The following is a 114,829-nucleotide window of genomic DNA, read 5'->3' on the forward strand; positions in this document are numbered from 1 at the left end:
GGGCCGCTTTTCAAGCTGCCCGAATTCGGCCATCGATGGGGTTGAAAGCGGTCCCGCGCGACGTGATTCGCCGGGGCCGTTTGCGCTTGTGTGCCGCGTGATCCCGTCTCGCCGTCATAATCTTCCAATTGATTTCGTGGCGGGTCCGCCGCCCGCGCCATAAGGCTTCAACCGATGTCCATGGTCGGTTTCCCGCTGCTGCTGATCCCCCTGGCGATCTACAACATGATCGTCTTTTTGATGCCGGGGGTCGCGTTCAGCGAGACGCTGCTGCGCCTGCAGCTTCCCTCCGGCGAAGTCTGGACGGTGTCGCTCGGCGACATGCTGCTGGCGCTCGGCGTGCTGCTGTTGCTGCTCGAGGTCATCAAGGCGGCGAAGCCGAACGGCAAATATCTGACCGACCACCTGCTGTCGCTGCTGGTGTTCGGCGGCGCCGCGGCCGAATTCGCGATGTGGCCGAAGTTCGGGAACTCGACCTTCTTCCTGCTGGCCCTGCTGGCGATGGTCGATTTCTTCAGCGGCGTCTCGCTGCGCACCAAGCGCCGCGAGCGGGCCGTCGTCGTCGCGGCTCCCGATCCCATCCCGGCGCCGGTCAATCCAACCGTGCCTGAACCGGAGCCTGAGCCGATCGAAGAGCCGGCCAGGGAGACGGTCAAGGAGCCTGCGGCCGCAGAGGTTCAACAGGCCGGCGCCGCCGTGCCTGGCGTTGAAGAGCGAACCGATGCCGTGCCTGCGGCTGCGTCCGTCGCCGAGTCCGTGCTGCTCGATCGCTCGGTCCCGCGGCCGGCTCCGGTGCAGCCGACCGGCTGGGTCTCGGACGTGAAGGAGGCCGAGGCCGCCGCTCCGGGTGCTCCAGAGCCGCCCAAGCCAGACGCGCCCAAACCCGAGACCCCCAAATCCTAAAATCCCACGCCCTCGGGCGCGGAGAGGCACCGTTCAGATGATGTCCCGGGTTCGATCGCCCGCACGCGTGACCGACTGAAGCCGTGCGGAGTAGGCGCGGTGGACGTCCGCAGCCGCTGCCCGCCGGAGCGCGCGAGTCTGCGTCAACTGCTCGGCGGTCGCGATCAATTGCGTGACGAAGCCGGCATCCGGACGCGCTGCACTCGTCACCATCCCGCGGCGATCATCGCTCCCGGTGCCCGGCATCACCGCCAGGGACCTGGACGCCTGATCCATTCCGCCTGAGCCCTCGCCCTGATCGATCGTTAACATTGTCCCACCACAACCGGCGCGCTTGTCACGTTCCGGGACGCCGGAGCCTTTCGCCAGTCCACCTCGCAAAGCCAGTGCCGCCCAGGCCACGACGGGCGCCGCGCCGCCGAACATGGTTGATGCGTCTCGGACGTGTCCGTGTCGCATCGGCATGCTCTCCGTTAACCAGAGATGCGTAGTCTGATTCGCGAAGTCGGCCGCCGCCGCTCGCGCGGGGGGATGGTCGCTGTCCCCCGATATCGACGCCGGCTGTGCCGGCTTGTTCCGAAACGAGGCAATCTTGACGTCCGATTTGCCACAGACCGCGATGATCCTGGCGTCCCTCGGCCAAGCCGCCTTCGTGTGGGATCTGGCGAGTGACGTGATCGTCTGGAGCGATCATGTCGGCGCGGTGTTTCCCGACGTGCCGCTGCCGCAGCTCTGCAACGGGGCCGAATTCGCCAGGCTGATCGAGCCCGACCGGCGCATCCGCTCGGACGTCATGCGCCAGGCGGCGCCGCTCTACGGCGCCAGCGGCACGCCCTATCGCATCGAGTACGGCGTGCGCACGCATACCGGCGCGCCGCTGATCTGGGTCGAGGAGACCGGCTGCTGGTTCGCCGGCGCCGACGGGCGGCCGTCGCGCGCCCAGGGCATCATGCGGATCAACAACGAGCGGCATGCCCGCGACGAGCAGCTGCTGAAGCTGTCGCGCCATGACCCGCTGACCGGCGAGCTGAACCGCACGCATCTGCTGGCGACTCTGGCGGAGGTGATCGAGGAGTCGCAGCGCTTCCGCTTCTCCTGCGCCTTCATGCTGGTGGGCATCGATCACCTCGCGCGCATCAACGATGCCTTCGGCTTCGACGTCGCCGACGGCGTCGTGCTCGAAGTCGCGCAGCGCATCCGGGGGCGGCTGCGCGGCGGCGATACGCTGGGACGGTTCTCGGGCAACAAGTTCGGGCTGATCCTGAAGAACTGCACGATGGACGACATGACCATCGCCGCCGAACGCTTCCTCGCCACCGTTCGCGACGAGGTGGTGCCGACGAAGTCAGGACCGGTGGCGGTCACCGCCACGATCGGTGCCGTGAGCGTGCCCCGTCACGCGCGTTCGGTCGAGGAAGCGGTCAATCGCGCCCACGAGACGCTCGATGCCGCCAAGCGCCGCCGCATCGGATCGTTCTCGACATGGCGGCCGAACGTCGAGCGCGACGCCCAGCGCAAGGTCAACATCCGCGTCACTGACGAGATCGTTACGGCGCTCAACGAGCGGCGCATCGTGACCGCGTTCGAGCCGGTGGTGAACGCCACCACGCTCACGCCCGCCTTCTACGAATGCCTGGTGCGGATGCGGCAGGATGACGGCCGCGCTCTGCTGGCGCCCGATGTCGTGCCGGTCGCCGAGCGGCTCGGCCTGATCCGCCTGGTCGATCACCGCATCCTGGAGCTGGTCGTGGCCGAGCTCGCGAGCACACCGGACGTGACCCTGAGCCTCAACATCTCGCCGGAAACGACCATGGACCCGGACTGGTGGGCCTCGATCGAATCGATGATGCGCGCCCATCCCGGCGTGGCCGAACGGCTGATCGTCGAGATCACCGAGACGGTCGAGATCCAGGACGTCGACGATCTCCGTGGCTTCGTCACGCGCCTGAAGGATCTGGGCAGCCGGATCGCGATCGACGATTTCGGTGCGGGCCACACCTCGTTCCGCAATCTGCGCAAGCTCGGCGTCGACATCGTCAAGATCGACGGCGCGTTCGTGCAGAACCTCGCGCGCTCCGCCGACGATCGCGCCTTCGTGCAGACGCTGGTCGAACTGGCGCGACGGCTCGACATCAAGACGGTGGCGGAATGGGTGCAGGACGAGGCGTCGGTCGCGCTGCTGCGTGACTGGGGCTGCAACTACATCCAGGGCCGGGTGATCGGCCTCGCCTCAACCGACAGACCCTGGATCGGCCAGGGCAGGGTTGACTTGCCGGCGGCGAGCTGATCAGCCGCCGGCCTTATTGGCGCTACGCGCAGGGCCTCAGCCCTGCTGCTCGTCCTTCTTCGGCTCGGACATGCGGTCGAGCCGGTCCTGCATCTCTTTCATCTGGCGGCGCAGCTCGTCGATGTTGTCGTCGCTCGCTGCTGCGGGCTCCGCAGCCTTCTCCTCGGTGCGCGCCGCGGCAGGCGCGAACGGCTTGAACATCGAGAAGGTCTGCTGGAACAGCTCCATGTTGCGACGCACCTGCTCTTCGAGCGGCGCGAAGGGCGTGCCGCTGAAGGTGTCGGCGATCTGCTTGCGGAACTTCTCCTGCTCCTTGGTCAGCGTATCGATCGACTGTTCCAGGTATTTAGGAACCACCATCTGCATGCTGTCGCCGTAGAAGCGGATGAGCTGACGCAGGAAGGTGGTCGGCAGCAGGTTCTGGCCGGCCTTGTTCTCCTGCTCGAAGATGATCTGGGCGAGCACGGAGCGCGTGATGTCGTCACCGGTCTTGGCGTCGTAGACCAGGAAATCCTCACCGTTCTTAACCATCGAGGCGAGGTCTTCGAGCGTCACGTAGGTACTCGTCCCGGTATTGTAGAGCCGCCGGTTCGCGTATTTCTTGATTGTCGTGGGTTGGTCAGATTTCGCCATTGAGCTCACACATGCAAACCGAGAACAGGGAACCCAGCGGCGCTGCCGCGGGGGCGAAGAGCTACGCAATGCAATAAGGTAATCACTTTCGAGCGAGTTCGGCTACGGTTTTGTGCGGAACGGTTAATCCGACAGCAGAAATCTTGCCCATCAAACGGCCAAGCGCACCATTTTGAGTGCGCCGCAACAGGAATTGCAGGGACGGCCAATTGACATGTCGCAACGACGTTAACAGGATGATCGGCGAAGGTTGCGCCCGCCCAGCCGGGGCTTGCGGACGGCCGGCACGACCATGAACTGAGCTATTCGCTTTCGTTTCAAATCCGCTCTCGCTCTCAAGCCGCCTTCACACCCTAGATTTCGCACCCAAGATCAAAAACGTCAGGAGATGCCCATGTCAGACGATGTCGTCATCGTCAGCGCCGCCCGCACCGCGGTTGGAAGTTTCAACGGTGCGTTCGCCAGTGTTCCGGCCCACGATCTCGGTGCGGTTGCCATCAAGGCGGCGCTCGAGCGCGCCGGCGTCGAACCCGGACGCGTCTCCGAGGTCATCATGGGCCAGATCCTGACCGCGGCGCAGGGCCAGAACCCCGCCCGTCAGGCGTCGATCGCGGCCGGCATCCCCGTGGACAGCCCGGCCTGGGGCATCAACCAGCTGTGCGGTTCCGGTCTGCGCTCGGTGGCTCTCGGCTATCAGGCGCTCAAGAACGGCGATTCCGATATCGTGGTCGCCGGCGGCCAGGAGTCGATGAGCATGGCCGCGCACGCGCAATATCTGCGCGCCGGCGTGAAGATGGGCTCGCTGGAGCTGGTCGACACCATGATCAAGGACGGCCTGTGGGACGCCTTCAACGGCTATCATATGGGCAACACCGCCGAGAACGTGGCGAAACAGTATCAGATCACGCGCGCGCAGCAGGACGAGTTCGCGGTTGCATCCCAGAACAAGGCCGAGGCGGCGCAGAAGGCCGGCAAGTTCAAGGACGAGATCGCGCCGGTGACCATCAAGGGCCGCAAGGGCGACACCGTCGTCGACACCGACGAATATCCGCGCCACGGTGCGACGCTGGAGGCGATGGGCAAGCTTCGCGCAGCCTTCGAGAAGGACGGCACGGTCACGGCCGGCAATGCCTCGGGCATCAATGACGGCGCCGCGGCGGTGGTGCTGATGACCGCCAAGCAGGCCGCCAAGGAAGGCAAGACGCCGCTGGCGCGCATCGTCTCCTGGGGGCAGGCTGGCGTCGACCCGAAGATCATGGGCACCGGCCCGATCCCGGCGTCGCGAACGGCGTTGAAGAAGGCCGGCTGGAATATCGCCGACCTTGACCTGATCGAGGCCAACGAGGCCTTCGCCGCGCAGGCCTGCGCGGTTAACAAGGATCTCGGCTGGGATCCGGCCAAGGTCAACGTCAATGGCGGCGCGATCGCGATCGGCCACCCGATCGGCGCGTCCGGCGCGCGCGTGCTCGTCACCTTGCTGCATGAAATGCAGAAGCGTGACGCCAAGAAGGGTCTCGCCACGCTGTGCATCGGCGGCGGCATGGGCATCGCCCTGTGCGTTGCACGCGACTAAAAACGCGGCAGTGACTGCGAACCCTTCGGTCTTCGCAATCGCGTCCAGCTCAACTAAAGATCAACGCCCGGCGACCTCGCCGGGCGTTTTGTTCTTGATGTCCGTCAAACACGTCGCATAATCGAAGACATAAAAATGAGAGTTGAGCGAGCATGTATGTCGCGGCGGCGAGGTGATTGTCGCCACGACGTGCATGGTCCAATAACAACGGAATTCACGTCGGCATCCTCTGGTTGTTGCCGTGTGATCAGTCATCGAGGGAAGGATTCGACATGGCACGTGTGGCGTTGGTGACGGGGGGAACGCGCGGTATCGGTGCGGCCATCAGCAAGGCGCTGAAGGCGGCGGGATACAAGGTAGCAGCGAATTACGGCGGCAACGATGCCGCTGCGGAGAAGTTCAAGAGCGAGACCGAGATCCCGGTCTACAAATGGGACGTCAGCTCGTTCGATGCCTGCGCCGAGGGGATCAAGAAGGTCGAGGCCGAGCTCGGCCCGGTCGATATCCTCGTCAACAATGCCGGCATCACCCGCGACACTGCGTTCCACAAGATGACGCTCGAGCAGTGGAGCGCCGTCATCAACACCAATCTCGGCTCGCTGTTCAACATGACCCGCCCGGTCATTGAAGGCATGCGCGCGCGCAAGTTCGGCCGCATCATCAACATCTCCTCGATCAACGGCCAGAAGGGCCAGTTCGGCCAGGTGAACTACTCCGCGGCGAAGGCGGGTGACATCGGCTTCACCAAGGCCCTGGCGCTGGAGACCGCGAAGGCCGGCATCACCGTCAACGCGATCTGCCCGGGCTACATCAACACCGAGATGGTGCAGGCCGTGCCGAAGGACGTGCTGGAAAAAGCCATCCTGCCGCTGATCCCGGTCGGCCGCCTCGGCGAACCCGAGGAGATCGCGCGCGCGGTCGTGTTCCTCGCCGCCGACGAAGCCGGTGCTCTCACCGGCTCGACGCTGTCGATCAACGGCGGCCAGTACATGGCGTAATCCCGGCGTGATCCCGCCGGCAGGCGTTGCCTGCCGACATGATCTGCGGTTAAGGAAACGCAATGCCCGCGCTCGCCGCGGGCATTCACGTCTTTAAGGGCGCCCACGACGGGCACAGGCGTGACGGAGCCCCCGCCTGATGTCCCAGCGCACTGCGACCCTGATTGGCCTCACCGCGATCCTGATGTGGTCGCTGCTCGCCTTGCTGACGGTGGCCACGGGAACGATCCCGGCGTTTCAGCTCGCGGCGATGACCTTTGCCGTCGGCGGCGTCGTCGGCATGCTCGCTGTGTTGCGCCGGCCCGATGGGCTTCGGGTGCTGCGGCAGCCGGTGACGGCATGGGCGGTGGGCGTCGGGGGCCTGTTCGGCTATCACGCGCTGTACTTCCTGGCGCTCCGCTTCGCGCCGCCGGCCGAGGCCGGGCTTTTGAATTATCTCTGGCCGCTGCTGATCGTGCTGTTCTCGGCGTTTCTTCCCGGCGAACGGCTGGCGGTGCATCACGTGATCGGCGCCGCGCTCGGGCTGGTCGGCACGGCGCTGCTGCTCGTCGGCAATGGCGCGAGCTTCGCGACCGGCCAGCTTCCGGGGCTCGCAGCGGCCTTCATCGCCGCCTTCGTGTGGGCGATCTATTCGGTGCTGTCGCGCCGCCTCAAGGCGGTGCCGACCGACGCCGTCGCCGGGTTCTGCCTCGCCACAGCCGCTCTCGCCGCCCTGGTCCATCTCGCGGTCGAGCGCACGGTCTGGCCCGACACCATGACGCAATGGCTGGCGGTGGCCGGCCTCGGCATCGGTCCGGTCGGCGCAGCGTTCTACGCCTGGGACATCGGCATGAAGCGCGGCGACATTCGCATACTCGGTGCGGCGTCTTATGCGACACCCTTGTTGTCGACAGCGTTCCTGATCGTCGCCGGCTATGCCCGGCCCACCGCCAGCATCGCGCTTGCCGCGCTCCTGATCGCCGGCGGCGGCCTCGTCGCCGCCAAGGACATGTTCCGGCTGCGCAGGCGCTGACCCCTCTGCTTCGCTCGCGATCTCCTGGAAGCCGCGCCGCCATCGCGGCCGAGCACATCTGCCGATTATCGTTGATCCTCGCTTAACCCGCAGCGACTTGCGACTGGCTGGCGGTAGCGTGCAACCGCCGCTGGCAATCACGCGTCATCTGCACCTAACCCAGCCTTTACTCGCGCTGCGCAACACTTGGTCCCGCAATGGTGCTGAAACGGGGCGGCGGATGCCGAACGTGAGACGTTACATGGCCCGCCTGGGGGAGCTGTTTCGCGTTCCTGCCGACAATCCCGAGCTGACGCGCGCGCAGTTCCAGGCGTTCTCCAAGCAGGTGCCGCTGCTCTATTTCATCCTGATCACCAACAGCCTCGCGCTTGCCTATACGTTTCTGCCGCTGGCACCCGCGTGGCTGAGCGTCTCGGTGCCGGCACTGCTGTCGACGATCACCGGCCTTCGCATGCTGTGGTGGCTGCGACAGCGCGAGGTCCCCAGCAGCGACGCCGAGGTGCTGCAGAATCTGCGTGTCACCAATCGCATCGCCGGACCGATCGGCGTGCTGTTCGTCATCTGGTCTTTCGCGCTGTTTCCCTATGGCGATCCGTTCGCCAAGGGACAGGTCGCATTCTACATGGCGGTCACCGTCATCGGCATCATCTTCTGCCTGATGCACCTGCGCTCGGCGGCGCTGATCGTGACGCTCGTGGTGATCGTTCCCTATGTCATCTTCTTCCTGGCGACGGGCGTGCCCGCGCTCCGGGCCATCGCGGTTAACCAGCTGCTCGTGTCCGGCGCGATGGTGACGGTGCTGTTCATCTACTACCGCGATTTCGCTGCCCTTGTCGCCAGCCGCAAATCGCTGCTGGCTGAACAGGCCGCGACGCAGGCCCTGTCGGATGAGAACTTCCGCCTCGCCAATCTCGACGCGCTGACCGAGCTGCCCAACCGCCGCCGCTTCTTCTCCGAGCTCAAGCAGGCCTTCACCGAGGCCGAGCGCGATGGCACGCGGCTCGCCGTCGGCATCATCGATCTTGACGGTTTCAAGCCGATCAACGACACGTACGGACACACCGTCGGCGATCGCGTGCTGATCGAGGCCGCCCGCCGTATCGGCGACGTCTGCGCCAGCTATGGCACACGGGTGCATCTTGCGCGGCTCGGCGGTGATGAATTCGGCCTGGTCGTCACCGGCAATCCCGCGGATGAGGATCTCATCAAGCTCGGACGTGACATCACCGAGCTGATCAAGCTGCCCTATCAGTTCGACACGACGCATACCGGCCTGTCCTGCTCGACCGGCTTTGCGCTCTATCCGCGCTCGGCGATGGCGGCGGATGCGCTGTACGAATGCGCCGACTACGCGCTGTATCACGCCAAGCGTCGCGCCCGCGGCCAGGCGATCATCTTCTCGGCGGAGCTCGAGGCGGAGATCCGCAGCCGCGGCGTGATCGAGCATCTGTTGCGGATCGCTGATTTCGAGACCGACATGCACCTGGTGTTCCAGCCGATCGTGGATGCCCTGAACGCACGCACCACCGGTTTCGAGGTGCTGGCGCGCTGGCACAGCGCCAAGCTGGGTATCGTCTCGCCGTCGAGCTTCATTCCCGCCGCGGAGCGTATCGGCGTGATCCGCAGCCTGACCCGCGTGCTGCTGGTGAAGGCGCTCGCCGCAGCGCGCACCTGGCCCGACGACATCCGCATGTCGTTCAATCTGTCGGCGCACGACATCTGCTCGCCCGAGGGCATTCTGCCGCTGATCGCGGTGATCCAGGCCAGCGGCGTGCCGCCGCGCCGGATCGAGTTCGAGATCACCGAGACCGCCGTCGCCTTCGACTTCGTGCGGGCCGAGCAGTCGATCGCGGCGCTGAAGGCGATCGGCTGCAGCATTTCGCTGGACGATTTCGGCACTGGCTATTCGTCGCTGAGCCACGTGCATCGGTTGCCGCTCGACAAGCTCAAGGTCGACCGCAGCTTCGTGCATGACGTCAACGCCAATCCGGTCAGCCACAAGATCATCAAGTCCCTGACCGGACTGTGCGCCGACATGGAGATTTCCTGCGTCGTCGAGGGCGTCGAGACCAAGGAGCAGTTCGACAGCCTGCGGCGTCTCGGGGCCGACTTCATCCAGGGCTATTACTTCGCCGAGCCGATGCCGGCCGACGCGATCTCCGGCTTCCTCGCCAGAGAGCGTCAGCGCTTGGCCGAGCCCGCCGCCGCAAAGGTCGCCGGCGCAAGCGCCTGAGCTACGCCGCTGGCTCCCAGCCCGGCGGCGCGAGCTCGAACTTCTCGAACATGAATCCAGGCGCCACGGTGCAGCCCACCAGCGTCCAATCGCCGGTGCTTTCGGCGGCCTGCCAGGCATGGGCAGGCACCACCGCCTGCGGCTGCTGGCCGGCCGCGAGATCGATGCCGAGCAGCGTCGTCTGCGACGCCTTCCCTTGATTGGCGATGCGCAGGATCAGCGGCGCGCCGGCGTAGAAGTGCCAGGTCTCGACGGCGTCGACCTTGTGCCAGTGCGAGCGCTCGCCGCGGGCAAGCAGGAAGTAGATCAAGGTGGAGTGCGCGCGGCCATCGGCATCGGTCGCGGGATCGCGATAGGTCTCGCGAAAATGCCCGCCCTCGGGATGCGGCTGCAGGCCGAGGCGCGCGATGATGTCGGCGGCTGTGAGCGCGGTCATCGGCCGCGGCCCTAGGACTTGTTCTTGCGCTCGCGCAATTCGCCGAACACCTCTTCGGCGCCGGCACCCTTCATCCGCAGCCGGATCGCAATCGCGGGATCGTCGGCGCGCAGGAACACGTTGGCGAGTTTCTCCTCGCCGAGCAGCGTCGGGATGGTCGCCTGGTTGGCGGCGCGCAGCCGCGTCACCTCGGCCGCGCGCGCCTTCAGCGCCTCATTGTCGGGGTCGACGGTGAGCGCGAACTTGACGTTGGAGGCGGTGTATTCGTGGCCGCAATACAGCCTGAAATCGTCCGGCAGCGCGCGCAGCTTCAGCAGCGAATCCCACATCATTGGATAGGTGCCCTCGAACACGCGGCCGCAGCCGATCGAGAATAGCGTGTCGGCGGCGAACACCGCCTTGTCGGCGTCGAACACATAGGACACGTGGTCGAGCGTGTGGCCGGGTGTCTCCAGCACGCGGGCCAGGAGATCGCCGACCTTGACCACGTCGCCATGGGCGACGCGCTGGTCGACATGCGCGATCGCCGTGGCCTTGTCGTGCGGCGCCACGACGCGGCAGCCGTATTTCTGCTTCAGCTCGGCGACGCCGCCGACATGGTCGTGGTGGTGGTGCGTGATCAGGATGTCGGTGAGCCGCCAGCCCGAGGTCTCCAACTGCCGGATGATCGGTCCGGCCTCGGGCGCATCGATCGAGGCCGTCGCGCCGGTCGCGGGGTCATGGATCAGATAGCCGAAATTGTCGGACAGGCAGGTGAAGACGCGGATGTCGGCGGCCATGATGTCTCCGTCGGCGGTACAGGCGCGGGGCGCGATCGTGGCGCTCGCGAGATCGGAAAGTCGTGAGTGGGAGCCGGGCGCGGCGATGCGGGCAGCCTCCCTGTGCCGGGCAGAGATATGGCGTTAACGCTGGGGGCGCAACGCAATATTCGGCGCGCGGCCTCCGGCGGCGGCGTGATACATTGCCGTCATGGACGTGATCGATCTGCGAAATTTCTACTCGGGTCGCCTGGGGATCGTCGCGCGGCTGCTGATTAACCGCGGCATTCGGGAGCGGTGGCCGAGCGCGGCGGGTCAGCGCGTGCTCGGGATCGGCTATCCCACGCCCTATCTCGGTCTGTTCCGCGAGGATTCGGAGCGCTGCATCGCCTTCATGCCGGCGGCCCAGGGCGTGCTGAAATGGCCGACCGCGCGACCGACGCTGGCCTCGCTGGTCGATGAATTCTCGCTGCCGCTGCCGGATGCGGCGGTCGACCGCATCCTGATCGTGCACGCGCTGGAGATGTCCGACGATCCGGCGGGGCTGCTGCGCGAGACGTGGCGGGTGCTGTCGCCGGCCGGGCGCATGATCATCGTGATCCCGAACCGGCGCGGCGTCTGGACCCGCACGGACAACACGCCGTTCGGCCATGGCCGTCCCTATTCGCGCTCGCAGATCACGCAGCTGCTGCGGCAGACCTGGTTCACGCCGACCGCGTGGGGCGAGGCGCTGTTCATGCCGCCGGTCGGCGGCTGGTTCCTGAAATCGGCGATGGCCTGGGAGCGCGTCGGCGCGGCGCTGTCGCTGCCCTTCGCCGGCGTCCACATCGTCGAGGCGACCAAGCAGGTCTATCGCGTGATCCCGGCGCGCCGCGAGCGCATCAGGCTGATCCCGCGGCTCGAGCCGGTGCTTGCGCCGTCGCCCTCGACCCAAGGTTCGAACCGGCGTGGATCGGACAAGGGAGCCTGCCCTCCGTCGTGACAGGCCTGCCCCTCCGGCGCTCCGCGGCCGTTGCGCGACGTTGCCAGCCGGCAAAAAGAAAGCGGGCGGGCCATGGGGCCCACCCGCTTCCATCGCATCAGGTGATGACGATCACTCGCCGGGATTGAGATCCTCGCTCGGCGCCGGCGCGGCCGCCGCGGCCTCGGCGCGGGGCCCGTGCGGACGGCGGCGGCGGCGCGGATAGCGCTCGGCGCCACCTTCGAACGCGGCCGGCGGATTGGCGATCTGCGGCTGCGGGCCGGTGATGAAGGACGGCAGGCGGTCGACGCCGCTGTCGGCGATCACGGGCTGGGGCTGCGGCTGATAGGCCGCGGGCTGCGGGCGTTCGCGGTGCTCACGCGGCTCGCGATTTTCGCGCGGTTCACGATGCTCACGGGGTTCGCGATGCTCGCGCGGCTCACGATGCTCGCGTGGTTCGCGGTGCTCACGCGCCTCACGATGCTCGCGCGGCTGCTGCTCGCGCTGATAGGGCTGGTTGTCGCCACGCTCGCGCTGGCCGCCGTCACGGTCGCGCATGAAAGGTTGGGGCTGGGGCTGCGGGTGGGCCGGAACAAAGCCGGGCTCCTGGCCGAAATTCGAGAAGCTCTCGCCGTCATCGTCGAGGTCGTCGACGGTGAGGTCGTCGGTGGCGCGCGGCTGCTGCGGCTGGTTCTGGCGGAACTGCTCCTGGGCGGCGGCAATCAGGCGGAAATAATGCTCGGCGTGCTGGTAGTAGTTCTCGGCGGCGACGGGATCGCCAGAGGAGCGGGCGTCGCGGGCGAGCTGGACATATTTCTCGGCCACGTGAGAGGCGGTCCCGCGGATCTTGATGTCCGGCCCGTTGGACTCGAACACGCGGGTCAGCGGATTTTGGCCGCGCCGGTTATTATTATTGTTACCGTTGTTCCGGTTGCGCATCCGCTTGTTGTTTTGACCGTTTCTCATGTCCTGCCTTTATTCCAACCCTGCGTTAGGAGCACTGATTGTCAGAGCACTGATTGCCAGAGCACAGATTGTCATCGGAATACCGATACCGTATTGAAATACCGCTTGAAGCCAGGGGCGCGTCATGCGCGGTCCAATCCGACCCACGCGGGCCTGATTCATGCCGATGTGATCGACAGCCGATTCGCTCGACAAAAGCGCGTTCAAAACGCGTTCCCCACCCACCAGCCCTTCCGGCCGGCGAACCACGTCATTCAGCCCGCCACGGCGATGTGCGCCACGACCGACCCAGTTTGCTTAGCGTAAGACCTCAAGTGCAAAGTCAGGCTTTCGTTCGCTTTGCAGTCGTAGGCTGCGCAGCCATCCGGCTCTCGCGCTCAACAGATCTGCGTTCTGGAACCAATCGCCCGGCGCGGCTCTCTGGCATCTGTCCGTGGCGGTGTTCCGTGAATACCGCTCGACGGGGCCTGCGCCGATGCTATGAACGGAACGTAGTCGCTCCCGGGGGATATTCCAAGAGCTTTTTCAGGCCAGGGCGGCCTTTACCGGTCCTTTTTTAGGCCCATGACGGCCCTTGGAATACCGCCTAAATCCCGCCTGATTGCCTCCGAATCGGTCGCCAGCCCGGCGTCGACCATCAGCCTCGCGGCATCCTCGCTCTGCCCCACGCCAACCTCGACGATGACCGCGCCGCCGGGTCGAAGCAGCGACGCCGCCTGAGGGATCAGCGCGCGATACGCATCCAATCCGTCGGAGCCGCCGTCCAGCGCGCGAGCGGGATCATGGATGCGGACCTCGACGGCGAGCTCGTCGATGTCGCGCGAGGGGATGTAGGGCGGGTTCGAGACGATCAGGTCGAACGGCGGCGCCAGCGCGCTCGCGTAGGAGCAGGCCGCGAAGCCGGCGCGGCCGCCGAGCCCGAGGACATGGGCGTTGTCTCGCGCGGTGCGCAGTGCGGCGAGGCTGACGTCGGTGCCGATCCCGAAGGCGTCCGGCAACTCGGACAGCAGCGCCAGCAGGATCGCACCGGAGCCGGTGCCGAGATCGGCGATGCGCAAGCGGCGCTTCAGGTCGCCGCCGGTCGCGAGATGCGCGAGCGCGAGCTCGACGACGGTCTCGGTGTCCGGCCGCGGCACCAGCGTATCGGCGGATAGTTGCAGTTCGAGGCCCCAGAACTCCTTGGTGCCAATGATGCGCGCCACCGGTTCGCCGGCAAGCCGACGCGCCGCCAGCGCTTCGAGACGCTGCGCGTCGTTCGCGGAGAGCTGTCGCTGGCCGTGAACCACGAGGCCGGTGAGGTCGAGCTGCAACGCATGCCCTATGAGCAGCCGCGCATCGAGCTCGGGCGAATCGAGACCTGCATCGGCAAAGCGTGCCGCCAGCACGCGTCGCGCCGTATCGATCGTTGCCCCGGCGACGATCTCCGTCATCGCACAGTCTCTCTCCACGAGTCATCCCCGCGAAAGCGGGGATCCATACGCCGCGCAGGCGCGGGACGGGCGGTCTGAGTTGCTGCCTGTGGCAACCACCGACATCGGCGGTTATGGGTCCCGGCGTTCGCCGGGACGACACCGTTTGTGACGAAGCAGGGTCGCATCGCCCGTCGCAATGCGCGGCCGCTCATCACGCCGCCGCGCCCTGCGCGGCAAGCTGCGCCGCCTGGTGCTCCGTGGTCAGCGCGTCTATCAGCTCGCCCAGCGCCTCGCCGGCGATCACCTGTGGCAGCTTGTAGAGCGTCAGGTTGATGCGGTGGTCGGTGACGCGTCCTTGCGGAAAATTGTAGGTGCGGATGCGTTCGGAGCGGTCGCCGGAGCCGACCTTCTCCTTGCGCTCGGCGGAGCGTGCGGCGTCGACCTTCTGCCGCTCGGCATCGTAGATGCGCGAGCGCAAAATGTTCATCGCCGACGCCCGGTTCTTATGCTGCGAGCGGCTGTCCTGCATCATCACCACGATGCCGGTCGGAATATGCGTGATGCGGATCGCCGATTCCGTCTTGTTGACGTGCTGGCCGCCGGCGCCTTGCGCGCGCATGGTCTCGATGCGCAGATCGTCCTGCTTGATGTCGACGTCGACATCCTCGACCTCCGGCAGCACGGCCACCGTGGCCGCCGAGGTGTGGATGCGCCCTTGCGTCTCGGTGTCGGGCACGCGCTGCACACGGTGCACGCCGGATTCGAATTTCAGCTTGGCGAAGGCGCCGCGGCCCTGCACCTCGGCGATGATCTCTTTGTAGCCGCCGACGGTGCCTTCGGAGGCCGAGATCACCTCGACCTTCCAGCCCTGCAGCGCCGCGAACCGCTCATACATCCGGAACAGGTCGCCGGCGAACAAAGAGGCCTCGTCGCCGCCGGTGCCGGCGCGGATTTCGAGCACGACGTTGCGGTCGTCCATCGCGTCCTTGGGCAGCAACGCGACGCGGATCTTCTGCTCCAGCTCGCCGCGGCGCGCGATCAGCTCGTCGCGCTCGGCCTCGGCCATCGCGCGCATCTCGGCGTCGGTCTCGGGATCGGCGAGCAGCGCCTCGGTGTCGGCGAGCTCCTTCACGCCGGCGCGATAGGCCTTGACGGCGTCGATCAGCGGATTGAGCTCGGCGAGCTCGCGGGTGATCTGCACGTAGCGGTCGGAATTGACCTGGCCCAGCAGCTCCGCCTCGAGCGAGGCGTGATGTGCGAGCAGGACGTCCAGTTTGGCTTCGGGAAGCGACGACATGATGCAATCTGATTGAGGAGCAAACGATAGGGGCGCAGGCGCGTAGGGAGATCAGCCCGCTACAATGCGAGGCCTTCGCTCTCGGCGAACTCGGTCAGCTTCTGCCGCATCGAGAAGCTGCCCGCCGGTGCCGCCAGCCACTCGGCCATCTTCGCCTCCGCCTTGGCGGCGTCGAGCTCGAGGATCATCGCCTTCACCGGGCCGTGCGCGGTCGCCGACAGCGACAGCGAGCGGTAGCCGAGCGCGATCAGCGCCAGCGCGCCGATCGGCTTCGAGGCCATCTCGCCGCACAGCGACACCGAGCGCTTGGCCGCGTTGGCCTTGCGCACGATCTCCTGCAGGGCCCGCAGGATCGGCGTCGACAGCGTGTCGAAGCGATCGGACACCTTGGCATTGCCGCGGTCGACCGCGAACAGGAACTGGAACAGGTCGTTGGAGCCGACCGAGATGAAGTCGACCTTCGCGAGCAGCTCGTCGAGCTGGTAGAGCAGCGCGGGGACTTCGAGCATGGTGCCGACGTCGACGCGCTCCGGCAGCGTATGACCGTGCTGGCGCAGATATGTCAGCTCGCGCTCGACGATCGCCTTCGCCGTGTCGAACTCGGCGACCTCCGAGATCATCGGGAACATGATGCGCAGCGAGCGGCCGCCGCCGGCGCGCAGCAGCGCCCGGATCTGGCCGCGCAGCAGGCCGGGACGGTCGAGCCCGAGGCGGATCGCGCGCCAGCCCAGCGCGGGATTTTCCTCGATGACGGTCTCCATGTAGGGCAGCGCCTTGTCGCCGCCGATGTCGAGCGTCCGGAACGTGACCGGCTTGTTGCCGGCGGCATCCAGCACCGAGCGGTACAGCGCGAGCTGATCGCTGGAGCGCGGCAGGCTGGCCGACACCATGAACTGCAATTCGGTGCGGAACAGGCCGATGCCGGCGCTGCCGGTGTCCTCGATATGCGGCAGGTCGATGACGAGGCCGGCATTGATCATCAGCTCGATCGGCTGGCCGTCCTTGGTCTTGCAGGGCTTGTTGCGCAGCTCGCTGTACTGCGCCTGGCGGCGGGCGCGGAAACGCACCCGCTCGGCATAGGCGGATTCGATCTCGGCGGACGGCCGCACATAGATCGAGCCGGAGGTGCCGTCGACGATGATGGCGTCGCCGGGATCGGCGATACCCGGCGCATTCGGCACCTCGCCGACCGCGGGAATGCCGAGCGCGCGCGCCACGATCGCGACATGCGAATTGGCGGTGCCTTCCTCCAGCACCAGGCCGCGCAGCCGCTTGCGGTCGTAGTCGAGCAGGGCGGCCGGGCCCATCGCGCGCGCGATCAGGATGGCATTGTCGGGCAGGTGGTCGCGGCTCGGCGCATGGTCCTGGCCGACCAATTGGCGCAGCAGGCGGTAGCCGAGATCCTCGAGATCGTGCAGCCGCTCGCGCAAGTAAGGATCGGTCGAGCGCAGCATGCGGGCGCGGGTGTCGGACTGCACGCGCTCGACGGCGGCTTCCGCTGTGAGGCCGGTCGCCACCGCTTCATGCAGCTTGTGCGACCAGCCCTGGTCGTTGGCGAACATGCGATAGGCTTCGAGCACCTCGCGATGTTCGCCGCCGTCGGCGACGTCGCCGCGCTCCAGCATGCGGTCGAGATCGGCGCGCAGCTTCACCAAAGCGGCATCCAGCCGCTTGATCTCCTTCGGCAGGTCTTCGGCGATGTAGTTGTTGACCACGACGCGCGGCTCGTGGAGCACGACATGCCCGAGCGCGATACCGTCCGACAGCACCGCGCCGGTCTTGTGGATCGAATGCCGGACGGCCGGCTCGGCGCCGGGCTGGGCGAGCGCTGCGAGCTCGCCGGAGGCGATCATCTCGGCGAGCACCATCGCGGTGGTCTGCAGCGCCTCGACCTCTTCCTCGACATAGGTGCGCTTGGCGCGGTTCTGCACCACCAGCACGCCGAGCGTATTGCCGGCGCGCAGGATCGGCACGCCGAGGAAGGAGTGGTAGATTTCTTCGCCGGTCTCCGGGCGGTAGGAGAAGGCCGGGTGGCTGTGCGCGTCGCTCAGATTGAGCGGGGTGGCCTCGCTGGCGACGAGGCCGACCAGGCCTTCATGCGCGCTCATCACCGTGATGTGCACGGCGTCGCGGTTCAAACCTTCGGTGGCGTAGAGTTCGAGCGTATTGTCGACGCGCAGCACATAGACCGAGCAGACCTCCGCGACCATGTTGGCCGCGATCAGCACCACGATCTTGTCGAGCCGCTCCTGTGCCGAGACCTGCTCCGCCATGGTCTCGCGAAGCCGTCTGAGCAGGACGCGGGGGCCTCCCGACGCGCTTCGCATGTGGCACAATCCCCCTTCCTGGGGCCAGCCCGGCGCGCGGCCGGATCTGGCGCTAAACTCGCGGCATCGAACAGCTTTCTCGATTCGGCACTATCGCACGCTCAAAGTGCCGGCCCGAATCAAAACAACCATCACTGGAGCACAGGTCGCGCCAGTCATCCTGCGAGGCGTATAGCGAATTAGGGCTTGTTTTGCCAAGCAAAACGCCTGCCAGCGCGGGCGGCGTCAACGGCTTTCGGCGATCGTCCGGCGCCTGTCCCATTGTCGCATAACGGGACAGGTGTGGTCGCGGAGCAGGATTTTCTAGGCCTGGTCCAGTCCGTAGAGCGTATGCAGCGTGCGGACGGCCAGCTCGGTATAGGCGGCGTCGATCAGCACCGAGAACTTGATCTCGGAGGTCGTGATCGCGCGGATGTTGATGTTGCGGGCGGCCAGCGCGGCAAAACCCTTCGCGGCGACGCCGGCATGGCTGCGCATGCCCGAGCCGATCACCGAGACCTTGGCGACATCGGTGGCGGCGTCCATGCGCTGGTAGCCGATCTTGTCCTTGGCCGCCGTGATCGTCTCGCGTGCGCGATTGTAGTCGGTCGCCGGGACCGTGAAGGTCAGGTCGGTGGTCTTGCCGTCCTCGGAGACGTTCTGGACGATCATGTCGACGTTGATGTTGGCGTCCGCCAGCGGCCCGAAGATCGAGGCCGCGATGCCCGGCTTGTCCTCGATCTGGCGCACCGAGATCTGGGCCTCGTCCTTGGAGAAGGCGATGCCGGTCACGACGTGATTTTCCATGATTTGTTCCTCGCTGCAGATCAGCGTCCCCGGCGGCTGGTTGGCGTGCGGGTCGATATCCTCGGGCTTGTCGAATGAGGAGCGGACGAAGATCGGCATGTTGTGCACCATGCCCAGTTCCACCGAGCGCACCTGCAGCACCTTGGCGCCCTGCGACGCCAGCTCCAGCATGTCCTCGAAGGCGATCTTGTCGAGCCGCTTGGCCTTCGGCACCACGCGGGGGTCGGTGGTGTAGACGCCGTCGACGTCGGTATAGATGTCGCAACGGTCGGCCTTGATGGCGGCGGCGATCGCCACCGCGGAGGTATCCGAGCCGCCGCGGCCGAGCGTGGTGATTCGCCCGGTCTCGGCATTGATGCCCTGGAAGCCGGCGATGACCGCGACCTCCTTGCGCTCCTGGAAGCGCTGGATCAGCTCGGTGCCGTCGATGTCAACGATGCGCGCCGAGGCGTGGGCGTCGCTGGTCTTGATCGGGATCTGCCAGCCCTGCCAGGAGCGGGCCTGGATGCCCATGCTCTGCAGCACGATCGCCAGCAGGCCCGACGTGACCTGCTCGCCCGAGGCCACGACGGCGTCGTATTCGCGCGCGTCGTGCATCGGCGAGGCCTCGGTGCACCAGGCCACCAGCTCGTTGGTCTTGCCGGACATCGCCGAGACAACCACAGCGACTTCATGACCGGCATCGACCTCGCGCTTGACGTGGCGCGCGACGTTGCGGATGCGGTCGATGTTGGCGACGGATGTGCCGCCGAATTTCAGCACGAGGCGACCCATGACGACGCGCTCATTCCCATCAGGAGGATAAGTTGACCGGCTCGCGCGGAAACCGGAGGCGCGCCAGCCGAAACGCGCGTATACATAGCGTCGCGGCCGGGGGCAAGACGGTTCCTTGTGGTGATGGGGTGAGGTAGAGGACTGGTATGGCGCGTTACATCGACGAAATCCTGCAACCCGGCGAGAAGGTGCTGTATTCGACCAATGCGCACTGGATGTTCTACCTGCCCGCCATCGGAGCCTGGATCGTCGTGTTCGGGCTGCTCGTCGCCTCGCGCATGACCCTGAACGACAATCTCGTGATGCTGTCGCTGGCGACGGCCGCTGTCATCGCGGTGGTGGCCCTGTACTGGACCGTGCGCGCCTGGTTCCACCGCCTGACCACCGAGACCGACGTCACCAACCGTCGCGTCGTCCACAAAACCGGCTTCATCCGCCGCCGTACCTTCGAGATGGCGCTCGACAAGGTCGAGAGCGTCGACGTCAACCAGACGATCATGGGACGGCTTCTCAATTACGGCGACGTCACCATCTTGGGCGTGGGCGAAGGCAAGGAGACCATTGCGACCATCGCGGAGCCGCTGGCGTTCCGCAACGCCATCACGGCGCGCTAGCCGCCGACGCCCCAGCTTCGATCATTTGAGTATGCAGCGATGACAATGCCTCAGGATTCCCGCAGCACCCCTGTTCCGCCCGGCTCGACGGTCGATCCGGCGGAGATCGCCAAGTTCTCGAAGCTGTCCGAGACCTGGTGGGATCCGAAGGGCAAGATGGCGCCGCTGCACAAGATCAATCCGCTTCGCCTGACCTACATCCGCGATGCCGCCTGCCGGAAATTCGAGCGCAACGCCAAGAGCCTCAACTGCCTCTCGGGCTTGCGCATGCTCGACATCGGCTGCGGCGCCGGGCTGCTGTGCGAACCGTTCACGCGGCTGGGCGCGCAGGTCGTCGGCGTCGATCCCTCGGCCAGCAACATCGCCGCCGCCAAGCTGCATGCCGAGAAGGGGCATCTGTCGATCGACTACCGCTGCACCACGATCGAGGAGATGGACCCGCGCGAGCGCTTCGACATCGTGCTGGCGATGGAAGTGGTCGAGCACGTCACCGACGTCAGCGCCTTCCTCGGCCGCTGCGCCGCCGTGCTCAAGCCCGGCGGCCTGATGGTGGTCTCGACCCTCAACCGCAATTGGAAGAGCTTTGCGCTCGCCATCGTCGGCGCCGAATATGTGCTGCGCTGGCTGCCGCGCGGCACCCATGAATGGAGCAAGTTCGTCACCCCGGACGAACTGACCAAATACCTGCTCGACAACCGCCTGGTCATCACCGAGCAGAGCGGCGTCGTCTACAGCCCGTTCGCCGATCGCTGGAGCCTGTCGAGCGACATGGACGTGAACTACATGGTGGTGGCCGAGCAGATGGTGTGAGGCTCGGCACCGGCCCGGTCGTCGCTCCGACGACGGCTCACGCCGTCTTGTCGGCCATCCCCACCGCCCATAGCGCGAACGCATAGACGATCGCGATCTCGTCGAGCCGGTTGAAGCGGCCGGAGGCGCCGCCGTGGCCGGCGCCCATGTTGGTGCGCAACACCACAGGACCGCCCGATGTCATCGTCGCGCGCAGCCGCGCGATCCATTTCGCCGGCTCCCAATAGGTCACGCGCGGGTCGGTCAGGCCGGCCATCGCCAGGATCGCCGGATAGTCCTTGGCCGCGACATTGTCGTAGGGCGAGTAGGACAGGATGGTGCGAAAGTCCTTTTCGCTCTCGATCGGGTTACCCCATTCGGGCCATTCGGGCGGCGTCAGCGGCAGGGTGTCGTCGAGCATGGTGTTGAGCACGTCGACGAACGGCACCTCGGCGACGATGCCGGCGAACAGCTCGCCCGAGCGGTTCGCGACGGCGCCCATCAGCATGCCGCCGGCGCTGCCGCCATGGCCGACGATCCGTTTCGGGCTGGTGTACTTCGCCGCGATCAGCGCGCGGGCGCTGGCCGCGAAATCGTCAAAACTGTTGGTCTTCTTCTCGCGCTTGCCATCGAGGTACCAGCCCCAGCCCTTGTCGGTGCCGCCGCGAATGTGGGCGATTGCATAGACGAAGCCGCGGTCGACCAGCGACAGCCGGTTGGCCGAGAACGAGGCCGGCATCGCATGGCCGTAGGAGCCGTAGCCATAGAGCAGCAGCGGCGCCGAGCCGTCCGCCTTGAAGTCGCGCCGGTGCAGCAGCGACACCGGCACCTCGGCGCCGTCAACTGCCTTGGCCATGATGCGCGTGGTGATGTAGTCGGCCGGATCGTGTCCGGACGGAATCTCCTGGCGCTTGCGCAGGGTCTTCGCGCGCGTCACCATGTCGTAGTCCCACACCTCCGACGGCGTCGTCATCGACGAATAGGCGAAGCGCAGGTTGGTGGTGTCGAACTCGTAGGAGCCCATCGCGTCCAGCGAATAGGCGCCCTCGTCGAAAGCGATCGCGTGCTCCTCACCGGATTTGAGATCGCGGATCACGATCGACGGCAGCGCGTTGGCGCGCTCCAGCCGCACCAGATGGCCCGAATAGAGATCGTGGTCGAGCACGTAGATGCCGGCGCGGTGCGGAATGAGGTCGCGCCAATTGGCGCGTTCCGGCGAGGCGAGCGGCGCCGTCACGATCTTGAAGTCGATCGCGCCGTCGGCATTGGTGAGAATGAACAGCTCGTTGCCGCGATCCGCGATCGAATATTGCACACCGGTCTCGCGCGCGGCGACGAGCCGCGGCGGTGCTTCGGGCGCATCGAGATCGATCAGCCTCTGTTCGGAGGTTTCGTGATCGCCGCCGGCGATGACGCAGAACCGGCCGGACGTCGACTCGTGCACATGCGTGAACCAGCCGGTGTCCTTCTCCTCATACACCAGCACGTCGTCGGCCTGTTTGGTGCCGAGCTTGTGCCGCCAGACCTGCATCGGGCGGTGATTGTCGTCGAGCTTGACGTAGAAGAAGCTCTTGCAGTCGCGCGACCACACCACGCCGCCGTCGGTCTCCTCGACGATGTCGGCGAGATCGTCGCCGCCATCCCAGTCGCGGACGCGGATCGTGAAATATTCCGAGCCCTTGGTGTCGGCGCTCCAGGCCACGAGCCTGTGGTCGTGCGAATGCCGGCTGCCGCCGAACTTGAAGTAGTCGTGGCCGCGCGCCAGCGCATCGCCGTCGAGCCCGATGGTCTCGGCGCCGCCATGGCGCGGCGTCCGGCAGAACAACTCGTGCTGGCCGCCTTCGCGGTACTTGCGGAAATACGCGTAGGGACCGTCCGGCGAGGGCACCGAGGAATCGTCCTCCTTGATACGGCCGCGCATCTCCGCGACGATCTTTTTCTGCAGCGGCGCGGTGTGGCCGAGCACGGACTCGGCATAGCCGTTCTCGGCTTCGAGATAGGCGCGGATATCCGCATCGAGCAGCGTGGGATCGTGCAGCACCTCCTGCCAGCGCGCATCCTTCAGCCAGGCATAGTCGTCCTGGACGGTGATGCCGTAACGGGTGAAGGAATGCGGCCGGCGCGGCGCCACCGGCGCCTTGGTGCTGTGATCGGTCATGTCGGTCCTTATGCGGTCACGCTCTCGCCGAGCCACTGGATCGCGGCATCCAGGCCGCCGCGGCCGTGCGGGATCTTCAACGCCACCAGCGCCATCTCGATCACGCCGAGCGTGCCCAGCACCATCGGCGCGTTGACATGGCCCATATGGGCGATGCGGAAGGCCTTGCCGCTGAGATCGCCGATGCCGGTGCCGAGCACGACACCGCACTGCTCCTTGCAATAGGTCTGCAGCACGGCCGGATCATAGCCCTCGCCGACCAGCACCGTCGTCACCGTATTGGAGCGCTCGGCGGCGTCCTCGATGTTGAAGCCGATCACTTGGCCCTCGCTCCACTTCGCCACCGCGCGGCGCACGGCCTCGGCGAGCAACTGGTGCCGGCGGAAGGCGTGCGGCAGCCCCTCCGCGAACAGCATGTCCATGGCCTGACGCAGCGCGAACAGCAGATGCACGGGAGCCGTGCCGCCATATTTGCGATAATGCTCGGCGCCCTCGCGCTCGCTCCAGTCCCAATACGGGGTGCGCAGGTTGGCGCGCTTGTGCGCCTCCAGCGCACGGTCGTTGGCGGCGACGAAGCCGAGGCCGGGCGGGGTCATCAGGCCCTTCTGCGAGCCGGACATCGCGACGTCGATGTGCCAGGCGTCCATCTCGAACGGCATGCAGCCGAGCGAGGCCACGGTGTCGACCATGTAGAGGGCAGGGTGGCCCGAGGCCTTGACCGCGCGGCCGATCGCCTCGACGTCGTTGACGACGCCCGAGGCCGTGTCGATCTGCGCCACGACGATGGCCTTGATGGTGTGCTCCTTGTCGGCGCGCAGCCGCGCCTCGACCTCGGCGGGACGCACCGCGCGGCGCCAGTCGCCGCGGAGCACCTCGACCTCGGCGCCCATCGCCTTCGCCGCGTTGCCCCAGCCGATCGCGAAGCGGCCGCTCTCCAGCACCAGCACCTTGTCGCCGCGCGACAGCACGTTGGAGAGCACGGCCTCCCAGGCGCCGTGGCCGTTGGCGATATAGATGTAGGTCTTGCCCTTGGTGGCGAAGAGGCGGCCGAGGTCGGACATGATGCCGTCGGTCAGCTCCACCATCTGCTTGGAGTAGATGTCGAGGGCCGGGCGGTGCATCGCCTGCAACACCTCGTCGGGCATCGTGGTGGGTCCCGGGATGGCCAGAAACTCCCGGCCCGCGCGAACGGTCATTGTCAGTGTCCTCAGGCGAAGTGGTTTGGGCGAAGTGATATGGACGATGTGATGTGGCGCGATGTGGTCTTGCGATTGGGGTGGCGAGCTCTCACACGCGGAGCCTGAGACCGTTTTACGTGGCGCGGCGGCATAAGAAAAGCCGGGGAAGCCGGGAGGCTGGCATGCCGCGGCCGTCCGGACTAGCGCCGGGTCTCGCGGCAGCCGGCGGCCTCGGCCTCCTCGACCGAGCAGAACCAGCGCGTGCCCTTGGCGACGCGCATCCTGATCTGGGCGTACCAGCGGCTCTTCGGCGTGTGATAGATGCACTCGCCGGCGCCGTTGACGTTGCCCTTGATGGTGCAGTCGGGCGACGGCGCCACGGGCCCGGAGGCCGACGCAAGCAGGATGGCCTTGGCGCCTTCCGGCGGCTTGGTCGCGCCGAGAACGGTGGTCTTCTTGTTGCGCACCCGCCAGTCCCACGGCGCGATGAACGCGCCCTGCCACATCCCGGCCTTGGCGGCGCGCGCCTCGGCCTCGTCAGGCTCGTAGTCGTGCGAGAGGGTGCGATAGGCCAGCGCCCAACCGTGCTGCACCAGCCATTTCTGGACGTCCTCGCCGTCGACATCGCAGCGCGCCACCTGGCGGCCGCGGCGGTCGATCGAGCGCGGGTGGCACACCCAGCTCTTGCCGTCGGCATGCTTGATGAGTTCGTCGCGCGCGGCCACGCCGCAGGTCCAGCGCTCGCCGTCCTTGTTCAGGCAGAGCTGATCGACCGAGGGCGCATCGATGCCGCCGAGCCGGATGCGGGTGGTGCCAATCATCACGCTGTCGGCCTCGCGGACCTTGGCCGTGCCGGTGATATCGGCGGCGGACGCGACGGCGGGAAGCAGCAGAAGCAGCGCGAGCAAAGCGGGTTTCATCGACATGAACGGGGGCGGGTCGTCCTTAGGATGGCGGGTGCCCGCGATTGTGCGGCGGATCAGGCGCATGTTCCAGCACGGTGATTGCCTGACTTGCTCAACTTCGCGCGATGCTGGGCTGTCAGGCATTGGGAATTCGGTAACCACCACGACGGCGCTGCACTCCCCTCCCCCTTGCGGGGAGGGGTCGGGGGTGGGGGTTTCCGGGCGCTGCATTCAGTGACTGCACGAGATCAAAGAGGCCTCAAGCTAGATCGCCCAGGATTTCTCGCCATCTCATTGATAGCTGGACTCGCGGACCCCCACCCCCGACCCCTCCCCGCAAGGGGGAGGGGAGCCGACCGCCGTTGCCGCTGATGGCTCGGCTCACCGAACGTTCACCCGCCGCGCCAGCGCCAGACCCATCAGCACAAAGGCCGAGGTCACCTCCGGCCCGCCGACCAGGATGCGCGTCGGGGTCTTCATCTTGTTCCATTCATAGGCGCGATACGGATGCCGCCGGCCGCCTTCGCCGAAGCTGGTGACGATGCAATGCACGGCGGGCGCGAAGCTCGCCGCGTTGCCGCCGAGATGGCCGAGCGCGATCAGCGCCAACGCCGCGTCGAACGGGTTCATCTCGCGCCCGACCAGCTCGTCCTCGACATAAGCGAGCACGCGCAGGCGGATCAGCTCGAAGGCGCCGCCGGGATCGATCGCCTGCCGCGCGGCCGGCGGCAGCGCCATGAAGGCGTGGTAGCAGCGGCCGAAATAGGCGCAGTACAGCTCCGGCAGATAATAGATGTGCGAGCGCGGATCGGCGAAGGCGCCGCTGGTGACCAGCCGCAGCTGGAAGCCGACGATGCGCCGGATGACATCCAGCCGGGCCTGCGTCTCCAGGATCTGCCAGCGCGCGAGGTTGCGGAACGACACTTCGAGCACGTCGAGGTTCAGCGTGGGGTCGAGATCGTTGCCGTAGGGCCGCTCGCCGGCCATGCTGTCGATCCAGGTGGCGACGCCGCCCTCATAGTCGATGTTGTCGTTGATCGGCACCGTCACGCGCGGCTCGTTGCCGCCGGCGCGGACCTGATAGCCGGCGTAGAAATCGACCAGCGGCTGGTTCAGGATCGGATCATCGGAGCCGGCCTGTGTCGCCGCCGAGAACGAGCACGCCGTGGTGTCGCAGTCCGGCACGTAGACGCCGAAGCCGAGGTCCTGCTTGATCTGGGTGAAGAAGCGCGAGAACCGCGGATGCGGGTGCGGCGCCAGCGCGGTGACGACGTCGTAGCTCTTGCCATCCGCGCCCCGCACCTCCTCGCGGCTGGTCTTGAGGCAGAATTCGACCATCGCCGCAATCGCGCCGCGCGCCGCGCTGCTTTGTTCGGACGAGGCGAGGTCGGTCTCGAGATAGCTCAGCAGCGCCTCGGTGAAGAACGCGTCGTAATAGGCCGAGCGGTGGCGGATCTGCACCGGCTCCCACATCGGCTCGGCGATGCCGCGCCAGGGCGGGTTGATCACCGCCGCCGCCGGCGAGCGGGCGATGAAGACGCGGGCAAGATTGAACAGCAACGTCGAGTTCTTGTAGCCGCGCGCGTCCAGCCCCTGCAGCGCCATCGTGACCTCGCGCCCCCCCATGTCGGGATCGCCGATCAGGTTGAAGGCGGCGTAGGTCGGGATGAAGCCGTTGCGGCCAAAGGAGCCGAGCAGGTCGGCGCCGCAGGCCCGGATCACGCGCTCGATCTCGGCCGCCGGCGGCATGACGACGGTGTCCGTCCGGCGCGGCGGGGCAGGGTGATGCAGCGCGATGCTGTCGACGAGCTCGGCGACCGGGCGGCCGACCTGCTGCCAATCGGGCGTCGGATTGTCGCGGGCCAGAACCAGCGCCTCGCGCAGCGCATTGAGGTGGGCGGGGTCGTTGAGTTCCGGCAGGCCGGCCCGGCGCAGCAGCGTGCGCAGCGCGGGGTTGCCGAGCGCGGTCCGATAGAAGGTCGACAGATGCGGGTCGCCACGGCCGGGCTGACGCAGGATCGGGTCGCACACCTCGTACAGCGAGGGCCCCTCTTTGCGCGCCGTCAGGGCGCGGCAGGCGGCGCCGGCAAAATATGGGAAACTCAAGGCGGGCACTCGTGGCTGGTCACGTGCGGACGGGGATGGGCGGGACGAACGGCCTGTGCTGCTCGAAACGCCCTGCAAACGGCCCGTCACGCGCATGCAGGACGCAAACTGGCATGGGGGGCGGCCAAAGACAACGTGACCGGGCTCACTGCGGAGGTAAGGGATCAGGCGGCATTGTGGCTGTCCGAAGGTCGGCCCCGGGCGCTGGAGAGGTCAGCGTCATGGTTAAATTCGCCTTAATTCCCAAGTGGTTGATAAGTCAATGGTGTTCCGATGTTGCCCTCGCTGCGGGATCAGGTTAAGCCTTTCTTCGTTGCGGCGCCGCAAATTGCGCGCAATTCGACGACACATCGTCTCGCAACCCCTCAAACCTCAGAGGCGTCCGCGCGACCAAAGGGTGCGTACCCCGCACGGGTGCTCACCCCTTGGCCACGATGGACAGGCTCGGACCAGGATTGACGTGATGACCGCAAGGCAGCCTTCTCTCTCCCGCCGAACGGCCGTGATCGCCGCCGCGCTGCTGTGCACGGTGTCGCTCGCGATCGGGGCGCATGCTGCCTTGAACAAGCGGTCGTTCGAGTCGCCGAAAGCGGCCGCCTCCGAGCGCGTGTCGAACGGCAACGCGGCGCGGCTCGCGCTCGTCATCGGCAACGGCCACTATCCCGACGCCAACGCCCCGCTCGCCCAGCCGATCAACGACGCGCGCGCGCTGACCGGCGCGCTGCACCGCGACGGCTTCGACGTCGACGTCGTCGAAGACGCAAGCAAGGACGACATGGCGCGCGCGATCGAGCGCCTCAAGGCCCGGATCAAGCCGGATTCGGTGGTGATGCTGTTCTTCGGCGGCTACGCCATCCAGGCCGGACGCGAGAGCTACATGATTCCGGTCGATGCCAAGATCTGGAAGGAAGCCGACGTCCGCCGCGAGGGCACCAGCATCGAGCAGCTGCTCGACGTGGTCCGCGAAAAGGGTGCGCGCGCCAAGCTGGTGGTGATCGACGCCGCCCGCCGCAATCCCTACGAGCGCCGCTTCCGCGCCTATTCGCACGGCCTCGCCCCGATCAATACGCCCGCCAATGCGCTGATCCTGTCGTCGGCGACGCCGGGCAAGGTGCTCGACGATTCCACCGGCCAGAACAGCGCGCTGGTCGGCGAGCTGCTCAACCAGCTCGGCAAGAGCCCGACCGCCGAGGCCGTCTTCACCAAGACTCGCAACGCCATCGTGCGCAATTCCGACGGCGAGCAGGTCCCCGCGGTGTCCTCATCCCTGGTCGAGGACATCCGCCTCGGCTCCGAGGTCGCGAACGCGGGCAGCTGAGGCTGCCTTGGCTGCTGACAGCGCCGCGTGAGCCGTATTTCCACGCTGACGGTGCGCTCCCCTCCCCCTTGCGGGGAGGGGTCGGGGGTGGGGGTCTCCGGGCGCTGCACTCAGTGAGTCCCTTAGGTCTTTGCGTGGGCGTCTGTGCTCATTGATGGCGCCCGGCACGACACGCGCCCATCATATCGAGCGGAATTCGTGGACCCCCACCCCCGACCCCTCCCCGCAGGGGGGAGCGGACCGCCGCTGCGGCAGCAGCGTGCCTCTGCCTCGCCGCTGATACGGGTCCGCCCTAATTGCTCGCCATCACCGGCCGCACCGGATCACCCTCGCGCAGCAGGGCGCCGGCGCGGGCGACGACGACGTCGCCTTCGGCGAGGCCGTCGCGGATCTCGACCTGGCCGCCGGCCGTCAGGCCGATCTCGACGCGCTTGGTCTCGATGCGCTGGGCGCGCACCACCTGCACCACGGTGCCGTCGGGATCGTACAGCACCGCCGTCAGCGGCACGGACACGCCGCAGCTCTGGCCGATCTTGATCGCGGCACGGCCGAACGCGTTGACCAGCAGCCTGGCATTGCCGGTGATGCCGATGAACGCCTGTCCGAGCTGGCTGTTCGGCTCGACGGTCGGCGCCACCCGGCGGATCTTGCCCTGGACCTCGCCGGCGCCGACGATGCGGATGCGCGCGGTCTGGTTGACCGCGAGCTTGGACAATTGGGCTGACGGCACCAGCCCGACCAAATCATATTCGTTGCGCGCGAGGATCGAGAACAGCGCCTCGCCGCGGCCCGAGGCGAACGCGCCGATGGTGGCGGTCGACGACAGCACGGTGCCGGCGACCGGCGCCTGGATCATGACGCTGCCGCCTTCGGGCGGCGTCAGCCGCGCCAGGTTCTGCCCGGCCGTGACGGTGTCGCCGGCGTCGACCAGCACCTCCGCCACCTTCAGCCCGGGCCGGTCGGGCCGCACCGCCGTCTCGTCGCGCGCCAGCACCATGCCGGACACCTCGACCGTGTTGTCGAAGCAGGCCTTGGTCGCCTTGAGCACGCTGACCGCGGCGCCGCGCGGCGCTGCGTCATCGGCCGCGGCCGCCTGGACCAGAACCAGCAGGCTGGCGGCGAGCATCGGCAGCCGGCGCATCGTGGCGGCAGTGACGGCATGTCCCATGCGAACGCGATCCCCAAAAACCAAGTCATCGAACGGCTCACGGCGGAAATAGCAGACGCGCAGCCGCCGGGCCAGCCGACCCGATTGCTCGGTAGTCGCGCCAGGGGCCCGCGACGTTCAGCGCGACAGAACTTAACCGCGCCGAACTTTGCGGTCATGGCCACGTTGTCGCTGCCGACGATCGGCCTGTCTTCACCTGGATATCACCCTCATGCTTCGGCTCTGGATACCGCTTCTGCTCTGCCTCGCTGTCATCACGCCCGCGGTCGCCGCCGACCTCACGGCCGACGCCGTCAACGGCGCCGAATTGCGCAAGCGGCAGCCCTCCGAGGAGAAGATGGACCCGGTGGCGATCCGCGCCCAGGTGCTGCTCGACCGCGCGCATGTGTCGCCCGGCGAGATCGACGGCCGCTTCGGCGACAATGCGCGCCAGGCGCTGGCGGCGTTCGCCCGCGCCAAGGGTCTGGCCGGCGACGCGAAGCTGACGCCGGAGGTCTGGGACGCGCTGGTGCGCGGCGACAACGCACCCGCGATCGTCAGCTACACGATCAGCCGCGACGATGTGAAAGGGCCGTTTCTGGAGAAGCTGCCGAAGCGCATGGAGGACATGAAGGACCTGCCGCGGGTGGGCTACACCTCGCCGGTCGAGGCGCTGGCCGAGAAATTCCACATGAGCGAGGCGCTGCTAAGAGCGCTCAATCCCAAGGCCGGCTTCGACAAGGCCGGCGAAACCATCACTGTCGCCAACGTGCTGAAGCCGGACGAGACCGTGCCGGAGATCACCCGGCTCGACATCGACAAGCAGTCCGAGACCGTGCAGGCCTTCGCCAAGGACGGCAAGCTGGTCGCGGTGTTCCCGGCGACCGTCGGCAGCGACGACAAGCCGACCCCGGTCGGCAGCTTCAAGGTGGACTCGATCGATGCCAATCCGAACTACCGCTACAATCCGGACTACAAGTTCAAGGGCGTGAAGGCGCGCAAAGCCTTCGACATCAAGCCCGGCCCGAACAATCCGGTGGGGTCATATTGGATCGGCCTGTCCATCGGCAACGGCTACGGCATCCACGGCACCGCCGAGCCCTCCAAGGTCGGCAAGTCCGAGTCTCACGGCTGCGTCCGCCTGACCAACTGGGACGTCGCCTTCCTCGGCCAGCATCTGTCGAAGAAGGCCGTGGTGGAGCTGCGGTGAGCGGGACTGCGATCCCGCTCGCTTGAATTTGCAGCACAGTGTAATCTGCCGAGCGGCCTCGGCAACCTCCGCTGTCGTCCCGGCGAACGCCGGGACCCATAACCACAGGGAGCAGTTCGGGGCAGGCGTGTAGTTCAAAGCGCGTGCTCACCAGGACCGCCACGGCGTATGGATCCCGGATCGGCGCCACGCCACGCTGGCGCGCGTCGCGGCTTGTCCGGGATGACGGTGGTGGGTGGCGATGATGGCGGAGCTCCTCGCGATCGCCTTCGATCAAGCAAAGCGCAGCCGCTGCTACGTCGCAAACGACCGCTTCGGCGCCACGTGCAGCGCATAGGCATCGGCCGCGTCGTTCACGCGCGGATAGAGCTCGGTCACCAGCGGATCGTGTCCCGGGATGAAGCGGTCGGGATGACCCGCGAGGCGCTCGATGATCTCCCAGCCGCGCGCCATGTCGCCGATGTCGAGCACGATCGGAAACGGGCTGCGGCGCTGCAGATTGGCGTAGTAATGCGCGGCGTCGGAGGCGAGCACGACGGGGCCGCGCGCGGTCTCGACCCGCACCACCTGCAGGCCGTCGGAATGACCGCCGACGCGGTGCACCGTGACGCCGGGCGCGATCTCGCCGTCGCCGCTATGGAAGGTGACGCGCTCGCCATAGACATGACGCACCATGGTGGTGACGTGCTCGACCGAGAACGGGTGGCGCAGCAGGCCGTTGCACATGCAGCGCCCCGTCGCATAGGCCATCTCGCGCTCCTGCAGATGGAAGCGCGCGTTGGGGAAGCGGTCGAGATTGCCGGCGTGATCGTAGTGCAGATGCGTGACGATGATGTCGCGGATCGCGCTCGCGTCGACACCGAACAGCGCCAGCGCATCGACCGGATTGCGCGTCAGTTTGCGGTGGCGCAGTTCGGCCTCGGCGGCGTTGAAGCCGGTGTCGACCAGGATGTCGCGGCCGCCGCTGCGAATCAGCCAGACGAAATAGTCGAGGTCCTGCGCGACGGTGTCGTGCGGATCGGGCTGCAGGAAATTCATCTGCAGCGTGCGCTGGGACATCGTCGCATAGCGCAAGGCATAGATCTCGGTGGCGTTCCCCATGACGGCCTTCTCATGATTGTTTCGGCATTGACGGCATCGAGCCACCGCCGCGCTGCGAGGTCAATCGCCGCCCGCGTCGAACCGGCGGATCGGCTGGCGCGACCCAGTGTGAGGCATCGCACATCATGCGAGACCTCGGCGGCGGCATGGTCTGACGGTGTCATGGCCCGCGGCTTTCGCAAGAGGTTCACGCGGGCGGTCGTCTCGCTCGACGATTCGTCAACCGCTCCAAGCAGTTGACGTGCCGTCACGGCGATTTGATAATGCCTGACGCGTGGGATATGGTCGCCCCGGCGCAAGCTGGACGGCGCCTGATTGCTGACCGCTGGACCGCCATCGTGATGATCTTCCGCCTGCTGTTGCTGCTCGGCCTGCTGTTCTCCGTCGCGTTCTCCGAGACCGCCATGGCGGCCGCCGAGCGCTTTGCGCTGGTGATCGGCAACGCGAAGTATCCCGATGCCGATGCGCCGCTCAAGGAACCGATCAACGACGCGCGCGATCTCACCGACGAGCTGAAGCGCGACGGCTTCAACGTCGAGACGCTCGAGAATGCGACCGGCGACGCGATGCGCCGCGGCTTCGAGCGGCTCTATGGCAAGCTCAAGCCCGGTTCGGTGGCGCTGCTGTTCTTCTCCGGCTACGGCATCCAGTCGAGCCGGCAGAGCTACATGATCCCGGTCGATGCGCAGATCTGGCAGGAAGCCGATGTGCGGCGCGACGGTTTCAGCCTCGAGCAGGTGCTGCAGGAGATCAACAGCCGCGGCGCCGGCGTGAAGATCGCGCTGCTCGATGCCTCCCGGCGCAATCCCTATGAGCGGCGCTTCCGCACCGCATCGGCCGGCCTCGCGCCGGTGATCGCGCCGAGCGGCACCCTGGTGATGTATTCGGCGGCGCTGTCGTCGGTGGTGTCGGATACGGGGCGCGATCGCAGCCTGTTCGTGCAGGAGCTGCTCAAGGAAATCCGTGTTCCCGATCTCACCGCCGAGGAGACGCTGAACCGGACCCGCGTCGGCGTCACCCGCGCCTCGCGCAGCGAGCAGGTGCCGTGGATCTCGTCGTCGCTGGCGGAAGACTTCTCCTTCGTGCCCGGCGCCGGCGGCGGACGTCCGCCGGCCGAGAGCAATGTGGTCGCGCCGCCGGTTCCAACGCCAACGCCCACGCCGACGCAGGTCGTGGTGGCGCCGCCGCTGCCCACGCCGCAGCCGCCGCTGCCCCCCGTGCCGTCGCCGCAGCCTACGGCCACTCCGGTCCAGAAGGTGGATACACCGCCGCCTCCGCCGGTGCCTCCCGTCACCCCGGTTCCGACGTCCTCGCCGGTCATCGCGAACACCGTCCCGACGGCGCCGGTCGTGCCGACCGCCCCGGTGACTCCGCCCGTTCCGCCGCCGGACCCGTTTGCCGAAGATCCGACGATCAAGAGCCTCACGGCCAAGATCGCCGCCAATCCCGAGGATGCCGGTGCGCTGTACCGGCGCGGCCAAGTCTATGCGAGCAAGGGCGCCTATCCGCAGGCGATCCGCGATTTCGACGAGACCATCCGGATCAATCCGAAGGACGTCGAAGCGCTGAACAACCGCTGCTGGGCGCGCACCGTCGTCGGCGAGCTGCAGTCGGCGCTGCGCGACTGCAACGAGGCGCTGCGGCTGCGGCCGAATTTCGTCGACGCGCTCGACAGCCGCGGCCTGGTGAACCTGAAGAGCGGCGCGGCCAAGAACGCGATCGCCGATTTCGACGCGGCGCTGAAGATCAATCCGCGGCTGACCTCGTCGCTGTACGGCCGCGGCCTCGCCAAGCAGCGCAACGGCGCCGCGCAGGAAGGCGCGCTCGACATCGCCAACGCCAAGGCGATGGATCCGAACATCGACCGCGAGTTCGAAAGCTACGGCGTCCGCTGATTTCTTGCGCGCGCCGGCCTGCCGGCTCGAACCATGCGGCACGCCGGATCGACATATCGAGCGAACAGCCGGGGTCGCGAGCGGGGGCTACGCGACGCGGCCGGCAGGATCAGTTCGCGTGAACAGGGGATGGCCATGACCGCACCGAAGACGATTTCGACCCATACCGCCGGCCTGACGGGTCTCGTGGTGGCTGCAGCCTTGAGCGCCGTGGTGTCGTTCGGCCTGACGCCGGCCTCCGCCGCCGAGGATGTGACGGAGGATCAGATCGTTCGCGCCCTCGCCGGGCCGAAGAAGCCGCTGACCCGCGGGCTGTCGATGGCGCCGCCGGCCGAGGCGGCAGCCGCGCCCGCCGTGGCGCCGGAGCAGGACAAGTTCCTGCAGAGCATCCGCGGCCGCTCGACCCGCTCGCTTTCGGTCGCCGAGCGCGAGGAGATCGCGGCGGTCGCCAAGACCAAGCCGAACATCGATCTCGAGATCACCTTCGACTACAACTCCGCCAATATCAGCCAGAAGTCGCTGCCCTCGGTGCAGGCGCTCGGCCGCGCGCTGACCAGCGCCGAGTTGAAGGGCTCGACCTTCGTGCTCGCCGGCCATACCGACGCCGCCGGCGCCGATGCCTATAATCAGGACCTGTCGGAGCGCCGCGCCGACTCGATCAAGCGCTATCTGGTCGAGAAGTTCGGCATCGCCGGCACCGATCTGGTCACGGTCGGCTACGGCAAGAGCAAGCTGAAAAATCCGGCCCAGCCGCTCGCCGAGGTCAACCGTCGCGTCCAGGTCGTCAACATGCAGAGCAAGACGGCGTCCGCCAAGTAGTCGGCGTCTGCAAAGCGCCATTGGGGGTCGCGTGGCCTTGTACCGAGCAGCCGAGATGCGTCCCGCAACCTTGCGGGGCGCATCGTCTCGTCGGATGCTCGTCACTGCCTTCGTGGCCGCATACGCTGTCGCTAGTCCGCACCTCGAGCCGACCGGATCGATTTTCCGATGAAGCTGCCCAAACTCGTCAAGCAAGCCGTGACCGGCGTGGTCTTCCTCGGCCTGTTCGCCGGCTATTATCTGTACGAGCATCGCGGACATCAGACCGCTGAAGAGCCGCGCATGCAGGCGCAGGTGCTGGTCACCAAGGCTGGCAAGGCCTGCTTCTCCGATCTCGTGCGCGTCACCGGCTTCGTCGTGCCCCGCCGCGAGGCCGTGGTCGGCGCCGATCAGGAAGGCTCGCGCGTCACCGACGTGCTGGTGAAGGAAGGCGACACCGTCACCGAGAACCAGGAGCTTGCGCGGCTGACACCGCCGCCGCCCCAGCCGGGGGCGCCGGCCGCGGCGGCAGGCCGGCCGGTGTCGCTGCGCGCGCCGGCCGCGGGCCTCGTCACCGAGGTGCGCACCATCGCCGGCGTCCCGGCCTCGCCGCAGGCTGGACCGATGTTCCGTATCGCCGTCAACAATGAGCTGGAACTCGACGCCGAAGTCCCCAGCATTCATCTGTTGAAGCTCAGCGCCGGCGCGCCGGTGCGCATCAGCCGCGACAATCTCCCCGACATCGTCGGGAAGCTGCGCGTCGTCGGCCCGCAGGTCGACCGCACCACGCAGCTGGGCCATGTCCGGATCGCGCTCACCAGCAATCCCTCGCTGAAGCCCGGCATGTTCGCGCGCGCCAACATCGATGCGCGGCGCAGCTGCGGCGTTGCCGTTCCCAACACGGCGATCGATCACCTCACCATTCAGGTCGTGAAGGGCGACGTCGTCGAGACGCGCAAGGTTCGGGTCGGGCTGGTGTCCGATACCTCGACCGAAATTCTCGAAGGCCTGGCCGAGGGCGAGGTCGTCGTGGCCGACGCCGGCAGCTCGCTGCATGACGGCGACCAGATCAAGACCATGTTCGCCGAAGACATCGATCGCACGCGGGTACGCTGATGGCACTGAATATCTCGGCATGGTCGATCCGGAACCCGCTGCCGTCGATTCTCTTTTCGATCATCCTGCTCGTGCTGGGCTGGATGAGCTTCACCAAGCTCGCGGTGACGCGGCTGCCGAACGCCGACATTCCGGTGATCTCGGTAGCGGTGGCGCAGTTCGGCGCGGCGCCGTCGGAGCTTGAATCCCAGGTCACCAAGATCATCGAGGACGGCGTCTCCGGCGTCGAAGGCGCCCGCCACATCCAGTCGCTGATCACCGATGGTCTCTCCGTCACGACCATCACCTTCGCGCTGGAGACCAATACCGACCGCGCCATCAACGACGTCAAGGACGCCGTGACGCGGGTGCGCTCGGACCTGCCGCAGAACGTCACCGAGCCCCTGATCTCGCGCGTCGACAAGATCGGCCTGCCGATCGTCACCTATGCCGCGATCTCGCCCGGCAAGACGCCCGAGCAGCTGTCGTTCTTCGTCGACGACGTGGTCAAGCGCGAGCTGCAGGGCGTGCGCGGCGTCAGCCAGGTCGAGCGCATTGGCGGTGTCGAGCGCGAGATCCTGGTCTCGCTCGATCCCGACCGGCTGCAGGCGATGGGCCTCACCGCCGTCAATGTCAGCCAGAGCCTGCGCGGCACCAATGTCGACGTCGCCGGCGGCCGCGCCGAGATCGGCAAGAACGACCAGGCGATCCGCACGCTCGCCGGTGCCAAGACGCTCAACGAGCTCTCGAACACGATGATCCCGCTGTTCGGCGGCGGCGAGGTCCGGCTCGCCGATCTCGGCACCGTCACCGACACCATCGCCGACCGCCGAACCTTCGCGCGCTTCAACGGCGAGCCGGTGGTGGCGCTCGGCATCAAGCGTGCCAAGGGCGCCAGCGACGTGGTCGTCGCAGCCGCCGTGCAGAAGCGCATCGACCAGGTGAAGGCCGCGCATCCCGATGTCGAGCTGAAGCTGATCGATACGTCGGTCGAGTTCACCAAGGGCAATTACGACGCGGCGATCTCGACCCTGTTCGAGGGCGCGATCCTCGCCGTCATCATCGTGCTCTTGTTCCTGCGCGATCTCCGGGCGACGATCATCGCGGCGATCTCGCTGCCGCTGTCGATCTTCCCGGCGTTCTGGGCGATGGACATCCTCGGCTTCTCGCTGAACATGGTCTCGTTCCTCGCCATCACGCTGTCGACCGGCATTCTCGTCGACGACGCGATCGTCGAGATCGAGAACATCGTCCGTCACATGCGCATGGGCAAGTCGCCCTATCGCGCCGCGCTCGACGCCGCCGACGAGATCGGCCTCGCGGTCATCGCCATCAGCCTCACCATCATCGCGATCTTCGCGCCGGCGAGCTTCATGTCCGGCATCGCCGGGCAATTCTTCAAGCAGTTCGGCATCACCGTCTCGGTACAGGTGTTCTTCTCGCTTTTGGCCGCGCGCTTCGTGACGCCGATGCTGGCGGCCTATTTCATGAAGCATCACGACCACGAGGATCCGCCGCCGGGCTTCATCCTGCGCGCCTATCATCGCATCGTGACGTGGTCGGTGAAGCACTATTACATCACGATCCTGCTCGGCGTCGGCATCTTCGCAGCCTCGATCTGGAGCACGACCCTGCTGTCGAAAGGCTTCCTGCCGGCCCAGGACGCCGCGCGATCGCTGCTCGCGATCGAGCTGCCGCCAGGCGCGCAGCTCGCCTATACCGAGAAGGTCACCGAGGAGATCGTGGCGCGGCTGCGCAAGCGGCCGGAGGTGCGCAGCGTGTTCGTCGACGGCGGCCGGCTGCAGGGCGCGATGGAGGTCCGCCGCGCCGGCATGATCGTCAACTACACGCCCAAGACCGAGCGCAAGATCACGCAGAAGGAACTCGAGCTCGCGATCTCCAAGGAGCTCGAGACCATTCCCGACATCCGGTTCTGGTTCACGGATGAGAACGGCCTGCGCCCGATCAAGCTGGTCTTGACCGGCACCGATCCCAAGCTGGTCGACAATGTCGCGAGCGAGCTGGCCTCCCAGATGCGGCGGATTCCGATCATCTCCAACGTCGTCTCCGACACCTCGCTCGACCGGCCGGAGCTGCGGGTGCAGCCGCGCGCCGATCTCGCCGCGCGTCTCGGTGTGTCCACCGAGAGCCTGTCGCAAACCATCCGCGTCGCCACCATCGGCGACGTCGGGCCGGCGCTGGCGAAATACGACGTCGGCGGCCGCCTGGTGCCGATCCGGGTGCAGTTGGAGGACGCCGCGCGCAGCGACGTGAAGATCCTCGAACAATTGCGCGTGCCGCTCGGCCAGTTCGGCGAAAAGGGTGGCGTGCCGCTGGCGGTGGTCGCCGACATCAAGCTCGATCAGGGGCCGACCAGCATCAGCCGTTACGATCGCGGCCGCCAGGCGACGGTCTCCGCCGATCTCGTCGGTCTGGCCGCGCTCGGCGATGCCACCAAGCTGATCGACGAGCTGCCGGTGCGAAAGACCATGCCGGCGAGCGTCAAGCTGATCCCATCCGACGACGCCGAGAGCCTGAACGAGCTGGCCTCCGGCTTCATCACGGCGATCACGGCCGGCCTGATGATCGTCTATGCGGTGCTGGTGCTGCTGTTCGGCACCTTCCTGCAGCCGATCACGATCCTGTTCTCGCTGCCGCTTTCGATCGGTGGTGCCATCGCCGCGCTGATGCTGACCGGCAAGCAGCTCACGATCCCCGTCTATATCGGCATGATGATGCTGATGGGCATCGTCACCAAGAACGCGATCATGCTGGTCGAGTTCGCGATCGAGGCGATCCATGCGGGTGTCAGGCGCGACGAGGCGATCATCGACGCCGGCATGAAGCGCGCGCGGCCGATTGTGATGACCACGATCGCGATGGTCGCCGGCATGATGCCGAGCGCGCTCGCGGTCGGCGCCGGCGGCGAATTCCGCTCGCCGATGGCGCTCGCGGTGATCGGTGGCCTTGTGTTCTCGACCGTGCTGTCGCTGCTGTTCGTGCCGGCGATGTTCCTGGTGATGGACGACGTCGGATCCGTGTTCGCGCGGCTCGGCCGCAAGCTGGTCGTCTCCTCCGGCGACGCCACCGACGAGGCGGACCACGCGGCAGCGGGTCATGACCACAAGCCGCCGCCGCCCGCGGCGATCTCGCCGGCGGCGGAATGACACGCGAGGTCAGTCGGCGGCCGGAATCATCCGCCTGGCGGCACTGACATCCTGCGGCGCGTCGGGAGCGTTCTCGGTCGGCGCCTCCGTCGCAGGCGGCACGATCAGTGCGACGAAGCCCTGGCTCGCGCCCGGCCAGCCGAACAGCTTGGTGCGGAGCGTGAAGTCGACACGGACCGATCGCTTTGCCAGCGCCGCCGCCTGCTGCATGCCGCCGACGCAGGACAGGTCGGCGTCGTAGCACAGCGCGGCCCAGCCCTGCGCGGTCAGCGTCGTGCTCGGCGTCTGCAGCTCGTGCGGGTGCACCAGCGCGGCTTCATAGCGCGGATGGTCGGCGCCGTAGAACGCCGCCGCAAAGGCCAGCCCGTCGTCGCCGCCGACATGGGCGAGGGGGCGGTCCGAGGTGGTCCGCCACAGCCGGTCGAGTTCGGCCGCCGCCGGCTGATAGAAATTGCGGCCCTCGTTCAAGGGCACGTAGTTGCGATACAGCGCATGCAGCGGCGCAACCACGATGGCCGCGAGCACGGCCATCCAGATCGTCGTCGCCGCGAGTCTGACGGTCATCTCGCGCGGGGCCTGGTAGCTGGCGCCGCACACGATCACGATGACGAACAGGAACACACCCTGCAGGCCCCAGAGCGGCGGCATGTCGGTGCCGAACATCGCCGACACCATCGCCGGGAGCGTCACGGTGCCGATGCCAATCATCGCCAGCAGCCGCAGCCCGGAGCCCAGGCTGAGCGCATCGTTGAGCACCTGGCTCGGACGCGGCCGCGTCATCGCCAGCCAGATCAGGCCGGGAATGCCGACGATGCCGGCCATCGCGACCACGAATCCCCCGGCCTCGACCAGGGCCGCCGCGGCCGACTTGCCGACATGGTGCTCGACCGCATGCGAGAAGGGCTGCGCGCCGGTCGTGGCGAGCCACAGGATATGAGGAGCCAGCGCAGCCAGCCCGGACAGCGCCGCGATCCAGGGCGCGGACGAGGTGAAATAGGCGCGCCGCTCGCTGTGGCACAGCGCCGCGATGGCGAAGCTCACGATCAGGAAGATCGAGTAGTACTTGCCGAGCATGGCAAGCGCGGCAGTGAGGCCAGCGGCGACCGCCCAGCCGGCGTGGCGGGTCTCGAACGAGCGCAGGAAGCACCAGGTCGCGAGCGGCCAGCTCGACAGCAGCACCGCATTGGCGTTGAAGCGCTGCGCGTGCAGCTGATAGACCGGCAGCAGCATCAGCAGCAGCAGCACGGTCAGGCGCTTGTCGCCGCGCGCGAAGCGCCGGCTGATGCGGTCGACGGCCCAGAGTCCGGCCGCGCCATTGGTCAGCGCCAGCAGGTTGAACGACCAGTTTGTGAGCGGAAACACCGTGGTCCAGGCCCACGCGGCCCATCCCATCAGCGGCGGATGCTTGGTCGAGCCCCACTCGAAGCTGCGCCCGAGCGACCAGGTCTCGATCACGTCCTGGTGGAGATCGCCGCCGAGATAGGCCAGCGAAAAATACGCCATCCAGACCGCGACGAAGCCCGCGATCAGCACCGGCACCGCCCAGCCGTCCTCGACGGCATCGATCCAGACCGTGAGAGCCTTGCGCCAGCGTACACCCGAACCATTGGTCGCGATCGCGATCGCCGGCAGCGCAAGACTCATGATTTCCCTTCCAACGATGGTGTTCGAGCCTGGCGCACGCTCCATCGCCCGCGCATGATGTGCGCGGACGATGGGGACAGCACCGGTGCCGGATTGACCCTGTTGGAATCGTTAAAAACGGTTCATGTCGCAAATTGTGAGGCGCGGTGGCCCAAATGCGATCATGTTTGGCCGAGCTGGATACGCGCCGATGCACAATGGCCGGTTCCGGCCATCAGGCCGGCCCGCAAACGACATATTCGCTTATTTGCCATCGTGCTGTGCCGAGGTCAGCTAATCGTTGCGCGCGATCGTGCCGAGCTTGGTGAGGTCGTGCAGCAGGATGCGGCCGCGCTGCAGGTCGAGGATCTTGTCCTTGCGCCAGGCCTGCAGCTGCCGGTTCACGCTCTCCCGCGCCGCGCCGACGAACACGCCGAGCTGCTCCTGGGAGATGTGAACCTCGGAGCCGAAATCATCCGCCAGCGCGCACAGCCGGCGCGCCAGCCGCACCGGCAGCGGCTGCAGCACCGATTCCTCCATCCGCTCGCTCTGCCAGCGGATGCGCTGGCACAACAGCTGGATGATCCGGATCGCGACCTTGGGCTCGCGCTCCAGGAAGCCGAGGAAGTCCTCGCGGCGCAGCACGAACAGCTCGGTCTGCTCGCCCGCAGTGGCGTCGGCGGTACGCTCCTGGCCGTCGAGCACCGCGACCTCGCCGAACAGGTCACCGGGACCCATGAAGTTGAGCGTCAGGCGGCTGCCGTCGGTCGCGCCGGTTTCGATGCGGATCTGGCCGCGCCGCACCCCGAACAGCGCGTTGCCGGGATCGCCCTTCTGGAACAGCAGCTCGCCCGCCGAGAGATGCTGGGTGTGGCAGAGGTTCGCTAGCCGCTGCAGCTCATCGGCCCCGAGGTCCGCGAACATCGGGTTCATCTTCAGAATGACCGCAAATTCGGCCTGCTTGCTCATCACTATACCTTCGGCATTGGTTTAAGGCCTCACTTACCGAAACCCCATCGGCAGAAGTGTGTCGTAAGTCACATAACGCGCATGGGCTCACGCCTATCTTGGTCGCTCCCGGGGCGGTCTACGTTCTGGGAAAAATTCAGATTGAACCGGGTCGGTGTTGCCGCATGCTAACCCCAGGCGGCCGCTCGCGCGTCGCGCTTGGGACATCGAGATGAAAGCATTGAAGATCGCAGCCGGCTTGCTGGGCGCCGTCATCGTGGTGCTCGCACTGGCGCTTGCCTTCGGACTTCCGGCAGGTTTCCTGACGGTCGCCATCCAGGATCGCGTCGAGCGCGACACCGGCTACCGTCTGAGCATCGCGGGCTCGGCGAGCGTCAGCCTGTGGCCGTCGCTGCATGCCACGCTGACCGACATCACCCTGCAGGATCCGAAGGAGCGCGACGGCAGCGCGCGGCTGACGGTCGGCCGGGTGCAGGCCGACATGGCACTGTCGAGCCTGTGGTCCGGCCGGCCGGTGATCACGGAGATCGTCGTCGAGAAGCCCACGCTGCAACTGCCGCTGCTGCGCGAGCGCCTGCGTGACAACAGCCCGCGCAGCCGCCCCGCGGCCAAGGCGGAGGGCGCACTGCCCGTCCAGATCCAGCGCTTCACCGTCAAGGACGGCGCCGTCATCCTCGCCAATGTGCGCGACCGGGTCGAGAACCGCCTCGAAACCATCGCCGCGACCGCTGTGCTCGGCGATGACGATAAGATCAAGATCACGGGCTCCGCCCGCGCCGGCGACGGTCCGGTGACCTTCGACATCACCGCCGCGGCGCCCGCGATGTCGGTCGAGCGGCAGACCGTCCCGGTCGATTTCAAGCTCACGATGGCGAGCGCCTTTCGCGGTGCTGTGACCGGCCGGGCCGATGTCCGGCTGAACGGGCCGCTGGTGATGATCAACGGCCTCAGCGGCACGCTCGGTGAGGGCGATTTCAACGGCTGGGCCTCGATCGATCTCGCCAGCAAGCCGATGCTGAAGCTCGATCTCGACGTGCGCCGTCTCGATTTCGACGGCCCGGCGCCGCGCGGTTCGGCAGCGGCCGGATGGAGCACGGCGGCGATCGACCTGCGCGGCCTCAACTACATCGATGCGCGGGTCAAGCTGTCGGCCACCGATGTCGGCCTCTCCGGGGCGCGTGTCGGCCCGCTCGATCTCGAGGCGTCGCTGGCCGGCGGGCTGATGAAGGCGACCGTGACCAATCTCGGCGCCTATGGCGGCCAGGCCAGCGGCGAGGTCGTCATCGACGCCTCCAGCGGCAATCCGGCCTATGCGATGCATTGCGATCTCACCGGCCTCCGCGCCCTGCCGCTGCTGCAGAACCTCGCCGATTTCGACCGCATCGACGCCCAGCTGCAGGGCAAGCTGGCGCTGCGCTCGACCGGCGCCAGCCAGCAGGCGATCATGAGCAATCTCAGCGGCTCGGCGTTCCTGCTGTTCCAGAACGGCGCGATCCGCGGCATCAATGTCGCGCAGATGATCCGCTCGCTGACCACCAACCCGCTCTCGGGCTGGCAGGACTCGAAGGAGCTGACCACCGATCTGTCCCAGCTCTCCGCCTCGTTCCAGGTCGAGCGCGGCCAGGCGGCGACCAGTGATCTCACTCTGATCGGCCCGCTGGTGAAGGTCACCGGCGCCGGCACGATCGATCTCGGCAACCGCGCGCTGGCGTTGCGGGTCGAACCGAAGCTCGTGCTGACGACGGAAGGGCAGGGCCGCACCTCGGACCCGGTCGGCCTCGGCATTCCCGTCGTGATCGACGGCCCCTGGAGCCAGCCGCGCTTCTATCCCGACATGGCCGGCATCCTCGACAATCCCGACGCCGCCTATGCCAAGCTCAAGCAGATGGGGCAGGGCCTCTTCGGCAAGGACGGCGCCGGCCTCAACAATCTCATCAACGGCATCGGTGGCCTGATCGGCAATGCCGCGCCGGGCGCGGCCCCGAACGGCGCGCCGTCGCCGGCCACGCCGAATGCGCAGGCGCCCGCCGCGGGCCAGTCCGATCTGCTCGGCGGCCAGCTCGGGGCCACCATCGGCAATCTGATCCAGCAGGGGCTGCAGCAGGCCACGCCGCCGCAACAACCCCGCAGTCGCGGCCGGACCGTGGTTCCGCCCGGCGGCGCCACGCCGCTGCTGCAGGCGCCGCAGGCCGATCCGGCACAGCCTCCGGCGGAGACGGGCCAGGCGCCGACCGCCGCGACGCCCGTCGAGCCGCGCGATGACAGCGTCCAGGACAGCCAGCCGATGAACGATGTGCTGAAGCGCATCTTCAATCGGTAGGATGTCACCGGAAATGAGCGGCGTCCTCCGTCAAATGACGGAGGACGCAGCGGAGCATTGACGCGAAGATCGGCGGGATGGGGGCTGGGCCTGCGCATGCAGCCGGTCTGCCCGCTGCATTCTGTGCTAAACGGAGGGTCGGCGGGCGCTCGACAGTCGAGCGGCTCCGTCGCTGACGATGTCGCTGTCCTGGTTGGGGCAGCGGACGCGCCCGTTCGGGGTTCGACCTCGGTGATGACGCGCGTGAGGGGTCCGAATGAGCGAGGTCAAGAACAGAGGCTGGTCACTGCGGCAGGGCCTGTTCGCCAAGTATGTGGTGTCGCTGGTCGGGCTCGTCGTGTTCGTCCTGGCCGTCAACGGCGCGACCGAGACCTGGATCAGCTATCAGTCCACCAGGGCGAGCCTGACCGCCGCGATGGCCGAAAAGGCCGACGCCAGCGCCCGGCGGATCGACCAGGCGGTCTCCGACCTGCAGCGCCAGATCAGCTGGGTGACGCGCGCGAGCGCCAACACGCTGGAGCTGCGGCGCGCCGACTATGTCCAGCTGCTGAGCCAGGCTCCGGCCGTGCGGCAGCTGTATCAGCTCGACGGCCAGGGCCGCGAGCAGCTCCGGGTGTCGCGCACCGCGATCGCGTTCTCTTCCAACAACGACCTGTCGCGCGACCTGCGCTTCACCGACACGGTGACGCATGGCAGCAACTTTTCCGGCGTGACCTTCAAGGGCACCCAGCCGATGATGTCGATCTCGGTCGCGCATTCCGGCTTCAATGCCGGCGTCACCGTCGCCGACATCGACCTCGACTTCCTCGAAGACTTCATGTCCGAGGCCCAGGTCGGCAAGGTCGGCTTCGCCTACGTCGTCGATCCCCGCGGCCAGGTGCTGGCGAGTTCGGCCAAGGGACCGGCAGTCGGCCAGGACGTCTCCAAGCTGGAGCAGGTGGCCGCGATGCTGACGCCGGACGGCCAGCCGCTCGCCTCCGGCACCGACAGCAACGGGCATTCCGTGCTGTCTGCGGTTGCGACCCTGCCCAAGCTAGGCTGGGCGGTGTTCTTCGAGCAGTCGACCGCGCATGCGCTGGCGCCGATCCGCGACCAATTGCTGCGTGGCGCGCTCCTGATCGCGCTCGGCCTCGCGGTGGCGACTCTGGCCGGATCGCTGCTGGCGCGCCGCATGCTCGTGCCGATCACCGCCTTGCGCACCGGCGCCCGCAAGCTCGGCGCCGGCGATTTCGGCCAGCGCATCGAGGTCCACACCCATGACGAGCTGGAGGAGCTCGCCGATCAATTCAACAGCATGGCCGGCCAGCTCGCGCAGTCCTATGCCGTGCTGGAGGCGAAGGTCGAGGAGCGCACGCGCGATCTCGCGCAGTCGATCAACGAGTTGAAGGTGCTGGAGGAGGTCGGCCGCGCGGTGTCGTCGTCGCTCGATCTCAACGCGGTGCTGCCGACGGTGTCGGCGCGGGCGCTCGAGATCACCCATGCCGATGCGGTCCTGATCTATTCCTACGAGGCCGCGACGCGCCGCTTCAGGCTGGTCGAGGCTAAGGGGCTGGAGCGCACGCAGGACGCGCCCTACAGCATGCTCGACGAGGAGACCACGCTGCTCGCCGAGTCCGTGCGCAGCGGCGAGCCGATCGCGATCGCCGAGCTGGAGAGCGCGCCCGCTCATCCGCTGCGCGATGTTGCTGTCGCAGGGGGCTTCCATGCCGTGCTGTTCACGCCGCTGGTCGATCAGCAGGGCGTGCTCGGCGCACTCGTGGTGCTCAGGCGCTCGGCCGGCGCCTTCCCGCCGAATCTCATCGGGGTGATGCGCACCTTCGCGCACCAGGCGGTGCTGGCGATGCGCAATGCGCGGCTGTTCACCGAGGTCGACCAGAAGGGCCGCGAGCTGGCGCTCACCCACGCCACCGTGCAGCAGCAGGCGGAGAAGCTCACCGAGCAGACCGAGCAATTGCGCGAATGGAACAAGTCGCTGGAAGAGCGCGTCGAGAAGCAGCTCGCCGAGATCGAGCGCATCCGCCGCCTGGAGCGCTTCCTGGCGCCGCAGGTGGCGCAGATCATCGCGTCGTCCGATGGCCATGACGCGCTGCTGCAGAGCCATCGCCGCGAAGTGACGGTGGTGTTCTGCGACCTCCGCGGCTTCACCGCGTTCACCGAGACCACCGAGCCCGAAGAGGCGATGAACGTGCTGCGCGAATATCACGCCGCGCTTGGCAAGCTGATCTTCAAATATGAGGGCACGCTCGACCGCTACGCCGGCGATGGCGTCATGATCCTGTTCAACGCGCCGATCCCGTTCGAGGACCACACCACGCGCGCGGTGAAGATGGCGCTGGAGATGCGCGCGGAGATCGGCGGGCTCACCGAGCGCTGGAAGAACCGGGGCCACAGCTTGGGCTTCGGCGTCGGCATCGCCGTGGGCTATGCCACGCTCGGCCAGGTCGGCTTCGAGAACCGCCTCGAATACGCCGCCATCGGCAGCGTCACCAATCTCGCCTCGCGGCTCTGCGACGCCGCCAAGGCCGGCCAGGTGATCGCGTCGCGGCGTGTCTACGGCATGGTCGAAGGCTCGGTCGACGCGCGGCCGATCGACGACCTGCACCTCAAGGGTTTCAACCATCCGGTGCTGGCGATGGAGATCCTGCAGTGGCGCGGCGAGGGCGTCGAGGCCGCCGTCATCGAGGAGCCCCGCCGGTCGGCGGCGACGTGAGCTGACCCGCGTCGCTCGCCTCTCTCCATGAGCACGCTGCTCGTGCGCGATTTTGCTGCACAGATTTCAGCTTTCGACCCTCTCCATGAACCCGTCGCTTGGCGTGTTTATGGTTTGGTGTGCAGGGCCGCCCGGCTGTTGACCCTCATGGTGAGGAGCGCCGCGCCAATCAGTCTATGCTAAGCTGAGATGTTCGCCCGCGGCGCGTCTCGAACCATGAGGCCCCTCGGTGGCCTCGCCCTTCGAGACGCCCGCCTCCGGCGGGCTCCTCAGGGTGAGGAAAAACAGAACGCGAGATCCGGCATGACCGAAGGTGCCTTTCTCTACATCTTGCTCTGCGCCGATGGTCGACTTTACGTCGGGACCACAAGGTCATCGCTGGAGCTGAGGCTCGCGCAGCACAATGATGGGACGTTCGGCGGTTATACGTTGACTCGGCGTCCCGTCGAACTGGTCTACTCCCAATGGTTCGAGCGGATCACGGACGCGATTGAAAATGAGCGTCGGTTGAAAAAATGGAGCCGAGCCAAGAAAGACGCCTTGATCCGCGGCGACCTGGAAGCGTTGCGTTCTCTGTCTGCGCGTAGAACGACCTTTGCCGGGACGACATTGAACAAGTCGGAAGGGTCCTGAAGCGAAACGCGCAAACGCTCCCACATCTTGGGTATTGATTGCCCAGTGGGCAGCGCCGTCCTCACCTTCAGACCCTCTCCATGAACACGCCCTTCGGCGTGCTTATGGTCGATATGCAGGACCGTCTTCGGTGTCAGACCCTCATGGTGAGGAGCGCCGCGCCGATCGGGCTTTGTCGGGTAAGATCCTCGCTCGCGGCGCGTCTCGAACCATGAGGCCGCGCTGGTGGCCTCGCCCTTCGAGACGCACGCCTGCGGCGAGCTCCTCAGGGTGAGGGGAAACAGCGGGTCGGTTAATTCCGCAGATAAGAGTTTTCTTGCTATTTTTCGGAAATCATGATTATCTCCGCGCATCCCGCCTCACCGCAGAGGGGCGTTGCGCGCGATCGTCACGACACGCGAGGCGGGGATGCGATGGCCGCGAGAGATCGCAGCATGTCCTTGTGGCGTGCCGACGAACGATCACTTGCGGACGGTCAAGTCGCGTGGTCCTGGCCTCCCGAAGCTGAGGTCAAGTTGACGCTCGTGCTGATGCACGGCGCTGATGACGGTGGCCAACAAGCCGGTGCACCGGGGAGATCGCGAAGCAGCCGGAAGCCCATCGCGCAGGGAATGCCGGAATGTCGGCTGAACCTGTGGTACCTGCCGCCTGCATTTTCTTTCGCAGGCGGGCCATGGGTGAGGCCTTCACCCGGCATTCCCTGCGCCCTCTGCATGATTGCGAGGGGCGAGTTGATCGCATGACTCGGGCCGTATTGGCCGCGAGACTACGTGCGTATGCCTCCTCTCTACGACCGATCCGTTCGCTCACCGATTCTCGTTGTTTGAACCGTGAATCCGCCTCTCCCTCCCCCTTCGTCCCGGACAAGCCGCGACGCGCGCAGCGCATCGCGGCGCCGATCCGGGACCCATACGCCGCAGCAGGTATGAGATGCGTGATGCCAACCACCCGCCTGCCTCAAACTCCTCCCTGTGGCTATGGATCCCGGCGTTCGCCGGGATGACGACGAGTTTGACAGCACCGTCTCTCAACAGCCGTCATTGCGAGCGCAGCGAAGCAATCCAGGCGCTGAGCATGCGGCTCTGGATTGCTTCGTCGCTTCGCTCCTCGCAATGACAGTGGCGAGATTTGTCGGCGCATTCATCCGCCGTAGAGTGGGCAAAGGCGCCTGGGAGGTGCCCTTTGTGAGCCGTACCGTTGCGCGCCGTGCCCACCACGGTCTTGCGGCAAAGAACGGTGGGCACGCGTCGCCTCCGGCGCCGCTTTGCCCACCCTACGAATTGCCAACTAATAAGCCTGCTTCGCGTCGGCCTCTTCGCTCGTCTGGATCAGATCCAGGCTCGCCTCGATCTTGCCGATCAGCCGGTCGAACAGCTTGCGCTCCTCCGCCGACAGGCACGCCATGATCTCGCGCTCACGCTGCTGCAGCCGTGGGATCAGCTCCTCGTACAGCGTCTTGCCCTTGCGCGTCAGCCGCAGCCGGAATTCGCGGCGGTCGTCGGCGTTCTCGACGCGTTCGATCAGCCGCCGCTCCAGCAGCGACGTCACCGCGCGGCTGATGGTCGATTTGTGCGTCCGGGTGCAGGCCGCGACATATTGCGCGCTGCAGGCGTCGCGGCGGAAGCCGAGCGTCGCCAGCACGCGCCATTCGGGAATGTCGAGCCCATGGCGCTCGCGATACTCGCTGGCGAGCGCCGCGCTCACCTCCGCCGCCAGACGGTTCAGCCGGAACGGCGCGAATTTGAACAGGTCGAGCCGCTCCGCCTCCTGCGGCGCTGCGGCATTCTGACCGCCATCGGCCCCCTTTGCCGGACGCCGGGTCTCCGCAGGTGATGGGTTCGCCACGCTCGCACTCCGATTTTTGAGTTGACGCCGCCGAGGCCGTCCGGTGTAGAATAGTTGCAGGTGAGACTATCTGGCAAGATGGCTGGTCAGCCTCACCCGAGGAAATGTCAAAAGATCGAACGATCAACCCAAGCGACGCAACGAGCAGGGCAGAGACGCGCCATGGTGCAAGCCAATCCGGGGCAGGGCACGAAAGAGGCAAAAGTTCAGTTCGGCTATCAGCGCCACCGCGACCAGGATCAGGCCGCGCCGGCCGAGCATCCGGTCGTCGTGGTCGGCGCCGGTCCCGTAGGCCTGTCATTCGCGATCGATCTGGCGCAGCGCGGCCATGCCGTCGTGGTGCTCGACGACGCCGACCGCATCGGCGAGGGCTCGCGCGCGATCTGCTTCTCCAAGCGCTCGCTGGATTATTGGGACCGGCTGGGGGTCGGCGACCGCATGGTCGACAAGGGCGTGGTGTGGAACGTCGGACGCATCTTCCACGGTCCGTCCGAGCTCTATCAGTTCAACCTGCTGCCCGAGCCCGGCCACAAGCGACCCGCCTTCATCAACCTGCAGCAGTTCTACGCCGAGGCCTATCTGGTCGACCGCGTCACCGAGCTGCCGTCGATCTCGCTGCGCTGGCGCAACAAGGTGACGGCACTGGAACAGCGCAATGATCGCGCCGTGCTGACGATCGAGACGCCGGACGGACCCTATCGGCTCTCGGCGCAATACGTCGTCGCTTGTGACGGCGCGCGGTCGTCGCTGCGCCAGATGGTCGGCGCCGGCTTCTCGGGCAAGGTGTTCGAGGACCAGTTCCTGATCGCCGACGTGAAGATGACCGCGGCGTTTCCGACCGAGCGCTGGTTCTGGTTCGATCCGCCGTTCCACGCCGGACGCTCGGCACTGCTGCATCGCCAGCCCGACGACGTCTGGCGCATCGATCTGCAGCTCACGCCGGACTGCGAGCCCCAGGTCGAGAAGAAGCCGGAGAACGTGCGGCCACGCATCGCGCGCATGCTCGGCCACGACGACTTCGAGTTCGAGTGGATCTCGCTGTACAAGTTCCAGTGCCGGCGCATGGAGCGCTTCATCCACGGCCGCGTGATCTTCGCCGGCGATTCCGCGCATCAGGTGTCGCCGTTCGGCGCGCGCGGCGCCAACTCCGGATTGGAGGACGCTGAGAACCTGTCGTGGAAGCTCGACCGCGTTCTGCGCGGAACGTCGCCGTCGGCTCTGCTCGAGACCTATCATAGCGAGCGCAGCGCCGCGGCCGACGAGAACATCCGCGAATCGACCCGCGCCACGGATTTCATGGCGCCGGTCAGCGCGCAGGAGGCGCGGCTGCGCAAGGCCGTGCTGTCGCTCGCCAAGGAGACCGAGTTCGGCAAGCGCATGGTCAATGGCGGCCGGCTGTCGGTGCCCTCGGTCTACGAGACGCCGCTGTCGACCGCCGATGCCGAGGCCTGGCCGAGTGGTCCTTGTCCGGGCACCTCGATGCTGGATGCACCCTTGAAGGCCGCCGACGGACGGCAGCTCCATCTCACCGATGCGTTCAATGCGCAGGGCCGGCGCTTCACGCTGCTGTCGTTCGCCAATGGCGATGCGATCGATGCGTCCGAGGATGTCGGCGTCATCAGGATCGGCGGCGACGGCCTTGCAGACGCCGAGGGCTTCGCCGGCAAGCGCTACGGCGCCGAGCCGGGCACATCCTATCTGCTGCGCCCCGACGGCTATGTCGCGGCGCGCTTCCGCCATCCGACGCCGGATATGATCGTCGCGGCGGTGGCCCGCGCATCCGGCCTGAACTGAGGACGCTGAGATGGCCCTCTCCACCGCCTCGAACTTCGCCAAGCCCGATGACGCCTTCCGCGCCATCGTCGAGGCGCATCGCGGCCTCTCGGAAAAGGACAGCGCCGATCTCGATGCGGCGCTGGTCCTGATCCTCGCCAATCACATCGGCGACATCACCGTGTTGCGCGAGGCGATCACGCTCGCAAAACGGCGCATGATCGACACGAGCCAGCAACAGCAACAACAGCAGCAATAGCTGCCGACAACAGGGAATGAATTGATGGCGAAGGGTTTCGCATCCACCACCGATCTAGCCGAGAAGAAGGTCACCTTCTCCGAGATCGGCCCGGATCTCTATGCGTTCACCGCGGAGGGCGATCCGAACTCGGCCGTGATCGTCGGCGATGACGGCTGCATCGTGTTCGACGCGCAGGCGACACCGGCCATGGCCAACAAGGTGATCGAGCGCGTCAAGGCCGTCACCGACAAGCCGATCAAATATGTCGTGCTGTCGCACTACCACGCGGTGCGCGTGCTCGGCGCCTCGGCCTATCACGCGCAAGGAATCGTCGCTTCGCAGGAGACGCACCGGCTGATCGTCGAGCGCGGCCAGCAGGACTGGGACTCGGAGTACGGCCGTTTCCCCCGGCTGTTCCAGGACGCGCAGAGCATTCCCGGCCTGACCTGGCCGACGTTGACCTTCGAAGGCGAGATGACGATCCATCTCGGCAAGCGCGAGGTGCAACTGATCCAGCTCGGCGCCGGCCACACCTCCGGTGACATCGTCGCCTGGGTGCCGGATGCCGAGGTGATGTTCTCCGGCGATCTCATCGAATACCACTCGGCCTGCTATTGCGGCGACGCCTATTTGCGCGAATGGCCGTCGACCTTGAACGAGATCCGCGACTTCAATCCGAAGGCGATCGCGCCGGGCCGCGGCGACGCGCTGAAGGGCGAGGCCACCGTGCGCGAGGCAATCGCGATGACGCGGGACTTCGTCACCTCACTCTACGGCGCGGCGGAGGTCTCGGTCGCGAAGGGGCGCAGCCTGAAGGAATCGATGGCGGCCACCCGCGAGGTCATGGATCCGAAATTCTCGAGCTTCGCCATCTATGAGCACTGCCTGCCGTTCAACGTGTCGCGCGCCTATGACGAAGCCAGCGGCATCGACGATCCCGTGATCTGGACCGCCGAGCGCGATCGCGAGATGTGGGCCCGCCTGCAAGGAGAAGGATGATGAACATCAATACATCGCCTGACCGGCTCAGCCGTGCGACCGGGCAGGTCACGCCGGGCTACATGTCCGGCTTCGGCAACTCGTTCGAGACCGAGGCGCTGCCCGGCGCGCTACCGATCGGCCGTAACTCGCCGCAGCGCTGCGCCTACGGGCTCTATGCCGAGCAGCTCTCCGGCTCGCCGTTCACCGCGCCGCGCGGCTCCAACGAGCGCTCCTGGCTGTACCGCATCCGCCCGTCCGTGAAGCACTCCGGTCGCTTCACGAAGGTCGACGCCGGGCTGTGGCGCACCGCGCCCTGCCATGAGCAGGAGATCACGGTGCAGCAGCTGCGCTGGGATCCGACGCCACTGCCGTCGGGCGAGGTGACGTTCCTGCAGGGCGTGCAGACCATGACGACGGCGGGCGACGCCGCGACCCAGGCGGGCATGGCGACGCATGTCTATCTGATCACCAAGTCGATGGTCGACCAGCACTTCTACAATGCCGACGGCGAGCTGATGTTCGTGCTGCAGCAGGGGCGCCTGCTGTTCGTCACCGAGTTCGGCCGCATCGACGCCGAGCCGGGCGAGATCGTCGTGATCCCGCGCGGCGTCAAGTTCCGCGTCGAGATCCCCGCCGGACCGGCGCGCGGCTATCTCTGCGAAAACTATGGCGGCGCCTTCACCTTGCCGGAGCGCGGCCCGATCGGCGCCAATTGCCTCGCCAACGCCCGCGACTTCCTGACGCCGGTCGCTTCCTACGAGGACAAGGACACGCCGACCGAGCTCTACGTGAAGTGGGGCGGCGCGCTGTTCAAGACCGAGCTCGGGCATTCGCCGATCGACGTCGTCGCCTGGCACGGCAACTTCGCGCCGTACAAATACGATCTGCGCACCTTCTCCCCGGTCGGCGCCATCGGCTTCGATCATCCCGATCCCTCGATCTTCACCGTGCTGACCTCGCCGTCGGAGACCGCCGGCACCGCCAATATCGACTTCGTGATCTTCCCCGAGCGCTGGATGGTGGCCGACAACACCTTCCGCCCGCCGTGGTATCACATGAACATCATGTCGGAGTTCATGGGCCTGATCTACGGCGTCTACGACGCCAAGCCGCAGGGCTTCGTCCCCGGCGGCATGAGCCTGCACAATTGCATGCTGCCGCACGGTCCGGATCGCGAGGCGTTCGACCACGCCAGCAACGGCGAATTGAAGCCGGTGAAACTCACCGGCACCATGGCCTTCATGTTCGAGACGCGCTTCCCGCAGCGGATCACCAAGCACGCCGCCGAGTCCGGCACGTTGCAGCCGAACTACGCGGATTGTTGGAATGGTTTGGAGAAACGCTTCGATCCTAACCGGCCTTAGCCCAGACCTCCGCCGTCATTCCGGGGCGCCGCGAAAGCGGCGAGCCCGGAATCCATAACCACGACCGCTTGTGGGGTGGAAAGCTGAGCCACAACCACCTCGCCTCATACATCGTCCTGTGGCTATGGATTCCGGGCTCGGCCCTGCGGGCCGCCCCGGAATGACAGCGGGAGACGTGGCGCGAATTCAGGAATACAACGTGAAGCACCCCAACGACCCCTCGCTCCGCTCCTTCATCCCGGTCGATCCGTCGTCCGACTTCTCGATCCAGAACCTTCCCTACGGCGTCTTCTCCGCCGCGGACTCCCCGAAGCCGCGCGTCGGCGTCGCGATCGGCGACTTCGTGCTCGATCTCGCCGTGCTCGAGGCCGAAGGCCTGCTCGATCTCGCACCGGCCTATGAGGTGTTCGCGCAACCCTCGCTCAACGCCTTCATGGCGCTCGGCCCCGCCGTGTGGTCGAAGACCCGCGCCGCGATCAGCGCGCTGCTCCGCGATGACAATCCGCGGCTGCGCGACGACAAGCCGCTGCGCAGCCGGGCGCTGGTGCCGCGCCAGGACGGCATGCTGCATTTGCCGTTCCAGGTCGCCGGCTACACCGACTTCTACTCGTCGAAGGAGCACGCCACCAATGTCGGCGTCATGTTCCGCGGCAAGGATAACGCGCTGCAGCCGAACTGGCTGCACATGCCGATCGGCTACAACGGCCGCGCCTCGACCGTCGTCGTCTCCGGCACAAAAGTGCGCCGGCCGCGCGGACAGCTCAAGCCTCCGAGCGCCGACGTGCCGAGCTTCGGCCCCTGTAAGCGGCTCGATTTCGAGCTGGAGATGGGCGTCGTCATCGGCCAGTCTTCGCCGCTCGGCGAGATGCTGAGCGAGGCGCAGGCGGAGGCGATGATCTTCGGTTTCGTGCTGCTCAACGACTGGAGCGCGCGCGACATCCAGCAATGGGAGTACGTCCCGCTCGGCCCGTTCCAGGCCAAGGCGTTCGCGACATCGATCAGCCCTTGGGTCGTCACGCGCGAGGCGCTGGAGCCGTTCCGTGTCGCCGGGCCGGTCCAGGATCCGACACCATTGCCCTATCTGCAGCAGAAGGAAGCGCAGAACTACGATCTTGCGCTCGATGTCGCCTTGCGTGCGTCAGGCGGCAATGCTGCGCAGACCATCTCACAGACCAACTTCAAATACATGTACTGGTCGAGCGTGCAGCAGCTGATGCACCACGCCTCGTCGGGCTGCGCCATGAGCGTCGGCGACCTCCTCGGCAGCGGCACCATCTCCGGCCTCGACAAGCACCAGCGCGGCAGCCTCTTGGAAATCAGCTGGAACGGCACCGAGCCGGTCGAGCTGGCAGGCGGCGTGAAGCGCACGTTCCTAGAGGACGGTGATTCGCTCGTCATGCGCGGCTGGTGCCAGGGCAACGGCTATCGCGTCGGTTTCGGCGAAGTGGAAGGCACCATCATTGCGGCCGAGTAGCCGTCCTACCCACCGCCGTCATTCCGGGGCGCGCGCAGCGCGAGCCCGGAATCCATAGCCACGATCGGGAGTGTGGATGAAAGACCTCGCCACGAGGAGCTCGCGCTACACGTCGGCCTGTGGTTATGGATTCCGGGCTCGGCCCTGCGGGCCGCCCCGGAATGACGAGGAGCGAGGTCAGCGCTTCTCCGGTGCGACGTCCTTCACGCCAGCCACAAACGCCGCGACGTCTTCGGCCGCGTACTTCAGATGCACGCGCTTGTCCGACGGCACCTGCTTCGCCGTGCAGACACCAGCACGCCACTCCCGCGACGGCCGGATCGGTCTGGCTGCGAAGCCGCCGCCGCAGTTGGGGCAGACGTTGAACAGCTTCGTCTCCACGCAATCGCCGCAGAAGGTGCATTCATACGAGCAGATCCGCGCGTCGACCGCGGACGGAGGCAGGTCCTTGTCGCAGGACTCGCAATTGGGCCGCAGCTGCAACGCCATGGTCGCCTCGCAAACCTTGAGTGAGACGAGTGTCGCAAAAGTAGCGGCAGCGGTGAATGCCGAAGTTCCCTCGATTTGCGCCAAGCGATCAGCCGGAGGGAAGGGACGCCAGCGGCAGCTTGGCGCTCTCCTTCAGCCGGTCGAGCACGATCGAGGAGCGCACATGCGCGACGCTCTGATGCGGCATCAGCACGTTGTTGACGATGTCCGACAGGCTCTTGAGGTCGCGCAGCACGACCTTGAGCAGATAGTCGGAATCGCCGGTGAGCGCGTAGGCCTCCTGGATGTCGTCGACGCGGTTGACCAGCGCGCGAAACCTCTCGGCGTTGTCCGGCGAGTGCGTGGCCAGCGTGATCTGGATGAAGGCGATCAGCTCGAAGCCCAGCGCCTGGCTCGCGAGCTGGGCGCGGTAGCCGGCGATGACGCCAACCTCCTCCAGCCGCATCCGCCGCCGCGAGCATTGCGAGGCGGAGAGCCCGGCGAGGTCGGCCAGCTCCTGGTTGGTCAGCCGCCCATCGTCCTGGAGAGCGGAGAGGATCTTGAGATCGAAGCTGTCGACCGAAATCATGCGCCATTTCCACGATTGATGCACGGATCGTGCATATCTGGACGAAAATGACAATGGTTTGCATGCTCCATGCGCCGAATCCGGAGGATGATCCGAGGATCAAGTTGAAGGAGCTGCCGCCCATGGGTCCGTTTCCGCACGATGCGCCGCCTGCCACCATCTCCGCCGACAACCCGATGGGCACCGACGGCTTCGAGTTCGTCGAATATGCCCATCCTAACGCCGCCGAGTTGCACGCGCTGTTCAAGCTGATGGGGTTTGCCGCGGTCGCCCGCCACAAGACCAAGGCCATCACGTTGTATCGTCAGGGCGACATCAACTACCTCGTCAACGAGGAGCCCGGCAGCCACGGCCACGACTTCGTCGCCGCGCACGGCCCGTGCGCACCGTCGATGGCATTCCGCGTCGTTGATGCCAAGAAGGCCTATGCCCGTGCGATCGCGCTCGGCGCGGAGCCAGCTGATCTGCCGGCGGCCCAGAAAACCCTCGACGTGCCCGCGCTTAAGGGCATCGGCGGCAGCCTGCTATATCTGGTCGATCGCTACGGCGCGAAGGGCTCGGCCTATGATCTCGAATTCGAGTGGACCGGCGCGCGCGATCCGCGCCCCGCGGGCTCGGGCCTCTATTACATCGACCACCTGACCCACAACGTGCATCGCGGCCGCATGAACGTGTGGGCTGGCTTCTACGAAAAACTGTTCAACTTCCGCCAGATCCGCTTCTTCGACATCGAGGGCCGCGCCTCCGGCCTGTTCTCGCGCGCGCTGACCAGCCCCGACGGCAAGATCCGGATCCCGATCAACGAGGACGCCGGCGATGCCGGGCAGATCGAGGAATATCTGAAGACGTATCGCGGCGAGGGCATCCAGCACATCGCCTGCGGCGCGCGCGACATCTACGCGACCGTCGAGGGCCTGCGGGCGTCGGGCCTGCCGTTCATGCCGTCGCCGCCCGAGACTTATTTCGAGCGCATCGATTCCAGGCTGCCGAAGCACGGCGAGGACGTCACGCGCCTCAAGCGCAACGGCATCCTGATCGACGGCGAGGGCGTCGTCGATGGCGGCCAGACCAAGGTGCTGCTGCAGATCTTCTCCGCCAACGCGATCGGCCCGATCTTCTTCGAGTTCATCCAGCGCAAGGGTGACGACGGCTTCGGCGAAGGCAACTTCAAGGCGCTGTTCGAGTCGATCGAGGAGGACCAGATCCGCCGCGGCGTCCTGAAGGTCGAGGCGGCGGAGTAGGGCGAGGGGGCGGTCTGATCGAGAACCTATCGCCCCGCCTTCCACGCGCTCACGAGCGCGCCGATCTCGGCGGCCTCCGGCTCGCGAATGGTCGACGGCGTTCGCGAGAAGCGTGGCGCTGGCGCCGGCTGGGTCACGCCGTGGCGCTCGACGAACACGCCGCGCGCGGCCATGTGGGCGTGCTTCGGGGCTTCCGACATCGTCAGCACCGGCGCGAAGCAGATGTCGGTGCCCTCCATGATCGCGCACCACTCCTCGCGCGTCTTGCTCTTGAACACGCCGACCAGCTTCTCCTTCAGCGCCGGCCAGGCGCGCGGGTCCATCTGGGCCTCGAAGGCGGGATCGGAGAGGTCGGCGTGTTTCCGCAGCAGCGCGTAGAACTGCGGCTCGATCGAGCCGATCGAGATGAAGTTGCCGCAGGCGCATTCGTAGACGCCGTAGAAATGCGCGCCGCCGTCCAAGAAGTTGCGCTCGCGCCCCTCGGTCCAGCGGCCCATCGCGGTGAGGTCGAAGAACATCGCGAGCAGCGAGGCCGCGCCGTCGCACATCGCGGTGTCCACCACCTGGCCCTTGCCGGACTTCGACGCTTCCAGCAGCGCGGCGAGCACGCCGACGACGAGATACAGCGCGCCGCCGCCGAAATCGCCGACGAGATTGAGCGGCGGCACCGGCCGCTCCTTCGGCCCAATCGCGGCGAGCGCCCCGGTGATCGAGATGTAGTTGATGTCGTGACCGGCGGCCTGCGCCAGCGGGCCTTCCTGACCCCAGCCGGTCATGCGGCCATAGACCAGCTTTGGATTGCGCGTGAGCACGACATCGGGGCCGAGGCCGAGCCGCTCCATCACGCCGGGCCGGAAACCTTCGATCAGCGCGTCCGCACCAGCGAGCAGCTCGAGCACCTCGGCGATGACGGCCTTATCCTTGAGGTCGAGCTCGATGACCTTGCGGCCGCGGCCCGCGACCGACTTCATATTCTTCCGCGCGCCGACGCGATCGAGCGTCACCACCTCAGCACCCATGTCGGCCAGCAGCATGCAGGCAAACGGTCCAGGTCCAATGCCGGCGAATTCGACGATGCGGAAGCCTGCGAGCGGGCCGGTGGCGCGGGTCTGGTTGTGGGGAGCGGTCTTGTCGAGCACGTCGTTGTGTCCTTGGGCGTTGCGCGTCTTGTCGCTTGCGTTTCCTGATCCGCAATTGTCCCGCGTGCCTCTCACCGATGCAAGCGCGCTGTATGCCGCAAAGCAAACGGCGCGCATCACTGCGCGCCGCGTGGAATTTGTCGTGCCGCGATGCGGAATGATCCGCGCCGTGACGTCAGCCCGCGGCTTGCACCGCGCGCTGCGCCATCACCTTCACGAGATTGGCGCGGTATTCGGCCGAGCCGTGGATGTCGCTGAGCAACCCGCTCGACGACACCGTCACGCCGTCGATCGCCGAGGCCGACCAGTTCGACTTCAGCGCCGCCTCGATCGCCGACACGCGCATCACGCCGCTCTGCGAGGCGCCGGTGGCCGCGACGCGGATATCGCCGCCCTTCGTCTTGGTGACGAACACGCCGGTCAGCGCGAAGCGCGACGCGGGATGACGCATCTTGGCGTAGCCGGCCTTCTCAGGCACCGGGAACGACACTTCGGTGATGATCTCGCCGTCTTCGAGCGCCGTCGTGAACAGACCCTTGAAGAAATCATCCGCCGAGATCGACCGCTTGTTGGTCTTCACGGTCGCGCCGAGCGACACCAGCGCCGCCGGGAAGTCGGCCGCCGGATCATTGTTGGCGATCGAGCCGCCGATCGTGCCGCGGGCGCGCACGGCGGGATCGCCGAGCACCGAGGTGAGATGGGCGATTGCGGGGATCGCCTTCTTCACATCGGCATTGGTCATGATGTCGTAGTAGGTCGTCGCCGCCTTGATTGTGAGCGTGTCGCCCGAGAGCTGCACGCCGATCAGGTCCTTGATCTTGCCGATGTCGATGACATCGGACGGCGAGGCGAGGCGCTGCTTCATGACCGGGATCAGGGTGTGACCACCGGCAAGGAACTTGGCCTCGCTGCCCTTGGAGAACAAAGCTGCGGCCTCGTCGACCGAGGAGGCGCGATGATAGGTCGTCTCGTACATGGTTGCTCCTCCCGTTCGATCAGGCGTTGCCGTGGATCGCGTGCCAGACGCGGTCCGGGGTCGCCGGCATTTCCAGCTTGTTGTTGCCGATCGCATCCGTGATCGCGTTGATCACGGCCGCCGAGGCGCCGATCGCGCCGGCCTCGCCGCAGCCCTTCACGCCGAGCGGATTGCCCGGGCAGAGGGTCGTGGTGTGGCTGAGCTTGAACGACGGCACGTCGTCGGCGCGCGGCATCGCGTAGTCCATGAAGGACGCCGTGACCGGCTGGCCGTTGCCGTCATAGACGGCATGCTCCAGCAGCGCCTGGCCGATGCCCTGGACGAGGCCGCCATGGACCTGGCCCTCGACGATCATCGGGTTGATCAGCCGGCCGAAATCATCGGCCGCGACGAAGTTGACGAACGACGTCTTGCCGGTGGCCTGGTCGACCTCGAGCTCGCAGATATAGGTGCCGGCCGGGAAGGTGAAGTTGGTCGGATCGTAGAAGGCGCTCTCCTTCAATCCGGGCTCCATCCCGTCGGGCAGATTGTGCGCGGTGTAGGCGGCGAGCGCGACCATCGGCAGCGCAATCGACTTGTCGGTGCCGGTCACCTTGAACTCGCCGTTCTCGATGACGATGTCGCCCTCGGAGGCCTCAAGCGCATGCGCGGCGATCTTCTTGGCCTTGGCCTCGACCTTCTCCATCGCCTTCAGGATCGCGGTGAGGCCCACGGCTGCCGAGCGCGAGCCGTAGGTGCCCATGCCGAACTGCACCTTGTCGGTGTCGCCATGGACGATCGAGACCTGGCTGATCGGCACGCCCAGGCGGTCGGCGATCAGCTGGCAGAAGGTGGTCTCGTGGCCCTGGCCGTGGCTGTGCGATCCCGTGAGCACCTCGATGGTGCCGACCGGATTGACGCGGATCTCGGCCGATTCCCACAGGCCGACGCCGGCGCCCAGGCTGCCGACCGCCTTCGACGGCGCGATGCCGCAGGCCTCGATGTAGCAGGACAGGCCGATGCCACGCAGCTTGCCCTGCGCCTTGGCTGCCTCCTTGCGAGCGGGGAAGCCGGCATAGTCGATCGCCTTCATCGCCGCGTCGAGCGAGGCGTTGAAGTCGCCGGTGTCGTAGGCCATGATCACCGGCGTCTGGTGCGGGAACTGGGTGATGAAGTTCTTCCGCCGCAGCTCCGCCGGGTCCATCTTGAACTGCCGCGCCGCGGTCTCGACCAGCCGCTCGAGCAGATAGCTCGCCTCAGGGCGGCCCGCGCCGCGATAGGCATCGACCGGGGTCGTGTTGGTGTAGACGCCCATCACCTCGGCATAGATCGCCGGGATGTTGTACTGGCCCGACAGCAGCGTCGCGTACAGATAGGTCGGCACCGACGACGAGAACAGCGACATGTAGGCGCCGAAATTGGCGTGGGTCTTGACCCGCAGCCCAAGCATCTTGTGGTTGGCGTCGAACGCCATCTCGGCCTTGGAGATGTGGTCGCGGCCGTGCGCGTCGGTGAGGAACGCCTCGGTGCGGTCGCCGGTCCACTTCACCGGGCGGCCGACCTTCTTGGAGGCCCACAGCGCCACCATCTCTTCGGGATAGATGAAGATCTTGGAGCCGAAGCCGCCGCCGACGTCGGGCGCGATCACGCGCAGCTTGTGCTCGGGCGCGATGTTGTAGAACGCCGACAGCACGAGGCGGGCGACGTGCGGGTTCTGCGACGTCGTGTAGAGCGTGAAGTGCTCCTCGGCGGCGTCATAGTCGGCGAGGGCCGCGCGCGGCTCCATCGCGTTGGGCGCCAGTCGGTTGTTGGTCAGCTCCAGGCTCACGACGTGAGCGGCCTTGGAGAAGGCAGCGCCCACCGCAGCCTCGTCGCCGATATGCCAGTCATAGACGACGTTGCCGGGGGCTTCCGGGTGAAGCTGCGGCGCGCCGGGCTTCAGCGCCGAGGGCATGTCGGCGACCGCCGGCAGCTCCTCATACTCGACGACCACGGCTTCGGCCGCGTCACGCGCGAGGTTCTTGCTGTCGGCGATCACGACGGCGACGGCCTGGCCGACGAAGCGCACGGTCTCCGGCGCCATCGCGGGCCACGCGCCCATCTTCATCGGCGAGCCGTCCTTGGAGGTGATGGCCCAGCCGCAGATCAAATTGCCGACCTTGTCGTCGACGATCTGCTTGCCGGTCAGCACCGCGACCACGCCCGGCATCGCTTCGGCGGCCGAGGCGTCGATGCTCTTGACCTTGGCGTGGGCGTGCGGGCTGCGGATGAAATGGGCATAGGTCATGCCCACCAGCTTGATGTCGTCGACATACCGGCCCTTGCCGGTGATGAAACGCTTGTCCTCCTTGCGGACGACGCTTGCGCCAATGCCTTCCATACCCATGCGAATCTCTCCCCTACCGGAGTTTGTTGTCCCGCCGCGGCCAGCGCGCGCAGCGGTCGTGGTCTCGGTATTGTTTGAAAGACGTCGAAGCCGACGGCAGCCTCTATTATTCGGCGGCCTGGGCGACCTTCATGCGGCCCGCGGCGTCGAGCACGGCCTTGACGATGTTGTGATAGCCGGTGCAGCGGCAGATGTTGCCTTCCAGCTCCTCGCGCACCGTGGCCTCGTCGAGATGGCCTCCGTGGCGGTGCACAATATCGATCGCGGACATGATCATGCCCGGCGTGCAATAGCCGCATTGCAGGCCATGATTGTCGCGGAAGGCGGCCTGCATCGGGTGCAGTTCGTCGCCCTTGGCGATGCCTTCGATGGTGGTGACGTTGGCGCCGGCGGCCTGGCCGGCCAGCACGGTGCAGGACTTCACGGCCCGGCCGTCGATATGGACGACGCAGGCGCCGCACTGGCTGGTGTCGCAGCCGACATGGGTGCCGGTGAGATTCAGATGATCCCGCAACAGATGCACGAGCAGCGTGCGATCCTCGACCTCAGCCGAGACCGCCTTGCCGTTCACCGTCAATTTGACTGTCGACACGAGTAACCTCCCGATGAATTATTCTTATTCTGATTAGAAACAGCGCCCTCAGAACTTTGCAACTCGAATTTTCGTCTGAGATGTCATTGCGACGTCGTGCGCGTGACAACGGCGATTCGGTCGCATCTGTCCTGCCAGGGAAGGCGGCGACGGTCGGCCGGCAGCCACGGGCCGCGTTCGCTGGCCCAGCCGGCGCCCGACTGCAGGCTGTATGCCAATGCCGATCATTTACCGTGCCTTAGCCATTGTGACGTAGTTTTGATCACGCTTCGGTGCGTGCCGCCGGGCGGGCTGTTCTGGGCCAAGATAAAGAATGAGCTGTCGGGGGTGGGAATGTCTGCGCAATTTGCGCCGCAGTCGCGGCGTGCCAATTTTCTGACCCTTCGCTTTCGTGGCAAGATCGTGCTCGGCTTCGCCGTGGTGCTGGCGATCTCCGCCGTCAGCATCGGCTTCTCCTATCTCGGTTTCGAGCAGGTCGCCGGCGCGGTCGCGACGTATCGCGGCAGCGTTGCCGAAGCCGATGCCGCCCGCAATATCGACCGCGAGCTGGTGTCCTATCAGGCGCTTGCCCGCCATTTCGCCTTGACCGGAAAGGCTGAGGACGAGGCCGCCGCCGCTGCCGCCCAACAGGCGCTCCAAGCCGCCATCGAGAAGTCGATGGCGGCCACCGGGCCGGCGCGGCGGACGCAGGTCAGCAAGCTCCAGGCGCAGTTCCAGGCCTTTGCCAAGATCTTCTCCGACATTGTCGCCCTGACCCGGGAGAACGCGAAGCTCGCGACCGACCAGATCGGGATCATCGGCAACAAGATCCGCTTCAAGTTCGACGACCTCGCCGACACCGCCGCGCTCGCCGGCCTGCCCACCGTACAGACCACGGCCAAGGACCTGACGGGCCAATATCTGACGGCGTCCGCACTGGTCGGCACCTTCATCGCAAAGCCGGACCCCAAGACGGCGGATGGCGCCATTGCGCGAACGCGCTTCCTGGAGACGTCGCTGGTCACGATCTATGCCAATGACGAGAAGATCACCCAGCGGGTCACCGAGCTCGGCGACCTGATCAAGCAATACCGCGCCGCCTTCATCAAGCTGTCGGAGAACACCAAGCAACTGGCCAAGCTCGAGCAGGAGATGGCGGCCAACGGCACCGAGATCCTGTCGCTATCGAACGGCCTCAAGTCCGATGTCGCCGCCGACCAGCAGCGCATCGAGGCCGCCGCCAATGCCACGATCAGCGACATCGAGCGGCTGATTGCGATGCTCGCGATCGGCGGCCTCACGCTCGGCGCCGCGCTGGCGCTGATGCTCGGCAACGGCATTTCCAAACCGATGATCTCGATGTGCAAGGCGATGCGCGAGCTCGCCTCGGGCAATTTCGACGTCAAGCTGCCCGGCCTCGGCCGCGCCGACGAGATCGGCGAGATGGCGGCCGCGGTGGAGGAGTTCAAGGTCCAGGCCGTCGCCAAGGCCGAACGCGATGCGGCGACGCAGGACGCCCAGAACAAGGCCGCCGGCGCCGCGCGCCGCGCCGAGCTGATTCGCTTCGCCGACGAATTCGAGGCCGCCGTGGGCTCGATCGTGTCCAACGTCTCGACCTCGGCGCAGCAGCTCGAGCACGCTGCCTCGACCCTGACACGGACGGCCGAGACCACCCAGACGCTGGCCAGCCGGGTCAGCGGCACCTCCGATCAGGCCTCCGGGCGGATCCAATCGGTGGCAAGCGCCACCGACGAGCTGTCGGCGTCGGTCAACGAGATCGGCCGCCAGGTTCGCGAGTCCAACCGTATCGCGGAATCCGCGGTAGCGCAGGCCGAGGAGACCGACGGCCGCATCGGCAAGCTGTCGCGCGCCGCCCAGGAGATTGGTGACGTCGTCAAGCTGATTACCGCGATCGCCGAGCAGACCAACCTCTTGGCCCTCAACGCCACCATCGAGGCCGCCCGCGCCGGCGATGCTGGCCGCGGCTTCGCGGTGGTTGCCTCCGAGGTCAAGTCGCTGGCCGAGCAGACCGCCAAGGCGACCGACGACATCTCCAACCACATCTCCGGCATGCAGGCGGCGACCCAGGAGTCGGTTGCGGCGATCAAGCAGATCGGCGGCACCATCCGGCAGATATCGACCATCGCCTCGTCGATCGCCACCGCCGTCGAGCAGCAGGACGGGGCGACGCAGGAGATCGCGAAGAACGTGCAGGGCGTCGCCGCCGGCACGCAGGCTGCGGCGACCGATATTACCCAGGTCAATCGCGGCGCCACCCAGACCGGCGAGGCCTCGGAGGAAGTGCTGCGCTCCGCCCAGTCGCTGTCGTCGGAGAGCGCAAGGCTGCGCGAAGAGCTCAACCGCTTCATGGCGAACATCCGCGCCGCGTGAGGCGCGCTGCGCTCGGGTGTCTTCCCGGAGCTCGTGGCTGCAGAACGCGCCGCCAAATCCCCCGCTGTCATCCCGGCGAACGCCGGATCCATACGCCGTGTCAGACTTGGGGCGGGTGGTATCAATCGCGTGCCTATTCGAGCATCACGCGGTATGGGTCCCGGGTCGGCGCCCGCTGACGCTTTGCGTCATCGGGCTTGCCCGGGACGACAGCGGTGGGTGGAGCGGTACCGGGCTGAACCGCATGCGCGAGGCCGTCTCGTCCCGCAGCCAGCAGTTCGCAGCCGAGTTCCTTTCCCCGCCGTCGGAACCCCCAGCTCACCGAGACGTTGGGTCGCAGCGGCAGGACATCGCTGCCGCATTTGCTCCACCCTCTCCGGTCTAGCATGCGGTGCGACCCGCGCCGTCGCAGTGGGATTCCATGGCACCCCGGCAGGCATCGTTTCCGCATCTCCGTGTGATCACGTCAGAGCCGTCAAGCGAGGCGGCGCGGCTGCCGCCGGCGGACGATCGCGTCATCGAGACCAACATCCCAGCCCGCCTCGATGACCTCCGTTGGAGTCCATTCCACACCCGCGTCGTGCTCGCGCTCGGAATCACGTGGGTGCTCGACGGTCTCGAAGTCACGCTCGCCGGTGCGCTCTCCGGCGCGCTCAAGCAGAGCCCGAGCCTCCACTTCTCCAATCTCGACATCGGTCTCGCCAACAGCGCCTATCTCGCCGGCGCCGTGCTCGGCGCGCTCGGCTTCGGCTGGCTCACCGATCGCATCGGCCGCAGAAAACTGTTCTTCATCACGCTGGCGCTCTATCTCTCCGCCACCGCCGCGACGGCGCTGTCCTGGAATGTCGCGACCTACGCGCTGTTTCGTTTTCTCACCGGCGCCGGCATCGGCGGCGAATATACGGCGATCAATTCGACGATCCAGGAGCTGGTGCCGGCCCGCTATCGCGGCTGGACCGATCTGATGATCAATGGCAGCTTCTGGCTCGGCGCGGCCCTTGGCGCGGTCGGCGCCATCGTGCTGCTCGATCCCGCCTTTGCCGGGCCGGACGTCGGCTGGCGCCTCGCCTACGGCATCGGTGCCTGCCTCGGTCTGATCGTGCTGGTGATGCGGATGTGGATTCCGGAAAGCCCGCGCTGGCTGATGATTCACGGCCATCCCGAGGAGGCGCATGACATCGTCGCCTCGATCGAACGCGAGGTCACCGGCCATGACCGCGAGGAGCGCGCGAAAACGCTAACAAAAATCCGCCTGCGCATGCGTGACCACACGCCGCTTGGCGAAGTCGCGCGCACGCTGTTCTCGGTCTACCGCCAGCGCTCGCTGGTCGGTCTCACGCTGATGATCGCGCAGGCGTTCTTCTACAATGCGATCTTCTTCACCTTCGCACTGGTGCTGACCGATTTCTACGGTATCAAGTCCGATCATGTCGGATGGTACATCCTGCCGTTCGCGGCCGGCAACGTGCTCGGCCCGCTGCTGCTCGGCCGTCTGTTCGATACGCTCGGCCGCCGCGCGATGATCACCTTCACCTACGGCGTCTCGGGCGCGCTGCTCGCGCTCACCGGCTATCTGTTCTCGATCGGCGTCCTGAGCGCGCAGACGCAGACAGCGGCCTGGATGGTGATCTTCTTCTTCGCGTCGCCAGCCGCGAGCGCCGCCTATCTGACGGTGTCGGAGAATTTTCCGCTCGAGGTTCGCGCGCTCGCGATCGCGCTGTTCTATGCGATCGGGACCGGTATCGGCGGCGTCGCCGGACCTGCGTTGTTCGGCGCGCTGCTCGACTCCGGCGCGCGCGGCGCGGTGTTCGGCGGCTATTTGTTTGGCGCGGCGCTGATGGGGGTGGCCGCGCTGGTCGCCTGGCGCTATGCGATTGCAGCCGAGCGGAAGCCGCTCGAGGAGGTCGCGCGTCCGCTGGCCGTGATGGAGTAGGTGATGATGGCGGATAATTCCGATCTGATCGTATCCGGAGTCTCCGAGCCGGCTGAGGTCGTGCCGACGCCCCTGAGCCTCGTGCCGCATCTGGGAGACGTCGCGATCCTGCTCGACATCGACGGCACCTTGCTCGATCTCGCGCCCACGCCGCGCGAGGTCTGGGTGCCGCCGGGGCTGATGGAGACGCTGAACACTCTGCTGCAGCGAACCTCCGGCGCGCTGGCGCTGGTGTCGGGCCGGTCGCTCAACGATATCGATCTCATCTTCGCGCCGGAGGTCTATCCCGCGGTCGGCGGGCATGGCGCCGAGATGCGGGTGGCTGGTGGCAACGAAGCGGATTCCATCAAGGCGCCGCCGCTCGACAAGGAGCTCAAGCGCCGGCTCGCGGCGATCGCCAAGCTCAGTCCCGGCATTCTGCTCGAAGACAAAGGCTATTCGCTGGCGCTGCATTATCGCCTGGCGCCGCAGGCCGAGCAGGCAATCTATGAGGAGGTGTCGCGCATCCGCGCCGAGCTGCCGGGGGCGCCGATCGAGGTGCTGCCCGGCAAGAGTGTCTGCGAGATCAAGCATGCCGGATTCACCAAGGCGAGCGGCGTGCGCGAACTGATGCGGCGAGCGCCGTTCGAAGGACGCAAGCCGTTCTTCATCGGCGACGACGTCACCGACGAGACGGTGTTCGCGATCATGCCCGATTTTGCCGGCCTGTCGTTCTCGGTCGGCCGTCGCGCGCTCGGCGTCGATGGACATTTCGACGCTCCGGATGACGTGCGCACGTTCCTGACCTGCCTTGCCGAAAGTGGAACTAATAAGATGTCGCGCTGAGCGCGGCGATCCCTCGAAGTTCCACTCGTTAGTTCCCCGTGCATGGCGTTTGCGACCGCCATGCATTGTCTTTGATTAGAAATGCTCTGACTTGATCCGCGCTTTGATTAGACCGCGCGGTCGCCTGAATTTGGTTTCAATTGGTTGAAAGGGTGGCCCGGAACCATATTGATGAACGGTTGTTAACCGACATGACCAACAGGAGGGGAGCTGTGAACCTCGTCGTGGTTTCGAATCGGGTGGCCCGTGGCAAAGCCAATGAGCCAATGACCGGCGGACTTGCGGCAGCTCTGCTGCCCGTTGTGGAGAATTCCGGGGCAGTTTGGGTGGGTTCCTCTGGCCGTGTGCGCGACGGCGCGCAGATGGAACCGATTGCGCAGATCGAACAGCTGGGCAGCGGCGCACTGGCGCTGTTGGACCTGCCGGCCGCGCATTATGCGGGCTATTATGAAGGGTTCGCCAATTCGGCGCTGTGGCCCGCGCTGCATTCGCGCAGCGATCTGATCCGCGTCTCGCATGACGACTATCGCTCCTATCGCGAGGTCAACGCCTTCGTGGCGCGCGCGCTGCTGCGGTTCCAGAAGCCGGATACGCTGTTCTGGATTCAGGACTATCACTTCCTGTCGCTCGGCGCCGAACTGCGTACGCTCGGTGTCAAGAGCCCGATCGGCTTCTTCCTGCACACGCCGTGGCCCGCGCGCAGCGTCATCGACAGCGTGCCGAATCACCGCGATCTCGTCACCGCAATGCTCGCCTACGATCTCATCGGTTTCCAGACCGAGGACGATCGTGACAATTTCATCGCGTGCCTGCGCGCCGATCTCGGCCTGCAGGTGCGCGATGGCATCGTCAGGTCACTGCATGGCCGCACGCGGCTCGCGGTGTTTCCGATCGGCATCGATGCCGACAAGTTCGCGCAGCAGGCGGCCAAGGCCGCGTCGCATCCGGACGTGTCGCGGCTGCGCCGCAGCCTGCATGGCGAGAAGCTCGCGATCGGCGTCGACCGGCTGGACTACTCCAAGGGCCTCGTCAACCGCATCAACGCCTTCGACCGGATGTGGACGATGCATCCGACGCTCCTGCGCGCCGCGTCGTTGCTGCAGATCGCAACGCCGTCACGCGAATCGATCGAAGCCTATGGCAATCTGCAGAGCGAGGTCGCGCGCCTCGTCAGCGACGTCAACGGCCGCCATGGCGAGGTCGACTGGACGCCGATCCGCTATCTCAACAAGGGCTATGGCCAGGGCGTGCTGGCCGGACTCTATCGCAGCGCCCAGGTCGGCGTCGTGACACCGCTGCACGACGGCATGAACCTCGTGGCCAAGGAGTATGTGGCGGCGCAGAGTCCGGCCGATCCCGGCGTGCTGGTGCTGTCGAAATTCGCCGGCGCGGCCAACGAACTCGACGCCGCGCTGCTGGTCAATCCGCACGACATCGACGGCATGGCGCGCACGATCGCGATGGCGCTGTCGATGCCGCTCAACGAGCGGCGCATGCGCTACGAGATCCTGATGACGAAGCTGCGCCGGCATTCGATTCAGCAATGGTTTGCGGATTTCCTCGAGGCGCTGCAGGACGGCGCCGCGCAGGACGCCGCCGAGATCGAACCTCTGCCTGCCGCGCCGGCGGGCTTCCTCGGCAGCCGCTCGATATCGTCGACCGCCCGCTATCACTGAGGCGATACGGATCGCGGCGCGGCCAGCCGGAAGCGGTCGGCTCAATGGCAGTAGGCGACGCCGTCGAGCACGGCGCAACGCAGCTTGTTCGGCGAACTCGGATTGTCCATCGGCACCATGCCGTTGCCCTGGCCGACGAACACGCCGGGGCCAACGACCACCGACGCCTTGTTGCCGACGATGACGGACGGATGCGGCTTCAGGCTCGATTTGGTCCCGTCCGGCCACAGGATGGCGTCGCCCTGCCAGATCCCCTTGCGGCCGTCGTCGCAGGTCACGTCGACGCCCTGCCGGGTGCATTGATCCGCCCGGGCCGCGCCGATCGCCGCGAGGCTCAGCACGGCGGTCAGCAGGAGGCGGGCGAGGGCAGGGTGCGTCATGGCAGCGGTCCATCTTGGGGCGCGGCCGGAGCCGGCCGCAAATCAGTGGTCGTGGCATGGCGAGCGCCGGTTCATCCGCCACCCGGGGGCCGAGAGCGGCCTCCGAACGGGCTTCCAGCGCCGCCCAATTGGCGTTTTTTATCAGCGATTTGGGGGAAATTTAGCCCGAGAGCCTCCGCCCGGCTTGCAAAACGCCGCCGACCCCGCCAAGAGAGGGCCGCCGGAGAGATGGCCGAGTGGCTTAAGGCGCACGCTTGGAAAGCGTGTGTGCGGGAAACCGTACCGTGGGTTCGAATCCCACTCTCTCCGCCAGTCCCCCATCCCAGCCATTCCCCAGCCTGCCAAAATGCCTGCTTAACAATGCATTAACAGGGTGGGAATCATTGCCGGCCCTTCACAGGATGAACCACCCCAACCCGGTCTGGACCGGGTCTTAGGCCGAACTCACCGGGGATCGCAGGTGGCTCATGCTGACTGACGTCCAGATCCGGAAAACCTAGGCGGCTGTCGGGCCTAGAGGCCCACCGACGGCTGCAGCGTCCCCGTCTACGCCTTTCCTGCCGACGGCAAGTGGTGGTGCCAATTGTGGCGCAGACCGTGTCGACGGCTCGCGCCGATGCCTTGCATAGAGGCTGCTTGAGCAGCGTGCGACGACATCGCTGTCCGATCGTCATCTATCAACTCTGTGCGGACCTCATGCGCGGCAAAAAACGCGGTCGCACGAACCGGCTCAGCCAGCCGGGGTCGAATCAATTGATGCTGTTGGCGAGGGCTTGGCTTGTCCCTGGTTGCTCGGGCGATGCGGGCGTGCGCGCTCCCGGATCCTCCGCAGCACTCCTTCGGGTCCGGACGTGGGTCTCCTCTTCCAGCAATGCGAGAGTGCGTCCCTGCTGCGCCGGGCAATGTGACGAGGTGCTCGCCGATCTCGCTGGCGAGGGCTTCGGTGGGCTCGACCTATTGCAGGCTCATGTAGAGTGCGTAGATGGGCAGGCCCGGCCAGGACGATGGGCGCGGCGATGGCGAGCACGCCTGGCTGCCAGGAGACCGCGCGGTGGAGGCGGGAGCGATCGCGCGCGCGATCGGCGGAAGAGTGGTCCTGAAGATCCTGTCCTGCCAGATCACGCACAAGGGCGACGTCGGTCGTGTCGCCGTCAATCTGCAGCAGCCGGTAACGCCAGCACATCAGTCGACATCAGCGCGGACCGCCACGGCATGCAGACGTACAAGGGCGGGAACAAACGTGGTCGACAGCCTCATTCGATGTGCTAGCTTGCCGAGTTCCTATGGCCATCACCCTCGCTGAGACTTGAATGCCCGGATTGCAGCAATGAAGCTCGACCGCATCGATATCAAGATCCTGCATGAACTGCAGAAGAACGGTCGGGTTACCAATGTCGAGCTCGCGAAGCTGGTCAATCTGTCGGCGAGCCCCTGCCTGATGCGCGTCAAGAAACTGGAATCCGAAGGCTATATTTCCGGGTATTCGGCGCAGATCAACGTGGCCAAGCTCGGCTCGACGCTTACCGTCTTCACCGAGGTCACGCTGAAGAACCACCAGCAGGTCGACTTCGCCCGCTTCCTGGCTGCGGTCGAGAAGGTGGAGGAAGTGGTCGAGTGCCATCTCGTGTCTGGCGGATATGACTATCTCTTGAAGGTGGTGACCGCCGGAATCAGCGAGTATCAGGAGCTCATGGAGCGACTGAGCAACATGAATGTCGGCATCGACAAGTACTTCAGCTTCGTCGTCCTGAAGTCCCCCTTGGTGCGGGCTCACCTTCCGCTGAAGACCCTCTTTCCGCTTTGATCGACGTTGGGCCGCCGGCTTTCGGCTGCCGATGCGGAGCAAGAACAGCCGGCGGAGTGCCGCGGCCACCCATGACTTTATGCCGAAACCAACGGGAGAAACGAAATATCCTGCTTAATGCCGGTGGAAAATGGTGATCCGCCCGAACCGTTCCGACCTACCTTGATGGCACCATTCCAGGCTCGCTTCGCCGACGACGAGGATAGTGCTTATGACCCGCTTCCGCCCCAAATACATCACCTTCGACTGCCACGGCACGCTGATCCACTTCCAGATGGCGGAGGCGGCTCGCGACCTCTACGGCGCGCAGCTGAGCGAGCCGCAGATGCTCAAATTCATTGCGAACTTCTCAGCCTATCGGCTGGATGAGGTGATGAAGCATTGGCAGCCTTACGCGACCGTCGTCCACAATGCTCTCGAGCGGACGTGCAAGCGCAACGGCGTCACGTTCCGCCCCGAGGATGCCCGCAACATCTATGACCGGGTTCCGAGCTGGGGGCCTCATCCCGACGTGCCGGAGGGGCTGGCGAAGGTTGCCAAGGAGATCCCCCTGGTCACGCTGACGAACTCGATGGACGCCCAGATCGGCTCCAATGTCGCCAAGCTCGGCGCCCCCTTTCATGCGGTGTACACGGCTGAGCAGGCCGGCGCCTACAAGCCTCACTTCCGCGCCTTCGAGTACATGTTCGACATGCTGAATTGCGGTCCGGAGGACATCCTGCACTGCTCCTCTTCCTTCCGCTACGACCTGATGTCCGCGCATGATCTGGGCATCAAGAACAAGGTCTGGGTCAATCGCGGCCATGAGCCGGCCAACCCTTACTATGGATATGTCGAGATTCCCGACATCGCTCATCTGCCGGGCGTGGTCGGTCTCTAGATGAGATCCTGATCGTCTCCGGCGCTCGCCCGGTCATGCCGAGCGCCGGAGTGATAAGTCCGTCAGGACAGTCACAAAAGGCAGTCCATTCACTGAGACGTATTTCCACGCTGCCCTCGGCCGTGAGGGCGATGCCGCCAGGTGTCGTCGACGTCGATCGCCTCCGGCGGCTGCTGCCGCGCCACTATGCCCTGGAGGGACGGATCGAGATGCCGTCGCTACAACTGGCGCATACCGCCGAGGTCGTCCTGCCGGACGGCGAGCGTCTGTCCATGAAGGACTCCAGTCGTCACGAGGCGGCGTCGAGCGCTTGACGTCCGGCCTGGACGCGCTGAGCCCGCGCTCCCGGGAGCCCGTGGGGCATGCCACGCCGGTCCGTTCTTCGGGATCGACATGGTGTTCGAAGGAATGTCGCCGATCGCCCGCCGCGCAACAACGCTCGATGTCGTCATCGTGCTGCGCGATGATGGAGTGCTCATCAGCACGGCCGGAGCAAACGAGGATGCGCTGAAGGTGCGCCCGCCGCTGACCTGCGAAGCTCAGCACGTCGACCGGTTTCTGGCGGCGCTGGAAAGCGCTCTCGAAGGTTCGTGCGCTGGCTGATGTCTCGTCGGCCGAGAGCGTGATCAACGGTACGGATCCGAAGCGAAGCCGTGCAATTTCGATCGGCCGCGACGCTAAAAACGCGATGAACCGCTTCGCACCGCAACCGAGACCTTGCGGTCGCGTGTGCCGTCGCGCTCTTGCTCATCAAATACGCCGCCGCTGCCGGTTTGCTGGGCAACGCAGTTGCGAAGGCGGCGACCGGGCCGGAGTAGCCCACTACTACATCCACCGACGACTCGAGTGGCGGTGCCGCCGAAGTCGGGAAAATCCAGCGATCGAAGGATAAAATACCGAAACGCGCCCGGCCCGCAGACGAGTATGCTGCGCCCCTCGCGCCATTCAGCGTTTCTTGTGGTGATGGACGCGCAACACTTGACGGAACGGGCCACGAAATCCTGGTTGGACGTCGTGACCGGCGACCACTTCACGCGACGCTCTCAAGTTAGGCAGTCCGTCCTGGCTTGGGTCTCCTACCCCATCATTGTGACGATCTATTAGCTCGAGCTGAGAGAAATCGATGATGCCTCAATCGCACACCGTTGGGACCGTGGCGCCGGCCCTTTCGGTTCGTGGGCTGACAGTCGATCTGCCGCGGGGCATGGAGCGGCGCCACGCGGTCGAGAACATCACGTTCGATCTTCTCGACGGCCAGATCCTTTGCATCGTCGGTGAATCCGGCTCAGGCAAGTCGGTCACGGCCAACACCATCATGGGCCTCCTGCCGCGCAAGATCGCGGTATCGGCCGGCGCCATTCAGCTCGGTGGATCAGAGGGGACGGCGATCATCGGCGCCGCACCTGCAGCGCTGCGCTCGGTGCGGGGCCGCGTCGTCTCGATGATCTTCCAGGACCCGCTGTCGGCCCTCAACCCGCTGATGACGGTCGGCGAGCAGATTGTGGAGGTGCTGACCGCGCATGACGTGGGGACGAAGGACTGGCAGCGCAAGCGCGTCGTCGAGCTGCTGACGGAGGTCAATCTTCCCAACCCGCAGCTGATGTACGATCAGTATCCGTTCCGGCTGTCGGGCGGACAGCGTCAGCGCGTCATGATCGCGATGGCGCTCGCGCTCGAACCGAAGGTGCTGATCGCCGACGAGCCGACCACCGCGCTCGATGTGACCACCCAGGCGCAGATCCTGCACCTCATCCGCGACATTCAGCGGCGGAAGGGGATGAGCGTCATGTTCATCACCCATGACTTCGGAGTCGTCGCCGAGATCGCCGACAGCGTCGTCGTCATGGAGAAGGGCCGCATCGTCGAGCAGGGCAGTGCCAATGAAGTGCTGAAGTCGCCGTCTCACCCCTACACCCAGCGCCTCATCGCGGCTGTGCCCAATCTCACCGGCCAGGACCGTGCATCGGTGGCAGGCGGATCGCAGGACGTGATCCTCAAAGTCGAGGGGCTGTCAAAGACCTATCGGAGCGGCAGTGCCCTGTTGGGCAGCCAGCGCGTGGTCCCCGCCGTGCAGGACGTCTCGTTCGACATCGGTCCCGGCCGCACGCTCGGGATCGTCGGCGAAAGCGGCTCGGGCAAGTCCTCGCTCGGCCGTCTGCTGGTCAAGCTGCAGGATTGCGACGGCGGCAGGATCCTGTTCGAGGGCCGTGACATCGCTGCGCTCTCGGAGGCGGAGTTTCGTCCGCTGCGGCCGAAGATCCAGATGATCTTCCAGGACCCCTTCGCATCGCTCAACCCGCGCGCCACGATCGGCCACATCCTGACCGTGGGGCCGGTCGCGCACGGGATGCCCCGGGCTCAGGCTCAAGCCGAGGCCAAGGAGCTTCTGTCACATGTGGGTCTCGATGCAGGTGCCTTCGACCGTTATCCGCACGAGTTTTCCGGAGGCCAGCGCCAGCGCATCGGCATCGCGCGGGCCCTGATGTTCAAGCCCAAGCTGCTCGTCGCCGACGAAGCGGTGTCCGCTCTCGACGTGTCCATCCAGGCGCAGATCCTCAAGCTCCTCGACCAGATCCAGCGTGAGACGGGCGTGTCGATGATCTTCATCACGCACGATCTGCGCGTCGCCAGCCAGATCTGCGATCAGATCGCGGTGATGCAGAAGGGGCGGATCGTGGAGCAGGGGCCGCCGTCCCAGATCTTCCTCAATCCGCAATCGTCCTACACGCGCGAACTCGTGGCGGCCATTCCGGGTGAGAAGCCGACCTGACCCGGTCGCTCGCCTGCCCCTGATCCGAGCACTTCAACCGACAAACGTAACGCAATCTGGAACGGAGAGACGACGTCATGACGGATACGACCAGCGCCCGGCCTCGCTACTCACGCCGTGATGCCCTGCGCCTGACGGCGGCAGGGGGACTTGCGACCTTCGTCGCTCCGCAGTTTCGGGGCGGCGAAGCCTTCGCGCAGGGGAAGGCGCCCAAGGGCCGCGTGGTGGTCGGCGTCTCGCAGGAGCCCACCACCTTCAATCCGCTGATGGTCCATGTCGAGGTCGACGACGCGGTGATCTTCTCGATGTTCGACGCCTTGATCCGCGTCGACCCCAATGGCGTGATGCAGCCCAATCTCGCGGTCGAGGTGCCGAGCCAGGCGAACGGCGGCATCTCGAAGGATGGTCTGCTCTGGCGCATCCGCCTGCGCGACGACGTGAAGTGGCACGACGGCACGCCGTTCACGGCCGAGGACGTGAAGTTCACGCTGGAGCTCATCGTCAATCCGAAGTTCCGAGCCTGGCGCACCGGCGGTCACTCGCTGATCCGCGACCTGAAAGTGGTCTCCCCGACCGAAATCACCTGGCGGATGGAAAGCGCCTTCGCTCCCTATCTCGCCTTCCTTGCCGAAACCTTCATCGTGCCCAAGCATCTCCTGGAGAAGGAGGCCGATCCGAACATCACGGCCTTCGGTCAGGCGCCGGTCGGCACCGGCGCCTTCAAATGGGGGCAGCGCGTTCCCGGCGATCGAGTCGAGCTCGTGGCCAATCCGAGCTACTTCGGACAGGGGCCGTTCATCAATCAGCTCGTCTTCAAGTACATCCCGGATCTGACGGTTCTCTACACCCAGTTCCAGAGCGGCGACGTGGATCTGGTGGATCAAGCCTACATCACCGCCGACCACTACGAAGAAGCCAAGAAGCTGCCCGGCCGCACGGTCGATCTCGAGGCCGGATCGGCCGTCGAGGGGATCTTCTTCAATCTCGAGCGGCCGCAGTTCAAGGATCCGGCGGTGCGCAAGGCGCTCTACGCGGCCCTCGACCGCAAATCGATCATCGATACCATCTATTACGGCGTCGGCACCGTGACCGAATCGTTCATGCCGCCGCAATCCTATTACTATGACCGGACCTTGCCGGTTCAGGACTTCAACCTGAATGCCGCGCGCAAGATCCTCGATGACGCCGGCTGGGTGCCCGGTGCAGACGGCATTCGCGCCAAGGGCGGCGTGCGCCTGTCCTTTGCCAATTCGACGACGGCGGGCAATCATCTGCGCGAGCAGATGCAGCAGTTCATGCAGCAGATCTTCCGCGAGATCGGCGTCGAGATGACCATCTCGAACCTGCCGCCTGCCGTCATGTGGGGCGACTTCTGGACGAAGTCCCAGTTCGACACGGGCCTTTCCGGCGTCACCTTCCTGATTGCGTCCGATCCCGATGTCACCAACCGCTTCGCCTCCACCTCCAGCGTGGCCCGCGGCGGCCAGGGGTCGAACGTCATGCAGTATTCCAATCCGAAGGTGGACGAGCTCCTGAAGCAGGGACGCAGCACCTTCGATCAGGAGGAGCGTCGCAAGATCTACAGCCAGGTGCAGCGGATCATCCGGGAGGAGCTGCCGTTCCTGCCGGTGTTCTCCTATACCAACATCCTCGGGCGCAAATCGAAGCTGGAAGGCTTCAAGTTCAATCCCAACACGCGCACCGCCTCCTGGAACGTCGCCTCCTGGTCCTGGAAATCCTGAAGACCTTCACAGTCCTTTCCATCCGCCGCTTGACGGCGGATGGACCCTGTTTCTGATGCCGTCATCATGGGCGATAACGAAAAATGCGCGGCTTTCTACTCAAGCGGCTTCTGCAGAGCCTCGTCCTGCTGCTGATCGTGTCCGTGATCGGCTTCGCGGTGCTGAATCTCTTTCCCGGCGGTCCGCTGGCGCAGTATTCGCTCGACTCGAGCATGACCCAGGAAGACCTCGCCCGCCTGAAGGAGCAGCTCGGTCTCAACCGTCCTCTCTACGTCCAGTACCTCGACTGGGCCTTCCGGCTGGTCCATGGCGACTGGGGCCATTCCTTTCGCGACCGGACTCCGGTTCTTCAGGTCATTGGCCGCCATCTCTGGGCGACCTTCCTGCTGATGGGCTCGTCCACCGTCCTGGCCGTGGCCATCGGTGGCTGGATCGGCATTCGCAGCGCGACGCATCGCGGCTCGCTGTTCGACCACGCAGCGACCGTGGCCGCCATGGTGGCACTGTCGATCCCGACGTTCTGGTTCGGGCTGATCGGCATCTACGTGTTTTCGCTTCGGCTGGGATGGCTGCCCGCGGGCAACATGTACACGGTCGGCGACGAGTCGATCCTCGACTACCTTCACCACCTCATCATGCCGAGCGCCGTGCTCGCGCTGGTGCACGTCGCCATCTGGAGCCGCTACATGCGCTCGGCGACGCTCGACGTCATCCACCAGGATTTCGTCAATACAGCCCGCGCCAAAGGCCTGAGCGAGCGGCGCATCCTGATGAAGCACGTCGTGGGTAACGCGCTGCTGCCGATGATCACGCTGGCGGGTATCCAGCTGCCCAGCGTGCTGACCGGAGCGCTCGTGACCGAGACGGTCTTCACCTGGCCCGGCATGGGCCGGCTGTTCCTCGATAGTCTCGGCTACAGCGACTATCCGGTCGTGATGGGGCTGCTGATGTTCTCGGCGATTCTCGTGATCGTGAGCAATCTTCTCGCCGATATCACCGTCGCCCTCGTCGATCCTCGCATCCGGCTGGCCTGACCATGTCGTCCACCGCCACAGAGATGGAACCAGCCGTCATGACGACCGCCACAGCCCCGCATCACGCCCGGCAGCCTTGGTGGCGCGGCCGAACGACACGCCGGTTCATGGCCAATCATCTTGCCCTGTTCGGCTTGGCGCTGATCGTGCTTCTCGTGCTGGCCTGCGTGATCGGGCCGAGCCTGCTGCCCTACACGTCGCTCAGCATCGATCTGCGTGCGCGCTTCGCGCCGCCAATGACCGGGTCTCACTATCTCGGCACCGATCCGCTCGGGCGCGATATGGCCGCGCGGCTGTTCATGGCCGGGCGCATCTCTCTGGCGGTGGGCTTCGCCGCCATGCTGCTGTCGACCATCATCGGCACCCTGGTCGGCGTGATCGCGGGCTATCGCGGCGGCTGGATCGGCGCGGTGCTGATGCGCACGGTTGACGGCTTCCTGTCATTTCCCTCGATCTTTCTGGTGCTGGCGCTCGCCGCCGCACTGAAGCCGAGCGCGATGATGATCACCGTCGTCATTGCCGCCACGAGCTGGATGGAGGTGGCGCGCATCGTCGAGACCGAGGTCCGCTCCTTGCGCGAACGCGAGTTCGTGCAGGCCGGGCGCATGCTCGGCCTCAGCGGGACGCACATCATGTTTCGCGAGATCCTGCCAAACGCGATCGGGCCGATCATCGTCGCCGCGACGCTGACTGTCGCGCGCGCCATCCTGATGGAGGCCTATATCAGCTTCCTCGGCTATGGGATCCAGCCGCCGCTGCCGAGCTGGGGAAACATGCTCGACGGCGCGCAGCGCTATCTGGGCAGCGCGCCGTGGCTCGCCATCATCCCTGGCGCGGCCATCACCATCGCCGTCGCGAGCTTCAACTTCATCGGCGACGGCTTGCGCGACGCCTTCGACGTCCGCGGCGACCACAAATAGAAACGCCGGACACGACGCCTGCCGGCGCCCCCGCAGCGCCGGCGGTCAGCTCATTACACCGCGCCGTCAGCGACGGCACTTTGATCGAAAGACACTCGCTATGCCCATCGTCGTTCAACCGGTGCACAACAGCGCCGACTTTCCCAAGCAGGTCGATGTGGTCGTGATCGGCGCGGGCATCGTCGGCACGTCGACGGCCTATGAACTGGCGCGCAAGAAGGTGTCCGTCGCGCTGATCGAGAAGGGCATCGTGGCGGGCGAGCAGTCGGGCCGCAACTGGGGCTGGGTGCGCCAGCAGAACCGTGACCTCCACGAGCTGCCGCTCGCGATGCACAGCTTGAAGCGCTGGGGCGAGCTGCACACCGAGCTCGGCGCCGACCTCGGCTTCCGCCGCGCCGGCATTCTCTACGCCACGCAGGATCCGAGCGAGCTGGCCCGCTGGGAGAAGTGGAGCCAGCAGGCCAGGCTCATGGGCTTCCATAACGAGAGCCTGACCGCAGCCCAGGCCCAGGAGCGGATGAAGGGCAGCACCAACAAATGGCTCGGTGGCATCTGGTCGCCGACCGATGGTTGCGCGGAGCCGGGCATGGCCGCGCCCGCGATCGCCGAGGGCGCCAAGGCACTTGGCGCCTTCGTGCACCAGAACTGCGCCGCGCGCGGTCTCGACATCGCCAACGGTCAGGTCAAGGGCGTGTGGACGGAGCGCGGGCTGATCCGCGCCGACGCCGTGGTGCTGGCGGGCGGCGCCTGGAGCTCGCGCTTTCTGCGCCGGCACGGGATCGATTTGCCCGTGGCCAATATCGACGGGACGGCGCTGCGGACGACGCCTGCTCCCGACATCGTCGATGCGGCGTGTGTCTACGGCGCGGGATATGCGCTGAGGCGGCGCATCGACGGCTCCTACACGATCGCCGTGCCGGGTCATGGCGTCATCAACCTCGCGCCGCAGGGCTTGCGCTACGCGACCAAGTTTCGCGAGATGATGCGCGCCAAGATCGGGAAGAAGATGACCTACCGGCTCAACAGCATGCTCTGGAACGGTCCGGACGCCTGGGGCAGCTGGGATTTCGACGAGACTTCGCCATTCGAGAAGATCCGCATCATGGATCCGGTCCCGCAGAAGGATCTGGTCGATCGGGCCATCCGCAATCTGGTGTCGGACTTCCCGGCGTTGAAAGGCATCGGGGTTGCCGCGTCCTGGGCCGGGCTGATCGACACCTCGCCGGACCTCGTGCCGGTCGTGGACACCATGGATGAGGTCCGCGGTCTGACCATCGCCACCGGCTTCAGCGGCCACGGCTTTGCGCTCGGACCGGGAGCGGGGCGGCTGGCGAGCGAGCTCGCGATGAACGAGACGCCGTTCATCGACATCAATGCCTATCGGCTCACCCGCTTTTCGGACGGATCGCGCATCAAGCGGCCGGAAATGATGTAAAGGAAGGCGAACTCTGACGCATCGGGGCCGGCTGCCCATGCCTGATTGTTTTTCGTGTGTTTCTTGGAGATGATCAGGTATGCCGACGTCTCTCCTGGCTTCATCCATCGACGGCGATAAGGCGATCTGACGATGCAAGACTCCGTCCGCCTCAAATCTTTCGAGTTGTTTCCGCAGGACATCGCCGACGTCGATGTCAACCTGCTCCACGCGCTCACCCTCAGCGTCGGCTGGCCGCATCGACCCAACGACATCGAGCTCATGCGCCGGGCCGGCAAAGGCATCGTGGCTGTCGACGGCATCGGGCGTGTCTTCGGAAGCGCGATGTGGTTTCCTCATGGAGCTGACTTCGCCACGATCGGCCTCGTGATCACGGTGCCGCGCACGCAGGCGCAGGGTGGCGGCCGCTGGCTGATGGACCACGTCTTCTCTCAATGCGGATCTCGCCGCCTCAGCCTCAACGCGACCAAGGCGGCCTATGGGCTCTACCATTCTCTGGGCTTCACGAAGGAAGGCGTCGTTCAGCTCTACGATGGTGAGGTTTCGTGGGACGGGCGCTCGCTGCCGCATCTGGACGGTCGGATCGAAGGACTGACCGCGGAGTCGATCCGCGAGATCATGCCTCTCGATCTGGCCGCCTTTGGTGTCGATCGGGAGCGTCTTCTCAGGCTTTTGGCCGAGGTGTCGACCTTGCGCGTGCTCCGGCGCCACGACCGGATCGTCGGCTACTCCATGTGCCGCGAGTTCGGTCGCGGGCACGTCATCGGTCCGATCGTCGCGTCCAATGACGCGGATGCCATCCACCTCGCGGCGGTCCATATGGAAGCGCTGCAAGGTCGATTCGCCCGCGTCGATACACGCTCGCAAGGCGCCTTTGCTGAATTTCTCACCCGCAGCGGGCTCGTCGCTGGCGAGGCCGTCACGTCCATGTGGAAGGGACGCCCGTTCCTGAACGAGGTCGCGGGCAACCCGATCGTCTATGGCTTGGCCAGCCACTCGTTCAACTGAGCTGCAGCGCCGAACGCGACGTTCGACAGTGCGCGGCGAGGCGTTGCGTTTCAGCTTTCGCCGTCGTCCCGGGGATCGTCTGGGACGACGGCGAATGATTCAGCCTTGCATGAGTTCAGCCTGTCATGGCCTCTCGCACATCAGCATCGGCGAGCGTCTCGTCCAATGTGCGGCGGGTGCGATCGATGATGCGGTCGATGTCGTCATCCGTACAACAGAGCGGCGGCGCATAGCCGAGGACGCCGTTTGGAAAGGCGCGCACGACGAGGCCGTTGTCCCAGGCGCGGTCGAAGATGCGCCGTCCTGGCTCGGCCGCCGCCGGAAGCGGCGTCTTCTTCTCCTTGTTCGTGACGAGCTCCACCGCCGCAAGCATGCCGCGCCCGCGCACCTCACCGACGAGAGGATGATCTGCAAGACCGCGCAGCCCCGCCATCAGCCGCTGTCCGACGCGGCGGCCATTCTCCAGGAGCCCGTTCTCATAAAGATCGAGGCAGGCGAGCCCGACGGCCGCGCTGACTGGGTGGGCGGAATAGGTATAGCCGTGTCCGACCGCAGATGCTCCGGCGCCATCGGCAATCGTTTCATAGACGCGGTCGGAGAGGAACACCGCGCCCATCGGGCAATAGCCCGAGGTCAGTCCCTTGGCGACCGTCATCAGATCGGGAACGATGCCGTCGTCCTCGCAGGCGAATAGCGGACCGGTGCGTCCGAAGCCGGTGATCACCTCGTCGGCCACGAACAGGATGTCCAGCTCTCGGCAGGTATCCCGCATGGCCTTGAGCCAGCCCGACGGCGGCACCAGCACGCCGCCCGATCCCTGGATCGGCTCGACATAGAAGGCGGCGACGCGCTCCGGCCCCAGCTCCTCCACCTTAGCACGCAGCGCCGCAACCGACGCCTTGATGATCTCCTGCGGATCGCTGCCGACCGGGTTGCGGTAGCTGTAATGAGAGGGGATCTTGTGCTGCCAGTCGAACGGCACGCCGAAGCCTGCATGGAAGGCCGGAAGCGCCGTCAGGCCCGCGCCCGTGGTCGACGATCCGTGATAGCCCTGCATCACCGAAATGAACTGATCCTTCTGGGGCTTGCCCAGGGCATGATAGTAGAAGCGGATGAAGCGCACGGTCGAATCCACCGCATCCGATCCGCCGAGCGTGAAGTAGATGTGGTTGAGATCGCCGGGCGCCCGTTCGGCCAGTGCCGCGGCGAGCCGGATCGCCGGCTCCGAGCCGAGCCCGAAATAGCCGGTCGCATAGGGCAGCTCGCGCAGCTGGCGCGTCGCCGCCTCGATGATCTTGTCCTGGCCGTAGCCGGCGTTGACACACCAGAGGCCGGCGAAGCCGTCGATCAGCTCGCGGCCGGCGGCGTCGGTGACGGTGGCGCCGCGGCCGGTCTTCAGCACGCGGACGCCGGCCTGCTCATGGCCGCGATAGGACGCCACGGGGTGGATGAGATGGGCGCGATCCAGTTCGACCAGCGAGTTCGGCAGCATGGGACTTCTCCTGTAATGGGCCGCATCCGTGCTCGTCGCGATGCGGCCGAGCTGGAGGGGGCGGGGCGCCCCCCAGGATGCGAGCGGGGCGTCAGGCGCTCGGCCTGAGGCCCGCGATGTGGAACGTCTTCACTTCGAGATATTCTTCGATGCCGAGCGAGGAGCCCTCGCGCCCGAGACCGGACTGCTTGACGCCGCCGAACGGCGCGACCTCGGTGGAGATGGCTCCGGTGTTGAGACCGACCATCCCGAATTCCAGCGCCTCGCCGACGCGCCAGGCGCGCGACAGCCCCTCGGTGTAGAAATAGGCGGCGAGACCGAAGGGCGTGCCATTGGCGATCGCGATGGCTTCCTCCTCGGTGCTGAAGCGGAACAGCGGTGCGACTGGGCCGAACGTTTCCTCGGACGCGAGCAGCATCTCCGTGGTCGCGTCGCCGATCACGACCGGACGGGCATATTGTGCGCCGGAGGGCATGTCGGCGCTTTCCGCGAGGATCCGGCCGCCCTTCGCCTTGGCATCGGCAACATGCCGCTCGATCTTGTCGATCGCCGCACGATTGATCATCGGACCGATGGCCACGCCTTCGGCGGTGCCCGGGCCGACCTTCATGGCCTTCACGCGGCTCGCGAGCCGTTCGGCGAAGGCGTCGTACACACCCGCCTGGACCAGGATGCGGTTGGCGCACACGCAGGTCTGGCCGCCGTTGCGGAATTTCGAGGCGACGACGCCCTCGATGGCGAGGTCGAGGTCCGCGTCGTCGAAAACGATGAAGGGCGCGTTGCCGCCGAGCTCGAGGCTCAACCGCTTGATGCTGTCGGCCGCGCCGCGCATCAGGAGCGCGCCGACCTTCGTCGATCCCGTGAAGGAGATCTTGCGCACGACCTCGCTCGCCAGCAGCGCCTTGCCGATTCCGGCCGGCATTCCCGTGACGATGTTGATGACGCCGGCCGGAATGCCGGCGCGCTCGGCGAGCACGCCCAGTGCCAGCGCCGAGTAGGGCGTGAACTCCGAGGGCTTGATCACCACCGTGCAGCCGGCCGCGAGCGCGGGCGCAATCTTGCGGGTGATCATCGCGTTCGGGAAATTCCACGGCGTGATGATGCCGCAGACGCCGACGGCTTCCTTCAAGACGATGATACGACGATCGGGCGTCGGCGAGGGGATGGTCGTGCCGCCGATCCGCCGTGCTTCTTCTGCAAACCATTTCACGAAGCCGGCGCCGTAGCGGATTTCCGCCCGCGCCTCCGGCAGCGGCTTGCCCTGCTCGGCGGTGAGGATGCGTGCCAGGTCCTCCTCGTGCTGCAGCATCAGCGCATGCCAGGCCTCGATCAGGGCGGCGCGCTCGGCATGCGTCTTTCGCTTCCAGGACGCGAAGGCGCGCCCCGCGGCCGCGATCGCGGCCTCCGTCTCGGCTTCGCCCATGTCTGGCACAGTGCCGATGATGGCCTGCGTGGCAGGGTCCAGCACGTCGATTGTCCCGCCCGACGCCGCGTCCTGCCAGCGGCCGCCGATCAGGCCCTGCGAGCGCAACAGGCCGTGGTCCTTCAACTCCATGATCTCATTGTCCTCGTTGTTGGAGCATGATCGTGTCGCGAAGCCGGTTTTCACGTTTCCCCTAGCCGAGCGCCGTGAGAACGGCGTTGGCGATGGCATCCGTCTTGTCCCGGCCAGGCTGTGCGCCGATGCCGCGGGCCGTGGTGGCCTCGATGGCCCGCATCACGTCGGCGGCGGCCTCGCGCTCGCCCAGGTGCTCGAGCATCATCGCCCCGGACCAGATGGTGGCGATCGGATTGGCAATGCCGAGCCGCGCGATGTCCGGCGCCGAACCGTGCACCGGCTCGAACATCGAAGGCGCGGTGCGCTCGGGATTGATGTTGGCCGACGCGGCGAAGCCGAGCCCGCCCTGGATGGCGGCGCCGAGATCGGTGAGAATGTCGCCGAACAGATTGGAGGCGACCACGACGTCGAGCGTTTCCGGCGCGCTGACCATGCGGGCCGCCATCGCATCGATGTGGTAGGAGGTGACCTCCACGTCCGGGTATTCTTTCGCCAGTGCGCGCGTCATCTCATCCCAGAACACCATCGAGTGCTTCTGGGCGTTGGACTTCGTGACCGAGGCGAGCCGTCCGCTTCGGGTCCTGGCCTGCTCGAAGCCAAATCGCAGGATGCGTTCGACGCCGTGCCGGGTGAAGATCGCGGTCTCCACCGCCACCTCGTCGGGCGTGCCGACATGCACCCGGCCGCCAGCGCCCGCATACTCGCCCTCGGTGTTCTCCCGGATGCACAGGATGTCGAAGCTCGTCTTGCGCAGCGGGCCATCGACTCCCGGCAGCAGGCGGTGCGGGCGGATGTTGGCATATTGGGTGAACGCCTTGCGGATCGGCAGCAGCAGCCCGTGCAGCGAGACCGCATCGGGCACCTCGGCCGGCCATCCCACCGCGCCGAGGAAGATGGCGTCGAAGCCGCGCAGCGTGTCGATGCCGTCCACCGGCATCATCTTGCCCGTCTCGCGATAGAACGCGCATGACCAGGGAAAGCGTGTGGCGGCCAGCGCGAAGCCGCGACGCGACGCCGCGCGCTCTAGCACGGGCCAGGCCGCGTCGACCACGGCCGGGCCGATGCCGTCGCCGGGGACGAGGGCGATGGTGTAGGACTTCATGGATTTCCTCAAAACTCAGGCACGCGCGCGGGCCGCGAGCGTCACTCGTAGACGCAGACGTAGATCTTGCGGACGGTCTCGATGGTGCGCCAGATGCCGACGAAGCCGGGCTTCATCGCAAAGCTGTCGCCGGCGCGGAACGTGAAGGTCTTGCCGCCTGTCTCTTCGATCTCGATCAGGCCCGACAGGATGTGGCAGAACTCGAAGGTCGTGCCCTTGATCGAGTGGGTCTCGCCGGGCGTCGCTTCCCAGACGCCCGTCTTGATCATCTCGCCGCGCGATTCATCCTGGCTCCAGGTCTTGAATTTCGGCGAACCGGAGATCAGCCGCTCGGGCAGGGGAAGCCCGTCCTTCGGCGTGAACTTCGGATCTGGGTCGATCGGGATGAGAAGCGACATGCGTGACTCCAGGCTGGGTTTGAGAGATCAGTATCCGCGCGCGCGATCGACCAGGCCGATCATCGGCTGGCCGTCGCGGTGGCGGCGGATGTTGTCGATCACGGCGTGCGCCGCCGTCTGAGGCTGCGTGACGCTCGCCACATGCGGGGTGATTACCACCTTGGGGTGGCGCCAGAGCGGATGATCGGCGGGCAGAGGTTCGGGATCGGTGACGTCGAGCACGGCTGCCGACAGCTGTCCTCGATCGAGCGCGGAGAGCAGCGCAGCCGTGTCGAGCTGCGGACCGCGACCGGCTTGCACCAGTGCGGCTCCCTGCGGCAGGCGGGCAAATAACTCGGCATTGAGCAGACCACGCGTCTCCGCCGTCAGCGGCAGCAGGCACACCAGGATGTCGGTTCGCGCCAGGAAGCCCGACAGCTGCGCAGCGCCGTGGAAGGTCTCGACGCCTGCGATGGTGCGCGGCGAACGGCTCCAGCCGGCCAATGCGAAGCCGAACGGCGCGAGCCGGTCCATCGCCGCCTGCGCCAACATGCCGAGACCCAGGAAGCCGATGCGCCGTGCGCTGGCCTGCACAGCAGGCAAAGGCCGCCAGACCGCTTCGCTCTGCTGCATGGCATAGGCGGGCCAGTCGCGATGCAGCGCCAGCACCGAGAGCGCGACATATTCCTGCATCATGCGCACGATGCCGTCTTCGACCATGCGCACCACCGCGATGCCGGCCGGAAGGCCCGCGCCGTCGAACTGATCCACGCCCGCGCCGATCGAGAAGATGACTTCCAATCGGCGGTAGCGATCGAGGTCGGCCGGGATCTTCCAGGTGATGAGGTAGCGCACGTCGTCCGGATCGACCGCCGCCGCATTGTCCGCGAAGATGACGTCCGGGAGGTCGCGCGCGAAGGCCTCGCGAAACACCGCCGCGCGTTCCGCGGTGGAGTTGAACAGGAAGACCGGCCGACCGTTCATGCGCAGAGCCTTTCAACGAGCGAAGAGATCATCGTGGGGCATTGGTGGAGTGCGCCTCGCGCGATGCAGTCGTCGGAGCGATGAGCGCGGACGACGTCGCCGGGCTCGCAGATGATCCATCCGTCTGGACTGCGCTCAACGTAGAGAAACGGCTTGGCCGTTCGCGCCGTAAACTGAGGAATTTCGGAAGATAATATCGAAAACGGACGGGTCTGCAGTCGAACCTTCTGCGCGTCTCGGATCACCTTGATCGCACCGACAATGCGGCGGAGCGGCTCGTTCAACTCCCCGGACGACCGGATCCGAACGCATTTCCTCTCACCGAAAGGCCGCGGGGAATGGGGGCTGCGATGCCCTCCAAATTCCCGTGGAAACCTCATTGAGATACCTGAGCGCAGCATGAAAACCGCAGACATCCGGGATCGTGTGACCGCGGCGGACGACGTCTCGCTGGTCCCGTTCTCGGCCCATCACCTTCCCGGCGCGCTCAAACTGTCCCAGGAGATGCGCTGGCCCTATCGGATCGAGGATTGGGCGTTCGCCCTGCAACTCGGCGAGGGGTTCGTTCTCGAGCGCGACGGCGAGGTCGTCGGCACGGCCGCGTGGTTTCCCTATGGCGAGGACTGCGCCACCATGGGGATGATCATCGTCTCGGGCGCGGCGCAGGGGCGCGGCTATGGCGCCAGGCTCATGGACAGGCTGCTGTCCGTGGCGGGCGCGCGAACGGTGCTCCTGAATTCGACCGAGGAGGGCCAGCTCCTTTATTCCCGACGGGGCTTCCGGCCAGCCGGCACGATCCATCAGCACCAGGGCCCTGCCGGGCAGTTCGAGGCTCCTCCGCTCGACGTCGTGCGCCCCATGGTGGCGTCCGACGTCGCGGCCGTCGCGCGCCTCGACCGCGAAGCCACCGGCTTCGAGCGGCGTCCCTTGCTGGAGCGTTTGCTGGAGGTCGGCGAGGCCGACGTGCTGCTGCAGACGGGCGAGGTCGCCGGCTACGCGATCGCGCGTCTGTTTGGCCGTGGCCACGTCATCGGCCCCGTCGTGGCGCCGACGGCCGATGCGGCGCGTCTCCTGATCCTGGCGGCTCTGTCACGCCTGCAAGGCTGTTTCGTGCGCATCGACACGGCGGCCGAGACCGGCCTGTCCGCATGGCTCGAGACGATCGGTCTCGCCCAGGTCAGCGATGCGCTCACCATGGTTCGTGGCACGATGCCGCCGAGCGGGCCGTCGCGGGTGTTCGCGCTCTCGAACCAATCGCTCAACTAGGGAGGCCGGGATGCCGCACGCCTCTGCCACGAGCCTCAAAGGCCTGCCCACTCCGGCCCTCATTCTCGATCGGACCCGGCTGGACCGCAACATCGCGCGTCTTGCCGGCCGCATGACGGCTCTCGGCGCGACCCTGCGGCCGCACATGAAGACCGCGAAGTCGATCGACGTCGCCCGGCATGTCTTCCCGCATGGGCCCGGTCCCGTGACCGTCTCCACCATGGCGGAGGCGGACTACTTCGCCGATCACGGCTGCCGCGACATGACCTATGCCGTCGGCATCGCGCCTCACACCGCCAGTCGCGCGATGACCCTTCGCAAGGCAGGCATCAACATCAAGGTGCTGCTCGACACCGTGGAGCAGGCTGCCTTTCTCGCCGAAGCAGGCCAGGCGGCGGGCGTGACGCCGGCTGCCTTCATCGAGATCGACTGTGACGGCCATCGCGGCGGGCTGCGGGTCGACGACGACAAGCTTCTCGAGGTCGCCGCGGCATTGAGGGACGGCGGTTCGGCGCTTGCGGGCGTGCTGACTCACGCGGGCGAATCCTACGCCCTTCATACGCCCGAGGCACTCGCGGCCGCGGCGGAGAACGAGCGCGCCGTCGCCGTGAAGGCCGCAGAGCGCCTGCGCGCCGCAGGGCATCCATGCCCCATCGTCAGCGTCGGCTCGACACCGACGGCGCATTTCGCTGCCGCGCTCGACGGCGTGACGGAAGTGCGGGCGGGCGTCTACATGTTCTTCGACCTGGTGATGCACGGCATCGGCGTCTGCGCGACCGACGACATCGCCCTCTCTGTTTTGTCGACCGTCATCGGCGCCAAGCCCGAGAGGGGCTGGATCATCGTCGACGCCGGCTGGATGGCTCTCTCGCGCGATCGCGGTACGGCGGGGCAGCGGGTGGACCAGGGCTATGGACTCGTGTGCGATCTCGCGGGACGGATCTATCCTGATCTGATCGTCGCCCATGCCAACCAGGAGCACGGAACGCTCGCGATCCGCTCCGGCTCGTCCCAGCCGTTGCCGGATCTTCCCGTCGGCACCAAGCTCCGCATCCTTCCCAACCACGCCTGCGCCACCGGCGCTCAGCATGATCGCTATCACGTGGTCGCCGGCGAGAGCGCCGCGATCGAGGCGCAGTGGCCGCGGATCCGCGGCTGGTAGCTGCCTGGGGACCACGCATGATCTTCCTTTCTCTTCGAGCCGGGTGATACATGAAGCTCACATCCTACTGGCTGGACACGTCCGGGCCGTTCTCAGGCGGCGCCAAAGGGCCGGTCGAAGGCACATATGACGTGGCGGTGGTCGGCGGCGGACTGACCGGTGCCTCGGCCGCGCTGGCGTTGGCCAAGAAGGGGGCGCGCGTCGTCTTGCTCGAGGCAGAGACGATCGGCCACGCCGCCTCGGGCCGCAACGGCGCGATGTGCAACAACGGCTTTGCTCAGGACTACGGGATGATGTCCGACAAGCTCGGGCGTGAGGCCGCCGATACGCTCTATCGCGCGTTCGACGCCGGCGTCGACATGGTCGAACGGCTCGTCGCGGAAGAGAAGATCGACTGCAACTTCGCCCGCGTCGGCAAGATCAAGCTGGCCGCCAAGCCCGAGCATTACGACAAGCTGGCGCGCGGTCAGGAACTGCTCGCCGCGCATGTCGATCCCGACACTCACATGGTCCGGCGCGAGGACCTTGCGTCCGAGATCGGGTCGGAGCGCTATTATGGCGGCCTCGTCTATCGCAAGAGTGCGGCCATGCATGTCGGTCGCTTCGTGCGAGGCCTTGCTGAAGCGGCCGCGCGTCGCGGCGTGGCCATCCATGAGCAGACGCCGATGACCGGCCTGACCGCCGCGCGCGGCGGCGGCCACCTCGTCGATACGCCGAAGGGCCGCGTCACGGCTCGGCAGGTTCTCCTCGCCAGCGGCATCTCGCAGGTTGGGCCGCTCGGCTGGGTCCGGCGCCGCATCGTGCCGGTCGGCGCCTTCCTGATCGTCACCGAGCCCTTGCCCGTCGACCTGCTCGACAGGCTGCTTCCCCGCAGGCGCAATGCGGTCGACACCAAGAACCTCGTCAACTACTTCCGCACCACGCCGGACAACCGGCTGCTGTTTGGCGGCCGCGCCCGGTTTGCCGTGTCGAACCCGGCCTCCGACGAGAAGAGCGGGGCGATCCTCCGCGCCGCGCTTCATGACGTGTATCCCGAACTGCGCGACGTGCGGATCGATTATTGCTGGGGCGGCATGGTGGACATGACGCGCGATCGCCTGCCGCGCGCGGGCGAACGCAATGGCATCTACTACTCCATGGGCTATAGCGGCCATGGCACGCAGATGGCCACGCTGATGGGAACGATCATGGCCGAGGTCATGGACGGACAGGCCGCGCTGAACCCCTGGAAAGACTTCGCCTGGCCCGCCATCCCCGGCCATTTCGGCAAGCCGTGGTTCCTGCCTCTGGTCGGTGCCTACTACCGCATCAAGGACCGCTTTCAATGATCGATCCGATCCGGCATCTGGACGAGGCGGGTCATCTCGACGCGTTCTTCATCGATGGCGGCTGGCGCAAGCCGGAGGGGACGGAGCGGGCTCCGGTCGTCAACCCCGCGACGGAAGACGTCGTGGCCGAGATCCCGCTCGGCCGTGCGGCGGATGTCGCGCATGCGGTCTCTGCCGCGCGTCGCGCTTTTCCGCTCTGGTCCCGCACGCGCGCCGAAGAGCGCGCTGCGCTGCTCTCGCGTGTCCATGCGCTGATCCTCGAACGGCAGGAACTGCTCGCGCAGGCGCTGACCTGCGAGATGGGCGCTGCGATCAGCTACGCGCGCCAGGCGCAGGTGCCGCTGGCGGCCGAGCACATCCGCGTCGCGCGCGACAATCTGGCCGGCTTTCCCTTCATCTCGCAGCGTGGTGCCACCGCGATCCTCAAGGAAGCGATCGGCGTCTGCGCGCTGATCACGCCGTGGAACTGGCCGCTCTACCAGATCACGGCCAAGGTCGGTCCGGCGCTGGCGGCCGGCTGCACGGTGGTGCTCAAGCCCAGCGAGCTCTCGCCGCTGAATGCGCTGCTGTTCGCCGAGATCATCGCTGAGGCGGGCTGTCCGCCCGGCGTCTTCAATCTCGTGCAGGGCAACGGGCCGGTGGTCGGCGAGGCAATGGCGTCGCATGTCGATGTCGACATGGTCTCGATCACGGGCTCGACGCGCGCCGGCGTGCTCGTGGCCCAGGCCGCCGCTCCCACGGTCAAGCGCGTCGCCCAGGAACTCGGCGGCAAGTCCCCCAATGTCGTGCTGCCGGACGCCGACCTCGCCCGCTGCATCCCGCTCGGTGTCGCCGCCGCGATGCGCAATCTCGGCCAGTCCTGCAGCGCCCCCACGCGCATGCTGGTGCCGCGCCGGCGCCTCGCCGAGGTCGAGGCGTTGGCCGGCCAGGCAGCGGCGTCATTCGTCGTCGGCGACCCGCTGGACGAGGCGACGACGCACGGGCCGATCGCCAACCGCGCGCAATACGCGCGCATCCAGTCCATGATCGAGGCAGGCCTGGCGGAAGGTGCGAAACTCGTCATCGGCGGACCCGGCTGTCCGGCGGGACTGAAGGCCGGTCTCTATGCGCGCCCGACCGTGTTCTCCGACGTCCGGCGCGACATGACCATCGCGCGCGAAGAGATCTTCGGCCCGGTGCTCGCGATCATGGCCTATGACACGGTGGACGAGGCGATCGAGATCGCCAACGACACGGTGTACGGACTGGGCGCTCACGTGCATGGCGCCGATATCGACGCGGCGCGCGCCGTCGCCGCCCAGCTCCGCGCGGGCCAGGTCCACATCAACGCACCCGCCTGGGACCCGCAGGCCCCGTTCGGCGGCTACAAGCGCTCCGGCAATGGGCGCGAGTACGGTCTAGAGGGCATGGAAGAGTATCTCGAGACCAAGTCGGTCCTCGGCTTCTATCCGTGAGCGCCCTGTTGCGGCAGGTGGTTTGAGCGGGACGCCGATGCCTGCAACCGCTCACGCAACACGACGGCTCGGCGTCGAACGGCAGGCCCTGTTCAGCGCCTGCATCAGGTGAGCCTGCATTGCAGTCGCCAGGCCGCGCTCACCCGCCATCCGACTCCGGCTGGTCGCTGTTGAAGGCGGGCGGCGGCGCGCCGTTCTTCTTTTCAGCCTCGCTTTGGCGGAAGAAGTAGTTGGGCAATCCCGTCGCCAGCATCGGCTGGGCCCAGACCAGGCCGGCCACCAGCAGCTGCATGATGACGAACGGCACCGCGCCGCGATAGATCATGCCTGTCGTGATGGAGGGCGGGGCCACGCCGCGCAGGTAGAACAAGGAGAAGCCGAACGGCGGCGTCAGGAAAGATGTCTGCAGCACGAGGCCGATCATCACGCCGAGCAGGATCGGGTCGACATCCATCATGATCAGGATCGGCGCCGTGATCGGCACGGTGATGAAGATGATCTCGAAGGTGTCGAGAAAGAAGCCGAGGATGAACATGATGGTCATGACCAGCATGACCGCCCCCAGCTGGCCGCCCGGCATGGTCTTCAGGAAGCCGCGCACCAGCTCATCGCCGCCCACCCGCGTGAACACCAGCGCGAAGGCCGTGGCGCCGAGCAGGATCACGAACACCATCGAGGTGATGGTCATCGTCCCTTTCGAGCTCTCGAACAGCGTCTCCAGGAAGCTGTCGCGCAGCGGCCTGGTGGTCAGCACCGGCACGAGAGCGAGGCCGATCACCACGAGCAGCATGGTCAGGAGGCCGAACGCGCCGGTGAGCCAGACCACCACGGCAATGGTGGCGATGAAGCCGAGCCAGAAGTTGAACAGCTTCTTTTCCAGCACCGCCGGTCCCTTGCCACCGAAATGATGGTCCGCCAGCAGCTTGATGATCGCCAGCAGCAGCGCCCCCATCGAGCCGACGGACGCGGATTCCGTCGGCGTCGCCACACCGGCGATGATCGAGCCGAGCACGGCGACGATCAGCGCCAGCGGCGGGATGAGCGCGACGACGACCCGGCGGCCGAGGCCGGCGCGGTCCGCCGCGGACATCACCAGCGCCGGCGCGCAGGTCGGATCGATCGTGGCGCGGAACGCGACCCATAGCCCGTAGATCACGGCCAGCCCGACTCCGGGGATGAAGGCGCCGGCAAAGAGATCGCCGACCGACACGGTATCCGGCGCGAAATTGCCCTTGGCGAGCTGCGCCGCCGAATTGGCGCCCTGCAGGATGTCGGCGGTGAAGATCAGCACCGTCGAGGGCGGGATGATCTGGCCGAGCGTGCCCGCCGCGCAGATCACGCCGGTGGCGAGCTTGGGATCATAGCCGGCCCGCATCATCGCCGGCAGTGCGAGCAGGCCCATCGCCACGACGGTGGCGCCGACCACGCCGGTCGAGGCCGCCAGCAGCGCGCCGACCACGACGACGGAGATGCCGAGCCCGCCGCGCATCGACCCGAACATCTGGCCCATGGTGGTGAGCAGGACCTCAGCGATCTTCGAGCGCTCCAGCACCACGCCCATGAAGACGAACAGCGGCACCGCGATGAGCACCGGATTGGTGATGACGCCGAAGAAGCGCGAGGCTAGCCCCTGGAACAACGCGAGGTCGAACACGCCGAGCCCCCAGCCGAGCAGGCCGAACGCAACGGCGATTCCGCCGAGCGTCCAGGCGACGATATAGCCGAACATCAGCACGACCAGGATGACGCCGAACAACAGCGCAGCCAGGACCTGGCCCGTCACCGCGGGATCCCACATGATTTCTATCCTTCGTATGCGTTCAGTGGGACGAGGTGCCGGCGAATTCCTCGCGGCCGCCGAAGACGAGCAGCGAGCGCCCGATCATCGCGAAGCCCTGCAGCACGGTGAGGGCGACGAAGATCACCAGCGTGCCCTTGAGCAGCCACCACGCCGGCAGCCCTCCCGGATTGGGCGAGCCTTCGCCCGCAACCGCGGCGCTCCAGAAATGGCGCCAGAACGCCCAGCCGACCACCGCCATGAAGGGGAACAGGAACAGCAGCGTGCCGAACAGGTCGACCCAGGCGCGGTTGCGCGGCGTCATCTTGCCGTAGAAGATGTCGACCCGCACGAAGCCGCCGGTCATCATGGTGTAGGCGCCGCCGAGCACGATCGCGGTGGCGTGCTGCCAGACATAGGCCTCCTGCAGCCAGGTGAAATTCGTGTTCAGCGCATAGCGCAGATAGACGGTGGCAAAGCAGACGAGGACGGTGCCCAGCGCGAGCCACGCGACGGCCTTGCCGACCCAGCCATTGAGCGTTTCAACGCCCTTCACGAACGACGCAATCGATGACATGTCTTCCCCAGGACATGGATGAACGCGGGCAGCCCGCGGGTGCTGGACCCGCGGCCTTCTTCGGTGGCGACCGCCCGGACCCTCGCGAGACGAGCGTCCGGGCGGTCACGCATCAGGCGGTCGGGTACTTGATGCCGAGCGTGCGGGCGTTGAGGAACGCCTGCTCGTTGAAGCGCAGGAAGCGCATCGTGTTGTCGCGCGCGGCGAGATAGCTCTTCAGCGTCCGCTTCATGTGGTCGTCGCCGGCGTCCATCATGTCCTGCAGCAGCTGGCCCGCGGCATTGCCGAGGCCGATCAGCACGTCGTTGTTGAGCCGCAGGAAGCGGACATTGTGCTGCGTCCGCAGCACCTCCATGGTGCGGCCTGAGCCGATGTCGTAGTCGACCTTCATGTCCTCGTGCATCCATTGCGCGGCGATTCGGATGATCGCCTGCAGGTCCTTCGGCAGCGCCTCGTATTTCTTGCGGTTGACCATCAGCTGCATCATGCCGCCGGGCTCCTGCACGCCAGGGCCATAGGAGATCTTGGCGACCTGGTGGAAGCCGAGCGCGAGATCGTTGAGCGGGCCGATGAACTCGGCCGCGTCGATGGCGCCGGATTGCAGCGCCGCGAAGATTTCGCCCGCGGGCAGCAGCACAGCGGAGCCGCCGACGCGCTTGAGCAGCTCGCCGCCGAGCCCGGGGATGCGCATCTTCAGCCCCTTGAAGTCGTCCATCGAATTGATCTCTTTCTTGAACCAGCCGAACGACTGCGTCGCGGTCTGGCCGGCGGGGAAAGAGATGATGCCGAACTTCTGATTGAGCTCGTCCCACAGCTGCCAGCCGCCGCCGTGATAGATCCACGCCGCCTGCTCCTGCGCGGTCATGCCGAACGGCACCGCGAAGAACACCGAGAAGGCCGGGTTCTTGCCGTGATGGTAGAACGAGGCGTCGTGGCCGAGATCGGCGGTGCCATCCATCACCGCGTCCATGCATTTCAGTGCGGGGACGAGCTCGCCGGCGGCGAAGAACTTGATCTTGAGCCGGTCGCCCGACATCTCCTCGATCGTGCGGGCGAGGCGCTCCGCGCCGGTGCCGGCGCCGGGCAGCCCCTTCGGCCAGGACGTCACCATGCGCAGCTCGATCGTGCCGCTGGCGATGGCCGGCGCCGGCAGCGCCGCGGCGGCCGCAGCGCCCAGCGCGGCGGACCCGGCGAGAAACGTGCGGCGGCCCAGTTTGGTGGTGTCGGTCGTAGCATTGCGAGACATGGATCCTCCCTAACCTTCTGAAATTTAAAGGGTTTACGAGCGGCGCATGGTTGAAGTCATGCGTTTATGCATATCTACATTGCACCTAATGATTGGCGGGGAACCGCGGCGCGTCAAGCGCGCGGCAGTGCGGCATTTCGTTTCGCGTGTTTTGGCGAATGAATCGTTTGATTAAGTAGAACGATGAAGCCCGGCTGGCGGGACGATGCGTGAGCCGCGGCAGGCGCTCAGTCCCTTCGGTATCACCGAATTCCGTGCCGCGTCGGATCGGTTTCGGCGGCCATTTACAAGCCGCGCGCCCGCATCCAGAAGTCGTCGACAGCGGCGAAGCGCGCTGATTTCCCGGCGCAGAAACTGATGTTCGAGTTCACCGAGAACGAGCGCATGGCGAGCCCCGACCATGTCGAGCGCATCGTCAAGAGCTACAAGGAGTTCGGCTTCTGGACCGGGCCCGACGATTTCGGCGCACTGCGCCCGTTGGTCGTCCGATCAATGACCGGCAACCCGGCTCCGGCCGCGGACGAAGGTCAGTTGCGCCGCCGGAGAGAGGGGCACTGTCATCGATCCAGCCAGTCGGCCTGTGGCCAGCTTTGCGTTCGTGCCGTCGAATGCCTTCGGTGCCGGACCGTGGGACGCCTGACGCTCCACCTGGAAACGGCAGGAAAGTCCGCGTCGTCCGTCAGCGTCTTCAAGGGGCGGGAGCCTCGACAACGAAGATCTTGAAGCCGGCATATTTGTCGCCGACTTTGCGCGCCTCGCGATAGGCCTCGGAGGCGAAGGTCGCCTTTGCCTTTTCAACGCTGTCGAACCGAATGATAGCCACGCGCTTGGGGGCAACATCGTCAATGGCGACAGGGGCCGCGGGCCGCACGATGAAAGAACCGCCCGCTTCGGCAAAGATCTTGGCGGCGAGCGGGAAAAATTCCTTGGCGAACTCTTCCGGCTGACGAACATCCAATTCCACGATGGCATAGGCGACCGTCGTCGCCTGCGCGGCCGCGGGGGCTGTAAGCAGATTTGCGCAGGTCAGAAGGACCCCGAGCGTGAACAAGGCGCGCGCAATGATTTTCATATCTTCTCCATGTCGTGCAAAGCGATTTGCAGCGGAACTGTCGAGGCCCGAAGCCTCGACGGTCAACGAAGAATTTTACGGATATCGGCGCGTCAATGGCGGCCTTGCAGAGCCTCGCCGCGGTCACGCTGCGCAGTCTCATAGGCAATCGCACTCACCACCATACCGTCAGCAACCAGCTGATCGAAGCTGCGCAAGAGCGATGGAGCGAGGGCGAAACCTCGCCGGCGCGCCACGATTGCCTCGCCATGGCCGGCCTCTCCTGCAAAAATGTCGCGCACATGCGTGCGCGACACGCCGAAGGCTGAACCGAGCGCGCTATACGACATCGCCGCACCATCGCGACGGGCGATTGCCTGCACGATCTTCATCAGTGCGAGCACGCCGAAAGCGCGGTTGAGAAACCGGGTCATGGCCGTGTTCTGGCTGAGAACATTGCGCGCGATGTGCGGGAAGAGCGGAATGCTCGCCGCCCGCAGATGCGGGTGAAAGCCGGGATCGCCGTTCAAGGCGAGCGCATAGGCGCTGTCGCCATGGAGGATGGCGAGCGGCACATAGTGGGCCCGCATCCATTCGAGGTCATGCTCGATCATGACGGACGTCGGGTGGATGACGCGCAGACGGCTATCCTGCGGCGGCTGATGCAGCGTGACGTATCCGGTGTCGACGAGCCGGGCGAGGATATGATCGAGCTGGCGGTCGCTGGCCACCTCGAACTGTGCCATGACCGTCTTGAGCCGCGAGATGGTCAGCCAGGTCGAGGACTCCTGGAGACGATAACCACCCCAATAGCTCATCACGATGCCATAGGTCATGATCCGGGCGGCGTCGCGCATCAGCTCGACGAGCCGAGGCCGTTCCGCATAGAGCTTCAGAACGGAATCCACGTAGCAAAGCCGGGCATAGGGAAAGAGCGGGTCTGCCAAGATCGCTTGCGCGGCAAGGGCTGACGTGTCTGCGGACCGCATACCTTCTTTCGCGGATTGGACCGGCGCGCTCGACCGGCGCTGCGACTTCGGAAACCCGACGGCGCGCTCGGCATGCCAGGGGACGTGGTGAAGACGCGGCGCAGTAGACCCCGGGCGACAGCCGCCGGTCAACGTCGGAAAGTGCGCAGCATTGCAGCTTGAAAGGCCGTAAGGGGCTCGATCGTGCATCTCCCGGTTGCCGGACGCGACCGCTTGTTCCTTCTCCGTTTGTTAACGCCATGTCCGTAGTTTGCCTGCTCAACCGGGGGACACGCCATGGCGGGCGCATGCGCAGGATGTGCTGACGGGATCGAGCTTCCGTTCGCGTTCAAGATGGCGTTTCAGCCGATCGTCGATGTGGCGGCCCAGAGGATCTGGGGCTACGAGGCGCTGGTGCGCGGGCCCAATGGCGAGGGCGCGCACAGCGTCCTGTCGCAGCTCACCGAGACGCAGCTGTACAAGTTCGACCAGTCGGCCCGCGTGCTGGCGATCGAGACGGCCGGCCGCCTGTTCACCGACCCCTGTGCGCGGCTGTCGATCAACTTCATGCCCAATGCGGTCTACGAGCCGCGCGCCTGCATCCAGAAATCGCTGGCGGCGGCCAAGCGCGCCGCTTTCCCGGCGCAGAACCTGATGTTCGAATTCACAGAGAACGAGCGCATGGCGAGCCCCGACCATGTCGAGCGCATCGTCAAGAGCTACAAGGAACTCGGCTTCTGGACCGCGCTCGACGATTTCGGTGCCGGCTATGCCGGGCTCAATCTGCTGGCGCGGCTGCAGCCGAACCTGATCAAGATCGACATGGAGCTGCTGCGCGGCATCGATCGGGATCGCGCCAAGCAGATCATCGTCGCCGGCGTCGCGGCCATGGCGCGCGAGCTGAACGTCGGCGTGCTGGCCGAGGGTGTCGAGACGGAAGCAGAGTTCACGGTGCTGCGCGCGGCCGGCATCCGGCTGTTCCAGGGCTATTACTTCGCCAAGCCCGCCCTGATGGCGCTGCCGGAGGTGAGCTGGCTGGCGGAGCCTGCGCGTGATCTGGCAGCCGGCTGACCGCCTCTGCCTCACACATCCCTGGCGCTGTCGCCGGCCTTCACCTCATATTCCGCGCCCGTGACCATTGCCGCCGCATCGGAGGCGAGGAACACCGCGGCCGGCGAGTTGTCGTCGGGCCGCAGCCAGCCGACCTTCGACGAGCGGATGCTCCGGTCCCCCATACGCGGCGACGAAAATCAGTGAATTGCGAGGCCTTCTAAACAGCGCAGGACGTGAGGCGCGTCGGACTGTCATGGCGGTTTCGTACGATGCGGCTCGCTGTCGATGGGGCGGGCAAGGTGATGTTGGAGAGGAGACTGCTGACCGCGCTCGGCGTGCTTGCCGTCACCCAGCTGATCGGCTGGGGTACGCTCAGCCTGCCCGCGGTGCTCAGTCGCGAGATGGCGGCGGATCTCGGCATGACATTGCCGGCGATCTTCGCCGGTCATTCGATCCTCTATCTCGCGATGGGGATTTGCTCCCCTTGGCTGGCACGGCCGTTCGTCGAGCATGGCGCCCGGAAGGTGATGATCGCCGGCACTCTGCTGGGGGCGCCGGGGTTCGCACTGTTGGCCGCGGCGCAAGGTCCCGTCGCCTACTACGCCGCCTGGCTGCTGCTCGGCATAGCCGGCAGCGCGGCGCTGTCGACAGCCGCCTACATCGTGTTGAACGAGGTCGCGGGCGCCAACGCGCGCAGCGCGATCGGCGCGTTGATGCTGGTCACTGGCCTGTCGAGCAGCATCTTCTGGCCGGCGGGGTCGGCGATTGCGGCGACGGTCGGATGGCGCGGCACCTGCCTGGTGTATGTCGGCCTGTTGCTGCTCGTCTCACTGCCGCTGCTCGTGATCGTGCTGCCGGGTCGCTCAGGGGATCACTCAGCGGTCGCGCCGGGAACAGAGGCGCGCGGCCGTGATGCGCCGCTGCGAAGCACGTTCCTTCTCCTGGTCGCCGCCATCGGCCTCAATGCCTTCGTCTCGATGGGCCTCAGCGCCGTCTTTATCGAGTTGCTGAAGGCGGAGGGACTGACGGCGGCGGAAGCGGTCGGGTTCGGGTCGATGCTGGGGGTGATTCAGATCGGCGCCCGCGCGCTCGACTTCCTTGGCGGCGGCCGATGGGATGGCATCACCACCGCGCTCACCGCCGGCTGCGCGCTCCCCGTGGCGATGCTGCTGCTGATACTGGGCGGCGGCTCGCATGCCACGGTGGCGATCTTCATCGCGATCTATGGCCTCGGCAGCGGCGCGCTCGCCGTGGCGCGGGCGACGATGCCGCTGGTGTTCTACGACAAGGCGGCCTTCGCCAAGGCGTCGGCTCAGATCGCGTTGCCGCTCAACCTGCTCTCCGCCGTCTCCGCGCCCATCCTGGCCGGGCTGCTCACGGCCTATGGCAGCAACGCGCTGCTCGGGCTGACACTGGCGTGCTCGTCAATGGCCCTGGTGATGCTGGTGCTGCTTCGCCGGCGCCGGCCGGCCCGCGCCGAGGCTGCGGCCTGACCGCCAGCCCCCCATCGGCGGCGGGCCGCAATTCCGAAACAGCGGGGCTGGCCCGGCCACAATGCTCTAAAACCCCGTTTGCGCCGCGTCGCAATCCGGCGGCTCATTCCCGGAAGTCTCCACGTCCCCATGCCCCCCGTCATCGCCGATCCCTCCATCCTGCGCGTCCTGATCGTGCTCGCCGTCACCCAGCTGATCGCCTGGGGCACGCTCAGCCTGCCGGCGGTGATCGGCCGGGCCATGGCGGCGGATCTGGAGATGGACCTGACCGCGATCTTCGCCAGCACCACGGTGCTGTACATGTCGATGGGGCTGTGCTCGCCGCTGCTGGCGCGGCCGTTCGTCAAGCAGGGCGGCCGCCGCGTGATGATCGCGGGCACGCTGCTGGCGGCGCCCGGCTATGCGCTGCTGTCGGTCGCGCAGGGACCGCTGACCTATTACGCGGCCTGGCTGCTGCTCGGCATCGCCGGCAGCGCGACGCTCTCGACCGCCTCCTATATCGTGCTCAACGAGGTCGCCGGCCTGCGTGCCCGCAGCGCCATCGGCGCGCTGATGCTGGTCACCGGACTGTCGAGCAGCATCTTCTGGCCCGTCACCTCGGCGCTGTCGGCGCATGTCGGCTGGCGCAGCACCTGCCTCGTTTACGCCGGCCTGCTGCTGCTGGTGTCGCTGCCGCTGTTCGTGTTCCTGCTGCCGCGCCGCGTTCACGATTCCCTGCCGGCCGGCTCGGACGCAGCGCAGTCGACGCCGGCGGCCACGCCGGCGCGCAGCACGTTCTATCTGCTGGTTGGCGCGTCCGGCCTCAACGCCTTCGTCGCCTTCGGCATGGGCGCTGTGCTGATCGAGCTCCTCAAGGCCGAGGGTCTTTCGCCCACGGAGGCCATCGGCTTCGGCTCGCTGCTCGGCGTGATCCAGATCAGCGCGCGTGTGATCGACTTCCTCGGCGGCGGCCGCTGGGACGGCATCACCACCGCGATCGTCGCAGGCCTCGCGCTGCCGGCCGCCATGCTGCTCCTGATGCTGAGCCACGGCTCGCATGTCGCCATCGCGACGTTCATGCTGATCTACGGCCTCGGCACCGGCGCGCTTGCGGTGGCGCGCGCGACCATGCCGCTGGTGTTCTATGACAAGGCGGCGTTCGCTAGGGCCTCGGCGCAGATCGGGCTGCCGATGAACGTCGCATCGGCGATCTCCGCGCCCATCCTGGTCGAGCTTCTGACCCGTTTCGGCAGCAATGCGCCGCTGGCGCTCAATTTCACCTGCTCCTGTGCCGCCGTCGTGATGCTGCTCGCGTTGCGGCATCGCCGGCCAGGGCGCGCGGCCGCATCCCGCGCCGGCTGAGTCGCCCGTCGGGCAGGGCTTGCGCAAGGCGGTCCGCGCTGCAGGGCTGCAAATTGCTCGGAACAGCCAGGCGCCGCACACGAAGTTTCTCCATCGGTTCAGGCACATCGCTGTGCTCGCACCGGTCTGCGCAGATTTTGGGCTTTCGCTTTATCGGAATTCGTGGTTCTCTGTCGTGGTCCTGCTCCATCGACGAGGGGCGCTGCGCATCGTCAGGAGCGTTGGGGCGGGATGTGATGGACATGCAGGTGCCAACTGACGAGTGGCATCGGCATGGACGGCGAAGTCGCGTGGTCCTGGCACCCCGATGCTGGTGTCCGGCGGGAGCGAGCCTCAGGCGAGCTGTCGCCCACGGTGGCCAACAAGCCCGGTGCACCGAGGAGATCGCGTATAAACCGTAAACTGTCGCGCAGGGAAGGCCGGGCAAGCCGGTTGAACCTGTGGTTCCTGCCCCGTGCATTGTTTTCCGCACGGGGGCCGCAGGAATCAGCCGATGTCTGGTCTTCCCTGCACCCTCGATCCGAGGGCCGCTGCACAAAGCTCGGGCGCTCCCTGCGTCGCGGCGCCGTCAACCCGTGGACCTCGTCAGGTGTCTGCCGGTCCTTCCCAAATCTATCGCATGTTAGTTTTAGTGAGCGGTGAGCGAAGTGTGTCGGTTGTGCTCGCGTGATATGTCGCGCATTGATATATTCATAGTTCGAAAGACTAATTAGTTCGTCGACGCATCCACGCACGGATAGCAAACCATTAATGTGCGCTTGGTATCGTGCATACAGTCCATGCAACGAGAACCAGAAAATGCGACACCTGACTGTCTATCAGCGTCTCGCGGCCATCATCGCCGTGATGTCGATCGCAATGTTCGCTGTCTCCGCGATGCAGATCCTGATGCTACGCAGCACCGTCATCGAGGAGCGGCAGGCCCTGGTCCGGAACCTGGTTGAATCGGCCATCAAGGTGCTCAGTCACTATGACGCCGCGGCGGCAGCCGGAAAGATCGCGCCGGAGCAGGCGCGGCAGCAGGCCTTCGCCGCGATCGGCGCGATGCGCTGGGGGCAGTATAACGACTATCTCGGCGTGTACGGTACCGGGCCGGCGGATGCGGGCGTCACCTATGTCCACGCCAACCCGAAATACATCAACGTCAACCGCTGGGACTACAAGGACTCCACTGGCAAGCTGCTGATTCAGGACATCGTCCGCGCCGCGCGGGCCGGCGGAGGCTTCGTCGAGTACAAGGTTCCACGCGCCGGCGGCAGCACTGAGCTGCCGAAGATGTCCTATGTCGGCGCCTATGGCAGCGGCGACAAGATGCTGGCGCTTCAGGCCGGCGTCTATGTCGACGACGTCGACGCGGCCGTCTATCAGCGCGCCTTGTGGGCCAGCGTGGGGGCCCTCGCCGGGCTGCTCATTGCCGCGATCGTCGCCTTCTGGCTCGGACGCAGCGTCGTTGTTCCGCTCGACCGCACCTGCGCCGTGATGGACGAGCTGACCAAGGGCCATCTCGACTTCGACGTGCCCTTCACCGATCGCCACAACGAGATCGGCCGCATGGCGCGCAGCCTGCAGATCCTCAAGGATCATCTCGCCGAGAGCGAGCGCATCAGGGCCGAGCAGGAGCAGGCCAAGCAGCAGGCCGCCGAGGAGCGGCGGGCGGTGCTGGCGCGCATCGCCGACGAGTTCGAGCGTTCGATCGGCGGGGTGATCCAGACCACGGCGGGTGCGGCGGGCGAGTTGCAGAGCTCGGCGCAATCGATGTCGACCATCGTCTCGGGCACCAGCGACCAGAGCGCCAAGGTCGCCGCCGCCGCCGAGCAGACCGCCAAGAACGTGCAGACCGTGTCGGCCTCGGCCGAGCAGCTGTCGTCGTCGATCCAGGAGATCGCCAAGCAGGTCACGCAGTCGTCGTCGATCGCGCAGAACGCGGTGGAGCAGGCGACCCGGACCGAATCCATGGTCACGCGACTGGTCCATGCCTCGCAGAAGATCGGCGAGGTGATGGCGCTGATCCAGACCATCGCCGGCCAGACCAACCTGCTGGCGCTCAACGCCACCATCGAGTCGGCGCGCGCGGGCGAGGCCGGCAAGGGCTTTGCGGTCGTCGCCAACGAGGTCAAGGCGCTGTCGGCGCAGACCGCCAAGGCGACCGAGGAGATCACCAGCCAGATCGAGGCGATCCGCGACGCGACCACCTCCACCGTCACCGCGATCCGCGAGATCGGCACCACGATCGGCCAGATGAACGAGATCACCGAGACCATCGCGGCCGCGGTCGAGGAGCAGGGCGTTGCCACCAAGGAGATCGCCCGCAGCGTCCAGCAGGCGGCGCAGGGCACCCAGGGTGTCATGCAGCACATCGTCGGCGTGCGCGAGGCGTCGGGGCAGGTCGGCGCGGCGGCGGCGCAGGTGCTGAGCGCGGCGGCCCAGCTCGGCAGCCAGTCGGATCAGTTGAAGCACCAGACCGGGCGCTTCCTCGGCAACGTCCGCGCGGCCTGACCCGAGGCAGCGGATGGTGACGATTCACCCTCCGCTGAGCTCCACGAGACGATCGATCAACGCCGCCTGCGCCGGATTGATGCGGGCCCTGGCCTCGGCGAGATCGAACCAGGCGGCGCGGTCGACCTCAGGAAAACGCTGCAGACGGCCGCTGCGCGGCGGCCATTCGAGTTCGAACTCATTGCTGACGATGGCGCCGGCATCGAGATCGGTCTCGGCGGCGAACGCCTCGACCACCTTGCCGCCGCGCTGCCTGATCTCGCCGAGCGGAACCAGCGGCGCGCTCAGCGCCGTGCCGAGCTCCTCGGCGAATTCGCGCCGCGCCACAGCCTCGGCGGTCTCACCGGTGCCGAACTCGCCCTTCGGGATCGACCACGCGCCGGCATCCTTGTTGCGCCAGAACGGCCCGCCCGGATGCACCAGCAGCACCTCGAGCGTGCCGCCGCGACGCCGGAAGGCGAGCACGCCCGCGCTGCGCGCCGGCATCTGCTCAGGCCTCGCCGGTGCGCTGGATCAGATCGCGCTCCCAGCCGAACACCGAGCGCCCGTCCAGCTCCGGCGATGCGGCGCGCTCAGTGGCGATGAAGGCATCGAGCGACGGGCCTGTCGCGGTCCGTTCCAGCTGCCGCGCCTGATCGTCGAGCCGCTTCAGCGCCGCCAGCGCTTCGTCACGGCCGAGCTTGGCTTGGCCGACCGCGGATTTGAGCACGCGAATGGTCTCGTCATAGACCTTGATGGGCACGGGATAGGGATGCCGATCCTTGCCGCCATGCGCCAGCGAGAACCGCGCCGGATCCGTGAACCGATAGGGCGCGCCATGCACGACCTCGGCGACCATCGCGAGCGACCGCACGGTGCGGGCGCCGACGCCGGGCGTGAGCAGCAATTCGGGGAAGTCGACGGGCCCGCGCTCGGCGGCGGCAGCGAGCGTGCCGTGCAGCCGGCGGGCGAAGACGTCCTTCGGCCTGACGTCGTGATGATCGGGCATGATCAGATGCGGCAGCATCGCTTGCGCCTGCACCGGCGTTGGCGTGCTCAGCCGCTCGAACTCGGTGACGACGCGATCTGGGCCGAGGTCGATCAGCAGCTCGAGCTGGGCGTTGCGCGACGGCGCGGCGCGCTTGTCGGTGAGGTTGACGATCTCGCCCTGCGCGGGTCCATCGATCGCGCTGTGCGGCGCGTCGACGAAGTCGGCGATGTCCGGAGAGTGCCAGTGGTAGCGCCGGGCCTGACGCGCCTCGCCATTCATGCCCTGCTGCACGACGGTCCATTTGCCGTCGGCTGTGACGAAGAAGCCGTGCAGATAGAGGTCGAAGCCGTCCTGCACGGCGGCGCTGTCGACCTTGGCGACGAGCTTGCTGGTGCGCACCAAGCCCTCGCCGTCGAGGCCGAGCCGGTCGCTGAGCAACCGCAGCTCGTCCGGCGTCTTGCGCGAATGTTCGCCGCGCCCGCCGCAGACATAGATGCCGAGCTCGCCGGACAGCGGCTTCAGCCCGCGCTTCAGTGCGCCGATCACGCTGGTGGTGATCCCCGACGAGTGCCAGTCCATGCCCATCACGGCGCCGAACGACTGGAACCAGAACGGATGCGACAGCCGCGCGAGGAATTCGTCGCGGCCGTAATGATGCACGATGGCCTGGGTGATGATGGCGCCGAGCGAGGCCATGCGCGTGCCGAGCCACGCCGGGACGCGCCCGGAATGGAGCGGAAGATCGGCGCTGCCGGTGCGACGGGCCATCGGAACCTTGCGAAGCAGGAATGCCGGGCCAATCTAACAGATCAGGATGCGCGATGCGATGCGTGTGGTTGTCCGCTATCCGCTTTGTCCGAGGTATGCGAGCCAGTTCCTGAACAGGATCAGCGCCGCGCTTCCCGAGGCGAGGTCGGGGCGCAGCGTCAGGCCGGGCAGATCAGCCGCCATGGTCGGATCTCGCCTTTGCTTGGCGCGCGCCTCGAACGCGGTGAGCACCGCCTCGGTCTCGGCGCTGAAATAGGATTTCGGCTGGCGCGGATAGTCGTCGCGCTGGCCGGCGAGATAGCGCGCGATGTCGCGCATGTATTCGCGCTGCAGCGAGAGCGCGTCATATTCGGGGTGGCCCTGGAAGAACACGAACCGGCTCGGCATGTCGCGCGCGAAGATGTCGACGCCGACGTCCTCGGACCGGGTCAGGATGTCGTAGCCGCGCGACGCCAGCAATGGCTCGTTGACGGCGTTGAGCCGGGAGTGCGGCACCTTGAGCGGGGAGTGAATGTCGCGCGTGAGCCAGTCGTCCTTGACCTTCACGCAGTCGAAGATGCCGGAGCATTTGAAGGCGAGCCGCTGCCGCTCGATGTCGTCGAGATGCAGCACCGCGGCGTGGGCCGCGAGGCAGGACCAGATCGTCGAGCGTGTGTTGGTCCTCGCCCAGTCGATCAGGGCGGTGAGATCAGGCCAATAGGGCTCGTCGCGCAGCTGCGCGGCGATGGGCTCCGCGCCGGTGACGATCAGCCCGTCGATCCCGAGCCGGTCGAGCCGCTCGATCTGCGTGTAGGCCTGGGCCAGATAGCTTTGAGCTGCCGGCGATCGCCCGATCGACGGCAAGGAGAAGCAATGCAGCCGGATGTGCACGTCGCGCGGCGCGGATTGCTGCAGCAACTTGGCGATCTGGACGTCGGTCGCCTTCAGTGCGCTGTCCGGCATGTTGTTGACGAGCCCGATGGTCAGCTCGCCCGCTCGCCGCGCGCGGCCGTCGAGGTCGACGGGCACGAGGGCAGGGCTCGTGATCCTGCGATGTCTGTCGAACAGCAGGGTCATCGGCTGTTGGCTCTACTCGGCTGCGTCCAACTGGCGGTGAGCGGGACAGGCCTGCGCGAGCGCCTGGTCGAGATCCTCGATGATGTCGCTGATGTGCTCGATGCCGATCGAGAGACGGATCGTCTCCGGCAGCACGCCGGCCCTGCGCTGATCGTCCGGAGGCATCTGCCGGTGCGTGGTCGACGCGGGATGGCACGCCAGCGATTTGGCGTCCCCGATGTTGACCAGACGCGTGATCAGCTTCAGCGCGTCGTAGAACGCCTTGCCGGCCTCCATGCCGCCCTTGATGCCGAAGGTGAACAGCGACGACGCGCGGCCGTCGAGATATTTCTGCACCAGCGGATAATAGGCGCTGTCGGGGAAGCCCGTGTAGTTGACCCAGGCGACGCGCGGATCGTTGCGCAGGAATTCGGCGACCTTGCGCGCGTTCTCGACGTGGCGCTCCATGCGCAGCGCCACGGTCTCAATGCCCTGCAGCAGCAGGAAGGCGTTGAAGGGCGACAGCACGGCGCCCATGGTGCGCTGATAGACGCTGCGGGCGCGCTGGATGTAGGCGCTGCGGCCGAAATGGTCGGCGTAGACCATGCCGTGATAGGAGGTGTCCGGCTGGGTGAAGGCCGGGAAGCGGTCGGCGTGCTGCTTCCAGGGGAAGTTGCCGCTGTCGACCAGCATGCCACCGAGCGTGGTGCCGTGGCCGCCGAGGAATTTAGTCAGCGAATGCACGGCGATGTCGGCGCCGTAGTCGAACGGCCGCAGCAGGATGGGCGTGGCGACCGTGTTGTCGACGATCAGCGGCACGCCGTTGCGATGCGCGACTTTGGCGAGCGCCTCGATGTCGCAAACGTTTCCGGCGGGATTGCCGATCGTCTCAGCGAACACCGCCTTGGTGTTCTCGTCGATCAGACGCTCGATGGCATCGGGCTGATCACTTTCCGCGAAGCGCCCGGTGATGCCCTGGCGCGGCAGGATGTGGCCGAGCAGCGTGTGCGTGGTGCCGTAGAGCTGCGGCACCGAGACGATGTTGCCGCCGCCATCGGCAATGTTGACGAAAGCGAAGTGCAGCGCCGCCTGGCCGGTACCGACCGCGAGCGCGCCGACGCCGCCTTCGAGCTCGGCGACGCGCTTCTCCAGCACGGCGGTGGTGGGATTGGAGATGCGGCTGTAGCGATAGCCCTCGACTTCGAGATTGAACAAGGCGGCACCGTGATCGGCGCTGTCGAACGCGTAGGCGGCGGTCTGATAGATCGGCACCGCAACCGCCTTGGTCGTGCCCTCGGGCTCATAGCCGGCGTGGATTGCAATCGTCTCGTTGCGCATCGGCGATCTCCGCTCCCGCATCGTTTCCTGATGCAGGTTGCTCGTATTCCGCGAGTGACCGATTTGTATGAGCGCAGCGGTAAAGCGGTCCATAATTCGCGACAACAACGACGAAATAACCCTAACGATGTCTCGCCGGGTTGTCTTGAATTAGCGCGAACCGGACTCCTGCAGCAGCGATCGAAGCTGGCGCCCGATCAGGTCCAGTGCTGGCTTGGCCTGCGGCAGGATCGCGCCGAGCGCGTGGAAATTATGAACCATGCCGTCGTGGCAGACGTGCGTGACGTCCAAACCAGCCGCCGCGAGCCTGTCGGCGTAAGCATTGCCCTCATCTCGCATCGGATCGAATTCCGCCGTGTGGATGATCGCGGGCGGCAATCCGGCCAAGTCAGACGCGCGCAGAGGAGAGATCCGCGGATCGTCCAGAGCGAGTCCCTCGGGAAGATAGTCGGCGAGGTCGGCCTGCCACGTCGCCGCGTCGATCAGATAGCCGCTCCCATACTCCTCGCGAGACGGCCAAGCTTGCGAAAAATCCAGAACGGGGCAGATGAGGCATTGCACCGCGATTGGCAGGCGGCCAGACACACGCTGACACACTGTCGTAGCGAGCGTCGCGCCGGCGGAATCGCCACCAACCACAAGCCTTTCCTTGTCGATCCCGAGCGTGCCGGCCTCATCAAAGGCGAATTCGACCGCGGCCAGCGCGTCATCCAGCGCGGCGGGAAACGTGTGCTCCGGCGCGAGGCGGTAGTCGATCGAGAGCAGCCGGCAGCCAGAAGCGACCGTGAGCGCCGCCGCGACCTTGTCGTGGGTTTCGATACTCCCCGCAACGAGCCCGCCGCCGTGAAAATAGATGAAGCCGGGGAGACGACCGCCGGTGACGCCCGCAGCAGGCGTATACAGGCGATATCGGAGCGGACCGGCGGGAGAGTGGAGATGCGCGTCCCGCGTGACGACCGCGCCGAGATCGTTGCGCGAGAACTGCATCAGCTTCGCCAGCGATTGCCGGCGCTGCTCCGGGCTCGGCCGCTCCCGAACGCCCGCTCCGGCAGCGGCGACCATTGTCAGCAGGCGCTGGGCGCGAGGGTCAAGTGGCATCAGTGTTCCGGGTTAACCAAGACGGCGGCCATTGTGGCAGCCAAGCGTGAATTGATGATGAGCGACTATGCGGCGAGGAGAATCCTTAAAATATCCACGTCAGAACGGCAGGAACGATTTGCATCGAACGGGAGCACCGCCATGACCCATGTCGTCAAGCCTGTCAGCTATTCGCAGACCTGGACGTTCTTCGACGGCGAATGGCGCGAGGGCAACGCGCCGATCATGGGCGTGAGAACGCACGCCACCTGGCTCGCTTCGACCGTGTTCGACGGCGCGCGTGCGTTCGAGGGCGTGACGCCGGATCTCGATCGTCACTGCGCGCGAGTGAACCAGTCGGCGGCCAATTTCCGGCTCAAGCCGGTGGTGGACGTCGCAACCTGGATGGGCCTGGCCCGCGAGGGGATCGCGCGCTTCGGCGCGAAGGCTGAGCTCTACATCCGTCCGATGTACTGGGCGCAGCATGGCGCCGGCGGCGGCGTGCTGTTCGATCCCGAGACGACCAATTGGTGCCTCTGCATCTACGAGGCGCCGATGCCGCAGCCGACCGGCAATGCGATTACCCTGTCGCCATTCCGGCGGCCCACGGCCGAATGCGCGCCGGTCGACGCCAAGGCCGCCTGCCTCTACCCGAACAATTCGCGGGCGCTGATTGAGGCGGCTTCGCGCGGCTTCAACAACTGCCTGATGCTGGACATGCTCGGCAATGTCGCCGAGTTCGGCAACGCCAACGTGTTCATGGTGAGGGACGGCGTCGTGTTCACGCCGGTGCCGAACGGCACCTTCCTCAACGGCATCACCCGCCAGCGCGTCATCGATCTCTTGCGCGGCGATGGCGTCAGCGTGGTCGAGACGACGTTGCGCTACGATGATTTCCTAAAGGCGGACGAGATCTTCTCCTCCGGCAATTTCGCCAAGGTGGCGCCGGTGATCCGCATCGATGATCGGACCTTGCCGATCGGCCCGGTGTTCAGCCGGGCGCGCCGGCTATATTGGGACTACGCGCATGCAGCCAGGGCTGCCGCCGCCTAGTTCAGCTCCCGTAGATCGGCAGCTCGGTGTCGCTGAGATCGCCGAGCCGAGGCGGCTGCGGCCCCTTGATGTATTTGCGACCGCGCCGCTCGGTGTAGATGCCGATGAGGCCGTCGATCGGTCCGTTGGCATCGACCATGACGGAAACGCAGCCGCGGTGCAGCAGCAGAAGCCGGCCGATGGCACCGGCGCAGCCGACGTAGTCGGAGATGTCGCGGCAGTAGATCAGCTGCATCGCCGGCAATGCGAAGCGTCCTTGCCGGATGCGGACCTTCTGCAGCACCAGCGTAGCAGGACCCGTCTTCGATCGCACCACAACGCTGAGGCAGCCATAGCGGGCGTGGCGGATGAGCAGGTCGGCTTCATCAGGTGGAATGCCGTCCACGGTCTTGGCGTCGGCCTGGATCTGCTCGACCGGCGAGCCGAGGCCGGCGGTCGAGAGCAGCGGCAGCGAGAAAAACAGGCCACGGCAATAGGCGCGGAAGCCCTGCGCCTCGACGATCGGCCAGGTCGGCCTCGCGGCGCTGATATTGACGTAGGTCACCTCTGGCCGCCGCTGCGCGATGCGCGTCAGCATTGTCGCGTAGTTGCGAAAGGCGGGCTCGACGTACCAGCTCGACAGATTGCACCAGACCTGCGGCTCTCCGGAGGTGCCGCGATCGCTGTAGATCAGGAGCAGAACGCCGACGGCGCTGCCGTTGTGGTCCAGCAGGTATCCGTAACGCGGATAGCCGTCAGGGACGGCGCGGCCCGCTTGCCGCCGCAACCCGCTCGACCAGTAGTCGCGCGAGCGTCGTGGGAAGCCGCGCGTCAAGAGATCGGCCACCGCATCGAGATCGGTCTCTCCGATCTCGCGGCACCGGATCACTGGCTTGAGCGCGGTCATGAACTGTCTTGCCGATCTCCGAAGACGAGCGCTGCACTAACCGACGGGATCGGCCTGCCGCTCCAGCCGCAGCATCTCGCGGACGCGCGCCGGCCAGCGCGCGAGATCGACGCCGTGGGTGTGGAACAGCGCGACCGCCAGCCGGTCCATGCCGAAGGCGACGCAGCCGGTGTGGGCCGGCTCGCCCTGCGCGTCGGCGATGCCCCAGGTCGTGCCGAAATGCTCGCGGTGATAGTTGAAGCTCATGCAGGCCGTCGGCTGCTCCTCCGAGCGCAGCGGCACCAGCAGCTCGAACTTCAGCGACTGCTGCTTCTGGCTGACGGCCTTCATCTGGCCGACGCGGCCGAAGAACGGATCGCTGGCGTGATCGACGCGGAACGTCAGGCCGAGATCCGTGGCGATCGCCTGCGCCTTCGCCATCCAACGGTCGCGGAAGGCGGAGACATCGTCGGGCGTGCCGATGCAGACATATTCCCGCATCCGGAACGACTGTAGTCGGTCGAGATGTCGCGACGGCTCGCGACGGAAGCAGTCGGCGGCGACGTCGAAGCGGAGGCCGCCGACCGGCAGCGCGCCGCGGCTGGCCGCGATCGGATAGACCGGATAGCAGGCCGCGGGCGACAGCACGAGGTCGGCGGGCGACAGCGACGTGGTCCAGTCGCCGCCACGGTCGAAACGGGCCACGGCCTCATGGATGTCGCGCTCGGTGCCATGCAGGCCGCAGACGCAGCCGAGCAGGTTGGGGAAGCTCTTGAGATAGCCGGACTTCTCGAGCTGCGCGCGGCTCATGACCGGCGGGAAGCGCATCACTTCGGTGCCGGGCTCGCGGTGTCGGGTGATCAGCGCGGCGAGTTGCTCAACAACGCCTTCATAGAGCGCCGTGCGCGCATAGACGCCATCTGCTCCCATGCGGTGGAACAGGGCATCTGTGAGATGGTCCAGGGCGTCGGCCGGCTGAGGGGCAATCTCGGGCGACTGCGGGAGAAAGGGAATGGTCATGTCTCAAATCCTGTCTGGAGGCAAAATCAAGAAACGGCGCGATCATCATTCGTAGAGCGAGACCGGCACCGCGCTCATCAGGTTCGCGGTGGCGATATTGGTAAGAATACGATCATTGTTGATCATGATCGGCGCCGACAGAACGTCGCGAAGATGACGGCCGATCGAGAAGTCGCCGTCATTGCGGTAGCCGGACAGGCCGCAGGCGCGCATCGCATGCATCACGGTCTCGACCGCGAGCTCGGAGGCCTGCACCTTCAGCAGCGTGATCGAGGACTGGAAGTCGAGCGAACTCAGCGCGCGCTCATCATATTCATGCGCGACGAACGCATCCATGTTGGTGACGATCATCGCGCGCAAGCGGGCCAGCGCCATCTTCGCGGCGGTGTAGTGCGCGGCGGCTGGCGGCATCTGTCCGTTCGCGCCGCGCGCAGCCTTGCGCAGGAAGCGCTGTGCGCGCAGCACGGCGGCGGCGGCGATGCCGGCCCAGGCAGACGACCAGCACAGATGCGCGAACGGGGTCATCGTCTGGCCGTGGATGCGATCATAGGCTTCGGGGAAGACGCGGTCGGCCGGGCAGTTCACCTCGAGCGCAAAGCCGGTCGAGCAGGTGCCGCGCATGCCCAGCGTCTCCCAGCCCTGGGTGCGCGTGATGGTGTAGTCGTCCTTGGTCAGCGCCAGCAGTACCTGATCGGAGGCTGCTGCGCCGTCGGCGCGCCGCGCGATCGTCACGAGACCATCCGCCTCGGCGCCATAGGAGATCACGGTGGCATCGCGCGACAGCGTGATGCGCTCGCCATCATGGCCGACGGCAGCCGCGCTGGCGCGGATGTTGCCGCCGTTCTGGCCCTCGGTGGTGGAGGAGGCCATCAGCAGCTGCTCGGATGCGATCCGCCGCATCAGGGATTCCATGTAGGGATTGCCACGACCATGCCGGACGATGCAGGCGACCTTGGTCTGGTGCATGGCGAAGATCATGGCGCTGGAGGCGCAGGCGCGGCCGAGCGCGTAGCAGACGTCGGCGATGTCGTGGACCGAGGCGCCGAAGCCGCCGAACTCGACCGGGATCAGCATGCCCAGCAGCTTCTGCTCGCGTGCCGCATCGATCGCGGCCTTGGGGAAACGACCGTCGCGGTCGACGGCTTCTGCCTCGGCAGCCGCCTGCGCGGCCACGGCGCCGCTCCGCTGCAGAAACAGCGAGCTGCGATCGAGCAGGAGACGTTCGCCGTCATCGGCGATCGGCGTGCGAAGCGCGGTTCCCTGGACAGTCATGACCGATTTGAGCTCCGGATTTTGTCGTTGTTGAAAGACCGGCCTGCCGCGTCCCGTCACGCTGCGCCGATGCCTTGCGCCGTCTCTGGGCTACAACGCAGGGTATGGATTTGATTCAAATGCGTCGACGAAATTCGAGGTAAACGCCGTGGAATCACGGGGCCGGGGTTAATTGTCGGTTTCCGGCGCCGGTCAATTTGGAGCTAACGCGTTAGCGTTAAAACAATTCAGGGATGGAACACCGCGCTTGTGTAACGCTTTCGCTGCCATACCGCGTTATCTCTACGATCGAGGCAACCGCCAGGTGGATCACGCGTCTGCTGTCTTGCGAATGAGAAATCACATGCCGAATTTTAAAGCCGATATTTCAGACCGCATCGTCGCGCTGGTGCGGGACATCCTGGTTCAGAACGGGATCTCCGCCGATCTCGAAGCCGACACGAAGCTCGTGGATGCCGGCCTCACCTCGATGGACATGGTCAATCTGATGCTCTCTATCGAGGCGGAGTTCGATTTCACGATTCCGCAGGAGCTGATCACGCCGGACAATTTCCAGTCGATCGCCACGCTCGAGCGGCTGGTGGCCGGACAGCTCGCGGCGGACCAGGCGGCCTGACCATAGCTGTCTTCGGACAGCCGCGCCGCCGCTGTTTTCAATTTGCCTCAAAGCTGGCATTCTCATCTCCCTTGGAGATGGGGACGTCATGACGAAGGCTGTACTTGGCATTATCGGCGGCTCGGGCATCTATGACCTGCCGGGACTGGAAGATGCCCGCGAAGAGTTGATCGCGAGCCCGTGGGGCGAGCCGTCGGCGCCGTTGCGGCGCGGCACCATCGCCGGCCTGCCGATCGTGTTCCTGCCGCGTCACGACAAGGGACACCGGCTGTCACCGTCCGACATCAACTATCGCGCCAACATCGACGTGTTGAAGCGCGCTGGCGTCACCGACTTGGTGTCGCTGTCGGCCTGTGGCTCCTTCAAGGAAGAGCTGCCGCCGGGCACATTCGTGCTGGTCGATCAGTTCGTCGACCGCACCTACAAGCGTGAGAGCTCGTTCTTCGGCAAAGGCTGCGTCGCGCATGTGTCGATGGCGCATCCGGTGTCGCCGCGGCTGCGCATTCATCTCGCCGCGGCCGCGGAGGCTGAGGGCATCGCCGTTGTGCGCGGCGGGACCTATGTCTGCATGGAGGGGCCGCAGTTCTCGACCTATGCCGAGAGCATGACCTACAAATCGTCGGGCTATTCGGTGATCGGCATGACCAACATGCCCGAGGCCAAGCTCGCCCGCGAGGCCGAGATCTGCTACGCGACGGTGGCGATGGTGACGGATTTCGACTGCTGGCATCCGGACCACGACGCCGTCACGGTGCAGGACATCATCCGGGTGCTGACCACCAACGCCGACAAGGCCAGGGGGCTGGTGGCGCGGCTCGCCCGCGAGTTTCCGCATGAGCATGAGCCGTGCCCGATCGGCTCCGACCGCGCGCTCGACACTGCTTTGATCACGGCGCCAGATGCCCGCGATCCCGACCTCCTCAAGAAGCTCGATGCGGTCGCGGGCCGCATCCTGCGCGGCTGACAGGAGGCCGAACATGAAAGTGGACGGCAAGCATTTTCGCAGCATCTGGCTCGATGCCGACGGCTGGACGGTTTGTGCCATCGATCAGCGCCGGCTGCCGCACGAGTTTGTCGTGGCGAAGATCACCACCTGCGAGGAAGCAGCGGATGCGATCCGCCACATGCTGGTGCGCGGTGCGCCGCTGATCGGTGCGACTGCCGCCTTCGGCA

96 protein-coding genes, 1 tRNA gene and 1 pseudogene (1 of these 98 only partly in view) are annotated in these 114,829 nt (G+C 66.4%); 53 read left to right on the forward strand and 45 right to left on the reverse strand.

The genetic code is table 11. The features are described 5' to 3' along the window. Positions 1-174: 174 nt before the first annotated feature. Positions 175-903, forward strand: a complete 729-nt coding sequence (locus ACQR1Y_RS09560) for a hypothetical protein (RefSeq protein ID WP_434876175.1) — start codon at positions 175-177, stop codon at positions 901-903. A gap of 33 nt (positions 904-936) precedes the next feature. On the opposite strand, the gene ACQR1Y_RS09565 is transcribed toward ACQR1Y_RS09560, so the two are convergent. Further along, positions 937-1,362 carry a hypothetical protein gene (locus ACQR1Y_RS09565; protein ID WP_434894299.1) on the reverse strand — a complete coding sequence of 142 codons (426 nt, stop codon included), beginning with the start codon at positions 1,360-1,362 and terminating at the stop codon, positions 937-939. Between the two features lie 160 nt (positions 1,363-1,522). Between ACQR1Y_RS09565 and ACQR1Y_RS09570 the strand changes: the two genes are divergently transcribed. Beyond that, positions 1,523-3,190 (forward strand): EAL domain-containing protein, encoded by a 1,668-nt coding sequence (locus tag ACQR1Y_RS09570; RefSeq protein WP_434876336.1) that lies wholly within the window; start codon positions 1,523-1,525, stop codon positions 3,188-3,190. 36 nt (positions 3,191-3,226) lie between these two features. On the opposite strand, the gene phaR is transcribed toward ACQR1Y_RS09570, so the two are convergent. Continuing rightward, positions 3,227-3,823: a polyhydroxyalkanoate synthesis repressor PhaR gene (gene phaR, locus ACQR1Y_RS09575; protein WP_434876173.1), complete on the reverse strand. Its 597-nt coding sequence runs from the start codon at positions 3,821-3,823 to the stop codon at positions 3,227-3,229. A 394-nt stretch (positions 3,824-4,217) separates the two neighbouring features. On the opposite strand from phaR, the gene ACQR1Y_RS09580 reads away from it, so the two are divergent. The 4 genes from ACQR1Y_RS09580 to ACQR1Y_RS09595 all read left to right on the forward strand — a co-directional run bounded on the left by ACQR1Y_RS09580 (position 4,218) and on the right by ACQR1Y_RS09595 (position 9,639). Then, entirely contained in the window at positions 4,218-5,396 is a 1,179-nt protein-coding gene (locus ACQR1Y_RS09580) for an acetyl-CoA C-acetyltransferase (protein WP_434858238.1), read from the forward strand. A gap of 272 nt (positions 5,397-5,668) precedes the next feature. Beyond that, positions 5,669-6,394: a beta-ketoacyl-ACP reductase gene (locus ACQR1Y_RS09585; RefSeq protein ID WP_434876172.1), complete on the forward strand. Its 726-nt coding sequence runs from the start codon at positions 5,669-5,671 to the stop codon at positions 6,392-6,394. Positions 6,395-6,533: 139 nt separating this feature from the next. Next, positions 6,534-7,406: an aromatic amino acid exporter YddG gene (gene yddG, locus ACQR1Y_RS09590; protein ID WP_434876171.1), complete on the forward strand. Its 873-nt coding sequence runs from the start codon at positions 6,534-6,536 to the stop codon at positions 7,404-7,406. Between the two features lie 220 nt (positions 7,407-7,626). Beyond that, positions 7,627-9,639, forward strand: a complete 2,013-nt coding sequence (locus ACQR1Y_RS09595; RefSeq protein ID WP_434876170.1) for a putative bifunctional diguanylate cyclase/phosphodiesterase — start codon at positions 7,627-7,629, stop codon at positions 9,637-9,639. 1 nt (position 9,640) lies between these two features. Here ACQR1Y_RS09595 and ACQR1Y_RS09600 read toward each other — a convergent pair whose 3' ends face one another. Together ACQR1Y_RS09600 and gloB are read right to left on the reverse strand one after the other, a co-directional pair. Next, a complete protein-coding gene (locus ACQR1Y_RS09600) occupies positions 9,641-10,075 on the reverse strand; it encodes a cupin domain-containing protein (protein WP_434858242.1) in 435 nt (144 codons plus the stop codon). 11 nt (positions 10,076-10,086) lie between these two features. Further along, on the reverse strand, positions 10,087-10,854 hold the full coding sequence (gene gloB / locus ACQR1Y_RS09605) for a hydroxyacylglutathione hydrolase (protein ID WP_434876169.1): 768 nt from the start codon (positions 10,852-10,854) through the stop codon (positions 10,087-10,089). Between the two features lie 190 nt (positions 10,855-11,044). Between gloB and ACQR1Y_RS09610 the strand changes: the two genes are divergently transcribed. Continuing rightward, positions 11,045-11,815: a class I SAM-dependent methyltransferase gene (locus tag ACQR1Y_RS09610; protein WP_434876168.1), complete on the forward strand. Its 771-nt coding sequence runs from the start codon at positions 11,045-11,047 to the stop codon at positions 11,813-11,815. A gap of 111 nt (positions 11,816-11,926) precedes the next feature. Here ACQR1Y_RS09610 and ACQR1Y_RS09615 read toward each other — a convergent pair whose 3' ends face one another. From ACQR1Y_RS09615 to ACQR1Y_RS09635, 5 genes are all read right to left on the reverse strand, one after another. Continuing rightward, complete coding sequence (locus tag ACQR1Y_RS09615; protein WP_434876167.1) at positions 11,927-12,760, reverse strand: DUF4167 domain-containing protein; 834 nt, start codon at positions 12,758-12,760, stop codon at positions 11,927-11,929. A 542-nt stretch (positions 12,761-13,302) separates the two neighbouring features. Beyond that, a complete protein-coding gene (gene prmC, locus ACQR1Y_RS09620) occupies positions 13,303-14,190 on the reverse strand; it encodes a peptide chain release factor N(5)-glutamine methyltransferase (protein ID WP_434876166.1) in 888 nt (295 codons plus the stop codon). A 193-nt stretch (positions 14,191-14,383) separates the two neighbouring features. Then, positions 14,384-15,469, reverse strand: a complete 1,086-nt coding sequence (gene prfA, locus ACQR1Y_RS09625) for a peptide chain release factor 1 (protein WP_434876165.1) — start codon at positions 15,467-15,469, stop codon at positions 14,384-14,386. A gap of 59 nt (positions 15,470-15,528) precedes the next feature. After that, complete coding sequence (gene ptsP / locus ACQR1Y_RS09630; protein WP_434876164.1) at positions 15,529-17,796, reverse strand: phosphoenolpyruvate--protein phosphotransferase; 2,268 nt, start codon at positions 17,794-17,796, stop codon at positions 15,529-15,531. Positions 17,797-18,099: 303 nt separating this feature from the next. Beyond that, positions 18,100-19,356: an aspartate kinase gene (locus ACQR1Y_RS09635; RefSeq protein ID WP_434858249.1), complete on the reverse strand. Its 1,257-nt coding sequence runs from the start codon at positions 19,354-19,356 to the stop codon at positions 18,100-18,102. Between the two features lie 146 nt (positions 19,357-19,502). Between ACQR1Y_RS09635 and ACQR1Y_RS09640 the strand changes: the two genes are divergently transcribed. Both ACQR1Y_RS09640 and ubiG read left to right on the forward strand, forming a co-directional pair. Continuing rightward, entirely contained in the window at positions 19,503-19,970 is a 468-nt protein-coding gene (locus ACQR1Y_RS09640) for a PH domain-containing protein (RefSeq protein WP_434876163.1), read from the forward strand. A gap of 45 nt (positions 19,971-20,015) precedes the next feature. After that, positions 20,016-20,780 carry a bifunctional 2-polyprenyl-6-hydroxyphenol methylase/3-demethylubiquinol 3-O-methyltransferase UbiG gene (gene ubiG, locus ACQR1Y_RS09645; protein WP_434876162.1) on the forward strand — a complete coding sequence of 255 codons (765 nt, stop codon included), beginning with the start codon at positions 20,016-20,018 and terminating at the stop codon, positions 20,778-20,780. A 37-nt stretch (positions 20,781-20,817) separates the two neighbouring features. Here ubiG and ACQR1Y_RS09650 read toward each other — a convergent pair whose 3' ends face one another. The 4 genes from ACQR1Y_RS09650 to ACQR1Y_RS09665 form a co-directional block, all read right to left on the reverse strand. Beyond that, positions 20,818-22,917 (reverse strand): S9 family peptidase, encoded by a 2,100-nt coding sequence (locus ACQR1Y_RS09650; protein WP_434876161.1) that lies wholly within the window; start codon positions 22,915-22,917, stop codon positions 20,818-20,820. Between the two features lie 8 nt (positions 22,918-22,925). Further along, positions 22,926-24,113 (reverse strand): pyridoxal-phosphate-dependent aminotransferase family protein, encoded by a 1,188-nt coding sequence (locus tag ACQR1Y_RS09655; protein WP_434876160.1) that lies wholly within the window; start codon positions 24,111-24,113, stop codon positions 22,926-22,928. Between the two features lie 182 nt (positions 24,114-24,295). After that, complete coding sequence (locus tag ACQR1Y_RS09660; protein WP_434876159.1) at positions 24,296-25,021, reverse strand: thermonuclease family protein; 726 nt, start codon at positions 25,019-25,021, stop codon at positions 24,296-24,298. 360 nt (positions 25,022-25,381) lie between these two features. Continuing rightward, on the reverse strand, positions 25,382-27,106 hold the full coding sequence (locus ACQR1Y_RS09665; protein ID WP_434876158.1) for a hypothetical protein: 1,725 nt from the start codon (positions 27,104-27,106) through the stop codon (positions 25,382-25,384). A gap of 463 nt (positions 27,107-27,569) precedes the next feature. On the opposite strand from ACQR1Y_RS09665, the gene ACQR1Y_RS09670 reads away from it, so the two are divergent. Beyond that, complete coding sequence (locus ACQR1Y_RS09670; RefSeq protein WP_434876157.1) at positions 27,570-28,424, forward strand: caspase family protein; 855 nt, start codon at positions 27,570-27,572, stop codon at positions 28,422-28,424. A gap of 292 nt (positions 28,425-28,716) precedes the next feature. Here the strand turns inward: ACQR1Y_RS09670 and ACQR1Y_RS09675 are convergent, their stop codons facing one another. Then, positions 28,717-29,592, reverse strand: a complete 876-nt coding sequence (locus ACQR1Y_RS09675; RefSeq protein ID WP_434876156.1) for an efflux RND transporter periplasmic adaptor subunit — start codon at positions 29,590-29,592, stop codon at positions 28,717-28,719. Positions 29,593-29,803: 211 nt separating this feature from the next. Here ACQR1Y_RS09675 and ACQR1Y_RS09680 point away from each other — a divergent pair, with 211 nt between their 5' ends. Next, positions 29,804-30,781, forward strand: coding sequence for a L,D-transpeptidase family protein (locus ACQR1Y_RS09680; protein WP_434876155.1), 978 nt, complete (start codon positions 29,804-29,806; stop codon positions 30,779-30,781). Between the two features lie 294 nt (positions 30,782-31,075). On the opposite strand, the gene ACQR1Y_RS09685 is transcribed toward ACQR1Y_RS09680, so the two are convergent. Continuing rightward, positions 31,076-31,882, reverse strand: a complete 807-nt coding sequence (locus ACQR1Y_RS09685) for an N-acyl homoserine lactonase family protein (RefSeq protein ID WP_434858258.1) — start codon at positions 31,880-31,882, stop codon at positions 31,076-31,078. Positions 31,883-32,223: 341 nt separating this feature from the next. On the opposite strand from ACQR1Y_RS09685, the gene ACQR1Y_RS09690 reads away from it, so the two are divergent. The 4 genes from ACQR1Y_RS09690 to ACQR1Y_RS09705 all read left to right on the forward strand — a co-directional run bounded on the left by ACQR1Y_RS09690 (position 32,224) and on the right by ACQR1Y_RS09705 (position 38,837). Beyond that, positions 32,224-33,777, forward strand: coding sequence for a caspase family protein (locus ACQR1Y_RS09690; RefSeq protein WP_434876335.1), 1,554 nt, complete (start codon positions 32,224-32,226; stop codon positions 33,775-33,777). Positions 33,778-33,912: 135 nt separating this feature from the next. Then, positions 33,913-34,596, forward strand: coding sequence for an OmpA family protein (locus tag ACQR1Y_RS09695; protein WP_434876154.1), 684 nt, complete (start codon positions 33,913-33,915; stop codon positions 34,594-34,596). Positions 34,597-34,764: 168 nt separating this feature from the next. Then, a complete protein-coding gene (locus ACQR1Y_RS09700) occupies positions 34,765-35,691 on the forward strand; it encodes an efflux RND transporter periplasmic adaptor subunit (protein ID WP_434858260.1) in 927 nt (308 codons plus the stop codon). Further along, positions 35,691-38,837, forward strand: coding sequence for an efflux RND transporter permease subunit (locus ACQR1Y_RS09705; RefSeq protein ID WP_434858261.1), 3,147 nt, complete (start codon positions 35,691-35,693; stop codon positions 38,835-38,837). Before ACQR1Y_RS09700 ends, ACQR1Y_RS09705 begins: the two co-directional genes overlap by 1 nt. Positions 38,838-38,846: 9 nt before the next feature. Here the strand turns inward: ACQR1Y_RS09705 and ACQR1Y_RS09710 are convergent, their stop codons facing one another. Together ACQR1Y_RS09710 and ACQR1Y_RS09715 are read right to left on the reverse strand one after the other, a co-directional pair. Further along, positions 38,847-40,481 (reverse strand): glycosyltransferase family 39 protein, encoded by a 1,635-nt coding sequence (locus ACQR1Y_RS09710; protein ID WP_434876153.1) that lies wholly within the window; start codon positions 40,479-40,481, stop codon positions 38,847-38,849. Between the two features lie 273 nt (positions 40,482-40,754). Continuing rightward, complete coding sequence (locus ACQR1Y_RS09715; RefSeq protein ID WP_434876152.1) at positions 40,755-41,429, reverse strand: Crp/Fnr family transcriptional regulator; 675 nt, start codon at positions 41,427-41,429, stop codon at positions 40,755-40,757. 211 nt (positions 41,430-41,640) lie between these two features. Between ACQR1Y_RS09715 and ACQR1Y_RS09720 the strand changes: the two genes are divergently transcribed. From ACQR1Y_RS09720 to ACQR1Y_RS09730, 3 genes are all read left to right on the forward strand, one after another. Next, positions 41,641-43,749 carry an AsmA family protein gene (locus ACQR1Y_RS09720; protein ID WP_434876151.1) on the forward strand — a complete coding sequence of 703 codons (2,109 nt, stop codon included), beginning with the start codon at positions 41,641-41,643 and terminating at the stop codon, positions 43,747-43,749. A gap of 256 nt (positions 43,750-44,005) precedes the next feature. After that, positions 44,006-46,459: an adenylate/guanylate cyclase domain-containing protein gene (locus ACQR1Y_RS09725; protein ID WP_434876150.1), complete on the forward strand. Its 2,454-nt coding sequence runs from the start codon at positions 44,006-44,008 to the stop codon at positions 46,457-46,459. Positions 46,460-46,762: 303 nt separating this feature from the next. Beyond that, positions 46,763-47,092: a GIY-YIG nuclease family protein gene (locus ACQR1Y_RS09730; RefSeq protein WP_434876149.1), complete on the forward strand. Its 330-nt coding sequence runs from the start codon at positions 46,763-46,765 to the stop codon at positions 47,090-47,092. A gap of 1,287 nt (positions 47,093-48,379) precedes the next feature. Here ACQR1Y_RS09730 and ACQR1Y_RS09735 read toward each other — a convergent pair. Further along, positions 48,380-48,937, reverse strand: coding sequence for a MarR family winged helix-turn-helix transcriptional regulator (locus tag ACQR1Y_RS09735; RefSeq protein WP_434876148.1), 558 nt, complete (start codon positions 48,935-48,937; stop codon positions 48,380-48,382). A gap of 162 nt (positions 48,938-49,099) precedes the next feature. On the opposite strand from ACQR1Y_RS09735, the gene ACQR1Y_RS09740 reads away from it, so the two are divergent. The 5 genes from ACQR1Y_RS09740 (at position 49,100) to fahA (ending at position 54,770) form a co-directional block, all read left to right on the forward strand. Beyond that, positions 49,100-50,731, forward strand: coding sequence for an FAD-dependent oxidoreductase (locus ACQR1Y_RS09740; protein WP_434876147.1), 1,632 nt, complete (start codon positions 49,100-49,102; stop codon positions 50,729-50,731). Between the two features lie 10 nt (positions 50,732-50,741). Then, a complete protein-coding gene (locus ACQR1Y_RS09745) occupies positions 50,742-50,969 on the forward strand; it encodes a DUF2783 domain-containing protein (protein WP_035639586.1) in 228 nt (75 codons plus the stop codon). A gap of 24 nt (positions 50,970-50,993) precedes the next feature. After that, positions 50,994-51,950 (forward strand): MBL fold metallo-hydrolase, encoded by a 957-nt coding sequence (locus tag ACQR1Y_RS09750; protein WP_434876146.1) that lies wholly within the window; start codon positions 50,994-50,996, stop codon positions 51,948-51,950. Continuing rightward, the gene (gene hmgA / locus ACQR1Y_RS09755; protein WP_434876145.1) at positions 51,950-53,296 is read left to right on the forward strand and encodes a homogentisate 1,2-dioxygenase; all 1,347 of its coding nucleotides are present in this window, start codon (positions 51,950-51,952) and stop codon (positions 53,294-53,296) included. Before ACQR1Y_RS09750 ends, hmgA begins: the two co-directional genes overlap by 1 nt. A gap of 199 nt (positions 53,297-53,495) precedes the next feature. Then, positions 53,496-54,770, forward strand: a complete 1,275-nt coding sequence (gene fahA / locus ACQR1Y_RS09760) for a fumarylacetoacetase (RefSeq protein WP_434876144.1) — start codon at positions 53,496-53,498, stop codon at positions 54,768-54,770. A gap of 177 nt (positions 54,771-54,947) precedes the next feature. On the opposite strand, the gene ACQR1Y_RS09765 is transcribed toward fahA, so the two are convergent. Then, positions 54,948-55,259, reverse strand: coding sequence for a DUF1272 domain-containing protein (locus ACQR1Y_RS09765; protein ID WP_434876143.1), 312 nt, complete (start codon positions 55,257-55,259; stop codon positions 54,948-54,950). 88 nt (positions 55,260-55,347) lie between these two features. Further along, on the reverse strand, positions 55,348-55,827 hold the full coding sequence (locus ACQR1Y_RS09770; protein WP_434876142.1) for an Lrp/AsnC family transcriptional regulator: 480 nt from the start codon (positions 55,825-55,827) through the stop codon (positions 55,348-55,350). A 122-nt stretch (positions 55,828-55,949) separates the two neighbouring features. On the opposite strand from ACQR1Y_RS09770, the gene hppD reads away from it, so the two are divergent. Further along, complete coding sequence (gene hppD, locus ACQR1Y_RS09775) at positions 55,950-57,068, forward strand: 4-hydroxyphenylpyruvate dioxygenase (protein ID WP_434876141.1); 1,119 nt, start codon at positions 55,950-55,952, stop codon at positions 57,066-57,068. Positions 57,069-57,094: 26 nt separating this feature from the next. Here the strand turns inward: hppD and ACQR1Y_RS09780 are convergent, their stop codons facing one another. From ACQR1Y_RS09780 to ACQR1Y_RS09795, 4 genes are all read right to left on the reverse strand, one after another. After that, positions 57,095-58,207, reverse strand: coding sequence for a CaiB/BaiF CoA transferase family protein (locus ACQR1Y_RS09780; protein WP_434876140.1), 1,113 nt, complete (start codon positions 58,205-58,207; stop codon positions 57,095-57,097). Between the two features lie 175 nt (positions 58,208-58,382). Beyond that, the gene (locus ACQR1Y_RS09785; protein ID WP_434876139.1) at positions 58,383-59,183 is read right to left on the reverse strand and encodes an FAD binding domain-containing protein; all 801 of its coding nucleotides are present in this window, start codon (positions 59,181-59,183) and stop codon (positions 58,383-58,385) included. Between the two features lie 19 nt (positions 59,184-59,202). Then, on the reverse strand, positions 59,203-61,548 hold the full coding sequence (locus ACQR1Y_RS09790) for a xanthine dehydrogenase family protein molybdopterin-binding subunit (RefSeq protein ID WP_434876138.1): 2,346 nt from the start codon (positions 61,546-61,548) through the stop codon (positions 59,203-59,205). A 106-nt stretch (positions 61,549-61,654) separates the two neighbouring features. After that, positions 61,655-62,140: a (2Fe-2S)-binding protein gene (locus tag ACQR1Y_RS09795; protein WP_012030407.1), complete on the reverse strand. Its 486-nt coding sequence runs from the start codon at positions 62,138-62,140 to the stop codon at positions 61,655-61,657. 333 nt (positions 62,141-62,473) lie between these two features. On the opposite strand from ACQR1Y_RS09795, the gene ACQR1Y_RS09800 reads away from it, so the two are divergent. From ACQR1Y_RS09800 to ACQR1Y_RS09815, 4 genes are all read left to right on the forward strand, one after another. Beyond that, complete coding sequence (locus ACQR1Y_RS09800; protein ID WP_434876137.1) at positions 62,474-64,510, forward strand: methyl-accepting chemotaxis protein; 2,037 nt, start codon at positions 62,474-62,476, stop codon at positions 64,508-64,510. A 421-nt stretch (positions 64,511-64,931) separates the two neighbouring features. After that, a complete protein-coding gene (locus ACQR1Y_RS09805) occupies positions 64,932-66,443 on the forward strand; it encodes an MFS transporter (RefSeq protein WP_434876136.1) in 1,512 nt (503 codons plus the stop codon). 3 nt (positions 66,444-66,446) lie between these two features. Next, on the forward strand, positions 66,447-67,268 hold the full coding sequence (gene otsB / locus ACQR1Y_RS09810) for a trehalose-phosphatase (RefSeq protein ID WP_434876135.1): 822 nt from the start codon (positions 66,447-66,449) through the stop codon (positions 67,266-67,268). Positions 67,269-67,480: 212 nt separating this feature from the next. Next, positions 67,481-68,944 carry a trehalose-6-phosphate synthase gene (locus ACQR1Y_RS09815; protein WP_434876134.1) on the forward strand — a complete coding sequence of 488 codons (1,464 nt, stop codon included), beginning with the start codon at positions 67,481-67,483 and terminating at the stop codon, positions 68,942-68,944. A gap of 41 nt (positions 68,945-68,985) precedes the next feature. On the opposite strand, the gene ACQR1Y_RS09820 is transcribed toward ACQR1Y_RS09815, so the two are convergent. Beyond that, on the reverse strand, positions 68,986-69,324 hold the full coding sequence (locus ACQR1Y_RS09820; protein ID WP_434876133.1) for a hypothetical protein: 339 nt from the start codon (positions 69,322-69,324) through the stop codon (positions 68,986-68,988). Between the two features lie 222 nt (positions 69,325-69,546). On the opposite strand from ACQR1Y_RS09820, the gene ACQR1Y_RS09825 reads away from it, so the two are divergent. The 6 genes from ACQR1Y_RS09825 (at position 69,547) to ACQR1Y_RS09850 (ending at position 72,611) form a co-directional block, all read left to right on the forward strand. After that, positions 69,547-69,636: transfer RNA gene (locus ACQR1Y_RS09825), tRNA-Ser, on the forward strand. 670 nt (positions 69,637-70,306) lie between these two features. Beyond that, positions 70,307-70,627, forward strand: coding sequence for an acetate--CoA ligase family protein (locus tag ACQR1Y_RS09830; protein ID WP_434876132.1), 321 nt, complete (start codon positions 70,307-70,309; stop codon positions 70,625-70,627). A gap of 24 nt (positions 70,628-70,651) precedes the next feature. Continuing rightward, positions 70,652-71,128: an Lrp/AsnC family transcriptional regulator gene (locus ACQR1Y_RS09835; protein ID WP_434860089.1), complete on the forward strand. Its 477-nt coding sequence runs from the start codon at positions 70,652-70,654 to the stop codon at positions 71,126-71,128. A 211-nt stretch (positions 71,129-71,339) separates the two neighbouring features. Beyond that, positions 71,340-72,008 (forward strand): haloacid dehalogenase type II, encoded by a 669-nt coding sequence (locus ACQR1Y_RS09840; RefSeq protein ID WP_434860090.1) that lies wholly within the window; start codon positions 71,340-71,342, stop codon positions 72,006-72,008. Positions 72,009-72,139: 131 nt separating this feature from the next. Next, a complete protein-coding gene (locus ACQR1Y_RS09845; protein WP_434876131.1) occupies positions 72,140-72,322 on the forward strand; it encodes a hypothetical protein in 183 nt (60 codons plus the stop codon). Positions 72,323-72,401: 79 nt separating this feature from the next. After that, the gene (locus ACQR1Y_RS09850; RefSeq protein WP_434876130.1) at positions 72,402-72,611 is read left to right on the forward strand and encodes a hypothetical protein; all 210 of its coding nucleotides are present in this window, start codon (positions 72,402-72,404) and stop codon (positions 72,609-72,611) included. Between the two features lie 74 nt (positions 72,612-72,685). Here ACQR1Y_RS09850 and ACQR1Y_RS09855 read toward each other — a convergent pair whose 3' ends face one another. Beyond that, positions 72,686-73,042 (reverse strand): hypothetical protein, encoded by a 357-nt coding sequence (locus ACQR1Y_RS09855; RefSeq protein WP_434876129.1) that lies wholly within the window; start codon positions 73,040-73,042, stop codon positions 72,686-72,688. 89 nt (positions 73,043-73,131) lie between these two features. Here ACQR1Y_RS09855 and ACQR1Y_RS09860 point away from each other — a divergent pair, with 89 nt between their 5' ends. The 6 genes from ACQR1Y_RS09860 to ACQR1Y_RS09885 all read left to right on the forward strand — a co-directional run bounded on the left by ACQR1Y_RS09860 (position 73,132) and on the right by ACQR1Y_RS09885 (position 80,917). Then, on the forward strand, positions 73,132-74,778 hold the full coding sequence (locus tag ACQR1Y_RS09860; RefSeq protein WP_434876128.1) for an ABC transporter ATP-binding protein: 1,647 nt from the start codon (positions 73,132-73,134) through the stop codon (positions 74,776-74,778). A 77-nt stretch (positions 74,779-74,855) separates the two neighbouring features. After that, positions 74,856-76,520, forward strand: a complete 1,665-nt coding sequence (locus ACQR1Y_RS09865; RefSeq protein ID WP_434876127.1) for a peptide ABC transporter substrate-binding protein — start codon at positions 74,856-74,858, stop codon at positions 76,518-76,520. A gap of 83 nt (positions 76,521-76,603) precedes the next feature. Then, complete coding sequence (locus ACQR1Y_RS09870; protein ID WP_434876126.1) at positions 76,604-77,554, forward strand: ABC transporter permease; 951 nt, start codon at positions 76,604-76,606, stop codon at positions 77,552-77,554. A 38-nt stretch (positions 77,555-77,592) separates the two neighbouring features. Then, positions 77,593-78,474 (forward strand): ABC transporter permease, encoded by an 882-nt coding sequence (locus tag ACQR1Y_RS09875; protein ID WP_434876125.1) that lies wholly within the window; start codon positions 77,593-77,595, stop codon positions 78,472-78,474. A gap of 100 nt (positions 78,475-78,574) precedes the next feature. Then, on the forward strand, positions 78,575-79,909 hold the full coding sequence (locus ACQR1Y_RS09880) for an NAD(P)/FAD-dependent oxidoreductase (protein ID WP_434876124.1): 1,335 nt from the start codon (positions 78,575-78,577) through the stop codon (positions 79,907-79,909). Positions 79,910-80,041: 132 nt separating this feature from the next. Beyond that, entirely contained in the window at positions 80,042-80,917 is an 876-nt protein-coding gene (locus ACQR1Y_RS09885; protein ID WP_434876123.1) for a GNAT family N-acetyltransferase, read from the forward strand. A 115-nt stretch (positions 80,918-81,032) separates the two neighbouring features. Here ACQR1Y_RS09885 and ACQR1Y_RS09890 read toward each other — a convergent pair whose 3' ends face one another. The 5 genes from ACQR1Y_RS09890 to ACQR1Y_RS09910 all read right to left on the reverse strand — a co-directional run bounded on the left by ACQR1Y_RS09890 (position 81,033) and on the right by ACQR1Y_RS09910 (position 86,430). Further along, positions 81,033-82,409, reverse strand: coding sequence for an aspartate aminotransferase family protein (locus tag ACQR1Y_RS09890; RefSeq protein WP_434876122.1), 1,377 nt, complete (start codon positions 82,407-82,409; stop codon positions 81,033-81,035). 91 nt (positions 82,410-82,500) lie between these two features. Beyond that, positions 82,501-83,967: an NAD-dependent succinate-semialdehyde dehydrogenase gene (locus tag ACQR1Y_RS09895; RefSeq protein WP_434876334.1), complete on the reverse strand. Its 1,467-nt coding sequence runs from the start codon at positions 83,965-83,967 to the stop codon at positions 82,501-82,503. Positions 83,968-84,025: 58 nt separating this feature from the next. Continuing rightward, positions 84,026-85,069: a tartrate dehydrogenase gene (locus ACQR1Y_RS09900; RefSeq protein ID WP_434876121.1), complete on the reverse strand. Its 1,044-nt coding sequence runs from the start codon at positions 85,067-85,069 to the stop codon at positions 84,026-84,028. Positions 85,070-85,110: 41 nt separating this feature from the next. Further along, positions 85,111-85,467 carry a cupin domain-containing protein gene (locus tag ACQR1Y_RS09905; protein WP_434860099.1) on the reverse strand — a complete coding sequence of 119 codons (357 nt, stop codon included), beginning with the start codon at positions 85,465-85,467 and terminating at the stop codon, positions 85,111-85,113. 27 nt (positions 85,468-85,494) lie between these two features. After that, positions 85,495-86,430: a 2-hydroxyacid dehydrogenase gene (locus tag ACQR1Y_RS09910; RefSeq protein WP_434876120.1), complete on the reverse strand. Its 936-nt coding sequence runs from the start codon at positions 86,428-86,430 to the stop codon at positions 85,495-85,497. Positions 86,431-86,829: 399 nt separating this feature from the next. Here ACQR1Y_RS09910 and ACQR1Y_RS09915 point away from each other — a divergent pair, with 399 nt between their 5' ends. From ACQR1Y_RS09915 to ACQR1Y_RS09930, 4 genes are read left to right on the forward strand one after another with little or no spacing between them, the layout of a single operon-like run. Continuing rightward, entirely contained in the window at positions 86,830-87,696 is an 867-nt protein-coding gene (locus ACQR1Y_RS09915; RefSeq protein ID WP_434876119.1) for a GNAT family N-acetyltransferase, read from the forward strand. Between the two features lie 10 nt (positions 87,697-87,706). Next, positions 87,707-88,858, forward strand: coding sequence for a DSD1 family PLP-dependent enzyme (locus tag ACQR1Y_RS09920; RefSeq protein ID WP_434876118.1), 1,152 nt, complete (start codon positions 87,707-87,709; stop codon positions 88,856-88,858). Positions 88,859-88,908: 50 nt separating this feature from the next. Then, the gene (locus ACQR1Y_RS09925; RefSeq protein ID WP_434876117.1) at positions 88,909-90,186 is read left to right on the forward strand and encodes an NAD(P)/FAD-dependent oxidoreductase; all 1,278 of its coding nucleotides are present in this window, start codon (positions 88,909-88,911) and stop codon (positions 90,184-90,186) included. Beyond that, positions 90,183-91,640, forward strand: coding sequence for an aldehyde dehydrogenase family protein (locus ACQR1Y_RS09930; RefSeq protein WP_434876116.1), 1,458 nt, complete (start codon positions 90,183-90,185; stop codon positions 91,638-91,640). The genes ACQR1Y_RS09925 and ACQR1Y_RS09930 overlap by 4 nt, the downstream gene beginning before the upstream one ends. Positions 91,641-91,779: 139 nt before the next feature. On the opposite strand, the gene ACQR1Y_RS09935 is transcribed toward ACQR1Y_RS09930, so the two are convergent. The 3 genes from ACQR1Y_RS09935 to ACQR1Y_RS09945 form a co-directional block, all read right to left on the reverse strand. Then, complete coding sequence (locus ACQR1Y_RS09935) at positions 91,780-93,438, reverse strand: TRAP transporter large permease (protein ID WP_434876115.1); 1,659 nt, start codon at positions 93,436-93,438, stop codon at positions 91,780-91,782. A 22-nt stretch (positions 93,439-93,460) separates the two neighbouring features. Then, entirely contained in the window at positions 93,461-93,994 is a 534-nt protein-coding gene (locus ACQR1Y_RS09940; RefSeq protein ID WP_434876114.1) for a TRAP transporter small permease subunit, read from the reverse strand. Between the two features lie 112 nt (positions 93,995-94,106). After that, positions 94,107-95,240: a TRAP transporter substrate-binding protein gene (locus tag ACQR1Y_RS09945; protein ID WP_434876113.1), complete on the reverse strand. Its 1,134-nt coding sequence runs from the start codon at positions 95,238-95,240 to the stop codon at positions 94,107-94,109. 279 nt (positions 95,241-95,519) lie between these two features. Between ACQR1Y_RS09945 and ACQR1Y_RS09950 the strand changes: the two are divergent. After that, positions 95,520-95,708: pseudogene (locus ACQR1Y_RS09950) on the forward strand (EAL domain-containing protein); the annotation flags it as partial. Between the two features lie 220 nt (positions 95,709-95,928). Here the strand turns inward: ACQR1Y_RS09950 and ACQR1Y_RS09955 are convergent. Beyond that, positions 95,929-96,312: a DUF1330 domain-containing protein gene (locus tag ACQR1Y_RS09955; protein WP_434860108.1), complete on the reverse strand. Its 384-nt coding sequence runs from the start codon at positions 96,310-96,312 to the stop codon at positions 95,929-95,931. A gap of 92 nt (positions 96,313-96,404) precedes the next feature. Further along, positions 96,405-97,412: a hypothetical protein gene (locus ACQR1Y_RS09960; RefSeq protein WP_434876112.1), complete on the reverse strand. Its 1,008-nt coding sequence runs from the start codon at positions 97,410-97,412 to the stop codon at positions 96,405-96,407. 144 nt (positions 97,413-97,556) lie between these two features. Between ACQR1Y_RS09960 and ACQR1Y_RS09965 the strand changes: the two genes are divergently transcribed. Next, the gene (locus ACQR1Y_RS09965; RefSeq protein WP_434876111.1) at positions 97,557-98,330 is read left to right on the forward strand and encodes an EAL domain-containing protein; all 774 of its coding nucleotides are present in this window, start codon (positions 97,557-97,559) and stop codon (positions 98,328-98,330) included. 11 nt (positions 98,331-98,341) lie between these two features. Here the strand turns inward: ACQR1Y_RS09965 and ACQR1Y_RS09970 are convergent, their stop codons facing one another. After that, positions 98,342-98,494, reverse strand: a complete 153-nt coding sequence (locus ACQR1Y_RS09970) for a hypothetical protein (protein ID WP_434860111.1) — start codon at positions 98,492-98,494, stop codon at positions 98,342-98,344. Between the two features lie 120 nt (positions 98,495-98,614). Here ACQR1Y_RS09970 and ACQR1Y_RS09975 point away from each other — a divergent pair, with 120 nt between their 5' ends. From ACQR1Y_RS09975 to ACQR1Y_RS09985, 3 genes are all read left to right on the forward strand, one after another. Then, positions 98,615-99,805 carry an MFS transporter gene (locus ACQR1Y_RS09975; protein WP_434876110.1) on the forward strand — a complete coding sequence of 397 codons (1,191 nt, stop codon included), beginning with the start codon at positions 98,615-98,617 and terminating at the stop codon, positions 99,803-99,805. 129 nt (positions 99,806-99,934) lie between these two features. After that, positions 99,935-101,146 carry an MFS transporter gene (locus ACQR1Y_RS09980; RefSeq protein ID WP_434876109.1) on the forward strand — a complete coding sequence of 404 codons (1,212 nt, stop codon included), beginning with the start codon at positions 99,935-99,937 and terminating at the stop codon, positions 101,144-101,146. A 798-nt stretch (positions 101,147-101,944) separates the two neighbouring features. Continuing rightward, positions 101,945-103,642 (forward strand): methyl-accepting chemotaxis protein, encoded by a 1,698-nt coding sequence (locus tag ACQR1Y_RS09985; protein ID WP_434876108.1) that lies wholly within the window; start codon positions 101,945-101,947, stop codon positions 103,640-103,642. A 24-nt stretch (positions 103,643-103,666) separates the two neighbouring features. On the opposite strand, the gene ACQR1Y_RS09990 is transcribed toward ACQR1Y_RS09985, so the two are convergent. The 5 genes from ACQR1Y_RS09990 to ACQR1Y_RS10010 all read right to left on the reverse strand — a co-directional run bounded on the left by ACQR1Y_RS09990 (position 103,667) and on the right by ACQR1Y_RS10010 (position 108,851). Beyond that, the gene (locus tag ACQR1Y_RS09990; RefSeq protein ID WP_434876107.1) at positions 103,667-104,128 is read right to left on the reverse strand and encodes an NUDIX domain-containing protein; all 462 of its coding nucleotides are present in this window, start codon (positions 104,126-104,128) and stop codon (positions 103,667-103,669) included. Positions 104,129-104,132: 4 nt separating this feature from the next. Then, entirely contained in the window at positions 104,133-105,380 is a 1,248-nt protein-coding gene (locus ACQR1Y_RS09995) for a DUF763 domain-containing protein (RefSeq protein ID WP_434876106.1), read from the reverse strand. 75 nt (positions 105,381-105,455) lie between these two features. Next, positions 105,456-106,436, reverse strand: coding sequence for a homoserine O-succinyltransferase MetA (gene metA / locus ACQR1Y_RS10000; RefSeq protein WP_434876105.1), 981 nt, complete (start codon positions 106,434-106,436; stop codon positions 105,456-105,458). A 12-nt stretch (positions 106,437-106,448) separates the two neighbouring features. After that, on the reverse strand, positions 106,449-107,753 hold the full coding sequence (locus ACQR1Y_RS10005) for an O-acetylhomoserine aminocarboxypropyltransferase/cysteine synthase family protein (protein WP_434876104.1): 1,305 nt from the start codon (positions 107,751-107,753) through the stop codon (positions 106,449-106,451). A 150-nt stretch (positions 107,754-107,903) separates the two neighbouring features. Beyond that, entirely contained in the window at positions 107,904-108,851 is a 948-nt protein-coding gene (locus tag ACQR1Y_RS10010; protein WP_434876103.1) for an alpha/beta hydrolase, read from the reverse strand. 141 nt (positions 108,852-108,992) lie between these two features. Here ACQR1Y_RS10010 and ACQR1Y_RS10015 point away from each other — a divergent pair, with 141 nt between their 5' ends. Then, entirely contained in the window at positions 108,993-109,883 is an 891-nt protein-coding gene (locus tag ACQR1Y_RS10015) for a branched-chain amino acid aminotransferase (protein WP_434876102.1), read from the forward strand. 1 nt (position 109,884) lies between these two features. Here the strand turns inward: ACQR1Y_RS10015 and ACQR1Y_RS10020 are convergent, their stop codons facing one another. From ACQR1Y_RS10020 to ACQR1Y_RS10030, 3 genes are read right to left on the reverse strand one after another with little or no spacing between them, the layout of a single operon-like run. After that, positions 109,885-110,769 (reverse strand): acyl-CoA acyltransferase, encoded by an 885-nt coding sequence (locus tag ACQR1Y_RS10020; RefSeq protein WP_434876101.1) that lies wholly within the window; start codon positions 110,767-110,769, stop codon positions 109,885-109,887. A 36-nt stretch (positions 110,770-110,805) separates the two neighbouring features. Next, positions 110,806-111,768 (reverse strand): amino acid--[acyl-carrier-protein] ligase, encoded by a 963-nt coding sequence (locus tag ACQR1Y_RS10025; protein WP_434876100.1) that lies wholly within the window; start codon positions 111,766-111,768, stop codon positions 110,806-110,808. Between the two features lie 45 nt (positions 111,769-111,813). Beyond that, positions 111,814-113,040, reverse strand: a complete 1,227-nt coding sequence (locus tag ACQR1Y_RS10030; RefSeq protein WP_434876099.1) for an acyl-CoA dehydrogenase family protein — start codon at positions 113,038-113,040, stop codon at positions 111,814-111,816. A 343-nt stretch (positions 113,041-113,383) separates the two neighbouring features. Here ACQR1Y_RS10030 and ACQR1Y_RS10035 point away from each other — a divergent pair, with 343 nt between their 5' ends. From ACQR1Y_RS10035 to mtnA, 3 genes are all read left to right on the forward strand, one after another. After that, positions 113,384-113,656: a phosphopantetheine-binding protein gene (locus ACQR1Y_RS10035; RefSeq protein WP_434876098.1), complete on the forward strand. Its 273-nt coding sequence runs from the start codon at positions 113,384-113,386 to the stop codon at positions 113,654-113,656. An 88-nt stretch (positions 113,657-113,744) separates the two neighbouring features. Then, positions 113,745-114,620: an S-methyl-5'-thioadenosine phosphorylase gene (locus ACQR1Y_RS10040; RefSeq protein WP_434876097.1), complete on the forward strand. Its 876-nt coding sequence runs from the start codon at positions 113,745-113,747 to the stop codon at positions 114,618-114,620. A 13-nt stretch (positions 114,621-114,633) separates the two neighbouring features. Beyond that, positions 114,634-114,829 carry the 5' end (the start) of an S-methyl-5-thioribose-1-phosphate isomerase gene (gene mtnA, locus ACQR1Y_RS10045; protein ID WP_434876096.1) on the forward strand. It continues 911 nt past the right edge of the window, so 196 of the gene's 1,107 nt are visible here — the first part of the coding sequence; its start codon is at positions 114,634-114,636; its stop codon lies beyond the right edge, outside the window.

Origin of the sequence: Bradyrhizobium sp. HKCCYLRH3099 (assembly GCF_051167855.1) — a bacterium.
Lineage (GTDB): Bacteria > Pseudomonadota > Alphaproteobacteria > Rhizobiales > Xanthobacteraceae > Bradyrhizobium.

Coding starts and splice junctions, on each gene's coding strand:
- ACQR1Y_RS09805 (WP_434876136.1), top strand. CDS start 64,932: ATGGCACCCCGGCAGGCATCGTTTCCGCATCTCCGTGTGATCACGTCA.
- ACQR1Y_RS09790 (WP_434876138.1), bottom strand. CDS start 61,548: ATGGGTATGGAAGGCATTGGCGCAAGCGTCGTCCGCAAGGAGGACAAG.
- ACQR1Y_RS09990 (WP_434876107.1), bottom strand. CDS start 104,128: ATGCCGGCGCGCAGCGCGGGCGTGCTCGCCTTCCGGCGTCGCGGCGGC.
- ACQR1Y_RS09675 (WP_434876156.1), bottom strand. CDS start 29,592: ATGGGACATGCCGTCACTGCCGCCACGATGCGCCGGCTGCCGATGCTC.
- ACQR1Y_RS09565 (WP_434894299.1), bottom strand. CDS start 1,362: ATGCGACACGGACACGTCCGAGACGCATCAACCATGTTCGGCGGCGCG.
- ACQR1Y_RS10040 (WP_434876097.1), top strand. CDS start 113,745: ATGACGAAGGCTGTACTTGGCATTATCGGCGGCTCGGGCATCTATGAC.
- ACQR1Y_RS09820 (WP_434876133.1), bottom strand. CDS start 69,324: ATGACGCACCCTGCCCTCGCCCGCCTCCTGCTGACCGCCGTGCTGAGC.
- ACQR1Y_RS09700 (WP_434858260.1), top strand. CDS start 34,765: ATGAAGCTGCCCAAACTCGTCAAGCAAGCCGTGACCGGCGTGGTCTTC.
- ACQR1Y_RS09910 (WP_434876120.1), bottom strand. CDS start 86,430: ATGAACGGTCGGCCGGTCTTCCTGTTCAACTCCACCGCGGAACGCGCG.
- ACQR1Y_RS09720 (WP_434876151.1), top strand. CDS start 41,641: ATGAAAGCATTGAAGATCGCAGCCGGCTTGCTGGGCGCCGTCATCGTG.
- ACQR1Y_RS09925 (WP_434876117.1), top strand. CDS start 88,909: ATGAAGCTCACATCCTACTGGCTGGACACGTCCGGGCCGTTCTCAGGC.
- ACQR1Y_RS09640 (WP_434876163.1), top strand. CDS start 19,503: ATGGCGCGTTACATCGACGAAATCCTGCAACCCGGCGAGAAGGTGCTG.
- ACQR1Y_RS09995 (WP_434876106.1), bottom strand. CDS start 105,380: ATGGCCCGTCGCACCGGCAGCGCCGATCTTCCGCTCCATTCCGGGCGC.
- ACQR1Y_RS09915 (WP_434876119.1), top strand. CDS start 86,830: ATGAAAACCGCAGACATCCGGGATCGTGTGACCGCGGCGGACGACGTC.
- prmC (WP_434876166.1), bottom strand. CDS start 14,190: ATGACGGAGATCGTCGCCGGGGCAACGATCGATACGGCGCGACGCGTG.
- ACQR1Y_RS09670 (WP_434876157.1), top strand. CDS start 27,570: ATGACCGCAAGGCAGCCTTCTCTCTCCCGCCGAACGGCCGTGATCGCC.
- ACQR1Y_RS09725 (WP_434876150.1), top strand. CDS start 44,006: ATGAGCGAGGTCAAGAACAGAGGCTGGTCACTGCGGCAGGGCCTGTTC.
- ACQR1Y_RS09870 (WP_434876126.1), top strand. CDS start 76,604: ATGCGCGGCTTTCTACTCAAGCGGCTTCTGCAGAGCCTCGTCCTGCTG.
- ACQR1Y_RS09685 (WP_434858258.1), bottom strand. CDS start 31,882: ATGGGGAACGCCACCGAGATCTATGCCTTGCGCTATGCGACGATGTCC.
- ACQR1Y_RS09600 (WP_434858242.1), bottom strand. CDS start 10,075: ATGACCGCGCTCACAGCCGCCGACATCATCGCGCGCCTCGGCCTGCAG.
- ACQR1Y_RS09745 (WP_035639586.1), top strand. CDS start 50,742: ATGGCCCTCTCCACCGCCTCGAACTTCGCCAAGCCCGATGACGCCTTC.
- ACQR1Y_RS09610 (WP_434876168.1), top strand. CDS start 11,045: ATGGACGTGATCGATCTGCGAAATTTCTACTCGGGTCGCCTGGGGATC.
- ACQR1Y_RS09905 (WP_434860099.1), bottom strand. CDS start 85,467: ATGTCGCTTCTCATCCCGATCGACCCAGATCCGAAGTTCACGCCGAAG.
- ubiG (WP_434876162.1), top strand. CDS start 20,016: ATGCCTCAGGATTCCCGCAGCACCCCTGTTCCGCCCGGCTCGACGGTC.
- otsB (WP_434876135.1), top strand. CDS start 66,447: ATGATGGCGGATAATTCCGATCTGATCGTATCCGGAGTCTCCGAGCCG.
- ACQR1Y_RS09945 (WP_434876113.1), bottom strand. CDS start 95,240: ATGTCTCGCAATGCTACGACCGACACCACCAAACTGGGCCGCCGCACG.
- ACQR1Y_RS09965 (WP_434876111.1), top strand. CDS start 97,557: ATGGCGGGCGCATGCGCAGGATGTGCTGACGGGATCGAGCTTCCGTTC.
- ACQR1Y_RS09860 (WP_434876128.1), top strand. CDS start 73,132: ATGATGCCTCAATCGCACACCGTTGGGACCGTGGCGCCGGCCCTTTCG.
- ACQR1Y_RS09850 (WP_434876130.1), top strand. CDS start 72,402: ATGGTGTTCGAAGGAATGTCGCCGATCGCCCGCCGCGCAACAACGCTC.
- ACQR1Y_RS10035 (WP_434876098.1), top strand. CDS start 113,384: ATGCCGAATTTTAAAGCCGATATTTCAGACCGCATCGTCGCGCTGGTG.
- ACQR1Y_RS09765 (WP_434876143.1), bottom strand. CDS start 55,259: ATGGCGTTGCAGCTGCGGCCCAATTGCGAGTCCTGCGACAAGGACCTG.
- metA (WP_434876105.1), bottom strand. CDS start 106,436: ATGACCCTGCTGTTCGACAGACATCGCAGGATCACGAGCCCTGCCCTC.
- ACQR1Y_RS09585 (WP_434876172.1), top strand. CDS start 5,669: ATGGCACGTGTGGCGTTGGTGACGGGGGGAACGCGCGGTATCGGTGCG.
- hppD (WP_434876141.1), top strand. CDS start 55,950: ATGGGTCCGTTTCCGCACGATGCGCCGCCTGCCACCATCTCCGCCGAC.
- ACQR1Y_RS09560 (WP_434876175.1), top strand. CDS start 175: ATGTCCATGGTCGGTTTCCCGCTGCTGCTGATCCCCCTGGCGATCTAC.
- ACQR1Y_RS09655 (WP_434876160.1), bottom strand. CDS start 24,113: ATGACCGTTCGCGCGGGCCGGGAGTTTCTGGCCATCCCGGGACCCACC.
- ACQR1Y_RS09750 (WP_434876146.1), top strand. CDS start 50,994: ATGGCGAAGGGTTTCGCATCCACCACCGATCTAGCCGAGAAGAAGGTC.
- ACQR1Y_RS10020 (WP_434876101.1), bottom strand. CDS start 110,769: ATGACCGCGCTCAAGCCAGTGATCCGGTGCCGCGAGATCGGAGAGACC.
- ACQR1Y_RS09980 (WP_434876109.1), top strand. CDS start 99,935: ATGCCCCCCGTCATCGCCGATCCCTCCATCCTGCGCGTCCTGATCGTG.
- ACQR1Y_RS09770 (WP_434876142.1), bottom strand. CDS start 55,827: ATGATTTCGGTCGACAGCTTCGATCTCAAGATCCTCTCCGCTCTCCAG.
- ACQR1Y_RS09660 (WP_434876159.1), bottom strand. CDS start 25,021: ATGTCGATGAAACCCGCTTTGCTCGCGCTGCTTCTGCTGCTTCCCGCC.
- ACQR1Y_RS09985 (WP_434876108.1), top strand. CDS start 101,945: ATGCGACACCTGACTGTCTATCAGCGTCTCGCGGCCATCATCGCCGTG.
- ACQR1Y_RS09595 (WP_434876170.1), top strand. CDS start 7,627: ATGCCGAACGTGAGACGTTACATGGCCCGCCTGGGGGAGCTGTTTCGC.
- ACQR1Y_RS09875 (WP_434876125.1), top strand. CDS start 77,593: ATGACGACCGCCACAGCCCCGCATCACGCCCGGCAGCCTTGGTGGCGC.
- ACQR1Y_RS09890 (WP_434876122.1), bottom strand. CDS start 82,409: ATGCTGCCGAACTCGCTGGTCGAACTGGATCGCGCCCATCTCATCCAC.
- yddG (WP_434876171.1), top strand. CDS start 6,534: ATGTCCCAGCGCACTGCGACCCTGATTGGCCTCACCGCGATCCTGATG.
- ACQR1Y_RS09680 (WP_434876155.1), top strand. CDS start 29,804: ATGCTTCGGCTCTGGATACCGCTTCTGCTCTGCCTCGCTGTCATCACG.
- ACQR1Y_RS09885 (WP_434876123.1), top strand. CDS start 80,042: ATGCAAGACTCCGTCCGCCTCAAATCTTTCGAGTTGTTTCCGCAGGAC.
- ACQR1Y_RS09615 (WP_434876167.1), bottom strand. CDS start 12,760: ATGAGAAACGGTCAAAACAACAAGCGGATGCGCAACCGGAACAACGGT.
- hmgA (WP_434876145.1), top strand. CDS start 51,950: ATGAACATCAATACATCGCCTGACCGGCTCAGCCGTGCGACCGGGCAG.
- ACQR1Y_RS09730 (WP_434876149.1), top strand. CDS start 46,763: ATGACCGAAGGTGCCTTTCTCTACATCTTGCTCTGCGCCGATGGTCGA.
- ACQR1Y_RS09970 (WP_434860111.1), bottom strand. CDS start 98,494: ATGGGGGACCGGAGCATCCGCTCGTCGAAGGTCGGCTGGCTGCGGCCC.
- ACQR1Y_RS09580 (WP_434858238.1), top strand. CDS start 4,218: ATGTCAGACGATGTCGTCATCGTCAGCGCCGCCCGCACCGCGGTTGGA.
- ACQR1Y_RS10030 (WP_434876099.1), bottom strand. CDS start 113,040: ATGACTGTCCAGGGAACCGCGCTTCGCACGCCGATCGCCGATGACGGC.
- prfA (WP_434876165.1), bottom strand. CDS start 15,469: ATGTCGTCGCTTCCCGAAGCCAAACTGGACGTCCTGCTCGCACATCAC.
- ACQR1Y_RS10010 (WP_434876103.1), bottom strand. CDS start 108,851: ATGCCACTTGACCCTCGCGCCCAGCGCCTGCTGACAATGGTCGCCGCT.
- ACQR1Y_RS09920 (WP_434876118.1), top strand. CDS start 87,707: ATGCCGCACGCCTCTGCCACGAGCCTCAAAGGCCTGCCCACTCCGGCC.
- ACQR1Y_RS10025 (WP_434876100.1), bottom strand. CDS start 111,768: ATGACCATTCCCTTTCTCCCGCAGTCGCCCGAGATTGCCCCTCAGCCG.
- ACQR1Y_RS09695 (WP_434876154.1), top strand. CDS start 33,913: ATGACCGCACCGAAGACGATTTCGACCCATACCGCCGGCCTGACGGGT.
- ACQR1Y_RS09900 (WP_434876121.1), bottom strand. CDS start 85,069: ATGAAGTCCTACACCATCGCCCTCGTCCCCGGCGACGGCATCGGCCCG.
- ACQR1Y_RS09705 (WP_434858261.1), top strand. CDS start 35,691: ATGGCACTGAATATCTCGGCATGGTCGATCCGGAACCCGCTGCCGTCG.
- ACQR1Y_RS09635 (WP_434858249.1), bottom strand. CDS start 19,356: ATGGGTCGCCTCGTGCTGAAATTCGGCGGCACATCCGTCGCCAACATC.
- phaR (WP_434876173.1), bottom strand. CDS start 3,823: ATGGCGAAATCTGACCAACCCACGACAATCAAGAAATACGCGAACCGG.
- ACQR1Y_RS09715 (WP_434876152.1), bottom strand. CDS start 41,429: ATGAGCAAGCAGGCCGAATTTGCGGTCATTCTGAAGATGAACCCGATG.
- ACQR1Y_RS09570 (WP_434876336.1), top strand. CDS start 1,523: ATGATCCTGGCGTCCCTCGGCCAAGCCGCCTTCGTGTGGGATCTGGCG.
- ACQR1Y_RS09940 (WP_434876114.1), bottom strand. CDS start 93,994: ATGTCATCGATTGCGTCGTTCGTGAAGGGCGTTGAAACGCTCAATGGC.
- gloB (WP_434876169.1), bottom strand. CDS start 10,854: ATGGCCGCCGACATCCGCGTCTTCACCTGCCTGTCCGACAATTTCGGC.
- ACQR1Y_RS09975 (WP_434876110.1), top strand. CDS start 98,615: ATGTTGGAGAGGAGACTGCTGACCGCGCTCGGCGTGCTTGCCGTCACC.
- ACQR1Y_RS10005 (WP_434876104.1), bottom strand. CDS start 107,753: ATGCGCAACGAGACGATTGCAATCCACGCCGGCTATGAGCCCGAGGGC.
- ACQR1Y_RS10015 (WP_434876102.1), top strand. CDS start 108,993: ATGACCCATGTCGTCAAGCCTGTCAGCTATTCGCAGACCTGGACGTTC.
- ACQR1Y_RS09835 (WP_434860089.1), top strand. CDS start 70,652: ATGAAGCTCGACCGCATCGATATCAAGATCCTGCATGAACTGCAGAAG.
- ACQR1Y_RS09935 (WP_434876115.1), bottom strand. CDS start 93,438: ATGTGGGATCCCGCGGTGACGGGCCAGGTCCTGGCTGCGCTGTTGTTC.
- ptsP (WP_434876164.1), bottom strand. CDS start 17,796: ATGCGAAGCGCGTCGGGAGGCCCCCGCGTCCTGCTCAGACGGCTTCGC.
- ACQR1Y_RS09845 (WP_434876131.1), top strand. CDS start 72,140: ATGCCGCCAGGTGTCGTCGACGTCGATCGCCTCCGGCGGCTGCTGCCG.
- ACQR1Y_RS09830 (WP_434876132.1), top strand. CDS start 70,307: ATGGGCAGGCCCGGCCAGGACGATGGGCGCGGCGATGGCGAGCACGCC.
- ACQR1Y_RS09930 (WP_434876116.1), top strand. CDS start 90,183: ATGATCGATCCGATCCGGCATCTGGACGAGGCGGGTCATCTCGACGCG.
- ACQR1Y_RS09880 (WP_434876124.1), top strand. CDS start 78,575: ATGCCCATCGTCGTTCAACCGGTGCACAACAGCGCCGACTTTCCCAAG.
- ACQR1Y_RS09740 (WP_434876147.1), top strand. CDS start 49,100: ATGGTGCAAGCCAATCCGGGGCAGGGCACGAAAGAGGCAAAAGTTCAG.
- ACQR1Y_RS09840 (WP_434860090.1), top strand. CDS start 71,340: ATGACCCGCTTCCGCCCCAAATACATCACCTTCGACTGCCACGGCACG.
- ACQR1Y_RS09800 (WP_434876137.1), top strand. CDS start 62,474: ATGTCTGCGCAATTTGCGCCGCAGTCGCGGCGTGCCAATTTTCTGACC.
- ACQR1Y_RS09650 (WP_434876161.1), bottom strand. CDS start 22,917: ATGACCGATCACAGCACCAAGGCGCCGGTGGCGCCGCGCCGGCCGCAT.
- ACQR1Y_RS09955 (WP_434860108.1), bottom strand. CDS start 96,312: ATGAAAATCATTGCGCGCGCCTTGTTCACGCTCGGGGTCCTTCTGACC.
- ACQR1Y_RS09785 (WP_434876139.1), bottom strand. CDS start 59,183: ATGTACGAGACGACCTATCATCGCGCCTCCTCGGTCGACGAGGCCGCA.
- ACQR1Y_RS09710 (WP_434876153.1), bottom strand. CDS start 40,481: ATGAGTCTTGCGCTGCCGGCGATCGCGATCGCGACCAATGGTTCGGGT.
- ACQR1Y_RS09865 (WP_434876127.1), top strand. CDS start 74,856: ATGACGGATACGACCAGCGCCCGGCCTCGCTACTCACGCCGTGATGCC.
- ACQR1Y_RS09690 (WP_434876335.1), top strand. CDS start 32,224: ATGATCTTCCGCCTGCTGTTGCTGCTCGGCCTGCTGTTCTCCGTCGCG.